Annotated in this window: 100 protein-coding genes and 1 pseudogene (2 of these 101 cut by a window edge); 41 read left to right on the plus strand and 60 right to left on the minus strand. The window is 66.3% G+C overall.

Annotated elements, in window-relative coordinates; all coding sequences use genetic code 11:
- The 7 genes from trxC to V6M63_RS12140 all read left to right on the plus strand — a co-directional run.
- A protein-coding gene (gene trxC, locus V6M63_RS12110; protein WP_332742099.1) for a thioredoxin TrxC crosses the window boundary here: on the plus strand, positions 1-380 show its 3' portion. The gene continues 64 nt to the left of window position 1, outside the view; only the last 380 of its 444 coding nucleotides appear in the window; its start codon lies beyond the left edge, outside the window; its stop codon occupies positions 378-380.
- Between the two features lie 90 nt (positions 381-470).
- Positions 471-1,451 (plus strand): glucokinase, encoded by a 981-nt coding sequence (gene glk / locus V6M63_RS12115; protein WP_332742100.1) that lies wholly within the window; start codon positions 471-473, stop codon positions 1,449-1,451.
- 150 nt (positions 1,452-1,601) lie between these two features.
- Positions 1,602-2,918 carry an ABC transporter substrate-binding protein gene (locus V6M63_RS12120; RefSeq protein WP_332742102.1) on the plus strand — a complete coding sequence of 439 codons (1,317 nt, stop codon included), beginning with the start codon at positions 1,602-1,604 and terminating at the stop codon, positions 2,916-2,918.
- Positions 2,919-2,969: 51 nt separating this feature from the next.
- Complete coding sequence (locus tag V6M63_RS12125; RefSeq protein ID WP_332742104.1) at positions 2,970-3,848, plus strand: carbohydrate ABC transporter permease; 879 nt, start codon at positions 2,970-2,972, stop codon at positions 3,846-3,848.
- Entirely contained in the window at positions 3,838-4,698 is an 861-nt protein-coding gene (locus tag V6M63_RS12130; RefSeq protein WP_332742105.1) for a carbohydrate ABC transporter permease, read from the plus strand. The genes V6M63_RS12125 and V6M63_RS12130 overlap by 11 nt, the downstream gene beginning before the upstream one ends.
- A gap of 5 nt (positions 4,699-4,703) precedes the next feature.
- Positions 4,704-5,789, plus strand: a complete 1,086-nt coding sequence (locus V6M63_RS12135; protein WP_332742107.1) for an ABC transporter ATP-binding protein — start codon at positions 4,704-4,706, stop codon at positions 5,787-5,789.
- A gap of 57 nt (positions 5,790-5,846) precedes the next feature.
- Positions 5,847-6,098 (plus strand): hypothetical protein, encoded by a 252-nt coding sequence (locus V6M63_RS12140; protein WP_332742109.1) that lies wholly within the window; start codon positions 5,847-5,849, stop codon positions 6,096-6,098.
- Positions 6,099-6,107: 9 nt separating this feature from the next.
- Here the strand turns inward: V6M63_RS12140 and V6M63_RS12145 are convergent, their stop codons facing one another.
- The 13 genes from V6M63_RS12145 to V6M63_RS12205 form a co-directional block, all read right to left on the minus strand.
- Positions 6,108-7,472 carry a sensor histidine kinase gene (locus V6M63_RS12145; protein ID WP_332742110.1) on the minus strand — a complete coding sequence of 455 codons (1,365 nt, stop codon included), beginning with the start codon at positions 7,470-7,472 and terminating at the stop codon, positions 6,108-6,110.
- 9 nt (positions 7,473-7,481) lie between these two features.
- On the minus strand, positions 7,482-8,177 hold the full coding sequence (locus V6M63_RS12150) for a response regulator transcription factor (RefSeq protein WP_332742112.1): 696 nt from the start codon (positions 8,175-8,177) through the stop codon (positions 7,482-7,484).
- A 106-nt stretch (positions 8,178-8,283) separates the two neighbouring features.
- On the minus strand, positions 8,284-8,700 hold the full coding sequence (locus tag V6M63_RS12155; RefSeq protein WP_332742114.1) for a hypothetical protein: 417 nt from the start codon (positions 8,698-8,700) through the stop codon (positions 8,284-8,286).
- An 83-nt stretch (positions 8,701-8,783) separates the two neighbouring features.
- Positions 8,784-9,689 carry a mechanosensitive ion channel family protein gene (locus V6M63_RS12160; protein ID WP_332742116.1) on the minus strand — a complete coding sequence of 302 codons (906 nt, stop codon included), beginning with the start codon at positions 9,687-9,689 and terminating at the stop codon, positions 8,784-8,786.
- Positions 9,690-9,760: 71 nt separating this feature from the next.
- Positions 9,761-11,143, minus strand: a complete 1,383-nt coding sequence (gene otsA, locus V6M63_RS12165) for an alpha,alpha-trehalose-phosphate synthase (UDP-forming) (protein WP_332742118.1) — start codon at positions 11,141-11,143, stop codon at positions 9,761-9,763.
- An 11-nt stretch (positions 11,144-11,154) separates the two neighbouring features.
- Positions 11,155-12,984, minus strand: a complete 1,830-nt coding sequence (locus V6M63_RS12170; protein ID WP_332742120.1) for a glycoside hydrolase family 15 protein — start codon at positions 12,982-12,984, stop codon at positions 11,155-11,157.
- The gene (gene otsB, locus V6M63_RS12175) at positions 12,981-13,721 is read right to left on the minus strand and encodes a trehalose-phosphatase (RefSeq protein ID WP_332742122.1); all 741 of its coding nucleotides are present in this window, start codon (positions 13,719-13,721) and stop codon (positions 12,981-12,983) included. Before otsB ends, V6M63_RS12170 begins: the two co-directional genes overlap by 4 nt.
- A 106-nt stretch (positions 13,722-13,827) precedes the next feature.
- A complete protein-coding gene (locus V6M63_RS12180) occupies positions 13,828-15,120 on the minus strand; it encodes a multifunctional CCA addition/repair protein (protein WP_332742124.1) in 1,293 nt (430 codons plus the stop codon).
- A gap of 50 nt (positions 15,121-15,170) precedes the next feature.
- Entirely contained in the window at positions 15,171-15,677 is a 507-nt protein-coding gene (locus tag V6M63_RS12185; protein WP_332742125.1) for a DinB family protein, read from the minus strand.
- 17 nt (positions 15,678-15,694) lie between these two features.
- A complete protein-coding gene (locus V6M63_RS12190; RefSeq protein WP_332742126.1) occupies positions 15,695-16,384 on the minus strand; it encodes a glutathione S-transferase family protein in 690 nt (229 codons plus the stop codon).
- A gap of 101 nt (positions 16,385-16,485) precedes the next feature.
- Positions 16,486-16,812 carry a metal-sensitive transcriptional regulator gene (locus tag V6M63_RS12195; RefSeq protein WP_082585565.1) on the minus strand — a complete coding sequence of 109 codons (327 nt, stop codon included), beginning with the start codon at positions 16,810-16,812 and terminating at the stop codon, positions 16,486-16,488.
- Positions 16,813-16,954: 142 nt separating this feature from the next.
- Positions 16,955-17,908, minus strand: coding sequence for a complex I NDUFA9 subunit family protein (locus V6M63_RS12200; protein WP_332742127.1), 954 nt, complete (start codon positions 17,906-17,908; stop codon positions 16,955-16,957).
- 23 nt (positions 17,909-17,931) lie between these two features.
- Positions 17,932-19,890, minus strand: coding sequence for a lytic transglycosylase domain-containing protein (locus tag V6M63_RS12205; RefSeq protein ID WP_332742282.1), 1,959 nt, complete (start codon positions 19,888-19,890; stop codon positions 17,932-17,934).
- A gap of 96 nt (positions 19,891-19,986) precedes the next feature.
- On the opposite strand from V6M63_RS12205, the gene V6M63_RS12210 reads away from it, so the two are divergent.
- Positions 19,987-20,640 (plus strand): 5-formyltetrahydrofolate cyclo-ligase, encoded by a 654-nt coding sequence (locus tag V6M63_RS12210; protein WP_332742129.1) that lies wholly within the window; start codon positions 19,987-19,989, stop codon positions 20,638-20,640.
- A gap of 83 nt (positions 20,641-20,723) precedes the next feature.
- Here the strand turns inward: V6M63_RS12210 and V6M63_RS12215 are convergent, their stop codons facing one another.
- Positions 20,724-21,641 carry a DMT family transporter gene (locus tag V6M63_RS12215; RefSeq protein ID WP_332742131.1) on the minus strand — a complete coding sequence of 306 codons (918 nt, stop codon included), beginning with the start codon at positions 21,639-21,641 and terminating at the stop codon, positions 20,724-20,726.
- Positions 21,642-21,747: 106 nt separating this feature from the next.
- Complete coding sequence (locus V6M63_RS12220; RefSeq protein ID WP_332742133.1) at positions 21,748-22,779, minus strand: LysR substrate-binding domain-containing protein; 1,032 nt, start codon at positions 22,777-22,779, stop codon at positions 21,748-21,750.
- A gap of 125 nt (positions 22,780-22,904) precedes the next feature.
- On the opposite strand from V6M63_RS12220, the gene V6M63_RS12225 reads away from it, so the two are divergent.
- The gene (locus V6M63_RS12225) at positions 22,905-23,408 is read left to right on the plus strand and encodes a DUF2917 domain-containing protein (RefSeq protein ID WP_332742134.1); all 504 of its coding nucleotides are present in this window, start codon (positions 22,905-22,907) and stop codon (positions 23,406-23,408) included.
- 45 nt (positions 23,409-23,453) lie between these two features.
- Here V6M63_RS12225 and V6M63_RS12230 read toward each other — a convergent pair whose 3' ends face one another.
- A complete protein-coding gene (locus tag V6M63_RS12230; protein ID WP_332742135.1) occupies positions 23,454-23,819 on the minus strand; it encodes a TfoX/Sxy family protein in 366 nt (121 codons plus the stop codon).
- A gap of 138 nt (positions 23,820-23,957) precedes the next feature.
- Between V6M63_RS12230 and V6M63_RS12235 the strand changes: the two genes are divergently transcribed.
- From V6M63_RS12235 to V6M63_RS12245, 3 genes are all read left to right on the plus strand, one after another.
- Positions 23,958-24,569 (plus strand): TetR/AcrR family transcriptional regulator, encoded by a 612-nt coding sequence (locus tag V6M63_RS12235; RefSeq protein WP_332742136.1) that lies wholly within the window; start codon positions 23,958-23,960, stop codon positions 24,567-24,569.
- Between the two features lie 69 nt (positions 24,570-24,638).
- Positions 24,639-25,619 carry an MBL fold metallo-hydrolase gene (locus V6M63_RS12240; RefSeq protein ID WP_332742137.1) on the plus strand — a complete coding sequence of 327 codons (981 nt, stop codon included), beginning with the start codon at positions 24,639-24,641 and terminating at the stop codon, positions 25,617-25,619.
- A gap of 90 nt (positions 25,620-25,709) precedes the next feature.
- Entirely contained in the window at positions 25,710-26,993 is a 1,284-nt protein-coding gene (locus V6M63_RS12245) for an anion transporter (RefSeq protein ID WP_332742138.1), read from the plus strand.
- Between the two features lie 7 nt (positions 26,994-27,000).
- On the opposite strand, the gene V6M63_RS12250 is transcribed toward V6M63_RS12245, so the two are convergent.
- The 6 genes from V6M63_RS12250 to V6M63_RS12275 all read right to left on the minus strand — a co-directional run bounded on the left by V6M63_RS12250 (position 27,001) and on the right by V6M63_RS12275 (position 31,836).
- Positions 27,001-27,783: an amino acid ABC transporter ATP-binding protein gene (locus V6M63_RS12250; protein ID WP_332742139.1), complete on the minus strand. Its 783-nt coding sequence runs from the start codon at positions 27,781-27,783 to the stop codon at positions 27,001-27,003.
- On the minus strand, positions 27,770-28,420 hold the full coding sequence (locus V6M63_RS12255) for an amino acid ABC transporter permease (RefSeq protein WP_332742141.1): 651 nt from the start codon (positions 28,418-28,420) through the stop codon (positions 27,770-27,772). The genes V6M63_RS12250 and V6M63_RS12255 overlap by 14 nt, the downstream gene beginning before the upstream one ends.
- 72 nt (positions 28,421-28,492) lie before the next feature.
- The gene (locus V6M63_RS12260; protein ID WP_332742142.1) at positions 28,493-29,161 is read right to left on the minus strand and encodes an amino acid ABC transporter permease; all 669 of its coding nucleotides are present in this window, start codon (positions 29,159-29,161) and stop codon (positions 28,493-28,495) included.
- 27 nt (positions 29,162-29,188) lie between these two features.
- Positions 29,189-29,983: a transporter substrate-binding domain-containing protein gene (locus tag V6M63_RS12265; RefSeq protein WP_332742143.1), complete on the minus strand. Its 795-nt coding sequence runs from the start codon at positions 29,981-29,983 to the stop codon at positions 29,189-29,191.
- Complete coding sequence (locus V6M63_RS12270; protein ID WP_332742145.1) at positions 29,980-30,741, minus strand: GntR family transcriptional regulator; 762 nt, start codon at positions 30,739-30,741, stop codon at positions 29,980-29,982. Before V6M63_RS12270 ends, V6M63_RS12265 begins: the two co-directional genes overlap by 4 nt.
- A 174-nt stretch (positions 30,742-30,915) precedes the next feature.
- Positions 30,916-31,836, minus strand: coding sequence for a DUF6279 family lipoprotein (locus tag V6M63_RS12275; protein WP_332742147.1), 921 nt, complete (start codon positions 31,834-31,836; stop codon positions 30,916-30,918).
- On the opposite strand from V6M63_RS12275, the gene glmU reads away from it, so the two are divergent.
- Positions 31,835-33,235 (plus strand): bifunctional UDP-N-acetylglucosamine diphosphorylase/glucosamine-1-phosphate N-acetyltransferase GlmU, encoded by a 1,401-nt coding sequence (glmU, locus tag V6M63_RS12280; RefSeq protein ID WP_332742149.1) that lies wholly within the window; start codon positions 31,835-31,837, stop codon positions 33,233-33,235. The genes V6M63_RS12275 and glmU overlap by 2 nt on opposite strands.
- Before the next feature lie 27 nt (positions 33,236-33,262).
- Here the strand turns inward: glmU and V6M63_RS12285 are convergent, their stop codons facing one another.
- Positions 33,263-34,051: a DUF2726 domain-containing protein gene (locus V6M63_RS12285; protein WP_332742151.1), complete on the minus strand. Its 789-nt coding sequence runs from the start codon at positions 34,049-34,051 to the stop codon at positions 33,263-33,265.
- A gap of 164 nt (positions 34,052-34,215) precedes the next feature.
- Positions 34,216-34,713: an Lrp/AsnC family transcriptional regulator gene (locus V6M63_RS12290; protein WP_332742153.1), complete on the minus strand. Its 498-nt coding sequence runs from the start codon at positions 34,711-34,713 to the stop codon at positions 34,216-34,218.
- 135 nt (positions 34,714-34,848) lie between these two features.
- On the opposite strand from V6M63_RS12290, the gene glmS reads away from it, so the two are divergent.
- Complete coding sequence (gene glmS, locus V6M63_RS12295; RefSeq protein WP_332742155.1) at positions 34,849-36,717, plus strand: glutamine--fructose-6-phosphate transaminase (isomerizing); 1,869 nt, start codon at positions 34,849-34,851, stop codon at positions 36,715-36,717.
- 647 nt (positions 36,718-37,364) lie between these two features.
- Positions 37,365-39,758, plus strand: coding sequence for a DUF3857 domain-containing protein (locus tag V6M63_RS12300; protein ID WP_332742284.1), 2,394 nt, complete (start codon positions 37,365-37,367; stop codon positions 39,756-39,758).
- Here V6M63_RS12300 and V6M63_RS12305 read toward each other — a convergent pair.
- The 12 genes and pseudogenes from V6M63_RS12305 to V6M63_RS12360 form a co-directional block, all read right to left on the minus strand.
- Positions 39,742-40,121 (minus strand): annotated as a pseudogene (locus tag V6M63_RS12305) (IS3 family transposase); the annotation flags it as partial. The gene V6M63_RS12300 and the pseudogene V6M63_RS12305 sit on opposite strands and share 17 nt — an antisense overlap.
- 207 nt (positions 40,122-40,328) lie before the next feature.
- Positions 40,329-41,666: an FAD-dependent oxidoreductase gene (locus V6M63_RS12310; RefSeq protein WP_332742157.1), complete on the minus strand. Its 1,338-nt coding sequence runs from the start codon at positions 41,664-41,666 to the stop codon at positions 40,329-40,331.
- An 18-nt stretch (positions 41,667-41,684) separates the two neighbouring features.
- The gene (locus V6M63_RS12315) at positions 41,685-42,668 is read right to left on the minus strand and encodes a Bug family tripartite tricarboxylate transporter substrate binding protein (RefSeq protein WP_442909582.1); all 984 of its coding nucleotides are present in this window, start codon (positions 42,666-42,668) and stop codon (positions 41,685-41,687) included.
- 53 nt (positions 42,669-42,721) lie between these two features.
- Entirely contained in the window at positions 42,722-43,753 is a 1,032-nt protein-coding gene (dmpG, locus tag V6M63_RS12320; protein WP_332742159.1) for a 4-hydroxy-2-oxovalerate aldolase, read from the minus strand.
- Positions 43,750-44,691, minus strand: coding sequence for an acetaldehyde dehydrogenase (acetylating) (locus V6M63_RS12325; protein WP_332742161.1), 942 nt, complete (start codon positions 44,689-44,691; stop codon positions 43,750-43,752). Before V6M63_RS12325 ends, dmpG begins: the two co-directional genes overlap by 4 nt.
- Positions 44,684-44,890 carry a 2-hydroxymuconate tautomerase gene (locus V6M63_RS12330; RefSeq protein WP_332742163.1) on the minus strand — a complete coding sequence of 69 codons (207 nt, stop codon included), beginning with the start codon at positions 44,888-44,890 and terminating at the stop codon, positions 44,684-44,686. Before V6M63_RS12330 ends, V6M63_RS12325 begins: the two co-directional genes overlap by 8 nt.
- A gap of 7 nt (positions 44,891-44,897) precedes the next feature.
- Positions 44,898-45,671, minus strand: coding sequence for a 2-keto-4-pentenoate hydratase (locus V6M63_RS12335; RefSeq protein WP_332742165.1), 774 nt, complete (start codon positions 45,669-45,671; stop codon positions 44,898-44,900).
- Entirely contained in the window at positions 45,668-46,462 is a 795-nt protein-coding gene (locus V6M63_RS12340; protein ID WP_332742167.1) for a 2-keto-4-pentenoate hydratase, read from the minus strand. The genes V6M63_RS12335 and V6M63_RS12340 overlap by 4 nt, the downstream gene beginning before the upstream one ends.
- Positions 46,459-47,928 carry a 2-hydroxymuconic semialdehyde dehydrogenase gene (locus V6M63_RS12345; protein ID WP_332742169.1) on the minus strand — a complete coding sequence of 490 codons (1,470 nt, stop codon included), beginning with the start codon at positions 47,926-47,928 and terminating at the stop codon, positions 46,459-46,461. The genes V6M63_RS12340 and V6M63_RS12345 overlap by 4 nt, the downstream gene beginning before the upstream one ends.
- Positions 47,925-48,584, minus strand: a complete 660-nt coding sequence (locus V6M63_RS12350) for a class II aldolase/adducin family protein (protein ID WP_332742288.1) — start codon at positions 48,582-48,584, stop codon at positions 47,925-47,927. Before V6M63_RS12350 ends, V6M63_RS12345 begins: the two co-directional genes overlap by 4 nt.
- A 32-nt stretch (positions 48,585-48,616) precedes the next feature.
- On the minus strand, positions 48,617-49,504 hold the full coding sequence (locus tag V6M63_RS12355) for a VOC family protein (protein ID WP_332742170.1): 888 nt from the start codon (positions 49,502-49,504) through the stop codon (positions 48,617-48,619).
- Positions 49,505-49,508: 4 nt separating this feature from the next.
- Entirely contained in the window at positions 49,509-50,501 is a 993-nt protein-coding gene (locus V6M63_RS12360) for a Bug family tripartite tricarboxylate transporter substrate binding protein (RefSeq protein ID WP_332742172.1), read from the minus strand.
- A 93-nt stretch (positions 50,502-50,594) separates the two neighbouring features.
- On the opposite strand from V6M63_RS12360, the gene V6M63_RS12365 reads away from it, so the two are divergent.
- A complete protein-coding gene (locus tag V6M63_RS12365) occupies positions 50,595-51,548 on the plus strand; it encodes a LysR family transcriptional regulator (RefSeq protein ID WP_332742174.1) in 954 nt (317 codons plus the stop codon).
- Between the two features lie 801 nt (positions 51,549-52,349).
- Here the strand turns inward: V6M63_RS12365 and treY are convergent.
- From treY to V6M63_RS12410, 9 genes are read right to left on the minus strand one after another with little or no spacing between them, the layout of a single operon-like run.
- A complete protein-coding gene (gene treY, locus V6M63_RS12370; RefSeq protein ID WP_332742176.1) occupies positions 52,350-57,266 on the minus strand; it encodes a malto-oligosyltrehalose synthase in 4,917 nt (1,638 codons plus the stop codon).
- Entirely contained in the window at positions 57,263-59,152 is a 1,890-nt protein-coding gene (treZ, locus tag V6M63_RS12375; protein WP_332742178.1) for a malto-oligosyltrehalose trehalohydrolase, read from the minus strand. The genes treY and treZ overlap by 4 nt, the downstream gene beginning before the upstream one ends.
- A complete protein-coding gene (locus V6M63_RS12380) occupies positions 59,152-60,330 on the minus strand; it encodes an amylo-alpha-1,6-glucosidase (RefSeq protein WP_332742180.1) in 1,179 nt (392 codons plus the stop codon). The genes treZ and V6M63_RS12380 overlap by 1 nt, the downstream gene beginning before the upstream one ends.
- Entirely contained in the window at positions 60,327-62,468 is a 2,142-nt protein-coding gene (gene glgX / locus V6M63_RS12385) for a glycogen debranching protein GlgX (protein ID WP_332742182.1), read from the minus strand. Before glgX ends, V6M63_RS12380 begins: the two co-directional genes overlap by 4 nt.
- Positions 62,468-63,148, minus strand: coding sequence for a mechanosensitive ion channel family protein (locus tag V6M63_RS12390; RefSeq protein ID WP_332742184.1), 681 nt, complete (start codon positions 63,146-63,148; stop codon positions 62,468-62,470). The genes glgX and V6M63_RS12390 overlap by 1 nt, the downstream gene beginning before the upstream one ends.
- Before the next feature lie 8 nt (positions 63,149-63,156).
- Positions 63,157-66,504 carry a maltose alpha-D-glucosyltransferase gene (treS, locus tag V6M63_RS12395; protein ID WP_332742185.1) on the minus strand — a complete coding sequence of 1,116 codons (3,348 nt, stop codon included), beginning with the start codon at positions 66,502-66,504 and terminating at the stop codon, positions 63,157-63,159.
- 9 nt (positions 66,505-66,513) lie between these two features.
- Complete coding sequence (locus V6M63_RS12400) at positions 66,514-68,544, minus strand: alpha-1,4-glucan--maltose-1-phosphate maltosyltransferase (RefSeq protein ID WP_332742186.1); 2,031 nt, start codon at positions 68,542-68,544, stop codon at positions 66,514-66,516.
- Positions 68,541-70,457, minus strand: a complete 1,917-nt coding sequence (gene glgB / locus V6M63_RS12405; protein ID WP_332742188.1) for a 1,4-alpha-glucan branching protein GlgB — start codon at positions 70,455-70,457, stop codon at positions 68,541-68,543. Before glgB ends, V6M63_RS12400 begins: the two co-directional genes overlap by 4 nt.
- A gap of 1 nt (position 70,458) precedes the next feature.
- Positions 70,459-70,791 carry a hypothetical protein gene (locus V6M63_RS12410; RefSeq protein WP_332742190.1) on the minus strand — a complete coding sequence of 111 codons (333 nt, stop codon included), beginning with the start codon at positions 70,789-70,791 and terminating at the stop codon, positions 70,459-70,461.
- 16 nt (positions 70,792-70,807) lie between these two features.
- On the opposite strand from V6M63_RS12410, the gene V6M63_RS12415 reads away from it, so the two are divergent.
- Entirely contained in the window at positions 70,808-71,827 is a 1,020-nt protein-coding gene (locus V6M63_RS12415; RefSeq protein ID WP_332742191.1) for a LysR family transcriptional regulator, read from the plus strand.
- Positions 71,828-71,889: 62 nt separating this feature from the next.
- On the opposite strand, the gene V6M63_RS12420 is transcribed toward V6M63_RS12415, so the two are convergent.
- Positions 71,890-73,293, minus strand: coding sequence for an aminotransferase-like domain-containing protein (locus tag V6M63_RS12420; protein WP_332742193.1), 1,404 nt, complete (start codon positions 73,291-73,293; stop codon positions 71,890-71,892).
- A 167-nt stretch (positions 73,294-73,460) separates the two neighbouring features.
- Between V6M63_RS12420 and dctP the strand changes: the two genes are divergently transcribed.
- The 5 genes from dctP (at position 73,461) to V6M63_RS12445 (ending at position 78,281) form a co-directional block, all read left to right on the plus strand.
- Positions 73,461-74,507: a TRAP transporter substrate-binding protein DctP gene (gene dctP, locus V6M63_RS12425; RefSeq protein WP_332742194.1), complete on the plus strand. Its 1,047-nt coding sequence runs from the start codon at positions 73,461-73,463 to the stop codon at positions 74,505-74,507.
- Between the two features lie 66 nt (positions 74,508-74,573).
- Positions 74,574-75,104 (plus strand): TRAP transporter small permease subunit, encoded by a 531-nt coding sequence (locus V6M63_RS12430; RefSeq protein ID WP_332742196.1) that lies wholly within the window; start codon positions 74,574-74,576, stop codon positions 75,102-75,104.
- On the plus strand, positions 75,101-76,417 hold the full coding sequence (locus V6M63_RS12435) for a TRAP transporter large permease (protein ID WP_332742199.1): 1,317 nt from the start codon (positions 75,101-75,103) through the stop codon (positions 76,415-76,417). The genes V6M63_RS12430 and V6M63_RS12435 overlap by 4 nt, the downstream gene beginning before the upstream one ends.
- A 32-nt stretch (positions 76,418-76,449) precedes the next feature.
- Positions 76,450-77,727, plus strand: a complete 1,278-nt coding sequence (locus tag V6M63_RS12440; protein WP_332742201.1) for a hydroxymethylglutaryl-CoA reductase, degradative — start codon at positions 76,450-76,452, stop codon at positions 77,725-77,727.
- A 179-nt stretch (positions 77,728-77,906) separates the two neighbouring features.
- Positions 77,907-78,281: a hypothetical protein gene (locus tag V6M63_RS12445; protein WP_332742203.1), complete on the plus strand. Its 375-nt coding sequence runs from the start codon at positions 77,907-77,909 to the stop codon at positions 78,279-78,281.
- A 45-nt stretch (positions 78,282-78,326) separates the two neighbouring features.
- Here the strand turns inward: V6M63_RS12445 and V6M63_RS12450 are convergent, their stop codons facing one another.
- Genes V6M63_RS12450 through V6M63_RS12475 form a run of 6 tightly spaced genes read right to left on the minus strand, consistent with a single transcriptional unit; the run spans position 78,327 to position 86,214 of the window.
- On the minus strand, positions 78,327-80,213 hold the full coding sequence (locus V6M63_RS12450; RefSeq protein WP_332742205.1) for an acyl-CoA synthetase: 1,887 nt from the start codon (positions 80,211-80,213) through the stop codon (positions 78,327-78,329).
- Between the two features lie 25 nt (positions 80,214-80,238).
- Entirely contained in the window at positions 80,239-81,264 is a 1,026-nt protein-coding gene (locus tag V6M63_RS12455) for an alcohol dehydrogenase catalytic domain-containing protein (RefSeq protein WP_332742207.1), read from the minus strand.
- Positions 81,254-82,942, minus strand: coding sequence for a bifunctional 3-(3-hydroxy-phenyl)propionate/3-hydroxycinnamic acid hydroxylase (locus V6M63_RS12460; protein WP_332742208.1), 1,689 nt, complete (start codon positions 82,940-82,942; stop codon positions 81,254-81,256). Before V6M63_RS12460 ends, V6M63_RS12455 begins: the two co-directional genes overlap by 11 nt.
- Positions 82,939-83,895 carry a fumarylacetoacetate hydrolase family protein gene (locus V6M63_RS12465; RefSeq protein ID WP_332742210.1) on the minus strand — a complete coding sequence of 319 codons (957 nt, stop codon included), beginning with the start codon at positions 83,893-83,895 and terminating at the stop codon, positions 82,939-82,941. The genes V6M63_RS12460 and V6M63_RS12465 overlap by 4 nt, the downstream gene beginning before the upstream one ends.
- Before the next feature lie 20 nt (positions 83,896-83,915).
- Positions 83,916-85,058: a VOC family protein gene (locus V6M63_RS12470; protein WP_332742212.1), complete on the minus strand. Its 1,143-nt coding sequence runs from the start codon at positions 85,056-85,058 to the stop codon at positions 83,916-83,918.
- Between the two features lie 13 nt (positions 85,059-85,071).
- A complete protein-coding gene (locus tag V6M63_RS12475) occupies positions 85,072-86,214 on the minus strand; it encodes an OmpP1/FadL family transporter (protein WP_332742214.1) in 1,143 nt (380 codons plus the stop codon).
- Positions 86,215-86,378: 164 nt separating this feature from the next.
- On the opposite strand from V6M63_RS12475, the gene V6M63_RS12480 reads away from it, so the two are divergent.
- Positions 86,379-87,104, plus strand: a complete 726-nt coding sequence (locus V6M63_RS12480) for a TetR/AcrR family transcriptional regulator (protein ID WP_332742216.1) — start codon at positions 86,379-86,381, stop codon at positions 87,102-87,104.
- A 12-nt stretch (positions 87,105-87,116) separates the two neighbouring features.
- Here the strand turns inward: V6M63_RS12480 and V6M63_RS12485 are convergent, their stop codons facing one another.
- Positions 87,117-90,026, minus strand: coding sequence for an ATP-binding protein (locus V6M63_RS12485; RefSeq protein ID WP_332742218.1), 2,910 nt, complete (start codon positions 90,024-90,026; stop codon positions 87,117-87,119).
- A 137-nt stretch (positions 90,027-90,163) separates the two neighbouring features.
- Between V6M63_RS12485 and V6M63_RS12490 the strand changes: the two genes are divergently transcribed.
- The 8 genes from V6M63_RS12490 to V6M63_RS12525 all read left to right on the plus strand — a co-directional run bounded on the left by V6M63_RS12490 (position 90,164) and on the right by V6M63_RS12525 (position 99,467).
- A complete protein-coding gene (locus tag V6M63_RS12490) occupies positions 90,164-90,493 on the plus strand; it encodes a hypothetical protein (RefSeq protein WP_332742220.1) in 330 nt (109 codons plus the stop codon).
- 86 nt (positions 90,494-90,579) lie between these two features.
- Positions 90,580-90,789 (plus strand): hypothetical protein, encoded by a 210-nt coding sequence (locus V6M63_RS12495; RefSeq protein WP_332742222.1) that lies wholly within the window; start codon positions 90,580-90,582, stop codon positions 90,787-90,789.
- Positions 90,786-92,204 carry a TolC family protein gene (locus tag V6M63_RS12500; protein ID WP_332742224.1) on the plus strand — a complete coding sequence of 473 codons (1,419 nt, stop codon included), beginning with the start codon at positions 90,786-90,788 and terminating at the stop codon, positions 92,202-92,204. The genes V6M63_RS12495 and V6M63_RS12500 overlap by 4 nt, the downstream gene beginning before the upstream one ends.
- 58 nt (positions 92,205-92,262) lie before the next feature.
- On the plus strand, positions 92,263-93,336 hold the full coding sequence (locus V6M63_RS12505) for an efflux RND transporter periplasmic adaptor subunit (RefSeq protein ID WP_332742226.1): 1,074 nt from the start codon (positions 92,263-92,265) through the stop codon (positions 93,334-93,336).
- Positions 93,333-96,431, plus strand: a complete 3,099-nt coding sequence (locus V6M63_RS12510) for an efflux RND transporter permease subunit (protein ID WP_332742228.1) — start codon at positions 93,333-93,335, stop codon at positions 96,429-96,431. The genes V6M63_RS12505 and V6M63_RS12510 overlap by 4 nt, the downstream gene beginning before the upstream one ends.
- 106 nt (positions 96,432-96,537) lie before the next feature.
- Positions 96,538-97,272 (plus strand): MgtC/SapB family protein, encoded by a 735-nt coding sequence (locus V6M63_RS12515; RefSeq protein WP_332742230.1) that lies wholly within the window; start codon positions 96,538-96,540, stop codon positions 97,270-97,272.
- Between the two features lie 36 nt (positions 97,273-97,308).
- Entirely contained in the window at positions 97,309-98,763 is a 1,455-nt protein-coding gene (locus tag V6M63_RS12520) for a patatin-like phospholipase family protein (protein WP_332742232.1), read from the plus strand.
- Positions 98,760-99,467: a TetR/AcrR family transcriptional regulator gene (locus V6M63_RS12525; protein WP_332742234.1), complete on the plus strand. Its 708-nt coding sequence runs from the start codon at positions 98,760-98,762 to the stop codon at positions 99,465-99,467. Before V6M63_RS12520 ends, V6M63_RS12525 begins: the two co-directional genes overlap by 4 nt.
- 168 nt (positions 99,468-99,635) lie before the next feature.
- Here the strand turns inward: V6M63_RS12525 and V6M63_RS12530 are convergent, their stop codons facing one another.
- From V6M63_RS12530 to V6M63_RS12545, 4 genes are all read right to left on the minus strand, one after another.
- Positions 99,636-100,898 (minus strand): glycerophosphodiester phosphodiesterase family protein, encoded by a 1,263-nt coding sequence (locus tag V6M63_RS12530; RefSeq protein ID WP_332742236.1) that lies wholly within the window; start codon positions 100,896-100,898, stop codon positions 99,636-99,638.
- 100 nt (positions 100,899-100,998) lie between these two features.
- On the minus strand, positions 100,999-101,787 hold the full coding sequence (gene phnE, locus V6M63_RS12535; protein ID WP_332742238.1) for a phosphonate ABC transporter, permease protein PhnE: 789 nt from the start codon (positions 101,785-101,787) through the stop codon (positions 100,999-101,001).
- Positions 101,756-102,541 (minus strand): phosphonate ABC transporter ATP-binding protein, encoded by a 786-nt coding sequence (locus tag V6M63_RS12540; RefSeq protein WP_332742240.1) that lies wholly within the window; start codon positions 102,539-102,541, stop codon positions 101,756-101,758. The genes phnE and V6M63_RS12540 overlap by 32 nt, the downstream gene beginning before the upstream one ends.
- Positions 102,542-103,420: a PhnD/SsuA/transferrin family substrate-binding protein gene (locus V6M63_RS12545; RefSeq protein ID WP_332742242.1), complete on the minus strand. Its 879-nt coding sequence runs from the start codon at positions 103,418-103,420 to the stop codon at positions 102,542-102,544.
- A 173-nt stretch (positions 103,421-103,593) separates the two neighbouring features.
- Here V6M63_RS12545 and V6M63_RS12550 point away from each other — a divergent pair, with 173 nt between their 5' ends.
- Together V6M63_RS12550 and V6M63_RS12555 are read left to right on the plus strand one after the other, a co-directional pair.
- Complete coding sequence (locus V6M63_RS12550) at positions 103,594-104,826, plus strand: alpha-D-ribose 1-methylphosphonate 5-triphosphate diphosphatase (protein ID WP_332742243.1); 1,233 nt, start codon at positions 103,594-103,596, stop codon at positions 104,824-104,826.
- Complete coding sequence (locus tag V6M63_RS12555; protein ID WP_332742244.1) at positions 104,823-105,617, plus strand: endonuclease/exonuclease/phosphatase family protein; 795 nt, start codon at positions 104,823-104,825, stop codon at positions 105,615-105,617. Before V6M63_RS12550 ends, V6M63_RS12555 begins: the two co-directional genes overlap by 4 nt.
- On the opposite strand, the gene phnN is transcribed toward V6M63_RS12555, so the two are convergent.
- Genes phnN through phnF form a run of 3 tightly spaced genes read right to left on the minus strand, consistent with a single transcriptional unit; the run spans position 105,593 to position 107,626 of the window.
- Positions 105,593-106,189 carry a phosphonate metabolism protein/1,5-bisphosphokinase (PRPP-forming) PhnN gene (phnN, locus tag V6M63_RS12560; protein ID WP_332742245.1) on the minus strand — a complete coding sequence of 199 codons (597 nt, stop codon included), beginning with the start codon at positions 106,187-106,189 and terminating at the stop codon, positions 105,593-105,595. The genes V6M63_RS12555 and phnN overlap by 25 nt on opposite strands.
- The gene (locus tag V6M63_RS12565; protein ID WP_332742247.1) at positions 106,186-106,893 is read right to left on the minus strand and encodes a DUF1045 domain-containing protein; all 708 of its coding nucleotides are present in this window, start codon (positions 106,891-106,893) and stop codon (positions 106,186-106,188) included. Before V6M63_RS12565 ends, phnN begins: the two co-directional genes overlap by 4 nt.
- Entirely contained in the window at positions 106,883-107,626 is a 744-nt protein-coding gene (gene phnF, locus V6M63_RS12570; protein ID WP_332742249.1) for a phosphonate metabolism transcriptional regulator PhnF, read from the minus strand. The genes V6M63_RS12565 and phnF overlap by 11 nt, the downstream gene beginning before the upstream one ends.
- Before the next feature lie 74 nt (positions 107,627-107,700).
- On the opposite strand from phnF, the gene phnG reads away from it, so the two are divergent.
- The 8 genes from phnG to phnC all read left to right on the plus strand — a co-directional run.
- Positions 107,701-108,198, plus strand: a complete 498-nt coding sequence (phnG, locus tag V6M63_RS12575; protein ID WP_332742251.1) for a phosphonate C-P lyase system protein PhnG — start codon at positions 107,701-107,703, stop codon at positions 108,196-108,198.
- Positions 108,195-108,815 carry a phosphonate C-P lyase system protein PhnH gene (phnH, locus tag V6M63_RS12580; protein WP_332742252.1) on the plus strand — a complete coding sequence of 207 codons (621 nt, stop codon included), beginning with the start codon at positions 108,195-108,197 and terminating at the stop codon, positions 108,813-108,815. The genes phnG and phnH overlap by 4 nt, the downstream gene beginning before the upstream one ends.
- A 2-nt stretch (positions 108,816-108,817) precedes the next feature.
- Positions 108,818-109,921 carry a carbon-phosphorus lyase complex subunit PhnI gene (locus V6M63_RS12585; RefSeq protein ID WP_332742254.1) on the plus strand — a complete coding sequence of 368 codons (1,104 nt, stop codon included), beginning with the start codon at positions 108,818-108,820 and terminating at the stop codon, positions 109,919-109,921.
- Complete coding sequence (locus V6M63_RS12590; RefSeq protein ID WP_442909583.1) at positions 109,918-110,829, plus strand: alpha-D-ribose 1-methylphosphonate 5-phosphate C-P-lyase PhnJ; 912 nt, start codon at positions 109,918-109,920, stop codon at positions 110,827-110,829. Before V6M63_RS12585 ends, V6M63_RS12590 begins: the two co-directional genes overlap by 4 nt.
- On the plus strand, positions 110,826-111,623 hold the full coding sequence (gene phnK, locus V6M63_RS12595) for a phosphonate C-P lyase system protein PhnK (protein WP_056268856.1): 798 nt from the start codon (positions 110,826-110,828) through the stop codon (positions 111,621-111,623). Before V6M63_RS12590 ends, phnK begins: the two co-directional genes overlap by 4 nt.
- Complete coding sequence (gene phnL, locus V6M63_RS12600) at positions 111,620-112,333, plus strand: phosphonate C-P lyase system protein PhnL (protein ID WP_332742258.1); 714 nt, start codon at positions 111,620-111,622, stop codon at positions 112,331-112,333. Before phnK ends, phnL begins: the two co-directional genes overlap by 4 nt.
- Positions 112,330-113,478 (plus strand): alpha-D-ribose 1-methylphosphonate 5-triphosphate diphosphatase, encoded by a 1,149-nt coding sequence (locus V6M63_RS12605; protein ID WP_332742260.1) that lies wholly within the window; start codon positions 112,330-112,332, stop codon positions 113,476-113,478. Before phnL ends, V6M63_RS12605 begins: the two co-directional genes overlap by 4 nt.
- 95 nt (positions 113,479-113,573) lie before the next feature.
- A protein-coding gene (gene phnC, locus V6M63_RS12610) for a phosphonate ABC transporter ATP-binding protein (protein ID WP_332742262.1) crosses the window boundary here: on the plus strand, positions 113,574-113,702 show its beginning. The gene runs 729 nt beyond the window's last position; the window shows 129 of its 858 coding nt (coding positions 1-129); its start codon is at positions 113,574-113,576; its stop codon lies beyond the right edge, outside the window.

Genomic DNA, 113,702 nt, shown 5'->3' on the forward strand with positions numbered 1-113,702 from the left:
CCAGCCTCTCGCAGGCGCCCGACTGCGGCAAGTGCCACAAACCGCTGTTCACCGGTCACCCCGTGGCGCTGGACGAAGCGGCATTCGACAAACACATTGCCCGCTCCCAGGTGCCGGTGCTGGTGGACTTCTGGGCGCCGTGGTGCGGCCCGTGCCGTGCGATGGCGCCGCAGTTCGAAGCCGCCGCGCGCGAGCTTGAACCCCACATGCGCCTGGCCAAGGTGAACACCGAAGAAGCACAACAGCTCGGCGCGCGGCTGCAGATCCGCAGCATTCCCACCCTCGCGCTGTTTGTGGGTGGCCGCGAAGTGGCGCGCCAGCCAGGCGCCATGGGTGCGGCGGACATCGTGCGCTGGGCGCGCTCACAGCGCGCGGGTTGACCCAGGTGGCCGCGCCGCCGGCGTCGGGCTATCATGCGCCGCTTTGCGCCGCCTGCCTGACGCGACGCGCACCACCGGAGGCACACCGCCATGTCCCCTGACGTTTCCGAGACCGGCCGTCTGCTCGCCGATGTGGGTGGCACCAACGCCCGTTTTGCCTGGCAAAGCGGTGCCGGCGCGCCGGTGACCGATGTGCGTGTGTTGGCCTGCGCCGATTTCCCCACGCTGCAGGCGGCCATGCACGCCTACCTCGAAGGCCTGGGCCGTGGTCGGCCTGCCCTGGCGGCCATCGCCATCGCCAACCCCGTCACCGGGGACCAGGTCCGCATGACCAACCACCACTGGGCTTTCTCGCAGGCGGCGGTGAAGGCCGAGTTCAACCTGGCACACCTGCGCCTGCTCAACGATTTCACCGCGCTCGCCCTGGCCCTGCCCGACCTGCCCGCCAGCGAGCTGCGCCAGGTCGGCGGCGGGGTGGGCGAACCCGACAAGGCCCGCGCATTGCTGGGCGCGGGCACCGGTCTGGGGGTGTCGGGGCTGCTGCCCGACGGCGCGGGCGGCTGGGTGCCCGTGGAGGGCGAGGGTGGCCACGTGACGCTGCCCGCGGTGAGCGCCCGTGAGCGGCTGGTGATGGACGGTCTCATGCGGATGTATGGCCGCGCCTCGGCGGAACGGCTGTGCAGCGGCCAGGGACTGGTCGACACCTTCACGCTGCTGTGCGATGCCGACGGCGTGGCCTTGAGCGGCATGAGCACGGCCGCCTCGGTGGCCGACGCTGCCTTGCACGCACGCCAGCCACAGGCGCTGGAAGCGCTGAACATGCTGTGCGCCATGCTGGGCTCGGTGGCCGGCAATCTGGCGCTCACGCTGGGCGCGCGCGGCGGGGTCTATGTGGGCGGTGGCATCGTGCCGCGCCTGGGCAGCTGGTTCGACACTTCCCCGTTTCGCGACCGGTTTCAATCCAAGGGCCGCTTTCAGACCTACCTCCAGGACGTGCCCGTGTGGGTGATCACGTCGGCGCAATCACCGGCCTTGCTGGGCGCCGCGCGGGCGCTCTCCGGCGTGCGCTGATCCCCATCGCGCCCGCGGTTTGCGGGTTTCTCCGGATGTGATCATTAATTAATTAATGAAAAATGAACGACCTCGGCGCAACCGACGTCCGTTCGGTGGATGCCTGCCGGGTCCATTCACCAGGCCACAGGCCCACCTTCGGAGACAACCATGAAATTCCCCGTCACGCTCGGTGCGGCCCTTGTGGCCGCCATGCTCGCCACCGCCTGCGGCAAAAAAGAGGAGGCCGCGCCCGTGGCCGCCACCCCGGCGCCGGCCGCGGCTCCCGCCGCTGCGCCCCAGCAGACGGTGGAGGTGCTGCACTACTGGACCTCGGGCGGCGAAGCCAAGTCGGCCGCCGAGCTCAAGGCCATGCTGGAAGCCAAGGGTCACCTGTGGAAAGACTTCGCCGTGGCCGGTGGCGGCGGTGAAAACGCCATGACCGTGCTCAAGAGCCGCGCCGTTTCGGGCAACCCGCCCACCGCCGCCCAGGTCAAGGGCCCGGCCATCCAGGAATGGGCCAACGAAGGCATGCTGACCAGCATCGACAGCGTGGCCCGGGCCGAAAAATGGGACGAGTTGTTGCCCAAGGTGGTGGCCGATGTCATGAAGTCCAAGGGCAGCTACGTGGCCGCGCCGGTCAACGTGCACCGCGTCAACTGGATGTGGGCCAACCCCGAGGTGCTGAAGAAGGCGGGTGTGGAAGGCATGCCCAAGACCTGGGACGAGTTCTTCGTCGCGGCCGACAAGATCAAGAAATCGGGCAACGTGGCGCTGGCCCACGGTGGCCAGAACTGGCAGGACTTCACGGTGTTCGAGTCGGTCGTGCTCGGCGTGGGTGGCCCGCAGTTCTACACCGACGCGTTCGTCAAGCTCGACCCCGCGGCGCTGACCAGCCCCACCATGACGAAGGCGTTCACCACGTTCCGCAAGCTCAAGGGCTACACCGACGCCGCCTCCACCGGCCGCGACTGGAACATGACCACCGCCACCGTGATCCAGGGCAAGGCCGGCTTCCAGTTCATGGGCGACTGGGCCAAGGGCGAGTTCACCGCCGCTGGCCAGAAGCCCGGTGAAGGTTTCCTGTGTGCCGCCGCGCCCGGCACGGCCAACGCCTACACCTTCAACGTCGACTCCTTCATCATGTTCAAGCTCAAGGACGAGGCCGCGCAGAAGGCGCAGGGCGACCTGGCCTCGGCGATCCTGAGCACCGAATTTCAGGAAGTCTTCAACCAGAACAAGGGGTCCATCCCGGTGCGTCTGGGCCACGACATGAGCAAGTTCGACGACTGCGCCCAGCTCTCGGCGAAGGACTTCGTGGCCACCGCCCAGTCGGGCGGCCTGGTGCCGTCGATTGCCCACGGCATGGCGGTGGAGCCGGCCAAGCAGGGCGCGATCCAGGACGTGGTGACGCAGTTCTGGAACGACGACAAGCTCAGCGTGGCCGACGCGCAGAAGCGCATCGCCCAGGCCGCGGCCGCCAAGTAAGCCAGGCTCGTGAAACAGGTGCAGGCCCTGGGGGCTTGCACCTGCCGCGCCATGAAAAACAACCTCGACCACATCCTGCCGCGGCTGGTGCTCGCACCGGCCTTCGTGCTGGGCCTGGGCTTCATCTACGGCTTCATGGCCTGGAACGGCCTGCTCTCGGTGACGGCCTCGCGCATGCTGCCCAACTACGAGCTGGTGGGGCTGGCGCAGTACGGCCGGCTGTGGGAGATGGACCGCTGGTGGGTGGCGCTCAAGAACCTCGCCATCTTCGGCGTGCTCTACGTCGGCCTCTCCATGGCGCTGGGCATTTTTCTCGCGATCCTGCTCGACCAGAAGGTGCGCGGCGAAGGCTTCATCCGCACCGTCTACCTCTACCCCATGGCGCTGTCCTTCGTGGTCACCGGCACGGCGTGGAAGTGGATCCTCAATCCCAGCGAGGGCCTGCAGAAGGTGGTGCAGGACATGGGCTGGACCAGCTTCACCTTCGACTGGCTGGTGCAGTCCGACATGGCCATCTACTGCGTGGTGATCGCCGGCGTGTGGCAGTCGGCGGGCTTTGCCATGGCGCTGTTCCTGGCGGGCCTGCGCGGCATCGACGACAGCATCATCAAGGCCGCGCAGATCGACGGTGCCTCGCTGCCCCGCATCTACCTGCGCATCGTGCTGCCCGCGCTCAGCCCGGTGTTTTTCTCCACGCTCATGGTGCTGGCCCACCTGGCCATCAAGAGCTTCGACCTGGTGATGGCGCTCACCTCGGGTGGCCCGGGTTATGCCACCGACGTGCCGGCCACCTTCATGTACGCCATGAGTTTCAGCCGCGGCCAGATCGGCCTGGGTGCGGCCAGCGCCACCATCATGCTGGCCACGGTGGCCGCCATCGTCGTGCCTTACCTGTACAGCGAGCTGCGGAGCAAACCCCATGACCGGTAACCGCAACGTGCTGGGCCGCTTCGTGCTCATGACCAGCTTGCTGGTCGGCGCCGCGTTTTTCCTCGCGCCGCTCTACGTGCTGCTCGCCACCTCGTTCAAGGACGCCGACGAGATCCGCAACGGCAATCTGCTCAGCCTGCCGGGCAGCCTCAACTTCTCGGCCTGGGGCCAGGCGTGGTCCAGCGCCTGCACCGGGGTGGACTGCAACGGCTTGCAGCCGTTCTTCTGGAACTCGGTGTTCATGGCCATCCCCGCGGTGCTGATTTCCACCACCTGGGGCGCGCTCAACGGCTATGTGCTGAGCCTGTGGAAATTTCGCGGCAGCGAGACCTTCTTCGGTCTGCTGCTGTTCGGCGTGTTCATGCCGTTTCAGGTGGTCTTGCTGCCCATGAGCCAGGTGCTGGGCTGGATGGGTCTGTCCAGCTCCATCGGCGGCTTGATCCTGGTGCATTGCCTGGCCGGCCTGCCCAGCACCACGCTCTTTTTTCGCAACTACTACGCAGCCGTGCCGGGCGAGTTGCTGCAGGCCGCCAAGCTCGATGGCGCGGGCTTCTGGCAGATTTTCCTGCGCATCATCGTGCCCATGTCCACGCCCATCGTCATGGTCACCCTCATCTGGCAGTTCACCCAGATCTGGAACGACTTCCTCTTCGGCGTGGCCTTCAGCGGCGCCGATTCCAAACCCGTCACGGTGGGCCTGAACAACCTGGCCAACACCACCAGCAGCGTGAAGGCCTACAACGTGGACATGGCCGGCGCCCTGATTGCCGCCTTGCCCACGGTGGCGGTCTACGTGCTCGCGGGCCGTTACTTTGTGCGCGGCCTGACGGCTGGCGCGGTGAAAGGTTGAACTCCATGGCTGCATCCGCCGCATCCGCGCTCGACATCCGGGGCGTGCGCAAATGTTTCGGCAAGGGCGAGCGGCAGGTCGAGGTCTTGAAGAAGATCGACATCGCCGTGGCCCCGGGCGAATTCCTCATCCTGGTCGGGCCTTCGGGCTGCGGCAAGTCCACTTTGCTGAGCATCATCGCGGGCCTCGAAGAACCCACCGAAGGCTCCATCCACATCGGCTCGCGCAACGTGGTGGGCGTGGCGCCCGCGCAGCGCGACATCGCCATGGTGTTCCAGAGCTACGCGCTCTACCCCACCATGAGCGTGGCCGACAACATCGGCTTCGCGCTGGAAATGCGCAAGGTGCCCAAGCCCGAGCGCCAGCGGCGCATCGCCGAGGTGGCCGCCATGCTGCAGATCGAACACCTGCTGGAGCGCCGGCCGAGCCAGCTCTCGGGCGGTCAGCGCCAGCGCGTGGCCATGGGCCGGGCCCTGGCGCGCCAGCCGCAGCTGTTCCTGTTCGACGAGCCGCTGTCCAACCTGGACGCCAAGCTGCGCGTGGAAATGCGCGCCGAGATCAAACGCCTGCACCAGGCCAGCGGCATCACCAGCGTGTACGTCACGCACGACCAGATCGAGGCCATGACACTGGGCAGCCGCATCGCCGTGATGAAGGACGGCATCCTGCAGCAGCTCGGCACGCCCGACGAGATCTACAACCGCCCGGCCAACACCTACGTGGCCACCTTCATCGGTTCGCCCACCATGAACCTGGTGCCGGGGCGCAGCGTGGCCGAAGCCGGCCGCGGCTTCAGCATCGCCGGTGCCGACCTGCCGCTGGCCTGCCCGGGCGCGGGCCACAGCGAGGCGCTGATGGGCCTGCGGCCCGAGCACATCACCCTGACCGACAGCGCGCCCTGGCGTGGCGAGGTGAGCGTGGTCGAGCCCACCGGTGCCGACACCTTCGTGGTGATCAAGACCGAGGCCGGCGACGTGACGGTGCGCACCGCGCCGCAGGTGCGCGTGGCGCCCGGGGACCGCGTGGGGCTGGAGGTGCAGGCGCTGCACGTGAACTGGTTCGATCCAGGCTCCGGGCAACGGATGCCCTGAGCGCGGTGCCGGCGCTAAGCTTGGCGTCTGCACCCTTCCCACACCTCAGGAGCCATCATGAGCCAGTCCACCCTGCGCATTGCCCTTGTGTTCAACCCCGAAGACCAGACCTGGATGCGCCGCGCTTCACTCGCCGTGCCCGATTTCTGGCGCGGGCACGGCGTGGCGCCGGCCGCCGGCGACGTGTTCCGGCTGGGTGGGCGTCAGTTCACCGTGCAGGGCCGGCTGTGGGAGCAGGACGGTGAAGGCACGGTGCTGCGCATCTTTGTCGGCAGCGCACACGCCGAGAGCGATTCGGTGTTCGGCTGACCGCCCCGGTCAACCGATGTGAAGCACCACGCGCAGTCCGTGCGGTGTCGCTCGCTCCACCGCCGCGTCACCGCCATGGCGCCGCGCGATCTCGCGCACGATGGCCAGGCCCAGGCCGCAGCCGCCGGGCAGTTCGCTGGCGCGCCAGAAGCGCTGGAACACATGGGCCATCTCCTCGTCGGTGAGCCCGGGGCCGTTGTCTTCGACCGCGAGTTCGGCGCCTGAACCGCGCGCAGTGACTCGCAGGGTGACGCTGCTGCCGCGCGGTGTGTAGCGCAGCGCGTTGTCGATGAGGTTGGCCAGGGCCTCGCGCAGCTGCAGGGCGTCACCGTCCAGGGGCAGGTGCTCGACACCTTCATAGCCCAGGTCGACGCCGGCGGCCATGGCGCGCGGGGTCCATTCGCGGGCCACCTCCCGCGCCAGTTCGGCCAGGTCCAGCGGCTCGCGCCGCGCCTGGGTTTCGTTTCGGGCCAGTGTGAGCAACTGGTGCACCAGGTGGGCGCTGCGTTCGGCACCGGTGAGCACCTTGGCCAGGCGCGCGCCCAACACCGGGTCGTGTGTTTCCCGCTGCGCCAGCTCCACCTGGCTGATGAGCCCCGCCAGTGGCGTGCGCAACTGGTGGGCCGCGTCGTTGATGAAGCGCTTCTCCTGCGCCACGCTGCGCTCCACTTCGCCCAGCAAGCCGTTGACGGCCTGGACCAGGGCGTGCACTTCGCTGGGTGCCTGTGTCATGCCGATGGGCGACAGCGCGTTGACCGAGCGGTTCTCCAACTGGCCGGTGAGGCGTTTGAGCGGCGCAAGGCCGCGGCGGATGCCGCCATACACCAGCAGACTCAGCAGCACGCCGATGGCCAGCAGCGGCACCAGCAGATCGGCCACCAGTTCGCGCGCGATCTGCTGCTGCGCGGCCGTGCCCTTGCCCACCTGCACGCGCAGGGTCTGGGGCGCGCTGTCTTCGCCGTAGCTCACGTCCATGGCCACGATGCGCAGCGGCTGTCTGTCCAGCGTGGCGCGGTAGAGCATGGGTTCGCCGAAGCGCGTGGGCGCATGGGGTGGCGCGGGCAGGCGCGGGTTGCCCAGCAGGAACTGGCCGGGGGGTGAGGTCACCAGGTAGCTCAGCGGGTCGCCGGGGTCCTGCGCCAGCACGTCTTGCGCAGCACGCGGGAAATCGATCAAGAGGCCCGAGCCGATCGGTTTGACCTGCCGCGCCAGGGCGCGCACCGACTGCATGAGCGATTGGTCGATGGCCTTTTCGGCGTAGCTCAGCGCGATGCGGTACGTGAGCAGGCCGCCACCGGCCCACAGCACCAGTTGCGGCAGCAGCAACCACAGCAGCAGCTGACGGCGCAGCGACAGGAGCGATGGTTTGCTCAAGTGGCCCTTTTAGTCAGGGGTCATTTCGAGCAGGTAGCCCAGACCGCGGATGTTGCGGATGTTCAGCGGTGAGCCGGTGAGCTTGCGGCGCAGCCGGTGCACATACACCTCCAGCGCGTTGGAGGCCAGCGCGCCCGTCTCGCCGGGCACGGTCTGCCAGGCGCTCAGCACATCGTCTCGGCTGACCACACGACCGGTGTGGCGCACCAGCAGGTCCAGCAGGGTCCATTCGCGCGGGGTGAGGTCGATGGCTTCCTGGCCGAGCCAGGCGCGTTGCAGGTGAGCGTCCAGGCGCAGCGGGTGGCTTCCGTCGCCGGGATCGCTGGCGCTCGCCGAGGGCAGGTTGGCGCGGCGCAGCAAGGCCTGCAGTCGGGCCTGCAACTCGTCGAGGCTGAAGGGTTTGGTGAGGTAGTCGTCGGCGCCGGCGTTGAGGCCAGCCACACGGTCTTCAACACCGTCGCGCGCGGTGAGCACCAGCACGGGCAGGGCCGGCAGGCGCTGGCGCAGTGTGCGCAGCACGGTGAGACCGTCGATCCGGGGCAGGCCCAGGTCGAGCACCACACCGTCGAACGGCTCTGCCTGCAGCAGGTCAAGCGCGACCTGACCGTCCTCGGCGGTGCTGATGCGGTGGCCAGCCTGCATGAGCTGGGCACTGAGCCCGTCGCGCAGGAGTTCGTCGTCTTCGACGATCAGGAGGTGTGCCATCGCCAGATTATCTGTGCCCCCACGCTCCGTCGCTGCCCCCCGAGGGGACTGATCCGCCTTGGGGCGGCCCGGCGGCGGATCTGTCGCCCCCTGGTCGCCCCCGCCCTCAATCGTCTTCAAGGTTCCAGCGGAAGCCGCAGCGCTTGCAGCAGACGGGCACCAGCCGCTGGGCCGCGAGGCGCCGGTCTTCCACCTCCTGCAGCTTGAGCAAGCCATAGGCCTGGCACTGGGCGCAGTTGGCCTGGTTGGCCATTTCTTCGGCGTGCATGAGCAGGTAGAGGTAGCGGCGCATGGACCACAGCGCAATGGCCGCGGTCACCACCACGAAGGCGGTGTTCATGAGTTTTTCGCCGGCGCTGGCACCGCGAAACGCCTCGAAGCTGGCCATCATGGCCACCGCCGAGATCAGGGCCAGCGCCATGTGCGCGTGGCTGGACAGCAGCTCTCGTTCGTACCACTTGCGAAAGCCCACCCGCTGGATGCCGTCGGCCAAAGGGCGGTTGAGGGGGTTGCGAGCGGTCATGGTGGGCTCCTGATCGCCGCATCGTGTCACAGCCCACCCGGCCCTGCCAGCAGGCGGGGCAATCGCCACCCGGTGGCCCGCCGTCAGGCCTCGGCGAGCTGCTGCAGGGGAAAGGCTGGCGCCTTGCCCTGGCGGTCCTGACCGGCGTAAACCGTCATGTGGGGATACGGGATCTCGATGCCTTGCGCGTCGAACGCGGCCTTGAGCCGGCGCAGGTATTCGCGCTTGACGCTCCATTGCTCCAGCGGCAGGGTGCGGAAGCGGCAGCGGATGATCACGGCCGAGTCGGCCCAGCTTTCCACACCGGCCATCTCAAGGTCGGCGATGATCTTCGGCAGGAAGTCGGGGTCCTCACGCAACTCGGCGGCCACGCTGCGCATCACCGCCATCACCTCGTCCACGTTCTCGCGGTAGGCCACGCCGATGTCCATCACCGCGTTGCTGAAGCCGCGCGTCATGTTGATCACGGTGCTGATGTGGCCATTGGGCACGTAGTGCACGTTGCCGTCGTAGTCGCGCAGCTGCACGTAGCGCAGAGTCACCACCTCCACCATGCCGGCATGGTCGCCGAGTTTGACCACATCGCCCTGGCGGATCTGGTTCTCCAGCAGGATGAAAAAGCCGGTGAAGAAGTCCTTCACCAGACTCTGCGCACCAAAGCCGACCGCCAAACCCACCACACCGGCCGCGCCCAGGATGGGCGCCACCGATACCCCCAACTCGGCCAGCACCAGCATGCCCGCGATGAGGCTCACCACCACCGTGGCGAGGTAGCGGAACACGCGACCCAGGGTTTCCGCACGTTTGGTCGACTCCCGGTCGTCCATGCGGCTGGCGATGCGTTCGCGCAGGGTGCGGATGGTGCGTTGCAGAACGGCGATCAGCAGCCATGCCGCCACCATGATGATGGTCACGCGCAGCAGGGTGGTGGCCGCGCCGCCCAGACTGACCCACCACCGGGCCGCGGTTTCAAGCAGGTTGTCGTTCATGAGGGTCCTCCGGTTCGTGACAAGGCAAAGCTCGCGCCTGCCTGCTGGCGGGCAACGGCGAAAGGGGTGGCTTAGGGAGCGGGAATGGCGGCCAGCGCGTCGAGGAAGCGCTTGCGCCACCAGTGCACGTCTTGCTCGCGGATGCCCGCCAGCAGTGCCTGATGGCGGCGCTGGCGTTCATCCAGCGGCATCTGCAGAGCGCGCTGGATCGTCTCGGCGGTGCGCGTGGTGTCGTACGGATTCACCAGCAGGGCCTCACGCATCTGCTCGGCGGCGCCGGCAAAGCGCGAGAGCACCAGCACACCCGGATCGTCCGGGTCCTGGGCGGCGACGAACTCCTTGGCCACCAGGTTCATGCCGTCGCGCAGCGGCGTGACCAGCGCCACGCTGGCTGCGCGGTAGAGGCCTGGCAAACGCTTGCGCGCCACATTGCGGTGGATGTAGCGCACCGGCATCCAGTCGAGTTCGCCGAAGTTGCCGTTGATGGCGCCGCACAGGCTCTCCAGCTCCTGTCTCAGCGCGGCATAGGCGTCGACGGATTCGCGGCTGGGCGCGGCGATCTGGATCAGCGTGGCGCTGCCCAGGTTCTCCGGGTAGGCCTGCAACAACTGCCGAAACGCCTTGAGGCGCTGCGGCAAACCCTTGGAGTAGTCCATGCGCTCCACACCGAGCAGCAGGCGCCGGCGTGAGTATTCGTCCTTCATCTGCGTGTACATCTCTTGCGCTTCGCGGCTCCGGCCGAGTTCGATGAACTCGTCCACATCGGTGCCGATCGGGAAGGCCTGCACCTGCAGGGTCTTGCCAAACGCGCGGAATTCGTGCTCGCCCAGGATGTCCGCGCCGGTCTCGGTGCCCACGTAGCGCGAGAAGTGCGCCACATCGGCGTCGCACTGCAGGCCCACCAGGTCGTAGGCGAACAGCGAGCGCATCAGCCAGTCGTGCTCGGGAACGGCGGCCAGGATCAAGGGCGGTGGCATCGGGATGTGCAGGAAGAAGCCCATGCGCTGCTGGCAGCCCATGGCCCGCAGCTCCGCGGCCAGCGGGATCAGGTGGTAGTCGTGCACCCAGATCACGTCGTCGGGGCGCAGCAGACCGGCCAGCTTGTGCGCCATCATCTGGTTCACGCGCCGGTAGCCACCGATGTAGCCGGCATCGAAGTCGGCGAGGTCCAGACGGTAGTGGAACACCGGCCACAGCACGCCATTGCTGTAGCCCAGGTAGTAGCTGTCGTGGTCTTCGCGGCTCAGGTCCACCGTGGCCAGTTGCACGTTGCCCGCGGTTTGCAGGTGCAGGTCGCCTTCGCCCGGCGTGCCGTCTTCATCGATCTTGCCGCTCCAGCCGAACCACAGCCCGCCCGAGGCTTCCAGCGCCTGGCCCACGGCCACGGCGAGCCCGCCGGAGATGGCCTTGCGCGGATCGGCCACGCGGTTGGAGACGACGACGAGTCTGCCCATGTTGAGGTCCTTCAGATCACCGTGTCCCATGCGGCCGAGAGGCGCACGGCGGCGTTGATGATGCCCACCATCGAATAGGTCTGTGGGTAGTTGCCCCACATTTCGCCGGTGGTGGCGTGGGTGTCCTCGGACAGCATGCCCAGCGGGTTGCGCGTGGCCAGCATGGTTTCGAAGATGGCACGTGCCTCGCTCTTGCGGCCGGTGCGGGCCAGCGCGTCGATGCGCCAGAAGGTGCAGATGTTGAACGCGGTCTCGGGTTTGCCAAAGTCGTCGGCTGCCTCGTAGCGACGCATGTAGGGGCCGTCGCACAGGTGTTCTTCAAGCGCCTTGAGGGTGGCCACGAAACGCGGGTCCATCGGGGCGATGAAACCCACCTCGACCATGAGCAGCACGCTGGCATCGAGGTCGCGGCCGCCGAAGCTCTCGGCGAACGCCTGCCGCTCTTCGCTCCACGATTCGCGCACGATGCGCTCGTGCATGGCAGCGGCGCGATCGCCCCATTGCGCCGCGCGGCCAGGCAGTTCGAGGGTGTGCGCGATCTTGGCAAGGCGGTCGCAGGCGGCCCAGCACATCAGCGCCGAACTGGTGTGCACGCGGGCGCGGGTTCGCAGTTCCCACATGCCGGCGTCGGGCTTGTCAAAGACGCGCGCCGCCTGTTCACCCACCGCCTCCAGCCGCTCGAATTCGGCCAGCCCGGCCGGATGCAGCAGCCGGCGGTCGTGAAAGGCCTGCGCGGCGGCCAGCACGATGTTGCCGTACACGTCGTGCTGGAAGTGCTCCTGTGCCTGGTTGCCCACACGCACCGGGCCCATCCCTCGGTAACCCGGCAGCGTCTCGCAGATGCGCTCGGGCAATTCACGCTCCAGCCCGATGCCGTGCAGAGGCTGGATGTGTCCACTGGCGTCGCCGTCCTTGGAGCCGACCACCACGTTGGACAGCCAGCGCAGGTAGTCCTCCAGTGTGCCGACCTCGGACAGGCTGTTGAGCGCGCGCACCACAAAGAACGCGTCGCGCAGCCAGCAGTAGCGGTAGTCCCAGTTGCGCTCGCTGCCCGGTGCTTCCGGGATGCTGGTGGTCATGGCCGCCACGATGGCGCCGGTGTCCTCGAACATCGAAAGTTTGAGCGTGATGGCCGCGCGAATCACCGCGTCCTGCCACTCCAACGGCACGGCCAGACGCTGACTCCAGCCCCGCCAGTAAGCCAGTGTCTCCTGCTCGAAATGGCGCGCGGTGTCGCCGATGCCGTCTTCCAGGGTTTCGTCCGGGCCGAGCAGGAAATTGAGTTCGTGGGTGAGCAAAAAGGGCTCGCGCGCCAGCACGTGGCTGATGGACGCATCGGTGTGCAGCCGCAGTGTCTGCAGGTCGCCAACAAAGCGGATGTGGTGGCTGCCCGAGGTGATGCGCGGGGCTTGCGCGCCCCAGTCGAAGCGCGGTGCGAGGGTCACGCGGATGCGCGGCACTCCCTTGAGCGGGCGCACGCGGCGCACCAGCTGGGTGGGCCGGAAGTAGCGGCCGCGTGAGAGGAAACGCGGCGCGAAGTCGGTGATGGAAATGCCGTGACCCTGGCTGTCCCACAGCTCGGTCACCAGCACGGCGGTGTTGGGCTCGTAGCGCTGGGTGACTTCCACCATGTCTTCGAGCTCGATGGCCCACGACCCGGCCTCGGCGTCGGTGCCCCCGAGCAATGCGTGAAACACCGGGTCTCCGTCGAAGCGCGGCAGACAACTCCAGACCACACGACCCTGCGAATCGATCAGCGCGCTGAAGGCACAGTTGCCCACCATGCCGAGCGAGAGTGATGGGGCGGCGGGAGGCGCGAAGCCGTTCGGGAGGGGCGTCATGCGTGGATCAAGGGGGTTTGGGAGGCTTCGGTCAACCAGGCGCGCAGGGCTTGCGGGTCGTCGCAACGATGAAGGGCAATGCTCGTGCCCGCTCCGACCTTGATGCCGACGCCACCCAGGCGTTGCACGACGGCGAAACCGGCTTCGTCGGTCACGTCATCGCCAGCGAAGATGGGCAGGCGGCCGGCGAAGGGCGCCTCGTTCATGAAGGCCTGGATCGCCAGTCCCTTGTTCACCCCGACCGATTTCACCTCGACCACGGCCTTGCCTCGCAGCAACTGCAGGCCATTTTCGTTTTCGATGGCACGCGAGAGGGTCTGCACGCACAAGGTCTCGAGCGAGGGGGCGAGCCTGAAGTGCAGTGCCATGGACGTCTGTTTGATCTCCAGCAGCAGCCCGGTGTGGCGTCCCGACAGGTGCTGTGCAGCGGCAATGGCACGCTCCAGTCCTTGTGGTCGGTGTGCGGACACGTCACCGTGCGCCGAGATGCGCAGGGCGCCATGCTCGAACGCAGCCGGCCACCGCCAGGGCGAGAGCATGGGCTCGATGTCCTCGCGGGCGCGGCCGGTGACCACCGCCAGTGCACCGTTCAGTTGCCCGTGCAGCCGATCGAGCAGGCGCGCGAGATCGCCAGGCACATCCACCGCATCGGGCCGGTGCGCCAGATCAGCCAGCGTTCCATCAAAGTCCAGGAAGAGTGCTGACCCTTGCGTCAGCAGCTTGGGTAAGGTACTCATGAACGGCCAACCGTAACACGACGAGCGCCGGCGTGGTACCCATTGCGCCAAGACCCACCTTCAAGGTGCGAAGTTCTTCAACCCGCTTGACGGCAACAGGTGGCGCTCAACCGCCAGCAACGGCGGAACCCGCAACGCCGAGGCCCTTCTCGACAGCGGCCACACGGGCCCGGTGAATCTGTTCGCCCACTTTCGGTCCGCTCAGGCCATCGGCCTGGGCCTGGGCCGCAATGTGGGCTGTGTCCACCGCCTGCGCCCACACCAGCGCCCGGGCGAGCTGCTGGCGCTGCGGATAGGCCATGTCGCTCATGCCCAGCCGCCCGCGTGCATCGCATTCGCAGGCCAGCAGAACTTCGTGAAAGCGGGCCGGCTTGCGCAGCGCGTCACAGCGTTCCAACAGGCGCACCTGTGCCGCGGCACCCAGCGATCCGCTGCGGTGGATGTTGCCGTGCTCGCGCGCCACCACATCGGCCAGCTCGCGGCAGTCCACCGGCACACGCAGCCTCTCGCAAACGCCCTTGAGCAGCTTCGCGCTGCGCTCCTCGTGGCCGATGTGGCGTGGCAGCACGTCGGTCGGCGTCGTGCCCTTGCCGAGGTCGTGGCCCAGGCAGGCGAATCGCACGGTGAGCGGCGTGGCCAGGCGCGCGCTCATGTCGAGCACCATCATCAGGTGCACGCCGGTGTCGATTTCGGGGTGGTACTCGGCACGCTGTGGCACGCCCCAGAGCCGATCCACTTCGGGCAGCAGGCGCCTCAACGCGCCGCAGTCGCGCAGCACGTCGAACATGCGGCTGGGGCGTTGCTCCATCAACCCACGCGCGAGCTCCTGCCACACGCGCTCGGCCACCAGGTGGTCGACTTCTCCGTGCTCCACCATGTGCTGCATCAACGCCAGCGTTTCGGGGGCCACGGAAAAGTCGGGGAAACGAGCGGCAAAGCGCGCCAGCCGCAGGATACGCACCGGGTCTTCGGTGAAGGCGTCGGTCACGTGGCGCAGCACGCGGTCCTGCAGATCCTGCCGGCCCTTGTGCGGGTCGATGAGCTGTGCGTGAGCGGGATCGTTCGCCTCGTCGGCCGCCACGGCCATCGCATTGATGGTGAGGTCGCGCCGGGCAAGGTCGTCCTCCAGCGTCACGCCCGGCTCGGCATGCACGGCGAAACCGCGGTAGCCGGGAGAGGTCTTGCGCTCGGTGCGGGCCAGCGCGTATTCCTCGCGCGTGACGGGGTGCAGGAACACCGGGAAATCACGCCCCACAGGCAAGAAGCCTTGCTGCGCCATGACCTCGGGCGTGGCGCCCACCACCACCCAGTCGCGGTCCACGTGCGAGGCTTCGGGCGCGCCAGCGGCTTGCGCCATCAGCGCGTCGCGCACCGCGCCGCCCACGAGATAGGTTTTCATGGTTGCAGTTTAGGCGGTGCAGCCCCGGACGCTGCTCCGCCATGAAAGGCTCAGCCACGCGCCGGTGCGCGTGCAGCGTCGATCTTGCCGAGCAGCCACTGCAGCCCGGCCAGGTGTTGCTGGTCATGGCTGCAGAGGTAGTGCACCAGGCTGCGCAAGGTCAGGGGGCCGTAGCCCTCGAACACCGCGGTTCGGTCGAATTGCCCGGGCGTCAGCCCGGCGATGAGGGCGACCGTTCCGGCCCGCGCTGCACGAAATGCCGCCAGCGCGGCAGCGGCGTCGGCGGTGCCATAGGCGCGTTCCCGGACCAGCGCGTCGGTGTCGATGGACACCAGCGTCGGGTGGTCTTCGTTCAGCGTGCGGTGGAAGCGGACGTGGTAACCCTCGATCTCGATGTCGCGCACGTGGCAGACCTGCTCGAGGGCCGTGAGGGCCTCGCTGGGAACACCTTCCCAAGAAGGTGGTGCCCAGTGCGTGAACCCGTCGGGAATGGCGGCGTAGTGGGCTTCCAGCTGGTCGGGAAAGGCCTTCAGCGCGTCGAGCGTGGTGCGGTTCATGCTGGCGGGATCGGTCTTCAGCGACCCAGGCGGTACGGCTCGTCAAAGTCGATGAAGTCGTGCTCGGCCAGTGCTTCATCGATCCAGGCTTTCACACCCGGCAGCGCACACACACGCTCCACATACGCCAGCAAGTCGGCTGGCAATGGCAGTTCGTAGGTTTTGATGCGCATGCACACGGGCGCAAAGTACGCGTCGGCGATGGTGAATTCGCCGAACAGCAGGGCACCGGCGGGTTGCGCCGCGAGCAGTTCGCTCCACAGGCCACCCAGGCGCGCCATGTCGGCACGCACGCCCGGCTTGTCGCGCCAGACCAGGCGGCCGATCTCGGGCAGTGAGGCCTCGATGTTCATCGGGCAGTGGTTGCGCAGCGCGGTGAAGCCGCTGTGCATCTCGGCGCAGACGCTGCGTGCGCGGGCCCGGGCTTTCACGTCCTTGGGCCACAGCTGCCTGTCGGGGAAGCGCTCGGCGAGGTACTCGGCAATCGCGAGCGTGTCCCAGATGGCAAAGCCGTCGTCCACCAACACCGGCACCTTGCCCAACGGGTTGACGACACGCAGGCTCTTCTTGAAGGTGGAATCGATATCGAACGAGTCGAATCGCACCATCACCTCTTCAAACGGGATGCCCGCCTGTTTCATGAGCACCCAGGGCCGCATGGACCACGAGGAATAGTTCTTGTTGCCGACGTAGAGTTGCAATGCCATGGGGCCTCCTTGAAAGTGCCCCATGGTAAGGACTTCGCGCCCGCTGATTGATGCGGAAATGTGCGCCGATTGATCCGCTGCGCTCTTGATGCGCAGGTTGCTCAGGCGTACTTTTCCAGGATGCGGGTGGAGCGCTCGACCTCGCGGAAGGTGTGGACCTCCGAGTCGGAGGTGGACACGGCTTCCATCACCGAGGTCGCCATCATGCGGTAGAAGGCCTTGTCCATGGCCTTGCGCGCGGCCGACATCTGCTGGGCCACGTCTTCGCAAGACCGGCCATCCTCGACCATGTCGATCAGGCCGCGGACCTGGCCTTCGATGCGTTTGAGGCGGTTGATCACGTCGCGCTGGTGTTCGGTGCGGTAACCGGGGGCAGCAGGGGCGCCGGCTCTGCGGCTGGTGGGGAGCTTCAGGTTGGAGACTGTCATCTGGGTTCCTGGGTTGGTGTTGTACTGTGTACGGTTTAATATAAACCCGAACAACCCGATGAAAAATGACACCTTGGTGTTATTTATTCTTCTGCTGGCAAGGCAAAAGTCACAATCCAGCCAGCTTTCATGTGCCCCGGCCTCAAGGCCGCTCGCCCTGCCGGAACTCCAGCAGCTTGCTGCGTCCACCGCGCTGGCCCAGGTACATGGGAGCGATGGTGTGCACGCTGGCGGGCACGATGCCCAGTGAGGAAAGCCCGGGCCACTGTTGGGTGGCCACGTTGTCGACCGACATGGCATCAAGGTTGTCGCGGCTCATCAGCGGCTCGCCGGGCAGGAGTTCCATCATGCTGGCTTGCAGCCGTGCCAAGAAGGCGGGAAGGGGCAGCACGGGGCGCTGTTTGCTGCCGTACCGCCCTGCGACGCCCACCAGCTCGGCCAGCGTCAGCACATCGGGGCCGGCGCACTCGAAGGTCTGGCCGATCGTGCTTTGGGGGAGGCCCCGATCCGCGATGCAGGCTGCCACGGCGCTGGCCACATCCTCCACCCACACCGGCTGAAAACGGGCCTGCGCGCTGGCCAGCGGGATGACGGGAAAAATCGATTGCAGGCGTGCAAACACGTTGAGAAAGCGATCGCCTGCTCCAAAGATGACGCTGGGCCGCAGCACGGTCAGGTCCAGGTCGGCAGCGCGCAGCAGTTCTTCGCCGCGTGCCTTGCTGCGTTGATAGCGCGAAGGTCCGTCCAGGCTCACCCCGAGCGCGCTGATATGCACCAGACGGCGCACGCCGTCGGCAAGGCAGGCCTCCGACAAGGCCAGGGGCAGCTCCACGTGCACACGCTCGAACGCCTCTTCGCTGCCATGCAGGATGGCAATGAGGTTGATCACGGCATCGTGGCCTGTCACCAGCTCCAGCAGTTGGGCGGGGTCGTGCACGTCGGCCTCGATCACGGTCACCCGCGGGAGGTGTTGCACGGCAGCCGCCTTGATGGCGCGGCGCGTGGGCACGGTGATGTGCCAACCCTGGCGGTGCAGTTTTTCACAGACATGGCGGCCAACAAAACCGGTTCCGCCCAGGACGAGGATGTTTTTCATGAGGTGTGCAGGCGCCAGGATGTTCAGGGGAGATCGCGGTTGATGGTCGCATCGCCGCCCACGCGCGGACCGATGGTGCCCAGCCGCGCGCGCAGCGACTGCGGCTGGCCGGTGAGCAGCGCGGCATAGCTGGTGGTGTTGGCGAGAACACGCTTGACGTAGTCACGTGTCTCTTCAAACGGAATGTTTTCAGCCCAGATTTCACCCGGCAGCACCGGGCCGTTGCGCCAGTTGCGCGGGCGCCCTGGCCCGGCGTTGTAGGCGGCTGCGGCCAGGGGCAACGAGCCCTCGAAGTCGTCGAGCGCAAGCTTGAGGTAGGCCGTTCCGATGAGGATGTTGGTGTCGCGTTCGGTGATCTGGGCCGGCCTGAAATCGGTCAGGCCGATCTTGCGGGCGGTCCAGCGTGCGGTGGCCGGCATCACCTGCATGAGACCCGAGGCGCCCACACCCGAGCGCGCGTCGGTGACGAAGCGGCTTTCCTGACGGATCAGGCCGTACACGTAAGCCGGGTCCAGGCCGATCTCGCGTGCGCGCGGCACCACGGCGGAGCGGTGTGGCGTGGGGAAACGCTGCGCGTGGTCTTGCATGGTGGGCGTGCGCAGGCTGGTGTTGATGCAGCGGTCCCAGAGTTCGGCTTCGCAGGCCAGGGCGGCGGCGGCGAGCAGTTCACGCTCGCCCATGCCGCCGGCATCGTGAAGGTTGGTGGTGTAGTTCCACTCGCGCACGCCTTCGCTGCGCAGGCCCAACCGCATGGCGATGAGCGCCCGGCGCAAGCCCGGGTTGCGCTGCGCGGCCGCGGCTTCTTCGGCGCTCGGTGGTGTGGGGGCGAGTGGAGTGGTGATCTGTCGGCCCAGGTCTTCGAGTGCGAGCTGTTCGTAGAAGCCACGCTCGGAGGCGATCGATTCGAGCAGCGTGCGGGCCTGTGCCGAGGCGGTGGGCGCGTCGGGCAGGTCGAGCGCCTGCAGGGCACGTGCCTTCCAGTAGATCCAGTCGGGCTGACCCTGCTGCGATTCGCTCATGGCCGCGATGGCATCGCGCACATGGCCCCAGGCGCCCGCGCGCATGCCCGCGCGCGCCTTCCAGGCCAGGTGGTCGTCGTGCATGAAGCGGTCTTCACCGTTGGCGAAGTAGGTCAGGGCCTGGGTTTCCAGTTTTTGCGCGGAGCGTTTGCCGATCACGCCCCAGACCCAACTGCGCTCTTCCTTGGTGAGCTGGGTTTTCCAGCGTGTGCGGTCCATCTCCAGCGCAGCGGCGGTCGGATCGTTGAAGGCCAGCTTGATGATGGCCAAGGTCACCAACTCTTTGGTGCGCGGGCGGATGGCGGTGATCTTCTCGTCCAGGTACTTGGCGGGGTCGCTGATGGCGGTGTCCACCATGCTGGCCCAGTCCGGATCGAGCAGACCCACGGCCTGGCTGGCCACGCGCGGGCGGTTGGCGTCCACGGCCAGGCGCGCACGCTGCCAGGCGGCTTCGGGCTGGAGTTGCCCACTGGTCAGCAGCGACTGCGCTGCGGTCGCGCAGCCATCATCGGCCTCGCGCTGGGCGTGCCAGAGCGTGCGCACGCGCTGCGCGGCGAGTTCTGCCGGCATGCGCCCGCTGGCGGCGTCGAGCATGAGGGCGTAGCAGCTCACCTGCCGGTCGTCGTTCATGCGAAAGCGCGGGAGCTCGGTTGAAAAGTTGGTCCAGTCGCGCGCACGGCCCAGCAGCAGCATCCAGTCGTTGCGCAGGCGGTCTTCCCAGTAGGTGCCGGCCATGCGGTCCATGGCCGCGCGGATGTCGACCGGGCTGGCGGTTTCAAGCCGGGCTTTCATTTCCCAATAGATGGCCAGCGGTTCCAGTGAGTGGCCGCGCACGGCAGGCAGCAGACGCGTGAGCTGGGTGGTGTTGTTGCGGCGGAAGGCCTCGCGCATCTCCAGCAAGGTGGCATCGCCCCCGGCGCTGCCTTGTGCGTGCGCCAGCCCTGGCAACAGCAGCACGGCCATAATGAAACGCAGAGTCCACCGATGCATGCCCCGCATGTCGACCGTGGTCTGCACTTTTGATCCCCGTTTCACACCTACCTGTTTCATGCGTTGATTATGGACACCAAAGACGGCCCGAATGCTCCACCACCCTCCAGGAAACAGGCCGAAGGATCAACGGCGGCTGCCCTGAAAACCGAGTGGCGCAAGTCGCTGATCGAAAAGCGCCAGGCGCTGGCCGATCGCAATCTGCGCAACGACCTGCTGCAACGGGTCATGCGCGTGTGGCTGATCGAGCGGCCCGATGCGGTGATTGGCGCCTACTGGCCCATCAAGGGCGAGTTCGATCCGCTGCCGGCGCTGTTTCGCTGGCAGGAGGCTGGTCTGGAGGAGGACGCGCAGGGCGCGCAACGGCACCGGCGCATCAGCCTGCCGGTGGTCAACAAGATCGACAAGACACTGACCTTCTACACCTGGTACCCGGGCTGCCCGATGGAAGAAGATGCCTACGGCATTCCGAAGCCGAAGGACACCGAAATCGTGGAACCCACGCTGATCTTCGTGCCCTGCGTGGGCTATGGCCCCGGCGGTTTTCGCCTGGGATACGGCGGCGGTTTCTACGACCGCACGCTGGCCGGCCTGAACCCCAAACCCTTCACCGTGGGGCTGGGCTACGACTTTGGCTGGCTGCCGTACCTGAAGCCCGAGATCCACGACGTGCCGCTGGACGCCGTCCTGTCGGACACCGGCGTCATGTGGCCCGAGAGGTAGTGCCCCCACGCTCCGCCGCCGCACGGGTCGCTGCCCCCGAGGGCGCTGATCCGCCTTGGAGCGCCCCGGCGGCGGATCGTCGCTCAGGGATGCTCGGCGTTCGCGTGCACCTCGGTGATGCGCTTCTCGCGCCGCACCAGGTAGAGCCCGCTGCCGATGATGATGGCCGCGCCCAGCCAGGTGTGTGAGGCGGGCAGCGTGTGCCAGATCATCCAGTCCAGCCCCAGGCCCCAGGCCAGCGCGCTGTATTCAAACGGTGCCACCGCAGAGGCCTGGCCATGGCGGAAGGCCTCGGTGATCGCGAGCTGGCCACCAAAGCCGGTGATGGCCAGAGCGAGCAGCAACGGTGCGTCGCTGCGCTCGATGGCCACCCAGTCGGACCAGGCGAGAGCGCCTGCGCCGACTGACATCAGCACCATCATCCACAGCACCATGCTCTCGCTGCTGTCGGTGCGGCTGGCCAGACGGCCCGTGACGGCGGCTACCGCGTAGCACAGCGCCGCGCCCAGTGTGGCCAGGCCACCCACGGTGACGAAGCCGCTCTGCAGGTCTTCACCGCTGGGCCGCAGCGCGATGAGCACGCCGATGAAGCCGACGCCAATCGCCCACCAATGCGCGGCCGGCACCCGCTCCTTGAGCACCGGCACCGACAGCATGGTGATGAGCAGCGGCGAGATGAAGAACAGCGTGTACGCGGCCGACAGCGGCAGCTCGCGCACACCCATGGTGAACAGCGACAGCATGGCGATACCGAGCACGCCGCGAAGCAGATGCAGCGGCCAGCGGACCTTGAACACCGTGTGCCATGCGCCTCGCCACGCGATGTAGAGCAGCACCAGCGGCATCGCGGTCATGCCCCGCAACGCCGCGATCTGCAGCACCGGGTAACGCGCGGAAAGCGTCTTGAGCACCGCGTCCATGAGCGCGAAGAAGCCCACCGCCACGAGCATGAAGACGATGCTGCGCAGGTTGCCGGCGGCAAGTTGACGGGAAGCGGACATGGTGTTGAAGCGAAGGGTTTGATCCAGTGGCGCCGCGGAACCGGCTTTGCCGGGCCGCAGGAGCCGTCCCCTGGGGGGTGACGCCGAAAGCGGCGCGGAGGGCAGCCTAATCCATTTGATCAATGGTGTCGGGGTCGGGCACGTCGCCGATGGCTTCGCGCGTGGCCGCGGCCTGCAGCAGCAGCCAGTCGCAGAAGGCCTTCACCTCGGGCCGCTGCGCGCTGCGCGGCGCCACCATGAGCCAGTAGACCAGTGGCGAGTCCAGCCGGGTGTGGGGCAGCGGCTCCACCAGCGCGCCGCTGGCCAGGCTCTCGGCCACCAGCGGCAGGCGCGCGAGCGCCACGCCCTGGCCGGTGAGTGCGGCCTGCACGATCTGGTTGGCGTAGTTGAAGTACATCCAGCGCTGTGGCGAGAGCTTGGCCGACGGCGCGCTGGCGCGCGTGCGTTTGCCCAAGGCCACGACGGGCTTCGCGCCGAAGGTGTCGAGCCAGCGCTGCCAGGTGAGCCATTCCAGGTGGCGCGTGCGGTGCGCGTCACCGGCCTCGATCAAGGCGCATTTGGACAGGTCCTCGATGCTCCGGATCGGCTGCGTCTTGAGCAACCAGGGGCTGGCCACCGGCGTGAGCTGCTCGCCAAAAAGCCGTTGTGCGCCGGCCGGTATGCCTTGCGGCACCGCGTAGCGCAGCGCCAGGTCCACGTCGGAGGTGGCGAGGTCGACCGCGTTGTCGGTGGCGTCGATGCGGATGTCGATGTCGGGGTGGTCGCGCTGGAAGGCTTCAAGCCGCGGGATCAGCCACATCGAAGCGAACGAAGCCCAGGTGGTGATGGCCACGCTCTTGCGGCCCGCGCTCTGGCGGATCTGCCGCACGCTCGCATCAATGCGCTCCAGCGCGGAGGCCGCGGCGCGCAGCAGCTGCGAGCCTGCGCTGGTGAGCTCGACTGCACGGGTGTGGCGCAGGAACAGGGCGGTGCCAACCTCGTCTTCCAGCGCCTGAATCTGCCGGCTCACCGCGCTCTGCGTGAGCGAAAGCTCCTCGGCCGCCGCGCGGAAGTTGAGATGGCGGGCCACCGCTTCAAAGGCGCGCAGGTGTCCGGCGGCGATGGGTCGGGTGCGGGGATGGCTGCTGGTGAGCTGCATGGGGGCTCCGGGCATTGATGCGGTTATCGAATCAATAGCTTACTGCGTATTCATTGGACGGTGAGGAGCCGAGGCGCGAACATTCGTTCCCAGGATGAGCCATCGTCCCTTATCAGGAGCTTCACATGAACACCCGTTCCACCCCCGCTGCCGTTGTCTCTGATCGCCCCGCCTGCGCCGCATCGGCGCGCGGCTGGCGCCTCGATGTGCGCCGCGCCATGACCCTGCGCCCGCATGTGCCCAGCCGTCTGCACATCACCCAGGGACGGGCGTGGGTGACGTTGGGTTTGCCGCACCAGGGCGCGGGCAACGAGTCGGGTGACGTGATGCTGGGCGCAGGCGAAAGCCTGTCCGTACCGGCCGGTGCGCGCCTGGTCATGGAGCCCTGGCAGCCGGCCAGCGCCGCGCCGGTGCGCTTCGAATGGTGCGCCGAGCCCGATGCCCTTGCCGTCGAGCGGCCCGACCGTTTCGGCCGCGAGGTGGTGACACCCTCGCGCGAACTCGGGGTGGCGCTGGGGCAAGCGGGTCTGGCGTTCGCGCGATTGATGCGCGGGCTGTTCGGCTACAGCGAGTTCCTGGTGGCAGGCCGGGGCCGCGTGCTGACCCCTTACGAATCCAACCAACCTTGAAGGCAGAGCCCCCACGCTCCGCCGCTGCGCGGGTCGCTGCAGCCGCTAACTGCTCTTGCGCGCTGGCCGTTTTTTCGGCTTGCGCGCGGCCACCGCGGCTTCCAGTGCCAGCCGCGCCCAGGGCAGCATGAGCGCGGGTGACTCCAGTGCCTCGTCCGGGGGCGTGTGGTAGTTCAGCTTCATGGCCTTGCCCTTGGCCTCGTAGACGAAAGGCCGCCCGCCGGCGGCCAACCACTGCGGCTCGGTGTCGGCGTTGGTCTTCAGGAACAGCGTGTCCCAGGCGATGATCGCGATGTTCATGCCGTCGGTGGAGATGCCCCAGCCGCCGAACATGCGCTTGGGCACGCAAGGCCCCACGCCCGAAAGCAGCTCGCAGGCGTGCAGCGCGAAAGGATCGACGGGTTTGACCATGCTGGGATGTTAGTGGGTGCCGGCGTGAGGTGTCTTCAGCCAGAAATGCCGTGGAACCGGCTTTGCCGGGCCACAGGCATTGCCCCCGCGAGGGGGTGACGGCCCGTAGGGCCGGCGCGGGGGTGGGACAATGTTTTCATGGCCAGACCCAAATCCGCTTCGCACGATCTCAAGCGCGATGAAATCCTCGATGTCGCGGCGCGCTGCTTCGCGTTGCAGAGCTTTCCCGCGGCCAGCATGAACGACATCGCCGCGGCCTGCGGCACCAGCAAGGCGCGGCTCTACCACTACTACGAGAGCAAGGAAGCGATCCTGTTCGACCTGCTCGACCGTTACACCCAGCGCCTGCTCGCGCTCATTGGCGAATCGGAGGCCCGCGCGCAGCGCAAGAACCTGAGCGAACGCGACGCCCTGAGCGAACTGGTGCGCGCCTTCCTGGCCGAATACGAGACCTCGGCCACGCGCCACGTGGCGCTGGTGTCCGATACCAAGTTCCTCGGCGAGCTGCAGCGCGAACTGATCCTCAACCGCCAGCGCGACGTGGTCGCCGCCTTCACCCGCTTCCTCAAGCGCGCCTACCCCGATCGCGTGACGCCGGTCAACCAGACCGCGCTGACCATGATGCTGTTCGGCATGATCAACTGGACCTTCACCTGGCTGCGCCCGGGCGGCGCCATGAGCTACAGCGCCTTCGCCGACGAGGTGGTCGCCATGATGGAACGCGGTCTGGCGGGCCCGGCCCAGGGTTGAAATTCGTTCACCTATGCGAAACGGGTTTCGTTTAGGTAAAATCCGCCACTTCCCCACACGGAGACCGCCATGAGCAAAGCATTCGCCTCCCAGGCCGACCTGGACGACAAGAAAACCACTTTTGAACAGCTCAGCCCGCACTGCTGGGCCTACACCGCCGAAGGCGACCCGAACTCGGGCGTGATCATCGGCGAGAAGTTCATCATGGTCAGCGACGCCACCGCCACCCCGGCCATGGCGCAGGACCTGATCAAACACATCCGCACCGTTTCCGACAAACCCATCAAGTACGTGCTGCTGACCCACTACCACGCGGTGCGCGTGCTGGGCGCGAGCGCCTATGTGGCCGAAGGTGCCACCGAAGTCATCGCCAGCCGCGGCACCTTTGAGCTCATCGTCGAGCGCGGTGCGCAGGACATGCAGAGCGAGATGGAGCGCTTCCCGCGCCTGTTCCGCGGCGCCGACAGCGTGCCCGGCCTGACCTGGCCGACGCTCGTGATCGGCGACGGTCAACCCGGCCGCCAGGGCAGCCTCGAAGTGGACCTGGGCGGCGTGAAGGTCAGCATCTGGCACCCGGGTCCTGGCCACACGCGCGGCGACACGATTGCCTGGGTGGAGGAAGAGAAGGTGCTGTTCAGCGGCGATCTCGTGGAGTACGAGGCCGGCGTCTACACCGGCGACGCGCAACTGGAAGAATGGCCCGCCACGCTCGAAGCCCTGCGGGCCCTGGGTGCCGAGGCCATCGTGCCGGGTCGCGGCGAAGCCATGAAAGGCAAGGACGACGTCAACAAGGCGCTGGACTACACGCAGCGCTGGGTCACCACGCTGTTCCAGGCCGGCAAGGAAGCCGCCGCCGCCGGCATGGATCTCAAGACAGCGATGGCCCACACCCGCAAGAGCATGGACCCGGTGTTCGGCCACGTGTTCATCTACGAACACTGCCTGCCGTTCGACGTGAGCCGCGCCTACGACGAGGCCAAGGGCATCAAGAACCCGCGCATCTGGACCGCCGAGCGGGACCAGGAGATGTGGAGCGCGCTGCAGGCCTGATGCCGCTGCGCCGCTCGCCAAGCCAGCCGCCTTCGGGCGGCTTTTTGTTGAGCCTCACGCTACGATCCACGGCGTCCCACCTCACCGCCCATGCCCACCACCCTCCTGCACCACACCGCCACCGACTGGGGCATCGTCGTGGTCTTCGCCGTCGTCTACCTCGGCATGTTCCTCGGCGGCCTGCCGCGCCTGAAGCTGGACCGCTCGGGCGTGGCCCTGCTGGGCGCGATCGCGGTGATCGGCCTGAGCGGGCTGCCGGTGGAAGACGCCGCGCGCGCCATCGACCTGCCCACCATCGTGCTGCTGTTCGCCTTCATGGTGGTGTCGGCGCAGATGCGGCTGGGCGGCTTCTACGGTGCGGTGACGCGCCGCGTGGGCGCCATGCCGCTGTCGCGCAACGGCCTGCTGGCCGCGCTGATCGTGGTCTCGGGCGCGCTCTCTGCCGTGTTCTCCAACGACATCGTCTGCCTGGCCATGACGCCGGTGGTCGCGCGGCTGTGCCTGCAGCGTGGCCTGAACCCGCTGCCGTTCCTGGTCGGCCTGGCGTGTGCGGCCAACGTCGGCTCGGCGGCCACGCTGATCGGCAACCCGCAGAACATGCTGATCGGCTCGGTGCTGCAACTGCCCTTCGGAGGTTATGTGCGGCAGGCGCTGCCGCCGGTGGCGATCGGGCTGGTGTTGTTGTGGGGGTGGTTGGCGTTCGGGCCGGGTGCGAAGGCGGGGGCGGGGAGTCCTCACCCCCACCTTCTCCCGGAGGGAGAGGGCGTGAACAGCCCTGCCTTTGACGAGCCCGCGTTTGATGCGTGGCAGACCACCAAGGGCCTGGTGGTCGCTGGCGCGCTGTTGTTGATCTTTCTTTTCACCGACTGGCCGCGCGATGTGGCCGCGTTGGTGGGCGCGGGCGTGTTGCTGCTGAGCCGGCGACTGCATTCCTCGCACGTCATGGGCCTGGTGGACTGGCCCTTGCTCATCCTCTTCATGGGCCTGTTCGTGGTGAACCACGCGTTCGAGACCACGGGCCTGGCCGCGCAGGCGGTGGCCTGGCTGGGCACGCAGGGCGTGCACCTCACCGACCCGGGGCCGCTGCTGGTGGTTGGCGCGGTGTTGTCCAACCTGGTGTCCAACGTGCCGGCCGTCATGCTGCTGTTGCCGCACCTGGGCGGCAGCGGTGAGCAGGCCGGTGTGATGCTCGCGTTGGTGACCACCTTCGCGGGCAACCTGCTGCTGGTGGGTTCGATCGCCAACCTGATCGTCGCCGACCTTGCGCGCCAGCAAGGCATCGTGATCGACTGGAAGCGCCACGCGATCACCGGCATCCCGGTGACGCTTGCCACGCTGGCCGTGGTCTGGGCGTGGATGCGCTTCGTGGTGTGATGCGCTTTTAGTCGTTGATGGACGAGAGGAATTGCTGCAGTTCCGGTGTCTCGGGCGAACCGAACAGCTTCGCGGGCGGCCCCATCTCGTGCACGCGGCCCTGGTGCATGAAGATCACGCGGTCGCTGACCTTGCGCGCGAAGCTCATCTCGTGCGTGACCATCAACAAGGTCATGCCTTCGTCGGCCAGCGACTCCACCACGCGCAGCACCTCGCCCACGAGTTCGGGGTCCAGCGCCGAGGTGATCTCGTCGCACAGCAGCACGCTGGGCTGCATGGCCAGCGCGCGCGCGATCGCCACGCGCTGCTGCTGGCCGCCCGAGAGCTGGTCGGGGAAGGCATCGAACTTCTCGCCCAGGCCCACGCGATGCAGCAACTGGCGCGCACGCTCGGCACCTTCGGCGGTGGCGGTCTTCTTCACCAGGCTGGGCGCGAGCATCACGTTGCGGCCCACGCTCAGGTGCGGAAACAGGTTGAAGTTCTGGAAGATCATGCCCACGTGCTGGCGCAGCTCGCGCATGGCGGCCGCGTCCTTGTGCAATAGGGGCTTGTCGTCCACGGTGAGCGTGCCGGCCTGGAACACCTCCAGCCCGTTGATGCAACGCAGCAGCGTGCTCTTGCCCGAGCCGCTCTTGCCGATGATGGCGATCACCTCGCCGGCTTTCACCTGCAGGTCGATGCCCTTGAGCACCTCGTTGCTGCCGTAGGACTTGCGCAGCTGCCGGATGTCGACGATGGTGCGGGCGTTGGCCAGAGCGGTCTCGGCCACAGCGGGTTCAGCGACTTGCATTGAGTTTCCTCTCGAGGGTGCGCGCGTACAGGCTCACGGGGAAGCACAGCGCGAAGTACATCAGGGCCACGCAGCTGTAGACCAGGAAGGGCGCGAAGGTGGCGTTGGTGATCATGGTGCCGGCCTTGGTGAGCTCGACGAAGCCGATCACCGACGCCAGCGCCGTGCCCTTGACGACCTGCACCAGAAAACCCACCGTGGGCGCGATGGCGATGCGCGTGGCCTGCGGCAGCACCACGTAGCGCAGCTGTTCGCCGAAGTTCAGCGCCAGGCTTTGTGCCGCTTCCCATTGGCCCTTGGGCACGGCCGCCACGCAGCCGCGCCAGATCTCGACCAGGAAAGCGCTGGTGTAGAGCGTGAGCGCGACCGCCGCCGCGGTCCACGCCGAGGTCTCGTAGCCGAACAGCGCCAGGCCGAAGTAGGCCAGGAACAGCTGCATCAGCAGCGGCGTGCCCTGGAAGAGCTGCACGTAGCCGCTCACGAAGGTTTCGGCACCCGGCCACTTCGCGGTGCGCGCCACCAGCAGCGCCATGCCGACGATGCCGCCGCCGATGAAGGCGATCAGCGAGAGCGCCACCGTCCAGCGCGCGGCCAGCAGCAGGTTGCGCACGATGTCCCACAACGAGAAATCAACCATGGCAACGCCCGCCCGGCCGCCCGAAGGGCAATGCGCGCCCCTTGGGGGCCGCGAACGAAGTGAGTATGGGGCTCATCGTCTGCCTCCGAACAGGTAGCGTGGGCCGACCCAATTGAGCAGACCACGCACGCCGATGGACAGCAACAGGTAGATGCCGGTGGCCACGATGAAAGCCTCGAACGCGCGGAAGTTGCGGCTCTGGATCAGGTTGGCGGCGTAGCTGAGCTCCTGCGTGGAGATCTGGCCGCACACCGCCGAGCCGAGCATCACGATGATGATCTGGCTGGTGAGCGCGGGCCACACCTTCTTCAATGCCGGTGGCAGCACCACGTGCAGGAAGATCTGCATGCGCGAGAGCGCCAGACTGGCCGCGGCCTCGAATTGCCCCTTGGGCGTGGCCTCGATGCCGGCGCGGATGATCTCGGCCGCATAGGCCCCGAGGTTGATCACCATCGCGATGACCGACGCGATCTCGGGCGTGAGCTTCACGCCCGCGGCCGGCAGGCCGAAGAACACGAAGAACAGCTGCACGATGAAGGGCGTGTTGCGGATCAGCTCCACGTACGTGCCCGCGATCCAGCGCAGCGCCAGCGGGCCGCTGCTGCGCGCCCAGGCGCAGGCCGTGCCGACAAGCAGGCCGATCACCGCAGAGATGGCGGTCAGGCCCAGCGTCCAGAGCACGCCCCGGGCCAGCAGCGGCCATTGCGCGAGCACGGCCGGGAAGTCGAGTTCGATGCCCATGGTGGGACCCGATGCGCTGGGGCCAGCTTATTCAGGCAGGGTGCCCGCAGGACGGCCGAGCCACTTCTTCGCCATGGCATCCAGCTCACCGGCTTTCTTGGCGGCGACGATGATTTCATTGACCTTGGTGCGCAAGGCATCCTCGCCCTTGGCCACGCCGATGAAGTTCGGGCTGTCCTTGAGCAGCAGCTTGTATTCGGCGCCCAGCGCGGGGTTGCGCTTGATCATGTTGTCGGCCACCGAAACGCCCGTGGCAATGAATTGCGTCTGGCCCGAGACGAAGGCTGACACGGTGGCGTTGTTGTCTTCGAAGCGCTTGATGTCGGTGTTGGCCGGCACCACCTTGCTGAGTTCCTGGTCCTCGATGGCGCCGCGCGTCACCGCCACGGACTTGCCGCCGAGGCCGTTGAAGTCCGCGAGCGCCGAGCCCTTGGGGCCGTACACGGCCTGGAAGAAGGGTGAATAGGCAGCGGTGAAGTCGATCACCTTCTCCCGCTCCGGGTTCTTGCCCAGCGTGGAGATAACGAGATCGGCCTTTTTGGTCTGCAGGTAGGGGATGCGGTTGGCGCTGGTCACGGGCACCAGCTCGACCTTCACACCCAGCTTGGCTGCGATCAGGTTGGCCGTGTCCACGTCCAGGCCCTGCGGCTTGAGGTCGATGCCGACGAAGCCGTAGGGCGGGAAGTCGGTCGGGACGGCGATCTTGATGAGCTTGTTCTTCATCACGCCGTCGAGGGCGGTCTGCGCATGGGCGTGGCCCAGGCCCAGGGCGGCCGCGAGGGCCACGGTGGAAGCGAGAAAGGCGCGTTTGGTCGGGGTCATAGCAGGGCTCCTAGGTAGGTATCGCTGGGGGTGGGTGGGGTATCGGGTCTGGATTTGCGCTTGCGGGCCACAGCGGCACCTTCGCTGGCTTCGCGCACCGGCGCCAAGGCTTCGCGCAGATCGGCCAGTGGATCGTTGAGCGTGCCCAGCCGCAGCGCGGCCTGGACCTGGCCGATGTGGGCCTCCATCAAGCGCTCGGCGGTGTCGGTGTCGCCGCGCTCCAGGGCCGCGACGATGTCCACATGGTCCTGGCACGACTGCACAGCGTCGTGGTTGCTCTGGTAGAGCATGGCAATGAGGGTGGTGCGCGCGGTGAAGTCGCGCAGCGTGTCGGCCAGGAGCTGGTTGCCCAGGCATTCGGCCAGACACACGTGGAAGTCGCCCAGCAGGTAGCTGCGCTGGCCGACGTCGTCGCCTTTGAGGGCGGCCTGTTCCTGCTTGAGGTGCTGGCGCAGGCGCTTGAATGCGTTCTTGTCCATGCCCTTCGTGCTGCGGATCAAGCCGGTTTCGATCACGCGGCGCGCCTCGAAGGCTTCGCGTGCTTCGTCGTGCGACGGCTGCACCACATACCAGCCGCGGCGCGAACTCACCGTGACGATGCCGCGCGCGGCCAGGCGAACCAGCGCCTCGCGCACCAGGGTGCGGCTGCAATCGAACAGCATCGACAGGCTTTGTTCACCCAGGCGCGTGCCCGGCGCCAGGCGCTGGGCCAGCACGGCTTCGATGATGCGTTGGGCGATGTCGGTGGAGCTGACCATGAGGGACCTTTGGGCTCAACTCCATGCGAATTCCATGCCACGTCCATACAAGGCTTGTATGCAAGATTGATGCACCAGCTCTGTGCGCAAACCCGGCCGTGCAGCGGTTGCTGCACCAAAAAGCGCGGCACCCGGGCGCGTCGCGAGGCGGTTTTGGTGCGCCCGGCGCGGTTGTCAGCGCTGCGCGCTGAGCACGCGCAAGTCGTCTTCGTAGCCCTTGAGCACGCGCACGGCGTGGGTGCGCTGCTCTGGTGTGGTGGTGTTGTGCAACTGGGCAAACTGGGCGCAGCCCTGGCGCACGATGTCGTTGGTGTAGGCGTCGAAACCGGGCGTGGGCGACTGGCTGATGCGTGCCATGTGGCTGCGCACGCGTTCGGTGGCGGTTTCGGGTGCGGCCTGCGCCTCCTTCACCGTTTGCAGCAGATCGGCCTGACGGCGCAGCCGCTCGGCCTGGGTGCGCTGCGGGTCGAAGCCCGACGCCTGGAGGTTGTTGCGCAGCAGGGCTTTCTGGTCGTTGTCGAGCCGACCGTAGAGCATCTCGCTGCGGCTCAGCGCGCGCTTGAAGCGTGCGTCCAGGCGCTTGCCGGGCGACGTCTGGAGGAAGTCGTCTGCGAACTCCTCATTGCTCCTGGCCTGTCGGCTCTTGAGATGTTCCAGCTGGGCCGCATCGAGCTGGAGCGCCAGGCGCGCCATGGGCTGCGCACTGGCGTCGGCCGCGCGCTCGATGCGCTGGCGGATCACGTCGAACTCGGCGCACACCTGGGCGCCGCTGAGGTCCTGCGCGGCCAGGGTCTGCCAGCGCTGCAGCAGGCCGGCGTACACCGGCAGTTCGTTGGTGCGGTGCCATTGAAAGAAGGCGTTGATGTCGCCGCGCACCGGGGTCGACTGCTCGTTGGTGAAGTCCACATGGCTGTCGAGCCACCAGTAGGTGGCGTTGTGCGCCTGGTTGTAGGCCAGGCGTGCGGCGGTGCAGGCGGTGATGGCCCATGCCATGGTGACCAGCGCACAGACCTTCACCACCCGCAGGGCGATAATCCGGCGCACGTGAAGCCCGGCAAGAACGCCGGGCAACGGTTCCCCGAAAGAGGTGTTCATGTCGTTCCCAGTGGATGTGGTGGTGATGGCGGCCGGCAAGGGCACGCGCATGAAAAGTCTGCGGCCCAAAGTGTTGCACCGTCTGGGCGGGCGCGCACTGGCTCAGCATGTGATCGACTGCGCGACGCGGTTATCGGCGCGCTCGGTGGTGGTGATCACCGGCCACGGTGCCGAGCAGGTGGAAGCCGGCTTGCAGGCGCCCGCCACCACCGCGCTGCGGTTTGTGCGCCAGGAGCCTCAGTTGGGCACCGGTCACGCGGTGCAGCAGGCCGCGCCCGTGCTGCCCGACGATGGCGTGACCCTGGTGCTCTCGGGTGATGTGCCGCTCACCCGGCCGGAAACCTTGCAGGCCCTGCTGGACCTGTGCGCCGGCGAGCGCCTGGCGCTGCTCACGCTGGACATGCCCGACCCCACCGGTTACGGCCGCATCGTGCGCTCGGCCGATGCGTCGGTGCAGGCCATCGTGGAGCACAAGGACGCAAGCGAGACCCAGCGCACCATCACCGAGATCTACAGCGGCATCATGGCCGTGCCCACACAGCTGCTGCGCGGCTGGCTGGCGCGGCTGGACAACCACAATGCCCAGGGCGAGTACTACCTCACCGACGTGGTGAAGTTCGCCGTAGCCGATGGCCTGAGCGTTGCGGCGCACCGCATCGTTGATGCGGTGCAGGTGGCCGGCGTGAACAGCCCGGTGCAACTCGCCGAGCTGGAGCGTGCCTATCAGCGGCGCTTGGCCGATACCCTGATGGAACAAGGCACGCGCCTGGCCGATCCGGCCCGTCTGGACGTGCGGGGTGAACTGCTGTGCGGCCAGGACGTGGAAGTCGACGTCAACTGCGTGTTCGAGGGGCGCGTGCAGCTGGGCCATGGTGTGCGCATCGGCGCGAACTGCGTGATCGCCAACGCCGTGATCGAGGCTGGCGCGGTGATCCATCCGTTCACCCACATCGACGGCGAGCAGCTGGGTGTGAAGGTGGGGCCCGGCGCGCTGGTGGGGCCGTTCGCACGGCTGCGGCCCGGTGCCGATCTGGGCGCCGAGGTTCACATCGGCAATTTCGTGGAAGTGAAAAACAGCACCCTGGCCGCCGGCGCCAAAGCCAATCACCTGGCCTACCTGGGTGACGCGACCGTGGGCGAGCGGGTGAACTACGGCGCCGGCAGCATCACCGCCAATTACGACGGCGCCAACAAGCACCGCACCGTGATCGAAGCCGACGTGCACGTGGGCAGCAACTGCGTGCTGGTGGCGCCCGTGACCATCGGCGCGGGTGGCACGGTGGGGGGCGGCTCCACCATCACCAAAGACACGGCACCCGGTGCGCTGTCGGTGGCGCGCGGCAGACAGGTCGGCATTGCCAACTGGCAACGGCCCCAGAAAAAGAAAAAGGCCCCGTGAGGAGCCTGGTGGGGTGAGGCGGACGACTCAGCGCCCGCCGCGCACATCCATCGAATCGAATCGACTATCGTCCGGCGACTTGCTGTTGGGGCCGCCGCTGCTGGAGCGGCGCTGGTTGAACCCGCTGTTGCTGTAGGCACTGCTGAAACCACCGCGCCGACCTTCCTGATCCAGGTCCATCAGGCCGCTCAGGCCCATGACCTCGGAATCGCGGAAGGCGGTGCTGGCGGTGTTCAGCGAATCGAACTCCGAGAACTGGCTCTCCAGTTGCTGACGGCGGCTTTCCCCTGCGCCCCCCGTCTCCCTCGCCTTGGGTTTGGGCAATTCGGCCAGATTGAGTTGCTTGCGAAAGTCGGACGGCGACGGCATGCGGTGCAAGCTGTTCTTCAAGAAGACAAACCGCACACCCGCGGTCTTGAGGATGCGGTTCTTCATCTTCACCATGTGGGCCTTGTGCTTGGCGTTGCTCAAGGGGTGCTGTTCGATGTCGAACGCAAAGGTGGGTTTGCCGTCAGCGCCACAAACCACGAAGTCCACCCGCTGCTGAGTCAGCCGCTCTTCGGCGCGTTTTCGATTGGTCGCGCGGCGCACCGTCAGCATGTTGCTCAGCATCATGTTGGACAACACCGCCTGGCCGGGAAAAGTGTCTTGCAGGTAATCGAGCATCTGGGCCTGTTCGGGCGTCATCAGGCGTTCCGGACTGTATCGGTCGTCGCGCCCCGACGACTGGATCGTCATTCGGTAGCGCCAATAACCCAGCGCGCACAGGCCCAGCAGGGCCAGCGCTCCGAGCACTGCAATCCACGTCGTATTCATCGAAAAACCTCCTGGGTCCAAACCGCCAGTTTCAGTTTGGCTAAGAACGAAGGTTGTTACATAAAGTTTGTTTCGTCAACTCTTCGAGGGGGGGTACAGCGCGACAAATGTGCGGTATGTATGCAATTTTTGGCCGCGTTGAGTACCAATGTGGTCAATCGGCGTCACGGGGGAAGCTTGCCCGGAAGCGCCACACGCGGCTCGAACTTGGCGCGCTTCAGACTGAAAAATGCCTTGATGTTGCGCACGTTGGCATCGCTGGTGAACAGGCGCTGAGCCAGCGCCAGGTAGTCCGGCATGTCCAGGCAGTGCACCACCAGCACGAAGTCGGGCCCGGGGCTCACGCGGTAACACTGTTGAACCTGAACAACAGGGAGCACGCGCTTTTCAAAAGCATCCAGCAGTTCCGCGCTCTGGCGCTCCAGCGTGATTTCCACCAGCGCCGTGAGCCCCTGACCGAGCAGGGGGGCCAGGCGATCGACGCTGAGCAGCGCCACTTCGCGCTCGATCAGCCCGAGCTGGCGCAGGCGTTTGACACGTCTGAGGGTGGTGGGTGGCGAAAGATGCGCCTGTTCGGCCAGGGCCTGGTTGCTCAGGGACGCATCGTTTTGCAGAAGGTCGAGCAATCGGAGGTCGGCCTCGTCGATGGTGATTTGTTCCATATTTGGTTGGTTTATGAAGTAATTGATGATGTTTTCCGATGCGAGAAATTATTGTTGATGAAATGTGAAATTTTGATCTTTTATTTCAAGAACTTGTCACTAGCATCAGCGTTCATTCATTTTCGGAGCAGCAACATGTGTGGCATCGTCGCAGGGGTTTCAGGGCGCAACATCGTCCCGGTCTTGGTTCAGGGCCTGCAACGGCTGGAGTACCGCGGTTACGACTCCTGTGGCGTGGCGGTGCACACCGGCGGCTTGCAGCGTGCGCGCAGCACGGCGCGGGTGGCGGAGTTGGCACAGCAGGTGCAGACCGACGGCATCGCCAGCGGGACCGGCATCGCGCACACCCGCTGGGCCACCCACGGCGCCCCGGTGGTGCACAACGCCCACCCCCACTTCAGCCACGGCCCTGGTGCGGTGGCGGGCACCGTGGGCCGCGTGGCGCTGGTGCACAACGGCATCATTGAAAACCACGACGAACTGCGCGCTGCCCTGCAGGCCAAGGGCTATGTGTTCGAGAGTCAGACCGACACCGAAGTCATCGCCCACCTGATCGACTCCCTGTACGAAGGCGACGTGTTCACGGCGCTGCAGGCAGCCGTGGTGCAACTGCACGGCGCCTACGCGCTCGCGGTGTTCCACAAAGACGAGCCGCACCGCGTGGTGGGCGCACGCGCCGGGTCGCCCCTGGTGCTGGGCGTGGGCAACCTTGACGGTGCGCGCGGCGGTGAGCATTTCCTGGCCAGCGACGCCATGGCTCTGGCCGGCGTCACCGATCAGATCGTCTATCTGGAAGAGGGTGACCTGGTCGACCTGCAGCTCGGCCGCTACTGGGTGCTCGACGCCCAGGGCCGTGCGCTCGATGCGACGCAGCGCCCCGTGAAGACCGTGCAGGCCCACAGCGGTGCGGCCGAACTCGGCCCCTACCGCCACTACATGCAGAAAGAGATCTTCGAGCAGCCACGCGCCATCGGCGACACGCTCGAAGGCCTGGAAGGCATCACCCCCGAGCTGTTCGGTGACGGTGCGTACCGCATCTTCAAGGACATCGACAACGTGCTCATCCTGGCCTGCGGCACCAGCTACTACAGCGGCTGCACCGCCAAGTACTGGCTGGAGAGCATCGCGAAGATCCCCACGCAAGTGGAAGTGGCCAGCGAGTACCGCTACCGCACCAGCGTGCCCAACCCACGCACGCTGGTGGTGACCATCACGCAAAGCGGTGAGACTGCCGATACCCTGGCCGCACTGCGCCACGCGCAGGGCCTGGGCATGAAACACACGCTGACGGTGTGCAACGTGTCCACCTCAGCGATGGTGCGCGAATGCGAGCTGGCCTACATCACGCGCGCTGGCGTCGAGATCGGCGTGGCCTCCACCAAAGCCTTCACCACCCAGCTCGCCGGCCTGTTCCTGCTCACGCTGGCACTCGCCCAGGTGCGCGGCAACCTGAGCGAAGAAGCCGAGGCCGACCACCTCAAGGCCATGCGCCACCTGCCGGTGGCCCTGCAGGCCGTGCTCGCACTGGAGCCGCAGGTGATCAGCTGGGCCGAAGATTTCGCGCGCATGGACAACGCGCTCTTTCTCGGCCGGGGCCTTCACTACCCGATCGCGCTGGAAGGTGCCTTGAAGCTCAAGGAGATCAGCTACATCCACGCCGAGGCCTACCCGGCCGGCGAACTCAAGCACGGGCCACTCGCTCTTGTGACCGCGGCCATGCCGGTGGTGACGGTGGCTCCCAACGACACCTTGCTGGAAAAGCTCAAGAGCAACATGCAGGAAGTGCGCGCACGCGGCGGCGTGCTCTATGTGCTGGCCGACGCCGACACCCGCATCACCAGCAGCGAAGGCGTCCACGTCATCCGCATGCCCGAGCACTACGGCGCGCTCTCACCGATCCTGCATGTGGTGCCGCTGCAGATGCTGGCGTATCACACGGCGCTGGCGAAGGGGACGGATGTGGACAAGCCTCGAAATCTGGCGAAAAGCGTCACGGTGGAGTGAGGGTGCCGCGGGGGTGTGAATAGTGATATTGGGGAATAAAGCGAGTCGGGTTGGAATAAAGTGGGTCGGGGCGGTTCGGTGACTTGTAACAACGGTCTTGTGACTGCTGTGCGAGGCGACAAGCGGTGAGAGGGAGGGTGTAGCTGTACACCTCTAAGAACCGTTCTGCAGCGATTGCCGACAGTTGGGATGAAGAGCTGAGCCCGCAGTGCTTGCCACATTGCGGCCATCCAAGCCCTGGCAGTGACAAGTTTTGAGGGTCAGCTCTTCGGGGTGCTGCCGACGTTGCAGGCCTACGTGTGGCGCGGACACGGCGCTTCGGTGCGCCTACCCCAGATGTTCTTCCCAACAGGCTGCCAGTCAATCCCCTGTCCTTGAACACCTGTATGGTCGTGAGGCGGCGGCAGGGCGTGCATACAATTCATTACAGGTTGTCCGGAGCGACCGGGCGATGAGATTCAGGGGGAATCGTTTTGACGGACTTGTTCAATCGAGCGCGGGGCGTGTGCCTTCTGCGCATCCTCGGCGTGGGCTTGTTGGGTTTGCTCGGGGTGGCTAACGCCCATGCGGTCATCGTGCCTCCGGCCAAGGTCCCGGCGCCCGCGTGGGTCAAATCCATCCCACTGGACGAGAACGCCACCGTGCCCATGGAGCAAATACACGGCGGCGTGTACTACCTGTTGGCTGATCGCCAGACCCGCGTGTCCGGCACGGACCGGCAGCATTTCAACCGGTTTGCCATCAAGGCAGTGAACGACAAGGGCGTGGAGCAGGCTGCAAGTATCGACATTGATTTCGATCCTGCTTACCAACGCCTGCAGTTGCACACCTTGGCCGTGCACCGGCAGGGGCGGGTCATCTCTCAATTGGCCACGGCGCCGATCCGCACGCTGCAACGTGAAAAAGAGCTGGAGGCCTTGATCCTCGATGGCCGTCTGACGGTGAGCGTACTTCTGCAGGATGTGCGGGTGGGCGATGTGGTCGAGTACGCCTACACGGTGCAGGGGTCGAGGCCGGAGATGCGAGGTCACCATTTCGGGGCTTTCGACATGCAATGGCGCAGTCCGGTGCACGCGCTGCACACCCGACTGCTGTGGCCCGCCGAGCGCCCGATCCAGTTCAAGAATATGAACATGGATCAGCCTGCGACCGAGAGTCTGCAGGGCGGCTTGCGCCAGTTCGAATGGACTGCGCGGGCGGTGCCCGGTTTGCGTGTGAGTGACGAAGCTCCCGTTTGGTACGACCCCTATCCTTTTGTGCAGTGGAGTTCGTTTCGTGACTGGGGGGAAGTGAGCCAATGGGCGGTGCCGCTGTACGCGGTGCCGCCGCTGCCCGCCGGCGAATTGAGCGCAGAGGTGGATCGCATTCGTCGAACCCATGCCGACGCCGGCGACCAAGTGGTGGCGGTGCTTCAGTTTGTGCAGAAGAACATCCGGTACTTGAGCGTGGTCATAGGCGCCGGCTCCTACACCCCCAGCGCGCCTGGGGTGGTGCTGGCACGTCGCTTTGGAGATTGCAAGGACAAGACCCTGCTCACGCTGACCATGCTGAAGGCGCTGGGCATCGAGGCGCGCGCCGGGCTGGTCAACACCCGGGTTCGCGAGGGTGTGATGCAGCGAATCCCATCGGCGGCAGCTTTTGACCACGTGCTTGTCCGGGCGCAGGTCAATGGGCAGCAGCATTGGATCGACCCGACCAGCTATCCGCAGACTGGCCCGATCCATGCCATCTCCCAACCTTACTTCGGTCATGCGCTCATCATTGACCCGGCCACCCGGGATCTGGAGCCCATGCAGCAGGGCGATGCCACGCAGACCACGCGCAAGATCCGTACGGAGTTTGACGCGACACAAGGCATCGGCAAGACGGCCACCTTGACCGTCACCACCGAGTTGACCGGTGTGAGCGCCGAACAGCTGCGCAACCAGCTGTCTGGCAGCAACCTGGAAGCGCTGCAGCGCGACTATCTGAATTTCTATGGCGGTTATTACCCGGGCATCGTGTCCGCCGGGCCGATGGATGTGGACGACAACACGCAGACCAATGTCCTGACCGTGGTCGAGCGCTACCAGATCGCCGATTTCTGGACCAAGGGTGACAAGCCAGGGATGCTGGAGGCCAGCATCCGGGCGCCTGACATGCGCAGCCACTTGAACGGACCCCGCGAGCGGGTGCGCAACGCGCCGCTGGCGATCCCCCATCCGACGGTAATCGAGAACACAACGGTGGTTCGTCTTCCCGAAGACTGGCCTGTTGACCCCGAGAGCAATGTCGTTCGCCATCCGGCCTTCGAATTCACGGACGAGCTGACCACCACGCCTCGCCTGCTCACGCGTGTGAGCCGGTACACATCGCTGAGCGATCACGTGAAGGCTGAAGACACGGCTGACTACGCGAAGAAGCTGGAAGACGCACGCGACGCGATGGGGCTTGTGCTCACCTACACGACACCCAAAGCTGCCGCACCGGCAGAGGCAGCCCCGGTCAGCCTGGAGGGGTTCTTGTGGCCAATGGCTGGCTATTACTTGCTCTTGGGGGCCGCCTATTACTGGATCGTCCGCAAGTTCGGTCAACAGGGAGATGTCTCGGTGCCAGTAGACGATTTGGTGTACGCAGGCTTTTGGGCAAGAGTCGGCGCAGCGCTGCTCGATACCCTCCTCATCGTGCTTGTCACGGGTCCTTTGCTTGTTGCGATCTATGGGTGGGCCTATTTCGATGGTTCCAAGATGACGATGTTCGCGGGACCCGCAGACATCCTCATATCCTGGGTGGCGCCCTTTGTGGCGGTGGTCCTGTTCTGGCTGTACAAACAAGCCACCCCCGGGAAGATGCTCGTCTCCCTCAAGGTCGTGGATGCCAGGACGGGCGGCAAACTCTCCGTTGGGCAGACCATTGGCCGCTATCTGGGTTACTTTGTCGCCACCATTCCGCTCGGGCTCGGGCTGCTGTGGGTGGCGTTCGATGCCAAGAAGCAAGGGTGGCACGACAAGCTGGCCGGAACGGTCGTCATTCGCTCCAGACGCTCACCGCTGCACTCTTAAGCGCGTCGGGGTGCAGGGTGTTCGGTGCCCGGCCCACCATTCGGTGGCGAACTTCGGGGTGCAGCTCGTCAATCCACTCGGTCAGTAGCTCCCGACCGGGATATCCCAATGCCCGCATGGTCGAGGCAATGCACCGATCGTGATCAAGGTAGTGCTTCACCGCCGCATGCTTCTGCTGATCGGAATACTTCTGTCCTGATCGCGAATACCCGACTCGCAGGTTCTGGCTCCGCTCGTACTCCCGGTACCAGCCAAGAGGGAGTTCTTGGTCGGATAGCCCAACTGGCGGATGGTGGCCCTGAGGCGCTTGCCAAGCTTGATGTAGAGCTTGACGGCTCGGATTCGGTCTTCGTAGGAATACATGAACTACCTCCAGGTAGTTCAAGTTTTTAGCCGCATCCCCCTCGGGTCAGAGATCAGTGGAGTTCAACATGCGAGCCGTCAGTGGGTCACTTTCCCTTTAGGTTTTTGGCGTAGCTCTGCGCCTTACAGGCACGCTGGGGAATCTTCCACGCTCAGACGCAGGCAGGGAGGGGGGCGAAAGCGTAATCGCGCCTTGCCCTTGAGGCGCTAAACGGAGAGCATGACGCCGTCCGCGTTCAGAAGAGTCTGAAGCTTTTTGGCACTAAAGGTTTGAACCGCGTCCTCTCCCAAATGCGCGGCGGCTGTCCCTGCCGCTTGCCCCATGACAAAACAACCCCCACTGACGCGCGCAGCTGACTGTCCCTCGTGCGTCATCGACGCGCAGCGGCCCGCAAACAGAAGGTTGGTGACTTCTCTCGGGACAAGCATGCGCCAAGGCAATTCGTTGAATGGCCTCGATGCGTCTTTTGGGAAGCGCCAGTCAATGCGTCCGTTTGCATGCAACTCCATGGGCCAAGTATTGATCCCGATGCTGTCTTCAAAGCGGACAGAGTCGAGAATGTCTTCGCCACGCAAGGCATACACCCCCTCGAGTCGACGGGTCTCCCGGATGCCGACTTGAGGGGCTATGTCGACGATCCGTGCGTTCTCGAAACCCGGCACCTGTTCGCGCAGAAACTTGAAGTAGTCGACAATCTGACGCCTTCCGTCCATCTCGCCTTCACTGAGCTGCGCAGCGTCTACGCCGCTCATTGCAGTGCCGTCTGCATTGCGGAGCTGGGTCACATTGGCACGCCATTCTGAAGCGTTGATCTGCGGTCGGAGAATGGCGCCCTCTCGCGGAAATTTGTACCGACCTGGAAACGCGTTCTGCGCATTCGACATGAAGTGATTGATCGCCTCGAACTCGCCGATCGCAGCCAGTGCAGGAGCAGGATCTACGTGTCCCACACGGAACATGGTCGTTGGGAAAAGTCCACTGCCTGCGCCATCGCCCACCACATAGGGGACACCGGCGTGCGCTGCAACGTCCCCATCGCCCGTGCAGTCGATAAATGCTGAGCCTCGGATAGCCAAACGACCAGATTTTGTTTCGACGACGAGTGCCGAAATGCGGTCTCCATCCATCAGCACTTGGGCCGCTGTCGCGTGAAGCAGGGTCTGTACGTTGGCGGCAGCGATCAGTTGGTCTGCCGCGCACTTGTACGCGGAAACATCGTAGGACCTGACGCGTATCTTTCCTTTCATCCCGTCTTGTGGCTTGTTCAGACCACCCAACGCTTCGATGCGCGGCAGGAGGTCGTCAACGACACCGTGCACCATCTGACACATCTCGCCATTGAGCAAGCCGTAGAGCCCCGCGAAGTTGGTCACACCGCCTGCAGTTCCCATTCCGCCCAGGAATCCATAGTGCTCCACAAGCAGCGTTCTGGCGCCATGGCGGGCCGCGCTCACGGCGGCCGCCAGTCCAGATGGGCCACCGCCTGCGACAACGACATCAAACTCGCCAAAGACCTTCAAATTCCTCGCGGGTTCTTTCATCATTGCAAACCTCCCAGGTGGTTATTGGTTGGACTTGACACCCTGGGACGAGATGATCTTTTGCATGATGCGGGTCTCGTCACGAACACGCGTCTGCAGTTCCGTCGACGACGCGGTTGAAGGTGCTTTCCAACCTTGATTGAAGAGTTGCTGGCGAATCGCCTCGTCCTGAAGTATCGCCGTCAGTTCCTTCATCAAGCGATCCTTGGCGGCGGGCGAAAGATTCGCCGGTCCGACCAGTGCAGTCCATACCTCGAGCTGGAAGTCCTTGATCCCGAAGTCCGCAAGCGGCGCGACGTTCGGTGCAAGCGGGCTGCGGCCACTGGTGAGACCAATCGCTTTCATCTTTCCTGCAGCCACTTGGGGCAGCACCACACCCGGAGGTATCAGCGCCATCTGGATCTGCTTTCCGAGAATGCCGACAACCACCGCGGGGTTGCCTTGATACGGAACGTGCACGGCTGCCAAGCCAGGCACTCGGGATTTCAGCAACTCCATACCCAAGTGGGCAACCGATCCGTTGCCCACCGAGCCATAGTTCCATTTATCTCCAGCCGCACTGGCGGCCTCGAAGAAGGCCCGTCCATCAGGAGCATCTGGCTGCGCCACCAGTATCAAGGGCGCGGTGCCCACTGTGGATAGCAGGGTGAAGTCTTTCGCGGGGTCATATGGCAGGTTGGGCGACAGCATCTTGGCGGACGTGAGGTTGCCGTTGATGACGATACCCAACGTGTGATCGTCTGTCGCCTTGGCCACCTGATCGGCTGCAATGTTGCCGGACGCACCAGAACGGTTGTCAACCACGACCGGTTGACCAAGCGCCTTGGACAGCGGTTGCGCGATGGCCCGTGCGGCACCATCTGGCGTCGATCCACCTGGAAATCCGACGACAAGACGAATCGGTTTTGTCGGCCATGGTTGAGCGAACGCTACCGGAACGAAGGACAGGAGCGCGAACAATGCAAACATACCGACGACAAGGCGTCCGGAAAGAATCGTTTTCATATTTGTCTCCTTAAAGATGAAGAGCAGTCATCGCACCATTGGCGCGACGGGCACTAATTGCTCGGGATAGCGTTGATCCCTTGCTGCTGTTGCATGTCCAGGGCGACGTCGACAATCATGTCTTCCTGGCCTCCTACCATGTGGCGGCGCCCAAGCTCCATCAGGATGTCGATGGTCTTCAGGTTGTATTTTTTTGCAGCGACCTCTGCGTGGCGAAGGAAGCTGGAGTACACCCCTGCGTAGCCCAAGGCAAGTGTCTCGCGGTCTACACGCACCGGGCGGTCCTGAAGAGGGCGCACGATATCGTCTGCCGCATCCATGAGCTTGTAGACATCCGTGCCATGCGCCCAACCCATCCGGTCCGCCGCGGCAACAAACACTTCAAGAGGCGCGTTTCCTGCGCCGGCACCCATGCCGGCCAAACTGGCATCCACCCGGTCGCAGCCTTCTTCGACGGCAACAATCGAGTTCGCCACCCCCAAGCTCAGGTTGTGGTGAGCATGCATCCCGGTTTCTGTTTCAGGCCGAAGCACATCCTTGAATGCACGAAACCGCTCGCGCACGTCGTTCATGCTTAGCGCGCCACCTGAGTCCACAACGTACACGCAGGTGGCGCCATAGGTTTCCATGAGCTTGGCCTGCTGCGCGAGGTGAGCCGGCGTGGTCATGTGACTCATCATGAGAAATCCCACGGTGTCCATGCCCAGCTCTCGTGCGTACTTGATGTGCTGTTTGCTGACATCGGCCTCAGTGCAATGGGTGGCCACACGAACCACGCGAGCGCCCGCTTGATAGGCCGATTTGAGATCGTGCACGGTGCCAATGCCAGGCAGCAGCAGAGTGGCGACCTTGGCCCGTTTCGCCACACTGGCCACGGCCTCAATCCATTCGACGTCCGTGTGCGCACCAAATCCGTAGTTGAAGCTGCCACCCTGCAAACCGTCGCCGTGAGCGACCTCGATGGAGTCGACGCCGGCTTCATCCAGCGCCTTCGCAATCTGGCGCACTTGCTCGACACTGTATTGATGCCGCACTGCATGGCTGCCATCACGCAGCGTCACGTCGGAGATGTAGATTTTCTTCATGCGGTCACCGCTTTCAGGAAACGTTCTGCCATGCGTTCGGCCGTCGAAAGTGCAGCGCTGGTCATGATGTCGAGGTTGCCCGCGTATGCGGGAAGGTAGTGAGCAGCACCTTCCACTTCCAGGAAGACGGAGGTCTTCAATCCGGAGATTCGGCCAACGCCGGGGATATTCAGGTTGTCCAAACGATCGAATTGCACTTGCTGTTTCAGGCGGTAGCCGGGAACATACTGGCGAACCGCGGCCACCATTTCATCGATGCTGGAGGCAATGGCGCTCTCATCCGCGATGTCGCTCAGCGCGTACACGGTGTCGCGCATCATCAGCGGCGGGTCGGCCGGGTTCAGGATGATGATGGCCTTGCCTTTGCCTGCACCGCCAACCACTTCAATGGCCTTCGAGGTCGTTTCAGTGAACTCATCGATGTTGGCGCGCGTGCCTGGACCCGCGCTCTTGCTGGAAATCGACGCCACGATCTCGGCGTAGTGAACCTTGGCCACACGGCTCACGGCCGCGACCATGGGGATGGTGGCCTGACCGCCGCAAGTCACCATGTTGACGTTGCCCGCATCCAGGTGGTCCGCGCCATTCACCACCGGAATGCAGTAAGGGCCGATTGCAGCCGGGGTCAGGTCGATGCACAGAATGCCGGGCTTTACCGACCGCAGAAACGCATCGTTCTGGATGTGCGCCGATGCGGATGTGGCGTCAAAAACAATGTCGATGTCTTTGAATACCGGCAGTCGCGCCAACCCCTCCACACCCTCATGCGTGGTGGCAACCTTCATTCGGGCAGCCCGCGCCAGTCCGTCGGACGCAGGATCGATACCGACCATCGCACCCATTTCGATGTTGACGCCATGGCGCATGATCTTGATCATCAAGTCGGTGCCGATGTTGCCGCTGCCGATGATGGCGGCCTTGAGTTTGCGTTCAGCCATGGAGCACCTGTGTGGTCGGAGCGGTCTTGGATACACCGCCCACGCCCCAATGGGCGTTCGGCACCTCTTGCAGGATGACGCGGATTGATTCGCGTGGTACTCCGGTGGCCTCGACTGCCGCCTCGGCAAGACCGCGCATCAGCGCCGCTTTCATCTCGGCGCTACGGCCTTCAATCATGGTGACCTGGATCAGTGGCATGGATACCTCATTCGGTTGTGTTGAATTCCACTCGGCCTAAGCCCTGCATTTCGAGCAGGACGTGCTGGCCAGGCTTGAGCACTTCTGCCGCAGTTGCGCCACCGGCCATGACGATCCATCCGGCTTGAAGAGGCTCGCCGGCGGCCGCGCTCAATCGGGCCGCCGCGACGAGGGAGCGAAGCGCATTGCCCAGGATGCCCGCGGTGCTGCCGACCTGACGCGCGGTGCCATTGATGGACATGACAAGTCCCAGGTTGGAGAGGTCCTGGTGCGGCTCATGCCAGGAACCAATGACATAGCCCGAGGAAGAGGCGTTGTCGGCGACCACATCGCCCAAAGTGAACTTGAAGCTGTCGAAACGGGAGTCAATGATTTCCAGCGCCGGAGCGATGGCCGCCACCGCCTCCATGGCTTCAGGCAGGCTGACGTTGGCAGGCAGCGGCTTGGCGAGAAGAAAGGCCAACTCGGGTTCGACCCTGGGATGCACAAAGCGGCCCAACGAAACCGGAGCACCGTCGGCTTGCGCCATCGCATCCGTCAGGCGGCCCCAGATCATGTCGCGCACGCCCATCTGCACCATCTTGGCTCGGCTGGTGAAGCCCATCTTCATGCCTGTGCGGCGCTCACCTCGCTGAAGGCGACGCTTGATGGATGCGGCTTGCACCGCGTAAGCGTCTTCGACACCCAGCTGTTCCTGGTCGGCAAACTGCGGGATGGCTTGTGCCATTCGAGCGGCCGTGTCCACACGCTCCGCCAACTCGGCAATGCGCTGCTGATTCATGCTTCTTCCTCTTCGAACACGGCACGCACGGAGCCCAGGCCCGCGATACGCGCTTCAAACACGTCACCCGGCCGCACGGCCACCATGGGGCCCAATGCTCCCGTGAGAACCACGTCGCCAGCCTTGAGTCCTCGACCCACCGATGCCATCTTGTTCGCCAGCCACAGAGCGGCATTCAGCGGATGTCCGAGGCAGGCCGCCCCGGCGCCGAGAGAGACCTGTTCACCGGCACGCTCCATGACCATGCCGGCCAGGCGAAGGTCGATTCCGTCCAATTTGACAGGGGTGTTTCCAAGCACGAACGCACTGCTGGAGGCGTTGTCCGCCACGGTGTCGACAAAACGGATGTTCCACTCGGCAATGCGGCTTCCGACAATCTCAAGCGACGGAAGCGCGAACGCGACAGAGCGGAGCAGTTGAGCGGCCGTGATGCCCGGTTCCAGCAGGTCGTGCTCCATGACCAGGGCCACTTCCGATTCCACCTTCGGCTGCATCAGCCTCGACCAACGCACCGGCTCTCCGTCGCCCACCGCCATGTCAGCGAACAACATCCCGTAGTCGGGTTGGTCCACGCCAAGTTGCTGCTGGACGGAGCGGGCAGTCAATCCGATCTTGCGGCCCACCAGACGGGCGCCAGCCTTCAATTTCCGCTCGGTGTTGAGCTCTTGGACGGCGTAGGCGCTCTCCGCTGTCAGCCCTGGAAATCGCTCACGAAGAGGAGCGATGGACGTGCCGGTTTCGCCAGCATCCCAAAGGAGGTTTGCCGCCAGCTGGATGTCTTTTTCGTTCATTGAACTCCTCCGTTGAATTTGATGCACACGTTGGAGAGCTCGGTGTAGAACTCGAGCGAATGCACGCCGCCTTCGCGCCCAATGCCGGAGGAGCCCGACCCACCAAACGGCGTTCGCAGATCGCGCAGGAACCAGGTGTTCACCCAGGCGATCCCGACTTTCAGTGCTGCCGCAAACCGATGTGCGCGGTCGATGTCGCGCGTGTAGACCGAAGCCGCAAGGCCGTAGGGAGTGTCGTTGGCCATGCGCAGGGCCTCGGCTTCCGTGTCAAACGGAATGACCACGCAGCAAGGCCCAAAAATCTCCTCGCTCGCGACGCGCGATCCATGCGCCAGTCCTGTCCAGACCGTGGGCTCGATCCATGCCCCACTTTTCAGATCGCCGGGCATCTCGGGGATACCACCGCCGCAGACGGCGGTGCCGCCTTCTTCCATGGCAAGCTTGTAGTAGCTCAGCACCTTGCCTTGGTGCTCCGCGGAGATCAGTGGACCGAAATTGGCCGCCTTGTCTTGCGGGCGGCCAGGCTTGAGTTGTCCTGCAGCCTCGGCCAGCTTCTGAACCACTGCGTCGTAGACGGGACGCTGCACATACACCCGCTCGGTACCCAGGCACACCTGCCCCGTATTCTCGAAAACGGATCGGGTGAGGCCTGCGATCGTCACGTCGAGATCGGCATCCTCGAACACGATGGCCGGGTTTTTTCCACCCAGCTCCATCGACACGGGTTTGATGCCTTCGGCGGAAGCTCGGATGATGGCGGCCCCGGTGCGGGTCTCCCCCGTGAACGTGATCGCATCGATGCCCGGATGCGTCGTCAGGAATTCGCCCGCAGAGTCCGGCCCGAAGCCGTGCACGACGTTGTAGACGCCCTTGGGCACGCCGACCTTGTTCATGACCTCGCCCAGCAGTGCCGCGGTGGCGGGCGTTTCTTCCGACGGTTTGACGACCACCGTGTTGCCGCACGCCAGGGCCGGACCCACCTTCCAGGTCATCAGCAAGAGTGGCAGGTTCCAGGGGCAGACCACGGCCACCACGCCTTTGGGCCGGCGCAGCGCGTAGTTGAGCGCGGGTTTGCCGTCCGGCGCGTGGCTGGTGAAGGTTTCCGTCGGTACATTGCGCACGACGTCCGCGAACACCCTGAAGTTGGCGGCACCCCGCGGAATGTCGAGATGGGAGGCCAAGGACCACGGCTTGCCCGTGTCTGCGACTTCTGCCGCGATGAAGTCCTCGGCACGGCGGTCGATCTCGGCGGCCACCGCGTAGAGCAGATCGCAGCGCTGTGCCAGCGTCATCGAACCCCAAGGGCCGGCAAGCGCATCGCGCGCAGCACGAACGGCGTCGTCCACGTCGCCTTTCGAAGCTTCGCTGACTCGGCTGATCAGCGATCCGTCAACCGGATTGACATCGTCGAAGCGGCGACCGGCGCTGCCTTCTCGATACTGGCCATCAATGAAATTGAGAATCACGCTGCTTTCCTTGGTTGAAGTTCGGGGTCCCCTGCAGTCAGGTGATCCCACATGCGTTCGAAGATGCCGCCAGTGGAGATCGCGCGCACCCGGCATTCGTCGGGTGAAAGCACCACTGACGTGTGCTCAAGGTCTGCAGCGCGTACCGCGAGCTCCAGTCGCGCAGCGTCTTCCAGGTACCAGGTGAGTGAAACAACTTTCTCCAGAGAGTCCGCAGAGACGACCAAACCGTTTCCCCTCATCACCACGGCATTGGCTTCACCCATGGCCTCCACCACGGCCGCAGCACGTGCGTCGTCGCGAATGAGCTGTGGGTCATCCCAGAGCGCGGCGCCTGTTCCAAAGTACGCGCCCATGCCATGGCGTGGACTGGGCGTCAGGCGCGCGGTGCCCAGCACCATGACGGCCGGTGGCATCGTGCGCGCGACTGCGCGGGCGCGGGGCTGGCGGCGGTAGATGTGCTGGTGAATGCGGACCTCGCCCAACACACCTTCGGGCAGTTCGCCATGGACGGGCACAACCGTTCCAGGTTCCTGCGGAGCGATCAGGCCCATGGGACGTGCGGCGCAGACCAGAAAATTCTGCTCGTCCAGCCGGACACTGCAGTGCCCGTATGCGTGCGCCAGGCCGTGCCGTCCGAGAGCGCGCGCAGCCATGCGCAGTTGCCGCTGGAGTTCGTCTGAAGCCTTCACGAGCACGACGCCTGCTCAGCGGGCTTGCGAAACTCCGCAATGTCCGGCACCGAACCCCACATGCAGAAGGATTCGTTGGCCCGGGGGAACTGCCTGGGTTGATAGTTGATTTCGTCTTCTGTCGTGAACAGTCGAACGCCCGATGAGTACTCAAAGATCATGTTGTCAGGGCCTCGAAAGTACAGAAACATCGCCCCCGACGTGGGGTGACGTCCAGGTCCAAAGGCGATCGGCACGTTCAGCTTTTGCAGCATGTACCAGGCGCGCATGATGTCGTCGATGCCTTCGACCTGGTGGTTCACATGCTGGACGCCCGAGCGTGTCGTGGGAAACAGCGCCACTTTGTGATGTACATCGTCGATGCGCAACAAGGGGGCATCACCAATGCGATCGCTCACGCGAGCGCCCAGCACCTGCGTCCAGAAGCGTTCGTCCCGTGCCGCATCGGTTGTGCACAAACCCACATGGCTGAAACCGGTGATGCCCGCATCGCGCGACGGGAAGTAGCGCCGGCCACTGTGGTGCGGACCGACCATGAGATCGATCTTGTTGCCCGTGGGATCCTTGAAGTGAACGAACGCTTCCACATGCCGTTGTTCGCACTCTTCCGACGTTCCCGCCCGGACCACCACGCCGCTGTTGCTCAGCTCTGCTGCGGCAGCGTCCAGCTCACTGGCATCGCGAAGCTCGAATCCAACCGTGTGATCGGTGGGGTCGCCCTCAAAGTACGCGAGCGTGTGGTCCCGGTTGTCGCTACGGAAGTAGGTCGCCCCCGCTTCCTCGCGCACCTGCTCGAGGCCGAGCACACTTCGAGCAAAGCTGTCGGCCTGGGCGCGATCTCGCGTACCGAGACGGACATATCGGATGTCCAGGAGATTGATCATGTGACTAGTCGAGCTTCAAGTTGGCAGCGCGAATCACCTGGGCCCATGCTGCGGTTTCGCGCTGGATGAGTTGCGTGTACGCGGCAGGTGAAAGCCGTGGGGTTTCGTAGCCAAAGGTCTTGTAGCGCTCCACAATTTCGGCACTGTCGAGAGCTTCCCGGAGGTCCACTGCGATGCGCTCGCTCACGGTGGTTGGAGTGGCGCGCGCGGTGAAGAGTCCTGCCCATGCGCTGACCTCGAAATCACGCAGGCCGGGCAACTCAGCCGTCGCCGGGACATTCGGGTACAGCGGATCGCGCGCTGGAGCAGCCACCGCAAGAAACCGCAGCTTGCCCCCGCGCTCAAGGCCACCGGCGCTGGCTACGCTGCCCAATGCCCAGTCCACCTCTTTGGTCGAAACGCCGGCGTAGAGCTGGCCGAAGTCCCGATAGGGGATATGCCGCATGTGGACGCCACGGATCGACTGAAGCCGAAGCGCCCCGATGTGCCCGGGACTTCCCTGGAACCAAGACCCATAGGTCACGTGATCCGGTCTGGCCTTGGCCGCCGTGATGATGTCTTCGACGGACTTGTAAGGACTGTCTGCCGCCACGGCCACAAAGAATGGCGTGCGCAGAATCATTCCGAGCGCTTGGAAGTCCTTCTCAACGTCGTAAGGTAGGCGAGAAAACGTATGCGGATGCGTTGTGACGTGGTTGCTGTCAATGAGAAGAAGGGTGTGGTTGTCGGCTGGCGCGCTCTTGAACGCTGCCACTGCGATGAACCCATTGCCACCCGACCTGTTGTCCACCACAACGGCCTGCCCCCACTTGCGGGAGAGGTGTTCCGCAACAACCCTCATGGCCGCATCGGGTCCACTGCCCGCAGGGAACGGCGTGATGACCCTGACTGTCTTGCTCGGGAACGCTGCGGTCTGGGCACCTGCGGCGTTCAAGGATGCGGTGGCGACAAGGCCTGAGGCCGTCAACCCCTGCACGAAATCTCTTCTGTTCAGCATCGTCAATGTCTCCTATCGTTGTTTGCTTCGATCGCCGGACGTACTGTAGGATCGGCAACAGCTTCTGTGAAATGAATAGATAGGAAATCCGATATGCATAAAGTGGATGAACTCGCCAGTCCCCAGAAGCATCTGCCACGCAACCTGGATGTCACGCTGCTGGAGCTCTTCGACAGCATTCGGCGGACGAGGAATCTCACTGCCGCGGGCGAGGAGATGAGCATGTCGCAGCCCGCGGTGAGTCGCGCCCTGGCGCGATTGCGAGAGATGTACGGCGATCCTCTGTTCACGCGGCAGCCGAGGGGCGTGGCGCCGACACCGTTTGCTGAAGCGTTGGGTCCCGCTGTCGTCACGGCGCTTGCTTCGTTGCGATTGACCTTTCACAGGGCGACCTTCGACCCAACTCGGGAAGAGCGAACCTTCCGGGTTGCCATGACCGACATCGGTGAACGCTTGTTCTTACCTCAGCTCATGGAGCATGTGGCAAAGGTTGCTCCGTATGTCGTCATCGACGCGGTCACCAGCCCGAGCAACCTTGAGGAAGGTCTCAGCAATGGCCAGATCGATCTCGCCGTGGGCTTCTTCGGCCCGCTTGGCAAACAGTTCCATCAGCACCGTCTTTTCCGGGAACGCTTCGTCTACGTGGCCAGAAAAGGCCATCCATCGGTGAAACAGAAGCTGCGTCGAGAACAGCTACGCGATATCCCGCATGTCGTGGGTGGCCCGCAGGGAATGGAACACGCGGCCGCCGTTCAACGAGTTCTGGGAGGGTCCCGCGTGAAGGCGCGAGTGGTTTTGCGCGTTCACAGCTTTCTCTGCGTAGGGCCTATCGTCGCGAAAACCGATCTCATCGGCGTTGTCCCCAGCAACCTTGCGGCAGTGGTGTCCGGCCATATCCCGCTGCAGCTGCTCGATCCGCCCGTGCAGTTCCCGGGCTTTGATGTGGCAATGGCCTGGCACCAGCGCTACCACTCCGACCCGGCAAGTCGTTGGATGCGCGACGTCTTCGTGGAGTTGTTTCACTCAGGCGTCAACGTTTCCGCGTAAGGAATCGATTGGATGAGGTGCAACCTTGGTCTGAAGTGGCCAAGAAGGCAAACGTTGCCGGTCAGCAAGCTACCGCCTTCTGAGTCTTGATGAGTTGGCGTGTCTCGGCGGAGGCCTGGCGAGTGCGAGCAGGCTTGCGACTGAACCCGAGCATCTGCTGGTGATCAGCGCGGGTCGATCTGGGGAGTTGAAGTACCCAGCTTTCCAGTTTGACGGCCGGCTCAACGAAGTTGCTTTTGCCAGAGCGCGTGCACTCTTTGCTACCAATTCCCTGCCGGAGCACAGTCTATGGGACTCCCTCCGCACGCGGTACAAGTCGCTTGGCGGTACGAGCGGAGTCGACTTTCTGCTGGGCTACTTTCACCCGGATGTTGCGGCCATGACTGATGCCGACAGGGATGACCACTTCGAAGAGATCTTGCGAGAAGAAGTTTGGCGGGCCCATCAGTAGGGCCACTGCAGAACGACTTGGTTTTTCCTCTTGGAACAGATCGGAGCGACGCCTGAGATCGTGTTTTGCTTTTGAATCTGAGATCTGTAGTCAACACACATTTCGGATGGCCAGCCTCCGACGGACTTTGCAGGACGGTGGCGGAGGCGTCGTAATGAAAGATCACATATTGCGACGAACTTTATTCCCTGCAGTCAGGTGACCAGACGGAACAAGGTTCGTCGGAGTCATCGCCACATTGCCAGGTGGTCCGGCTCCCTGCCGCTGCTTTTCAGAGCGTCACGCCTGCCATGGAAGTTGCCACCCGGGCAGGCGTGGAGCCATCAACACGCTCAGGCCTTCACGAGTTGTCATGCAGGGTCGTCCTGAACCAGCACGACGAAGGGCAGGCCGCCTCCGCCTGGTCCGACATCACCGAACAGATCGAGCGCACGGATGCGTTCCTCACTGCCCGGCAGCGCCTGCCCCGTCAACCAGTTTCGCCACAGCGCGGTGCGGGCCAGCAATGGATGCGCCGATGACAGCTGGAGGGTGGTGGTGCCCCAGCCCTGCCGCGCCAGGCCGTGCAGCAGACGGGCCACGGCCACCACCACCACCTGTCCTTCGTGCAGCCGCGCGAAGGCGATCACGTGGTCGGCGGCGCTGCCTTCCACCGCCAGCGGAAGGTAGAGGCCGTCGCGAAACAGCGCCGCGTGTGCACGGCGCAGCGCCAGCAGGCGCCACGTGACGAACTGTTTGAGCTCGCCGCCGGGGCACTCGGGCAGCAGGGCCTGCCACTGCTGGCGTGTGGGCCACGCTCCTGGACCGACCTCCCGGCGGACCCGCTCGAGGGAGGCCGCCATGGCCGCGAAGTCCACGGGTTGGCGGTTGTCCGGGTCCACCAGCCGGAAGCTCCATTCTTCGCAGCCCTGGTAGATATCGGGCACACCGGGCACTGTCATCTTCAGGGCCAGCTGGGTCAGGCTGTTGCGAAACCCCAGGGGCGCGATGTCGCGCACCAGCGCTTCCAGTCGCTGGACGAAGCTGTCCAGTGCAAGCACCCGTGCGATGTAGGTCTCGACCGCGAACTCGTAGGCCTCGTTGGGGTTGAGCCAGTTGGTCTCCTGCTTGGCCTCGCGCATGGCCTTGCGCATGTACAGCTGCGCGCGCTCCAGCAAGGCGACGCGCTCCTGCGACTGCGATGCCGCCGCCGGCCAGATGCCCGCCAGCGCCTGGAACAGTGTCCAGCGATCGTGTGCCGATGGGGCACTGGCGTCATCCACCTGGGAGATGAAGCGCCTGCCGATCGCGTCGAGTTCACGAACGGCGTCCTCCCACTCGGCCGGCATTTCCGACAACACGTTCAGCCGCGCCCGCGTGTCCTCCGACCGTTTGCTGTCGTGTGTGGAGGTGGCCAGCAGCCCGTGCGGCCGGTGGCGAGCGCGCTGTGCATTGGTGTTGTGAAAGGCCGCAGCGGAGACGCCGAACCGTCGAGGCTCCGATCCCACGTCATTGAGCGAAGCGAGTCGCACGTGGCGGTAGAAGGCCGTGTCCTCCACGGACTTGGCCATGACGGGCGAGGTGAACTGTTGCCAGCGTTCGACGAAGCGGTCACGCAATGCCTGCGCCGGTCCGGCCACGCCCAGCAGGATGGGCTCCAGGCATTGCAGCAATCCAGCTTCGGTGAGACCGAGTCGGCGACGGGCAGCCGCCAGCGCCCAGGCCACGTGCTTGCGGTCTGTTTCGCTCGCTTCAAAAGCGTCGGCTCCCACGTAGGTGCGGTACACCGGGAACGCGGCCGCGATTTCTGCAAGCGCCCTGCGCAGGCGGTTGCGCGTGAAGTCGCAGGTCGTGCGGTCGGCGCGGGTGATGCGGTGCAGCGTTTGCGCGAGCCAATCCAGTTCGGAGGCGAATGCGTCGTCGATCACGAGCCTTTTGCACGCCAGCACCGTCTGCTCGAAGCTGCGGGTGTCACCGGTGAAGGTTTCGTAGCCGCGCTCGAAGGCCGCCTCTGCTGCGGGATCGACGAACAGACCATTGACCAGACTGCTGAACCGGTAACCCGTGCCGCCGTGTACCGGCCATGCGGGGGGCAGCGGCTCGTGGTCTGCCAGGATCTTTTCCACCACCAGGTAGAGCGCGCGGGGTGTGCCGCCTGCGGTCCGGGTCAGTTCGGCGTAGCGCCGCTGCAGGCGGCGGAAGTACGCGGCGGGACGGCTCAGACCGTCGGGGTGGTCCACCCGCAGGCCCGTGACCGTGCCGTCGGCCAGCCAGCCCAGAATGCGCTGGTGCGTGGCCTCGAACACCGCCGAGTCTTCCATGCGCAGGGCGGCGAGCGCATTGATGTCGAAGAACCGGCGGTAGTTGATGTCGTCGCCGGCCACGCGCCAGTCGGCCAGGCGATACGCCTGTCGGCTCAACAGTGCGTCCAGCGCGTCCACGCTGCCGGGGTCGTCGGGGTGGCCGTTGAGTCGCTCCAGCGCGCTGGTGATCCACGATCGCAGCCATGCCTGAACCCGTGCCAGGTCGGCCAGGCGCTGGCGCAGCACGGGTGTCTCGCGCAGGCGCGATTCGCGGGCCTCCAGACTCGCCGTATCGCGTGGCGCAAGCCGGCCGAACGCGTCGAGCAAGGCTGTCACTTCTGCCAGGGATGCTTCGCTGTCGGCGGCCGGTGCGGGTGCGGCCGCCAGCACGGCCGGGTAGTCGCGGGGGTCGATGGGCGCGCGGTGCTCCCAGTGGTGCACGGCAAACCGGCCCGCATCGGCATCGAACCGCAGTTGCAGTTCGCCCGCTTCCAGCACCCGGCCGTAGTGATCGCCAAGGATCGGCAGCAGCACGCGCCCCCGCATGTCGGGATCGGCGGGCTGCCATTCGATGTCGAACGTGCGCGCATGGGTGGCCGCCTCACCGTGTTCCAACACGTCTTCCCACCAGGGGTTTCGGGCTTCCAGCACGGCCATGTGGTTGGGGACGATGTCCAGCAACTGGCCCATGCCGTGCGCACGCAGTTCGGCGCACAAGGCCGCGTGCGTTTCTTCGTCTCCCACCTCGGGGTTGAGCACGGTGGGGTCGGTCACGTCGTAGCCGTGGGTGCTGCCGGGGCGGGCCTTGAGGTAGGGCGAACTGTAGAGGTGGCTCACCCCCAGCGAGGCGAGGTAGGGCACTGCTTCGCGCGCGTGAACGAAGGTGTGCCCTGCGTGAAACTGCATGCGGTAGGTGGCCAGGGGAATGTCGGCGGTGTCCAGTGCGGGCAGGTCCCCACCGCGCTCGCGCCGCATGGCGGCTGCCACCTCGTTCCAGATGGGCCAATCCGCCAGTTCTTCCAGCGGCACGGCCGCCCTTCGGCGCCAGTTGGGGTGCTGGGTTTCGGTGGTGCCGGGCACGTTCATCTGCCAGACCTGGCCCATGATGTCCTCCAGCTGCGCTGCGGCGAGCCAGCAGGCCGTTCGCGCCAGATAGGCGTGGACCGCCACCACCAGCGCGGCATCGATCGGGGCATCGGGGGACGTTGCGTCGGCTGCCGCCACGCTCATGCCCTCGGGCAGCAGGCCTTCGCGATCGAGCGCCGCCAGCAGGGCGGAGCGGTCGCTTGCGCGATCCTGGAGCAGGCGCTCGGCATCCGCGGCGTCAGGCAGGAATTTCAGGCGCTGCTGCGTCTGGATGTCCGCCCCGCTCCAGAAGCCCGCCAGCGTGGGCAGGTCGTGTGTGCTCACCACCGAGATGGCCTGGCGCAACCAGTCGTCCGGGGTGCGAAAGCCACCGTCTTCGGCGCGTTCGAACCACAAGGGCCGGTAGGACAGCACCGTGCGCTGGGCCATGGCATCGCGCATGGCCGGCGGCACGTTGCCGAGGTCTTCACCGATCACCAGGCAGCGGTGGCGGTGGCTCTCCACCGCCACGATGGCCAGCAAGGCTTCGTGCGGGTAGTTCACATAGGTGCCGCCTTCGGGTGTGCTCCAGAACAGGCGCATGAGCGCCATGACGTGGTCCATGCGCAGGGCGCCGGCATGGCGCATGACGCAGCCCAGCAGTTCGATGAAGGGCTGGAACCGGGCGGCGGCCAGCGCCAGCGGATTCACCGGCGGCAGTCCCCAGTCCTGGCCCATGCGGTTCATCGGGTCCGGCGGCGCACCCACGTGTGCACCGCTCACATACAGGTCGCGCAACATCCAGGTCTCGGACCCGCCTTCGTTGGAACCGACGGCGAGATCGCAATACAGACCCAGCGGCATCAGGCTGCGGGCATGGCGTTGCGCCTGCGCGAGCTGCTCGTGCGCCAGCCACTGCAGCCAGAAATGGAAGTGCACTTCGTCGGCATGCTCGCGCTTGAAGGCCTGGACCGCTGCGCCGTCGTGTCGCTGCAGCTCCTGGGGCCATGCAGGCCAGCCCCACACGGACGGATCGGCGGCGTGCAGCCCGTGTTGAATCGCTTCCCAGACCGCATGATGGCCGATCGTGCCGGCGTGTTGCCCCATGAAGCGCGTGAACGCCTTCCGGCGCACATCTGCCGCGTCGGTGTTCGCCGTGTTGAAGTGGCGCCAGAGCAATCGCAGCACGGGCTGTTTGGCTTGCGCCACCTCCGCGTACTGCACGTCGGCAGCCGAACGCAGCGCGTGCAGGCGGCGTTGAAAGTCGGCGCTTTGCACCAGTGCCTGTGCATCCGCGCACGCCTCGAACTCCGCCACGGCGGTCACGTCCATGAGCAGTCCGTTCAGAGCCAGACGGCTGCAGGGGCTGTACGGCGTGGCAAGCTCGGGCTGGTGCGCAAACAGCGCGTGCAGCGGGCTGAGGCCCACGAAGGCAGCTCCCTGCGCGGCTGCCATGTCCACCAGCGCGCGCAGATCGGTGAAATCGCCGATGCCCCAGTTGCGCCCGGAACGCAACGCATAGAGCTGCACGCTCAGACCCCACCAGCGCTCCCCTTCACGCAGCGGCGCCGGTGACCAGCAGCAAGCGGGCGAGACGATCACCTGCCGGGCGCCCGAGGGCGTGCGCAGCAGGTAGTAGCCCGACTGCAGCGACGCGGGCAAGACGGCGTTCGTTGAATCCCCCGTGCAGACCACGCCTCCACGCTGCTCATGCAGTTGCCAGGGCGCGCTGTCGGTTTCGATGCGGGCGGATCGGCCTTGCGTCACCAGCAGCGGGTCGGGCACGGGCGGCGTGCTGCCCATGGCATCGAGCACGCGCTGCAGCACGGCAGGCGGCACGTCGACCTGCTCGCCGCTGAAACTGGTGTACGACGTCGCCACGCCTGCCGCCGCGGCACGTTCGGTCAGATCCGCCGTCATGCCGGCTCCCAGGCGCGCCAGCGTGCGGACCACGCTGGCCAGGCCGTGCCCTGTGCCGCCCGGTTGTGCGTGAACACCACCCGCTGCTGGCCCCCGGGTTCCGGTGACGCACATTCCACCGGCTGCGCCCCCAGGTTGATGTCGAGCCACAGCTCGGGCCCCTCGCTGTAGCGCCACCGCACATGCAATCCTGTGGCGCCCACCTTGCGCGCCAGATGGCCACCCGAGAGCAAGCGTGGCTGGCGCGGCACGATCCACTGGCGGCGTGCCGCGAGCGCCGCCCGCACCAGCGCCTGGCGCGCCAGCCCGCGCGGCTGCGCAGCCTGATCCCAGGGCAGCACACTGGCGTGGAGCGTTTCCAGCGAGCAGGGGTCGGGCAAGGCCGCATCCGTGCCTTCGCTGTGGCCAAACTCCCGTCGGCGGCCGGCGCGCACGGCCTCACGCAGTTCGCCTTCCCAGTCGGCGAAATACAGGAACGGGGTGTCGGCAGCGAAGTCGTCGCCCTGGAACAGCATGGGTGTCGACGGCGTGAGCAGCATCAGGAGGAGCGCGACCTCCATGGCGGGTGGCGGCGCGAGCCGGTCCAGTCGCTCGCCAAAAGCCCGGTTGCCACTCTGGTCGTGGTTGTTCACGTAGTTGACCATGGCGCACAAGGGCTGCGCGGGCGCGGGCACGCAGGCAGCGCGCCGTCCGCCCGCCAGGCGCGAGGTCTCCTTGAAGATGAAGCCGTGCGTGAGCGCGCGCGAGAGCAGGTCCAGCGGGTCGCCAGCGTAGTCCTTGTAGTAGCCATGCGCTTCGCCTGTCAGCCACACGTGCAGGGCATGGTGGAAATCGTCGTTCCACTGGGCATCGAAGCGCCCGGGCCTGGGAGTGGCAGCCAGCCTGCGGCGTTCGTTGCTTTCGTTTTCGAGGATGAGGTGCACATGCCGGCCGGCTGTGCTCTGCCGCACGCGCAGCGACAACTCTTCCATCACATCGGGCGAGCTGCTGTCCGAAATGGCATGAACGGCGTCCAGGCGCAACCCGTCGAAGCGGAACTCGTTCAGCCAGTACAGCGCGTTGTGCACGAAGAAGTCGCGCACCATGTGGCTGCCCTCGCCGTCGAAGTTGAGCGCTGCGCCCCAGGGGCTTTCGTGCGTTGTCGAGAAGAACTGCGGCGCATACGCGCCCAGGTGGTTGTCTTGCGGACCGAAGTGGTTGTAGACCACGTCCAGGAACACCATCAGGCCCAACCGGTGCGCCGCCTGAACCAGCGCCTTGAGATCGTCCGGCTCGCCATAGGCGGCGTGCGGTGCGAAGGGAAGCACGCCGTCGTAACCCCAGCCAAAGCGACCCGGGAACGCCGCCACCGGCATCAGTTCGATCGCCGTCACACCCAGGTCGGCCAGGTAGGGCAGGCGTTGCGTTGCCGCGGCGAACGTGCCCTGTGGCGTGAAGGTGCCCACATGCAGTTCGTAGATCACCGCCTCGTGCCAGGGGCGGCCTGCCCAGTTGTCGTCCCACTCGAAATGGCGGGGCGCCGTGACACGGCTGGGCCCTTGCGGCCCGTCGGGGTTGTGACGCGAGGCCGGGTCGGGCACGCGCTGGCCTGCGTCCACTTCCCAGAGATAGCTTGTATGGGCATCCGCGCTGGCCGCGTGGCACCGCCACAGGCCTTCGCCATCGGATTGCGCGGCCTGTCGAAGTTCGGCACCGCCGGGAGCCCAGCAAATCAGGACCGGGGCGCTGGCGGCCGGTGCCCAGAGCCGGAAATCGGCGCCGCCTCCCGGGTTCAGGCTGGCGCCGAAGGGCATGCGGTGCTCGTGCTTCATGTGCGTTCCCTCGTCCAGCAAAAGTTCTTCGTCGTCATGACCCACCGGGTGGCCGAGCCGGGCGACGTCGCGCACTACGCCTCACCTTCGAGCGCACGAAGCGCGAGCAGAAAGGTGGCCGCATTCCAGCTTTGCCAGGCCATGCCCATGGGCTTGAACGTACGGCCATGAAACCATTCGGTGAATCGCCAGCCGTCGAGTGCATTGGCCTGGGCGAGTCGAGCCAGTGCCGACCACGCCTGCTCCCGCATCCCGAGCCGCGCAAGAGCCAGGACCCAGTAGCCCCCCACAAACGGCCAGATGCCCCCGTTGTGGTACTGATAGACGCTGTTCTGCTGGTGCCTGGCCATGTAGGGCCGCCAGAGCTGGTGCTGGGGTGACAGAGGATGCAGAACGACCCGCACCGGAAAGGATTCGTCCGTGTGCACGCTGGCAATGGTCTGGACGATCTGCCGGGATTTGGAGGCGTCGGCCAGTCCATTCAGGACGGCCATGAGATTGCCGAAAACGTCCCCTTCGTATCCGGCCATCGCCAGATTGACAAAGCTGAGGTACATGCCCGGATCACGCTGGCCACGACGCGCGTAGTGGCGCAACAACCGCGCCCGGCGGTACTCGGGCAGATCACGCTGAAAAGGGTCGAAAAGGTGGTTGAAGTGGTGATGTGTCGATTCCGCGTCCGCCAGCCCGTAGCGCTGCTTGACGCCGTACCACAGCGCGTTGGTGTACAGCACGTAGCCCGATCGCGGCATGATGTCGGCCCAGTCGCTGGCCTCGTTCTGCTGCAGCAGCCGGAAACGCTGGTGCTCCTGCGCCAGCAGCCACGCGATGGCCAGATCGACCCCGGTTTGCCAGCGATCGGGGCTCACCCGCCCGGCACGGCGCACGTGGTCCACGGCGATCAGCCACCACAGGGTTGCGTCGATGCAGCCGAGGTACCAGAAGTCGGCGCCCTGGCCTTCAGGGTCCACGTATTTGGGAATCTGCCCATTCAACGCCTGCTGTGCCGCCAGCGCATCCAGGCTGGCCACCGCCCCCACCTCCAGTGCGTCAACGCCGCTGCCACACATGGCCATGACGCAGATGGCCGCGTCGCGCCCGAAGATGCGGGTGTAGCGGCGCGCCTCGGCGGCGTCGGAGCGCCCGGCGGCCAGGATGCCGTGTGGCGTCAGGTTGGCTTGCAGCAGTTGCACCGAGGCCTCGGCACAGGCGTTGATCAACGGGGATGAGGATGCGTCGGGCTTGTCGGTCATGGCCGGGGGCTCATCTTGAAGCGCACGAGCGCGAGCGAACGCGCGGCCAGAACGTAGGGCTCGGCCGAGTCGAAAGGCGTGTCGAACCTGCCCGTATCGATCGATGTGTCGATGAGCAACTCACCGGCCTTCGGCACCAGATCCGAAGGCACCACAAACCGCACCTCGTTCGAGTCGGCGTTGAACATCACCAGAAAGCTGTCGTCACGCACCGCGCGGCCACGCGCATCGACCTCGTTGAGGCCGTCGCCCGAGAGAAAGACGGCCAGGGCACGGGCGTGGTCCTGTCCCCAGGCTTGCTCGCTCATCTCGGTGCCTTGGGGCTGCAGCCAGACAATGTCGCGCACCGAGCTCCCGTGCAACGGGCGACCCTGGAAAAAGTCGCGACGGCGGAACACCGGGTGGGCCGCTCGAAGCGCCATCACACGCTGCGTGAAGGCGAGCAAGGCGCGCTGGTCCTCGCTTTGTGTCCAGTCGAGCCAGCTGATCTCGTTGTCCTGGCAGTAGGCGTTGTTGTTGCCACGCTGGGTGCGCCCCATTTCGTCGCCCGCCAGCAGCATGGGAACACCCTGCGAGAGCAGCAGCGTGGTGATGAAGTTGCGCTGCTGACGTGCACGCAGGGCCAGCACGTCGGCCTTGTCGGTGGGGCCTTCTTCGCCGCAGTTCCACGACAGATTGTGGTTGTGGCCATCGCGGTTCTCCTCGCCGTTGGCTTCGTTGTGCTTGTCGTTGTAGGCCACCATGTCGGCGATGGTGAAACCGTCGTGGGCGGCGATGAAGTTGATGCTCGCGTAGGGCTTGCGGCTGCTGCGGTTGTAGAGGTCGCTCGATCCCGTGAGGCGCTGGGCAAATTCGCCGATCACGCCGCCTTCTCCCTTCCAGTAGGCGCGCATGGTGTCGCGGTACTTGTCGTTCCACTCGGCCCAGCCCACGGGAAAGTTGCCGACCTGGTAACCACCCGAACCCAGATCCCAGGGTTCTGCGATCAGCTTGACGCGCGACAGGACGGGGTCCTGTCGCAGGATGTCGAAGAACGCGCTGAGCCGGTCGACGGCGTGCAGTTCGCGGGCCAGCGCCGAAGCCAGGTCGAAGCGGAAGCCGTCGACATGCATCTCCGTGACCCAGTAGCGCAACGAATCCATCAACAACTGCAGCACCCGAGGATGCTGCATGTTCAACGTGTTGCCACACCCGGTGAAGTCCTGATAGTGGCGCGGGCTGTCGCTCTGAAGGCGGTAGTAGGCCGCGTTGTCGATGCCCCGGAAGGCCAGCGTCGGGCCGAGCTCGTTGCCCTCCGCCGTGTGGTTGTAGACCACGTCGAGGATCACCTCGATGCCGGCCTCGTGCAGCGTGCGCACCATGGTCTTGAACTCACTGACCTTCCCGCTCGCGCTGTACCGGTGTTCGGGCGCGAAGTAGCCGATGGTGTTGTAGCCCCAGTAGTTGCGCAGGCCCCGCTCGACCAGGTGGCGATCGTCAATGAAGGAGTGCACCGGCATCAGCTCGACCGTGGTCACGCCAAGGCGTTTGAAGTGGTCGACCACGGGCTCGCAGCACAGGCCTGCATAGGTGCCACGCAGCTCGCGCGGCACGCCGGGGTGGCGCCTGGTGAAGCCGCCGACGTGGAGCTCGTAGATCACCGTCTCGTGCCAGGGCACATCGGGCGAGCGGTCGTCCCCCCAGGTGAACGCCGACTCGATGACCTTGCAGCGAGGCAGGTAGGGGGCACTGTCGCGCCGGTCAAAAGACAGATCGGCCTGGGCGCTTCCGACGCGATAGCCGAACAATGCGTCGTGCCAGCGGATGGTGCCGACGATGTTGCGGGCGTACGGATCCAGCAGCAACTTGTTGCCGTTGAACCGGTGGCCATCCTGCGGGCGGTAGGGCCCATGGACACGATAGCCGTACAACAAACCGGGCCGTGCCTGGGGCAGGTAGCCGTGAAAGACCTGGTCGGTCTGCTCGCGCAAGGTCAGGCGCGCCACCTCGTTGCGTCCGCCCGCGTCGAACAGGCACAGGTCGACACGCTCGGCTGTCTCGGAAAACAGCGCGAAGTTGACGCCCATGCCATCCCAGGTCGCGCCCCTGGGGTAGGGCTTGCCTGGCCACAGGGCATCAATGACTGCGGTGGCGGGCATCAGGTCCGATCCGACGGGTCGCGCGGGAACCAGCGCTCGATCAGCTGCGAGGCGCGATCGCGCGCACCGAGGCCAAATGCCAGCGCCAGCGCAAACACGACGCCACCCAGCAGGATCAGGAAGGTGTCCTGGATCAGGCCTCCACCGATGTCGAGGTGGTCCACGGCCAGCAGCACCACGAAGGTCATCACCGCGTAGCGCACGATGCGGCTCAGGATGTCGGCATCGCTGATGCCTGCGGCCCGGAAGTAGCGCAGCACCGCGTTCGCGACGAAGCGCGAAAAGTAGCCGCCAAACACGACCACCAGCAATGCCACGAGAAGGCGGGGCACGAACAGCAGCACCCTGCCCAGCAGATCGGTCACCTGGGTCAGGCCCAGGGTGTTGAAGGCGACGATCAGGGAAGCGATCAGGACCAGCAGGTAGACGATGGTGCCGAACCACTCGACGGTGTCCTTTTCGGTGCCGCCCTGCTTGAGGAATCCGTCGACACCGGCGCGCTCGGTGAGGACATGGAAGTTCAAGGCCCGCAATGCCTTCACGGCGCCCACGCGCAGGCCCTTGGCCAGCAGCCACCCGACCACGATCACCGCCAGGGCCACCCCCAGGCGGGGCAGAAAATTCCCGATTTCAAGCAGGAGGCCGCGAAGCGGGACCAGCATCACGTCGATATTGTCCATCTCAACTCCTAGTTCTCAATGCCCGCGAGCGTGGCGATGCCGGCGAGCGGGACGCCCACCCAGTCCGGCCGGTTGTCCAGTTCGTAACGCAGTTCATACAGCGCCTTCTCGAGTTCGAACAGGTCCAGCAATGCCCTGGCCTCGCCGAACGCGGCCTCGTTCGCATAGAGCCCTGCGGCCACCACGATCTGGCTGTAGGCATCCAGGAACGCCTGATTGACAAACCGCTCCCAGCGCCGGGCGGCTGGCGCCAGTTGCTCCAGCTCGCTGCTGCCCTGGGCGGTCTGATGCAGCGCCGTGTGCCTGGCGTAGTCGAACGACCTCAGCATGCCGGCCACGTCACGCAGTGCACAGTGCTTGGCACGTCGCTGTTCCAGCGGGCGCTGCGGCTCACCCTCAAAATCGATGATGAGGAAGTCGTCCTGCGCGACCAGCACCTGTTGCAGGTGCAGGTCGCCATGCAAGCGGGTCTTCACGCCCGCCGGCGCTGTCGCGGCGGCCCGGGCCATCCGCGCGTCCAGCGCGTCGCGGGCGGACACCACCCGGGAGGCCAGGTCAGCCAGCGGCTCGCTCAAGGTGGCGCGGCGCTGCACCAGCAGCCCGAACGTGCGATCCAGCTCGCCGCGCACGTCCGCTGACCATTGGGTGAGGTCGTCTCTCGTGATGGGCTCGGGATCGAACGCTGGCAACCCATGGGACTGCGCCAGCGCGACATGCAGTTCGGCCACCCGCCGCGCGAGGACTTCCACCCGCTCCGCCATGGCCTGCATCCCGGCCTGCAGCCCGGTGTCGGTGCTGCGGACCGATTCGAGCAGCCGGGACAGCTGGTCGACCGTGAAGTCCCATGCATCGCCCTGGTTCTTCACCTGTGCCTGCAGCAGCGCCAGAGGCCAGACCGAACCGTCCAGGGCGTGGAACTCCACGCTGCCGGCCACGGGCACGCAATGCCCGAATCGGGCGACGTCGGTGAGGAAGCGACCCATTTCGAGCTCGGGGCTCACACCGGTGTGCAGTCGCCGATAGGCCTTGAGGAAGATGCGCTCGCCCAACAGGCTGATCGAGTTGCTGCTCGTGGTCAGTCGCATCAGCGGTGTGGCGCCCTGGAGCGCGTCGCCGATGACCGCGTGGTAGGCGGCTGTCGGCACGAATCGCACCACGCCGCCTTCGGCAACGGTCTCGCGCCGTTCGCCGATGGCCGTGACCACGGCCCGGCAGAAGAGCTCGTCGCCCATGGCGTCGGCCAGCACGCCCACCGTGGCCTGCTGGCGCACCTTGGTCACGGCCACGGACATCAGGGCGCGGACCCGCTCCTCGTCGTCGTCTTCGAAAGCAATCACCAGTGGCGCGAAGTACCGCGCTGGTTCGGCTGGGCCCTGTGTGTCGACCAGTGCCAGGAGCCAGTGCGAAGCGCCGTCTTCGAGCATGCCGTGCGCGCCCAGCGTGGCCCGTTCCAGGGGTTCGCCCTTGGCTGCGTACCAGCGCTGGCGCAGCATGAAGCGGGGCATCAGTTCACGTTCGAACTGGTTGCACGTCTTCTCGGCCATGCCGATTCGCCAGGGCACGACCTTGCGCCGGAAAAAGCTGTTCCAGTCGTCGAACAGCACGAGCACGGGGAGGTCCTCGATCGCCAGACGTTCTTCGTGCCAGGTCGGCGGCGCGGCGTCGCTGGCCAGTCGGAACCAGAAGAATCCGTAGGCAGGCAGCGTCAGCAGGTAGGGCAGATCGCCGATGGGCGGGAACGGACTGCGTCCCATCATCTCGACCGGTACGCGGCCCTTGTAGGCCTCCAGCGACAACTCGACCGGCTGGGCGACGCGGCTGACGTTGAACACGCACAGGATGACGTCTTCGCCATATTCCCGCACGTAGGCCAGCACCTTGCGGTTGCCCGGATGCAGCATGGTGAAGCTGCCGCGGCCAAAGGCCTGGCTGCTCTTGCGCATGGCCAGCATGCGCTTGGTCCAGTTCATCAGCGATGACGGCTCGCGCGCCTGTGCCTCGACATTCAATGCCTCGTATCCATAGATGGGGTCCTGGATCGGAGGGAGGTACAGGCGCTGCGGATCGACACGTGAGAAACCACCATTGCGGTCGCTGGTCCATTGCATGGGCGTGCGCACGCCATCACGATCACCGAGAAAGACGTTGTCTCCCATGCCGATCTCGTCACCGTAGTAGAGCACCGGTGTGCCGGGCATGGACAGCAGGAGCCCGTTCATCAACTCGACGCGCGCACGGTCGTTCTCAAGCAGTGGCGCAAGCCGGCGACGGATGCCGAGGTTGATCCGCGCCCGCGCGTCGGCGGCATACATGCTGTACATGTAGTCACGCTCCTTGCTGGTGACCATTTCGAGCGTGAGTTCGTCGTGGTTGCGCAGGAACACCGCCCATTGGCAGCTGTCAGGGATCTCGGGTGTCTGCGCCAGGATCTCGACGATGGGGTGGCGGTCCTCCTGGGCGATGGCCATGTACATCCGTGGCATCAGCGGGAAGTGATACGCCATGTGGCATTCGTCGGCATCGCCAAAATACTCACGCACGTCTTCGGGCCACATGTTGGCCTCTGCCAGCAGCAGACGACCTGGGTAGTGGGCTTCGATGCGGGCGCGGATCGCCTTGATCACTGTGTGCGTTTCGCGCAGGTTCTCGTTGCTCGTGCCGTCGCGCTCGACGAGGTACGGAATCGCATCGAGCCTGAATCCGTCCACCCCCATCTCGAGCCAGTACTCCATGGTCTTGAGCACAGCCTCCAGGACCAGCGGGTTGTCGAAGTTCAGATCGGGCTGGTGGCTGAAGAACCGGTGCCAGTAGTACTGCTGCGCGACTTCATCCCAGCTCCAGTTCGATTTCTCGGTGTCGGTGAAGATGATGCGCGTGCCCGAATACAGCTTGTTGTCGTCACTCCAGACGTAGAAGTCGCGCTCGGGCGAACCTCGTGGGGCCTGCCGCGCGGCCTGAAACCAGGGGTGCTGATCGGACGTGTGGTTGACGACCAGTTCGGTGATCACGCGCAGGCCGCGCCGGTGGGCCTCGACCACGAAGGCCTTGAAATCGTCCAGGGTGCCGTAGTTGGGGTGCACGTCCTCGTAGTCGGAGACGTCGTAGCCATCGTCTCGCTGGGGTGACGGGTAGAACGGCAGCAACCAGATCGTGTTGACGCCGAGCGACTGCACGTGATCGAGGTGCGTGGTCAGACCACGGAAGTCCCCGATGCCATCGCCATTGGCGTCGGCATAGGCCTTGATGTGGAGCTCGTAGATGACCGCGTCCTTGTACCAGAGCGGCTCATGTGCGGGATCGACAGCAGGTGTGGGAATGGTCGCGCCAGGCTCTGCGCGCTGGAGTTCATCGATCACGGGCACCTCTCAAAGGAAATAGTCGAATTCGTTCTCGCGCTTCAGGCGAGGACGCAGTTCCATCACATGGACGGGCGAGCGCTGTGGATCAAGGCTGACAAAATTGCGTGCACCGTGCCAGATGAAGTGGGAATCGCTCAGGAGATCGTGCAGCTGGTAGGCCTGTCCGTCCTTGATGCCGAAGCTGTCCTGATCGAGTTCGACCCAGCCGGCCTGCGTGTGGTGCGGATCGAGGTTCACGACGCACAGGACGGTGTTCGCACCGTCGGCAGAGGTCTTTGCGTAGGCGATCATCTGCTCGTTGTCGATGTGCAGAAAGCGCAGGCCCGCATCGCTCTGCAACGCCGGGTTGGTGCGCCGGGCGCGGTTCAGCACCGCGATGAAGTCGGCCAGCGAATCGGTGCGCGCGCGGTCCCACACGCGGCGCTCGAACTTCTCCGAATCGAGGTACTCCTCGCCCCCTTCGCGCAACGCCCGCGCCTCCAGCAGTTCGAAGGCCGGCCCGTAGATGCCGTAGTTGGCGGCCAGGGTCGCGGCCATGGCCACCCGGGCCATGAAGACCGGGCGCCCACCGTACTGGAGTGCCGCGGGCAGGATGTCCGGCGTGTTGGGCCAGACATTGGGACGGAAGTACTCGCGTCCAGGCCCGCGGGTGAGCTCGGTGAAATAGGTCGTGATTTCCCGCTTGGTGTTGCGCCAGGTGTAGTAGGTGTAGGACTGGCTGAACCCGACCTTGGCCAGGCGGTGCATCACCCGCGGTCGCGTGAAGGCCTCTGACAGGAACACCACCTCCGGCTGCAACGCGCGCACGCGGGCCATCACCCACTCCCAGAACGGATAGGCCTTGGTGTGCGGGTTGTCGACACGGAACACGCGCACGCCTTCACCGACCCAGTGTTCAAACACGCCCGCGAGCGCCAGCCACAGCGCACGCCAGTCGTCGCTCTCGAAGTCGAAGGGGTAGATGTCCTGGTATTTCTTCGGCGGGTTCTCCGCGTACTGGATGCTGCCATCGGCGCGCTTCCTGAACCAGTCGGGATGCTCGGTCACCCAGGGGTGGTCAGGCGCGCATTGAAATGCGATATCGAGTGCAATGTCGATGTCGAGTCGGGCCGCCTGCTGCACCAGCCGCCTGAAATCGGCGGCCGTCCCGAGTTCTCCCAGGATGGCCGTGTGCCCGCCCTCGGCGGCACCGATGGCCCAGGGACTGCCCACGTCGTCGGGCCCGGCTTCGAGCGTGTTGTTGCGACCTTTTCGACGCGACCGGCCGATCGGATGGATGGGCGGAAAGTACAACACATCGAATCCCATGCGCTTGACGTAGGGCAGCCAGGCCTCGCAATCGGCAAAGGTCCCGTGCCGGGTGGCGTCTTCCGACGCCGACCGGGGGAAGAACTCGTACCAGGCGGAGAAGCGCGCGCGCTCACGCTCGACCGTGACGGGGAAGCGTTGAGGGTGGGTGAACGCGTGGCGCAGATCGGGGTGGCGGCAGGCCACGGCAGCACGGGCTTCGTCATCGCCAACGGCCTTCAATGCATCGACGTCGGCTTTCGGGTCAGCGGCCCGCTGCGCGAGTTCGCGTGCCCAGTCCCGCAGCAGTGCGGTGTCGGCCTTGTGATCAGAACGCGCAGCGCATTCCTCGATGAGCCTGGCCCCGGTTGCAGCAGCGATGCGAACGTCGTCGATGTCCACGCGGCGCGTGAAGTCATGGCGCCACGACTGGAACGGGTCGACCCAGGCACACACCGCGTACTCCCAGGTGCCCAGCGCGTCGACGACGAAGCTTGCACGCCAGCGGTCGTTGACGAGCGGCTGCATGGGCGTGCTCAACCAGGCCGATCCGGCGCTTCGCCACTTCAGCATGCAGGCCACGACGTCATGACCATCGGCAAAGCAGTCGGCTTCGACGACGACTTCATCGCCCGCAATGCGCTTGATCGGGAAACGTCCCCCGTCCACCGCCGGCTGAACGTCTTCGATCACCACGCGGATCCGGCCATCGGTCAGCGCGATGGGATGGACTTCATGGTCGATGCTCACGACATGGCTCCTTCGAGTTTCAGGAACAGCACGCCCAGTGGCGGCAGCCGCAGGTTGAGTGCGTGGAAGCGGCCGTGCGCCGAGACGGGCACGCTGTCGACGCCACCGTGGTTGCCCACACCGCTGCCACCATACGCGCTTGCGTCGCTGTTGAGCAGTTCGCGCCAGTGTCCCGGGCTCGGCACGCCCACCAGATGGTTCTCGCGCGGCAGGGGGGTGAAATTGGCCACCACGAGCAAGGCGTCGCCATCGCCCGACTTGCGCAGATAGCTCAGCACGCTGCCGTCGGCATCGGCACCATCGATCCACTCGAAGCCAGCGGCATCGAAGTCGAGCGCATGCAGCGCGGGCTCATGGCGATAGAGACGGTTGAGATCCGCGACCCAACGCTGCAGGCCGCCATGCGCATCGCTGCCCTCGATCAGTCCCCAGTCCAGTTCGCGGTCGTGATTCCACTCGCGCCGCTGGCCGAATTCACCGCCCATGAACAGCAGCTTCTTGCCAGGGTGTGCCCACATGTGCCCGTACAGCAGCCGCAGGTTGGCAAACTTCTTCCAGTCGTCGCCGGGCATCTTGTCGAGCAGCGATCCCTTGCCGTGCACCACCTCGTCGTGCGAGAGGGGCAGCATGAAGTTCTCGTTGAAGGCGTAGGCCAGCGAGAACGTCAGTTCCCCGTGATGCCACTTCCGGTGGATCGGGTCTTCATGCATGTAGTTCAGCGTGTCGTGCATCCAGCCCATGTTCCACTTCATGCCGAAGCCCAGGCCACCCACGTAGGTGGGCCGCGACACCATGGGCCACGCGGTGGACTCCTCGGCGATCACCTGCACGCCGGGATGGTCCCGGTACGCCGATTCGTTGAGTGCACGCAGGAAGGCGATGGCTTCCAGGTTCTCGCGCCCGCCGTGCACGTTCGGGATCCATTCACCCTCCTTGCGCGCGTAGTCGAGGTAAAGCATGGAGGCCACGGCGTCCACGCGCAGGGCATCGATGTGGTATTCGTCGAGCCAGAACATCGCGCTCGACAGCAGGAAGGAACGCACCTCGTTGCGTCCGTAGTTGAAGATCGACGAGTTCCATTCCGGATGAAAGCCTTGCCGCGGATCGGCGTGCTCGTAAAGGAAGGTGCCGTCGAACTGTGCAAGCCCGTGCGCGTCGGTGGGGAAGTGCGACGGCACCCAGTCCAGAATCACCCCGATGCCGGCCTGGTGCAGCGTGTCCACGAGGAACTTGAAGTCTTGCGGGGTGCCGTAGCGCGAGGTTGGCGCGAAGTAGCCGGTGGTCTGGTAGCCCCACGACCCATAGAACGGATGCTCCGTGACCGGCATCAGTTCGACATGGGTGAACCCCAGGTCGGTCACGTACCGGGCCAGCCACCGCGCCATGGTGCGGTAGTCGGGCATCTCCCCGCCCTCGGGCCGCCGCCAAGAGCCGAGGTGCACCTCGTAGACGGCCATGGGCGCGCTCAGTGCCTGGGTGGTCGCCCGAGCCGCCATCCATTCACGGTCGGACCATTCGTGGTCGTCCAGGCGCCAGGCAACGGACGCCGTGGCTGGCGCCAGCTCGGCGCGGAACGCAAATGGGTCCGCCTTCTCAAGGCGTTCCCCCGACTGCGTGACCACCACAAACTTGTAGCGATGTCCCGCCTCGACGCCGCCGACCTCCAGTTCCCAGATGCCCGAACCGTCTGCCCGCGCCCGGGCCTGGTGGGCCTCGACATTCCAGGCGTTGAAATCGCCGATCACCGACACGGATCGGGCGTTCGGTGCCCAGACCGCAAAGCGGGCCCCCGTCGCATGGAGGTGACACCCGAGCTTTTGGTGCAGCCTCGAATGGGTGCCTTCGCGGAACAGGTGGAGGTCCTGTTCACCCAGCGCCGGGTCGTCGATCGTTTTCGAGAGGGGTTTTTTCATGTCAGCTGCTCCCGGCCAGACGGCCGCCCGCGTTGAGCTGCAGTCCGTCGATGATCGACACCATGGCTTGTTCGATGTCGGATGCATGGCGCATCGGTTGATCGAGGTATCGGGTCAGGAAAGCGAGCCCCTGCTGATCGGCGTACATGTAGAGCTGCCCCATCCTCTGAGCGACTTCACGGTATCCGTCCTCGATTTCAAGCACACGCCGCTTCAGTTCCTGCAGCACCTGCTCGGGAACCTGCCCTGCCTCAAGAGCCATCAGACCTTTGGCCTTCACCGCAGAACGCTTGCGGCGTGACGCCGCGTCCGACCTGCTCTGGTTGTCTTTCATGTCCGCACAGTAACTTATGATCCGTGCAAAGTTGAGTCGCTTTTTTGAAGTTGAAGTTGGCAAAAATGATCATCCAGACCTTCGACTGCGGCTGAATGCCGCCCCCATGATCCCCATGCGACGAGCAAGCACCCATCCGGATGAGCTCCGGCTCCGGCTGAACTGGTCGGACTTCCAGACCGTCCTGGCGATTTCGCGCCACGGCAGCGTGGCCAAGGCGTCCGGACCACAGGGCATGACGCACTCCACCTTGCTGCGCAAGCTGGATCTGATCGAGTCGCGTCTCGAGACCAAGGTGTTCAACCGCGGGCGGGTTCGCTACACGCTCACGGCCGCGGGACACGAGATCGAACGTGCTGCGCGGGAATTCGAGCCCCTTGCCATCGGTGCGGAGATGCGTGCCAGTGGCGCAGACCGGCGACCCAGCGGGGACGTTCGCGTGAGCGTGTCGTCCATCGTCATCGACCATTTGCTGCCTTCGGTGCTTGCGCAGTTCCGGTCGTCGTTTCCGGATGTCCAGATCGAGTTGATCAGCACCCGGGAGCACGTCAATCTGAGAAGACGTGAGGCCGACATTGCGATCCGTATCGCCGACACGGTGCCGGACTGGCTGGTTGGCAGAAAACTGGCCGACCTTCAGTTCAAGGTTTTCACGCGCCGAACAGGGCGCAGGAAACTTCCCCTTCAAAACATCGACGATCTGGTGGGCCAGCGACGCTGGATCGGCTTCGAGCGCGATTTCCACGACCTCAAGTTCGACCGGTGGCTGGCCGGGCGCGTGCCCGCCGAGCAGGTGGTGCTGCGCGTGGACAATTTCAGCCACGCCGCGAACATGGCACGCGCCGGCATCGGGATTGCGCTGCTGCCCGCGTTTGTGGAGTCCAGCATTCCGGATCTGATTCCGATGACCGCCTCGATCGAGGAACTGGTGACGCCTTTGTGGCTGGTCACCCACCCCGAACTCAGGGACGCCGCCCGCATCCAGGTGCTGATGCGCGCGTTTGGTCCCGCGCTGGCCAACGCCGCCACCCTTTGAGCACGTCCCGGCTACCGGGGCCTTTCCAAGGTGATCCCTCGGATTGATCGAGATCGATGGGCTCAGCCGGTTTGAAACAGCCGCAGGAAGCGTTCGTCACTGGCGTAGGCGATGTTCACACGCATGCACGGGCGCGCGGAATGGCGGTCCGGAAAAAAGACGGAACCTGGCGAGACGAAGATGCCTTCGGCAGCGGCGCGGCGCACCAGGTCGATTTCCGTTTCACCACCCGGCAACTCGGCCCACACGTAGTAGCCCCCTGTGTAGGCTGACAGCAGCCGCAGGCCGGCACGTTCCATGGCCGGCAACGACAGGCGTTGCGCGACATGCAGACGCGCCTTGAGCCGTGCGAGGTGCCGGCGGTACTGACCACTGTCGATGAGCTGGCTGACCACGCGTTCGACAAAATCCGAGGTGGAGACCAGCGTCACCATCTTGAGGTCGCACAAGTCGTTGATGATCGCGCTGGGCCCGGCCATGAAGCCCACGCGCAGGCCGGCTGAGAGCGTCTTGGAAAAACTGCTCACGTAGATCACGCGGTCGAGCTGATCCAGCGCCGAGAGGCGTGGCGCGCTGGCCGGCATGAGATCGGCAAACGGGTCGTCCTCCACGATCTGGATGTCGTGTTGTGCGGCGAGTTGCAGCAGCCGGTGCGCCTTGGCCAGCGAGAGCGATCCCCCGGTGGGGTTGTGCGCGAGCGATTGCGTGAAGAACACCTTGGGCCGGTGCGCCGCCGCCAGCACGTGCAGCGCCTCCAGGTCAGGCCCGTCGGGCAGGCGCGGCACGCCCACCATGGTCACCTCGGCCAGCTTGAGCTTGCCAAAAAGCGGGTAGTAGCCCGGCGAGTCCACCAGCACCACGTCGCCCGGCCGCAAGAGCTGCCTGACGATCAGGTCCAGCGCGTGGTTGGCGCCCTGTGTCAGCAGCACCTGTCGCGCGTCGGCCTGGATCGACCGCTCATGCAGGAGGCGCGCGATGGTCTGGCGCAGTGGCAGGTAACCCCAGGGGGTGCCGTAGCCGTGTTCCAGCTGGTTCCAGGTGTTGGAGCGCACGCCGCGCAGATGCCGGCCCAGCTCCGAACCTTCCATCCATGTGGCGGGGGGCCGGCCATCGCCCACGCGCACTTCGTAGTGTTGCTCGAGTTGTTCGCGCAACAGCGAGACCACGTCCACCGCCTCGCTCAGGTGCGCCGCCGGTGCCTGAGCGCGCGAGCCCGTGGCCTTGCGCGCGTAGTAGCCCGAGCCCGGCCTCGACTCGGCGTAGCCACGCGCGATCAGCCGGTTGTAGGCCTCCACCACGGTATTGCGCGAGACGCCCTCCTTGTCGGCGCAATCGCGCACGGAGCGCAGCCGCGTGCCCGCGGGCACCTGTCCGTGGTCGATGGCCAGCGCGATGCGCTTCACCAGCGCTTCCACCTTGGTGTCGGGCGAGGCATCGGCGTCAGAGAAAGGCGGGCGGTTCTGCAAGGCACTGTCTCCATCAAATGAGGGGTACGGTTTTTCTATCTGTCACCAAACTGTACCCTTTTGCCGCCATTCCCGTCGATACACTTTGCCCGTCGTTGCCCTCGCCGGTGACGCCCACTGCCCGCCCAACCGGCGGGATGCACAACCAGATCGATTGGAGACAAGACATGACCCAGAAAACCGTTGCGCGGCGCGCGATGCTCAAATCCGCCCTGGCCGGGGCCGCCGTCGCAGGCCTGGCCGCGCCGAAGCTGGCCAGCGCCCAGGCCACCGTGACCTGGCGCATGCAGGCGCTGTGGGACGGTGGCACCACACCGCAGAAGTTCGAGGAACAGTTCGTGGCCCGCGTGGCCGAACTCACCGGCGGACGCTTCAAGATCAACCTGTTCGCCGCCGGCCAGATCGTGCCGGCCGCCCAGGCCTTCGATGCGGTGCGCGGTGGCGCGTTTGAAATGATGAAGACCTTCGACGGCTACGAAGCCGGCAAGATCCCGTCGTTCGCCTTCACCAGCACCATTCCTTTCGGCTTTGCCGAGAGCGACGAATACGAGGCCTGGTTCTACGAGAAGGGCGGCCTGGAGATGGCGCGCCAGGCCTATGCGCCGGCGGGCCTGCACTACATCGCCCCCACCGTCTATGGCCAGGAGCCCTTGCACTCCAAGGTGCCGATCCGCAAGATCGCCGACCTGGCCGGCAAGAAGGGCCGTTTCGTGGGCCTGGCGTCCTCGGTCATGGGCGCCTTCGGCGTGGCCGTGACGCCGCTGCCCACGGGCGAGGTGTATTCCGCGCTCGACAAGGGCGTGGTCGACATGGCCGACCGAGGCGACCTCACGGCCAACTTCGAGGCCGGCCTGGCCGAGGTGGCCAAGTTCGTCATCGTGCCGGGCTTCCACCAGCCCACCACCGCCACCGCCTACGTGGCCAACCGCGCCGCGCACGACAAGCTGCCGGCCGAGTTCAAGGCCGCGCTGGTGGTGGCCGCGCGCGAGGTCTCCGGCGCGCTGCGCCAGCGCATCGTGGTCAACGACGCCGCGGTGATTGCGAAGTACCAGGCCAAGGGCTGCGAAATCATCCGCTTCAGCGCGGCCGACGTGGCCGCCGCGCGCCCCAAGGCCATCGAAGCCTGGCGCGCCGCCACCAAGGGCGATGCCCTGGCCGGCAAGATCCTGGACAGCCAGATTGCCTTCATGAAGGAACTCGGCCTGCTGGCCTGATCGCACGCGCCCCGTTCCGCCATCCGATGGGGTGGGGCGCCCCCGTTCTCCTTCAAGGAAACCGCCATGCCCGCCTGGTTGTCGGCGGCCACCTCGGCCGTCACGCGCCTGAACCGCGCGATCTTTCAAGTCACCGTCTGGCTCATGGCCATCGTCGTGCCCGTGATGCTGTACGAGGTCGTGCGGCGCTACCTGTTCAACGACCCCACCGTGTGGGCCATGGAACTCGCGGTGCTGCTGTTCGGCCCGTATTTCCTGCTCGGCGGCCCCCATCTGCTGCACCTGCGCGGCCACGTCACGCTGGACCTCGTGCGCCAGCGCCTGAGCCCGGTATGGCAGCGCCGCATGGACCTGGTCAACTTTCCCGTGATCATCCTGTTCTGCGCCATCCTCATCCATTTCAGCTGGCCATCGGCCTGGAGCGCGTGGCAGTACCGCGAGACCAGTTTCTCGGCCTGGAACCCGCCCATCTGGCCCGCCAAGGCGGTGGTGCCACTGGCCTTGGTGCTCATGCTGCTGCAGGCGGTGGTGGAGTTGTGTCGGGTGTTCTTCCGCACCGATGTGGAACCCCCACAGGGTGAGGTGACGCACCCATGACCCCGAACACCATCCTGCTGCTGATGTTCGGCAGCCTCACGCTGTTCATGCTCAGCGGTTTGCCGATCGCCTTCGTGCTCGGCGGCCTCTCGCTGCTGTTCATCGTCACGCTGTGGGAACCGAGCGCGGTCATCGTGCTGGTGCTGCAGATCTACGACACCATGAAGTCGGAAGCGCTGCTGGCGATTCCGCTGTTCATCCTCATGGCCTGCATCCTGCAGCGCTCGGGGGTGATCGAGGACTTGTACAAGGCCATGGAGCTCTGGTTCGGCCGCCTGCGCGGCGGCCTGGCCATCGGCACCGTGATCATCTGCGTGGTCATGGCGGCCATGACCGGTGTGGTCGGCGCGGCGGTCACGGCCATGGGCATCCTGGCCTTGCCCGAGATGCTGCGGCGCGGCTACAAGCCCGAACTGGCCCTGGGCACCATCTGCGCGTCGGGCACGCTGGGCATCCTCATCCCGCCCTCGGTGCTGACCATCGTCTACGCCGTCACGGCGCAGGTCTCCATCGGCCAGATGCTGATCGCCGGCCTCATTCCCGGGCTGATACTCGCCACGCTCTACATCGCCTACATCGTGGTGGTCGGCTGGCTCAAGCCCGAATGGGTGCCGCTGGACCCGAGCACGCGGCAGGCACCGTTGCGCGACAAGCTGCTGGCCCTCAAGGCGCTGGTGTTTCCCAGCCTGCTGATCGTGCTCATCCTGGGCTCCATCTTCTTCGGCATCGCCACACCCACCGAGTCGGCGGCCGTGGGCGTGGCCGGGGCCATCATCCCGGCCTTGCTCAAGCGCAAGCTGAACATGCCCATGCTCAGCCAGGCCGGTGTGGACACGCTCAAGGCCACGTCGATGATCCTGTGGATCACGCTCGGGGCCAAGGCTTACGTGGCGATCTTCACCGGGCTGGGCGGCGCGGACACCTTGCTCGAATTCATCAAGGGCATGGAGGTGAACCGCTGGTGGATCCTCGTGGCCATGATGCTGCTGCTCGTGTTCCTGGGCACGGTGCTCGACGAGCTCGGCATCATCCTGCTCACGGTGCCGGTGTTCCTGCCCATCGTGCGCCTGCTCGGCTTCGACGAGATCTGGTTCGGCGTGCTCTACGCCATCACCATCCAGATGGGCTACATCAGTCCACCCTTCGGCTACACGCTGTTCTACATCAAGGGCACGCTGCCCAAGCACATCGGCATGGGCGCGGTCTACCGGGGAATCATGCCCTTCTTCGGCCTGCAGTTCGTCGGCCTGCTGATCTGCGCCGCCTTTCCCGACCTCATCACCTGGCTGCCGAAGCTGATGGCTTCGCGCTGACGCACGCTCCACACTCCTTCAAGGGTCGAATCATGAACACCACCACCCCTTCCAGCCGCATCGGCGGCTTTCACAAGCTGAGCGTGACCCAGCGCATCGAGCGCGTGGCGCAGTTCGCCGGCCTGAGTGCCGAAGACCAGGCCCAGCTGGCGCAAACCGGCAACCTGCCGGCCGAGACCGCCGACCACATGATCGAGAACTTCGTCGGCACCATGAACATCCCCATGGGCGTGGCGACCAACCTGCGCATCGACGGCCGGGACCGCCTGGTGCCCATGGCCACGGAGGAGTCTTCGGTGGTGGCCGCGGTGTGCAATGCCGCGCGCCAGAGCTACGACGCGGGGGGCTTCGTCACCTCGATGTCGGGCACGCAGATGATTGCGCAGATCCAGCTCACGGGCGTGAGCGATCCGCAGCACGCGCGCCTGCGCATCCTGGAGCGCCTGGAAGACATCCGAGCCATGTGCAACGCCTGCGACCCGGTGCTGGTGAAGCTCGGTGGTGGCTTTCGCGATCTCGAAGTGCGCGTGCTCGACACGCGCGGCGGCGCCATGGTGATCACCCACCTCATCGTGGACACGCGCGACGCCATGGGCGCCAACGCGGTCAACACCATGGCGGAGAAGCTGGCCCCCCACATCGCGCAGTGGACCTCGGGCACCACCAACCTGCGCATCCTCTCCAACCTGGCCGACCGCCGCCTGGCGCGCGCACGCTGCGTGTGGCCGCTGGAGGCCATCGGCGGCGCCGAGGTGCGCGACGCCATGCTCTCGGCCTACCACTTCGCCGACGCGGACCCCTACCGCGCCGCCACGCACAACAAGGGCATCATGAACGGCGTGAGCGCCGTGGTGCTGGCCACCGGCAACGACACGCGGGCCGTGGAGGCCGGTGCCCACGCCTACGCCGCGCGCGGCGGGCGCTACGCCAGCCTCACCGCCTGGGAAGCCACCGCCAGCGGAGACCTGGCCGGCACGATCGAACTGCCCATGGCCGTGGGCCTGGTGGGCGGCGCGACCAAGGTGCACCCCACCGCCCGGCTGGGCCTGAAGATCCTGGGCGTGGGCACCGCCGAGGAGCTGGCCCGCATCATCGCGGCCGTGGGCCTGGCGCAGAACTTCTCCGCGCTCAAGGCGCTGGCGACCACCGGCATTCAGAAGGGTCACATGGCCCTGCACGCGCAGAACATCGCCATGATGGCCGGCGCCGTGGGCGACGAGATCGACCGGCTGGCCCAGGTGCTGGTGGCCAAGGGCATGGTGCGCATGGACGTTGCCGACGCCGAGCTCGCGCTGCTGCGCGGCACCTGAGCGCCAGCCCTTCCGACGGGAAGATCTGATTTTTCGCGAGGCGATGAAGTCACCTGGCAGCGTGATGACTTCGGGATCGAAGTCGGTCATGATGGGCGCCGGACGCCGGCCCGCAGGACAGGGGTGATGCCCTCCAGCGGTCGACACCCGTCCCTGTGACCACTGTGGAGCTGACTGCCATGGAGAAGCGAACCTTCATCGAACTCACCATCAGCGAAAGCGACATCGTGTTTGCCGATTCCCCGCGCCGAATACTGGTCGATGTGTCGCACATCGCCACGGTCGAGGACATGGTGAGCAATCCGCATGGGGAATGCGTTGTCACGCTGCACGAGCCTCGGGACGAAACCATCGAAAACGACACCGGCGAGCATGTGGTTCGCTGCGCCAGGAAGCTGATGACGCTGGACACCTACGACGACATCTGCCGCAGGCTCTCTGCGTCAGCCGAGTTGTCCCCTTCGGGGGTCGTCACCCCCAGAAAGTTCGCCGATGACGCCATCGAGCGCGTCCGAGGCGGGCGGGGCCTGAAACCTGAAGATCAGCCCGGCTGAACGAGCAAGGCGACAAGCCGGATTGAAGTGCAATGCGCTGCTTGTTCATGACACCTCGAAGCGGAACGGGAACTGCCCCAGCACTGCGCGGGCAATGCCGGTGGCCTGGCTGTCCACCAACGTGACCTCGACCTGGACGCCGAGGCGCTGGTCGTTGATGACCCTGAGCTTGGAAACGGGCGCACCCGAATCGCGCAGCGCTGCCCGAAGCGCATCCGCGATCTCGCGCTGCCGGAGCTCGGGCTTGAAGATCTTGCCGACGCCGGTCAGTGGCATGGCAGGCACCAGTCTGATGGCTTTCGGTACCGCCGCGCGTTCACCGATCTGTTCCCGCGCGAAGCACATCAACTCGTCCTCGGTCGCGCTGGCGCCAGGCTTGAGCTGCACATAGGCGACCGGCAGTTCGCCCGCGTGCACGTCCGGACGACCCACCGCGGCGGCGAGTTGCACGGCGGGATGGCGGTGCAGCGGCTCTTCGATGCTCGCGGGATCGATGTTGTGGCCACCCCGGATGATGAGTTCCTTCTTTCGACCGGTCAGGTAGAAGTAGCCTTCGGCGTCTTGCCGACCGAGGTCACCGGTGTTCATCCAGCGTGGGCCTTCACCCAGATCCAGCCAGAGCCCGGTGTCCTGTTCGGGGTCGCGGTAGCCCGCAAACACGTGGGGTCCGCTGATCGCAAGCACGCCTGCCTCGCCCGGCTTGCAGTCGCGCAGGTACGCCCCTGTGTCGTCCAGCACGACGGCTTTCATGTCCTGCAAAGGCAGGCGCAGGCCGATCGAACCGCTGCGTCGCTCGCCCAGCGGGGGATTGCAGGTGCTGACGCAGGTTCCTTCGGTCAGTCCGTACCCCTCGAGGATCTGCAGCCCGGTCGACTTCTGGAACGCGCGCATGAGCTCCACCGGCATCGGCGCCGCCCCACAGAGCCCGTATTCGAGCGAGCTGAGGTTGCGGCCCTGCGTCGGCTGTTGCATGAGCGCCGCATAGACCGTCGGAACGCCGCTGAAGAAGTTGATCCGGTGGTGCTCGACCAACTCCCAGAAGCGCTGGATGACACCGTCGCCGCGATAGCCCGACGGTGTGCCGAGGATGACGTGGGCGCCGCGTGAAAACGGCAGCAAACCGGTGACCAGGACACCGTTGACATGGAACAGGGGGAGACCACAGAAGAGGGTCTTGCCGGGCGAGATGCCATCACCCAGGAGCTGGCCGACGCTCCACGCGTTGGACACCTCGTTCGCGTGCGTGCGCATCGCGATCTTGGGCGCGCCGGTGGTGCCACCGGTGCAGAAGTAGGACGACTTGTCGCCCGGGCGGATCACGCGACCGCTGACCAGGCGGTCCACGGGTTGCCGCTGCAGGCCCTCCGTGAAGTCGTGTACGCACAAGCGACCCTCTGCCGCGCTCGAAGCCCCGTCCGTGACCCGAACGCCTCGGGAGTCCAGGTTGACCAGCACGACGTGCTCGAGGCTGGGGACACGGCCGAGCAGCGGCTGCAGCTTGGCCCACACGTCCATGCCGGGGCCAGGCGCCAGCGTGATCAGCACCTTCGCCTGGCCAGCGGCAAGCAGCTCGGCGATGGTCGTGGGCTCCAGCATGGGGTTGATCGCGAAGGCGATGCCGGCTGCCTGGCCACCCCAGATCGCAAGGTGCGTCTGCGGCAGATTGGGCAGCACGAAGGCGACGACGTCGTTGGCGCCAACGCCCAGTTCGTGCAGGAAGTTGGCTGTTGCCGTGATGCGCTTGAACAGCGTCTCGTAGGTCCAGACTTCCGGCCGAGCATGGTCTTCGACACGCAGGAAGAACGACAGCGCCGGCGCGTCTCGGTGGATGCGCGCTGCGGCGCCGATCATCTCGTAGGTGCTGTTGGGCAGCAGACCGTCGTGTTCGGCTTCGAGAGCGAGCACGTCTGCCATGGTGGCGATTCCGTTCATGTTGTCGCGTCCTTGAAGTGGGGCGTCATGGCAGAAGCACCGCTCGGCCGGGAAGGCCCGCCGACACGTGGTCGAACGCCGCGCGGGCCTGGGTCAGGGGCTTGATGGCGCCGATCGGCAGCGCGAGCCTGCCGCCATTGACGCGTTGTGCCAGCGCCTCGAGGGCCTCGCGGTCGGGCTTGAAGATGGTCCAGCCGTAACGGGCCTTGGGCGCGCGCGAAACAACGATGGTGCGGACCCGGCGCTTGTCTTGCCGGCTGGCCCATGCACCACCCAGCCAACCGAGCCGGTCGAAGTTCGCGAGCAGGGGGTGAACCGTGGTGGCCTGCCCCAAGGCCTTAGCGCCGAGGCGCGACGCCAGCAGCGCATCGTCGTCCCAGTTCGCGAAGTTCAGCACCACGTCGAAATCCGCGGGCAGCGTGGCGATGCAGTTCGGTCCGTATTCGACGGCCACCTCGGCGCCGAGGTCCAGGCAGGTTTGGCGGTGACCTTTTGCGCAGATGGCTGTGATGCGGCTGCCCCAGGACTGGAGCACCTGCGTGGCCAGGCGGCCCAGGCCACCGTTGGCGCCGTGTATCAGCACGCGGGCGTCGCGCGCGTTGTCAGCGCGAATGCCGGTCGAACGCAGCGCGAGCCACGCCGTCGTGAACGAATACGGCAGCACCGACAGTGCGCTGGGATCGGCGTCGTCGGGAGCGCTCAGCAGGCCATCTTGCGGCACGACAACGTGCGAAGCGTGCGCGCCACCCGCACGGCCCGTTCCCACCAGGCCGTACACGCGCTGACCAGGTGCAAAGCGTTTCACGCCTGAGCCGAGGGCTTCAACAACGCCGACGACGTCGTTGCCCAGCACCAGCGGAAAGTGCGCCGCGCCTTTGAGCCTCAGCAGGCGCTGACCGTAGCCCGCCGCGCGCTTGACGTCGATCGGGTTCACCGAGGTCGCCTGCACGCACACCAGCACCTCGCCGTGACCGGGTTGGGGTTTCTCCACGCTGCGCACGGCCAGGCGCGCTGGGGAGGTGGGGTTGATACAGATCAGCTCACGCCGCATGTTGAAGCTCCTGGATGTTGTTGACCTGCCTCGCCCCTGTGGCCGCAGCAGAAGACGTGGGTGACGAAGAGGGCGGTGCGACGAGCTCCAGCGCTCGCTCCAGCATCGCCTCGACATCGGCCACCGGCCCTTCGGCCAGCACGCAGCGGTCGGGCCTGACGATGGCCACCCAACCCAGCGGAACGCGGCGCGGCAGCAGCGATTCGTCCATCGCCTCCAGCCGCCGTTCGGGCGGTGCGAGGTGCTGGGCCTGCGATCGCTGGCACCACTGCCATACCCGGCCGCCGGCCGACTGCCAACGGTGAAGCAGGCTGGCCGGCAGATCGGCTGCGGGGTCCACGCCGAAGCCGAGCAAGGCCCATTGCAGGCCCAGCGCGTCGTCGCTCAGCACCGGGCTGCGGGCGGTGGCCAGGCGTACCCATCCCTGCGGCAGCATGGACCCGGCGCGCAGCCGCTCGCTGCCATGCCTGCGCCAGAACAGGCCTTCGTCGAAGGTGTTCTGCGGCTTGACCTTGAGGTCCTCGAACAGCGCGCGGCCCGCGGGCAGCAGGCGCATCAAGCTCATCAGCCCGTGCACCGTGAACGCGGTGGCGCGGTTCTGCGGCATCACCAGGGCACCGAGCAACAGCGCCAGCCGAATGATCTTTTTTGCGTGCGGTCGACGTTCGGTGTCGTAGCTGTCGAGGATGTGCTCGTCCGCCTGCCCGCGCACGACCGCCGCGAGCTTCCAGGCCAGGTTGGCCGCGTCACGCAGCCCGGCCACCAGGCCCTGGCCGGCAAAGGGCGGCGTGATGTGCGCCGCGTCGCCAGCGAGGAAGCAGCGGCCCTTGGAGAAGCGCTTCACCTCGCGCGCATGAAATCGGTAGACCGCCGTGCGTTCAATCTGGATGCGCTCGCTGTCGCACCAGGGCGCGAGCAGGCGCCGCACCGATTCCGGCCGCTCCATCTCTTCCGGCTTCTCGCCGGGGCGCAACATGAACTCCCAGCGCTGACGTCCGCCGGGCGCCACCATGCGTGGCGTCGGGCGCCGTGGGCAACAGGTGAACTCGACATGGTCGATCGGCTCCGGCACGTCGATTGCGTCGACGATCAACCAGTCCTGCTGGAAGCTGCGGCCCTCGAACTCCAGCCCGAGCGCGCGCCGCACCAGCGAGTTCGCGCCGTCGGTGCCGACGATGTACTGCGCGCGCACCTGGATCTGCTGGCCCGTGGCTTCTTTGAGGCAGGCACGGACAAACTGGCCATCGTCGACAAAGCCCTCCAGCTCGACGCCGAGCCGCACCTCCACACCGGGGAATTGCGCGAGCTTCCTGCGCAGCAGCCGCTCGAGCTCGGGTTGGTGAAAGGTGACGAGCGCGGGGTGTCCGTCGATGACGCCCGCGCTGTTGATGCGGGCAAAGCGCCCGAACAGCGGCGAGCGGTACTGCACCTCGGGAATGGCGACCGTGGCGAACTCGCCGTCGCGCACGCCGACCATCTGCAGGATGCGCAGCGCCTCGTTGTCGAGCGCGATCGCGCGCGGCTTCTCGAAGATGGCGTTTGCCTTGTCGATGGCCAGCACGCGCACGCCGTAGCGGCCGAGCAGATTGGCGAGCGCGGCGCCGACTGGGCCGAGACCCACCAGCAGGATGTCGGTCTCGAGCCGTGTCGCTGGGGGAGGGGCGGAGCCTGTGTTCATGGTGCGGTGATGGCGGTGGTCTGCTCGCCCAGGTCGATGGCCCCGTCGTCGGTGCGGATCGACGCGCTGATGCGGTCGCCCGGGCGCAGATAGGCCGGGTTGGAGCGCCCCTTGCCGATGAACGCGCGCCACTTGCCGGCGTCGCTCATCAGGTGCTTGAGGATGAACATCACCAGCTTGCCGGGCGCGCGCGCGGCGCAGCCCGCTGGTGTGCCGGTGGCGATGAGATCGCCGGGGTGCAGATCCTGCAGCGCCGCCAGTTCGGTGAGCGTGGCCATGGGGCCGTGGATCATCTCGGCGCAGTAGGCGTCCTGCCGCGTCTGGCCGTTGACCGACAGGCGCATGTGCAGCTCCGGCCAGCGCGCCCATTCCTGCGGCGTGAGCAGCACCAGAGCGGGCCCGACGGGGCCGAAGCCGCGATAGCTCTTGCCCTTGTAGAACTGGCCTTGCGGCAGTTGCACGTCACGCGCCGACAGGTCGTTGACGATCGTCACCCCGGCCAGCCAGCGCGGCAGGTCGCCCGGACCCACCATTGTTCCGGCGGGCACCGGAGCGCGCAGCACCAGGCCGAGCTCGATCTCGTAGTCGAGCAACTGCACATGCGCGGGACGCACCACCGGGGCATCGGCGGCCGTGATGCTCGAAGGCGCCTTGGTGAAGATGGTGTTGAAGGGGAAGTCCTCCAGGCGCAGGCCCGACTCGGCGATGTGGCTGCGGTAGTTGACGCCCTGACAGATGAACTGCTGGTGCTGGGTGACCGGCGACAGGACCTCGACGCGCTCCAGTGGCACGGAGGCGTTCTCGGGCGCGATCGCCCAGAGCAGGTCCCAATGCCGGGAGAGCAGATCGCCGGTGCTGGGTGCATGGACATCGAGGGGAGCAATGAGGTGTCCGAACTGAACACCCCAGCGGGGCGTACCGCCTTCGGCGTAGCGAATGATCGTGCGTGACATGGTCAGGTTCTGGAGGTTGGTTAAAGCCAGGGCCGCGCGGGCGCATCGAGTGCCGCGCTCAGGAACTTCAGGCGCTGCGGCGTGATGGCCTTGCGGCGCACGAGCTTGAACACCTGCAGCAGCGTGCGCAGGTTCTTCCTGGGTTTCATCGAGGCTGGCGCGTCGTCGCCCCAGGCCCAGATGCCGCCGAATTCGAGTGGCGAGTAGGAGGTCTCGGCGTCGGCAGTGAAGACGTCGCCGTCCGTGTAGTGCTCGTACTCGAAGCCATCGGGGTCGAACCAATAGTCGAAGAGCTGGCTGCCGAGCAGGTGGCGACCGATGCCCCACATGTGCCGGTGGCCCTGGGCGCGCAGCACCTGCTGGCCTTGTCCGAGCGCATCCAGGTCCAGCACCTCGTAGGCAGTGTGCTCGACCTTTTCCTCGATGCCGCCGACGATCACGAGCGTGTGGTGGTCTGCGGGCTGGTTGCCCAGATCAAGGCGGCAGAACGCGAGGCTCGGGCTGCCGTCGGCGAGGACCTGCACGTCGGTGGGGATCATCCCGAGCGCACGCAGGTACCACTCGGCCATGCGGGCGAAATCCACCGTCTGCAGGACCACGTGGCCGAGCCGCACGACACGGGCTGGCTCGATGGGCGTGCGCACCGTGCGATTCACGCGGGGCGTGTCTCGAGCCGTGTTCGTGCTCGGCGTGACGGCTGCGCGCATCGGCAGCGGCGCCAGGCGCCGCTGATCCTGCAGCAGCCAGACGCTGCGTCCGCTGGGGTCGAACAGTTCCACACCACGGCCACCCGCGGGCAAGCGGTCAAGCGGCAGCCAGCGCGCCCCCATCTGCTCCACGTAGCGGTGCAACTCGGTGTCGGCCGACATGAGGAAAGCGGGGCCGACGAATCGATCCTTGGCGCCGACCTCTGCGATGGCAATACAGGGCGCGGTCCCCGCGCCCCGGGCCACCAGACGCTGTGGCGTGGCGCTGACGATCGACAAGCCGAAGTCGCGCCAGAAGCGTTCGGTGGGCGCCAACTGGCGCTTTTCCCAGCGCAGGAAGGCCAGCTCGATGGCGCGACCGAGGGCGGGCGGTCGAGGCAGTCGTTGGACATCCGCGGGCAGTCGGCTTTCGCGCGTCGACTCGGGCTGCCGCAGCACGGTGGTTGCAGTTCTCATGGTAGGTCTCGCTTCAGAATGTGTGGTGGTAGCCGAGCAGGAACATCCGGACCTTGCTCGTCAGGGAGGTGCCGGTGCTCGCGCCGGTGCCCGTCAGCGTGGTGCGTGGGTTCAGCTCGTAGCCGAGGTTCAATTCCGAGTGCGGGTCGAATCGCAAGCTCAGACCCACGGTGTAGGCTTCCTTGTTGATCGACGGCACGAGCAGGTTCTGCACGGTGCGGGAACTGTCGATCTGGCTGCGATTGCGGCTGTAGCCGGCCCGCACGGTCCAGCGATCGTCAAGCTGCCATGCCGCGCCGAAGCGCAGGACAGGCTGGTTGCGCCAGGCGAAACCGTTCGGGTCCTTCATCGCCTTCATGTCGCCCCAGAGGATGCGCAGCCAGTCAGCCGCCAGGGTGAGCCGTTCGGTGGCCTGCCATGCAACGCCGACGCCGTATTGAGCCGGCACGTCGAGGCGCCCGTCGCTGTAGGCCAGCAAGTCCTGGTCGTAGCCACTGAGTCGGCCCATGCGGACCCGGGACTTCAGGTTGACACCGAGCGACCAGTCGGCCGCCGGCTTCCACAGCAAACCGGCTCTCAGGCCAACGCCATTCGCGGTTTGCCGGCCGCGACCGGAGATCGGCAGCAAGCCGCCGGGCACGGGAGCGGGAACGATCACGCCGTCGGCTTCGAACTGTTGCCGGGCGAGCGTCAGGCCCAGGCCCAGCGCCAGATCGGGCGTGAGCTTCCAGGCCACAGTGGGAATGAATTCCGCGACGCGAAGCGTTGTCTTCGCCGTGCCGGCGCCGGGCACCGGCAGGGCGGCCTGACCGTAGTCGGAGCCCGCGCCAGCACCCGAGACGCTGATGCCGAAAGTGACGGTGGAGTTGAGGTGCCAGTTGAATCCGCCCTCGGGGGCCAGCTCGGTCTGGCGGTTCGCGAGACGATTGCCCGGCAGCACATAGTTCGCGGAAGACTGCCCGCGGAACACCTGCAGGCCGAGCGTCGTGGAGGTCGGCACGAAGGCGATGCCCGCGGGATTGTTCGCCGCGGCCACGGCGTCAAGCGGCAGCGCGATCGAGGCGCCGCCCATGGCCGCGTTCTTGATGCCGTTGCCGCCGGGCAGCGCGCCATTGACCGCCAGCGCGCCGGTGTGGATGGCGGCAACGGTGAGCACTGCTGCGAGTTGAGGGGTTCGGGAGCATCCATTCATGGTGAGGTCCTTCGAGCGGGAAAGGGGTATCGATGAGGTACATAATGAACTAGATGTCATGATGACAAGTATGTCATCATGACGATATTATCGTTTATACCTACCCCGACACTGGGCACAATCCGGCCATGCCAATACACGATCACCGTCAACGCGTTGCAGCCGAGCGCCGCGATCGCATGCGCGCCCGCCTGCTCGCGAGCGCGATGAGGTTGATCGCTGAAAAAGGTCCCGCCGCCACCTCGATCGACGACGTGATATCGGGCGCCGAGGTGTCGCGGGGCACGTTCTACAAATACTTTCCATCGCCCGACGCGTTGGTGCGGGACCTCGCCGTCGAGGTCGCCAACGAGCTGATCCGCATGGCCGAGCCGGTGGTGCAGAGCTACGACGACCCGGCTGAACGGGTGTCCACCGGCCTGCGCATCGTGGCCAGGCTGGCCATTGACCACCCGCTGGCCGCCACCTTCCTGGTGCGGCTCGGGTGGCCGGACGCCCGAAGCCCGAACCTGCTGCTCGACTTTGTGAAGCGGGACCTCGCCGAGGGCATTCGCCTGGAGCGGTTTGCGCGCATGCCCATTGCCCTGGCCCTCAACATCGTGACGGGTGCCGGTCTCGGCGCGACGCATCGCATGCTCGAGCCCGATTGCGAGCCTGACTTCGCGGAACAGAGCGCCGCCGCCGCGCTGCGCGGGCTGGGCCTGGACGCGAGGAGCGCAGCGCGCATCGCCAACAGGCCGTTGAAGCCGGTCGAAGTGCTTTCCGGGGGATTGCTGACCGGGACGCTGGAGACCCTGGAGCCAGACCCGCCGAAATCGACCCGGCGCCTGGCGGGTCGTCAAAAGTCTGGTTGAGGCCCGCGCCGGCTAGGCGTGCCCGGTGGCATCCCGCATCGCCGCGATCCTCGGCGACGGATCCCCGTCGTACAGCGCCAGCAGCTCGCGCAGCCGCGCAGGGTCCGCGGCCGGGTTGTGCAGGCGCTGTGCCGCAGCAAGCGCCAGCAGCTCGAAGAATGCCGATCCCCGTTGACGTGCGCTGGCGATGGCCTCGCGCAAACACGGGGTCGCGGCATCCTGCTGGCCTTCCCGGGCCAGCATCTCCGCGTGCTGCGTCAGCAGCCCCGGCAACACCACGTGCCCGCCGAGGTGCGTGGCCAGCGAGATGCCTTCCTCCACCGACGCACGGGCCAGCCCGACCTGGCCCGCTTCGAGGCAGGCCTGTACATGGTGGTGGTGAAAGCCGCACAGGCCTGAACGCATGCCGAGCTCTTCGGCACTGTGGGCGGCATCTCGCATTTCACGCAGTCCCTCGTCGACCTGTCCGCGCGCCACCAGCGCGCTTCCATGCAACCACGCGAAGTCGCTGCGCGCGGGGGGCAGTCCATGGTCGCGGATCAAGGCGTACAGGCGCTCGGTGAGGTGGTACACGGTATCGAACTCGTGAGCAAGAGCGTGCAGGATGGCCTCCACCGACAGCGCAGTCATTTCGCTCAGCGCATGGCGGCTGGACGCCGCATGCTGTGCCGCATACCGCGCCAGATCGCGTGCACGCCTCGGTTCGCCGGCGAGCCAGCAGGCCAGGGCCAGACCACTCGCGACTTCGACGCCGGGGTCATGGACGTAGTGCGTGGGCGGAAGATGCATGCCCTCGCGCGCATGGATGTTGAAGGCTGTTTCAAGTTCGTCGCGCGCACGCGCGATGTCACCGCTCAGCAGGTTCACGAAGCCCATCGCATTGTGTGCGGCCAAACTCAGTCCGACGTCGCCGCCACCGGCCAGAGCCAGCATCTGGTTTGCCAGCGAGCGCGCATCGCCCAGTTCGCCTCGAGCGTAGTGAACCCACCAGGCGCCTTGCAGTGCGCGCGGCCATGCGGATGCCCCTTCGGCCTGCAGGGCCAAGGCCCGTGCGAACGCTTGCGCCACTCGCGGATCTGCGATGACGTGCATGCGTGTCAAGGCGACACCTTCGAGCACGCGCAATTCGAGTTCGAGCGCCTTGGTCAACTGTCCGGCGCCGAGCAACAGGCCGTGTTGTGCAGCGGCCAGCGCCTCGACTGCAGCGCCGCGCTCCAGCGCCCGCGCCGCGACGATCGAGAGCTGCTCTGCCGCGGGCGCAGGAAGCTGCCCGCGTTCGAAATGCAATGCCAGTTCCGACGCCATCTCGCCGGCCGATGACCCATAGGCCACAGCGAGCGCGGCCGCCCACTGCCTGTGCCACTGAAGCCGTTGTGCCTGCGCGAGTCTCTCGTACAGCACATGGCGGTACATCGTGTGGGCGAACGCGTATCGCGTGCAGATGCGGCCGCCCTCCAGCGATCGCACGCCCGCGCAGCGAAGCCAGCTGACACGCCGGGTGACTTCCTCCAGCAGCCCCTGCAGGTGGTCGGCCGGCATGCCCAGCACCTCCCCGAGCGGTCCGTCCAGAAACTCGACGCCGCTGACACTGGCGGCACCGAGAGCCCGCTGGTGTTCGGCCGGCAGCCGCGCAATCTGGGTCTCGATCAGCGCATGCACATCGCGCGGCACCGGCAATGCGGCCGCGTCGGGAAAACGCCAGCGCCCCCCCTGGCGCGCCAGCGTGCCGTCGCTCACCAGCTCGTCAACCACGTTCACAACGAACAAGGGCAGCCCCGAGGTGTGCGCGTGCAGCGATCGCACGAATGTCTCGGGAGCTTCGTCGTCGAAGCGCGCGGCGAGCAATGCACCGATGTCCGCCTCGGACAGCGATTCCAGATCGATCTCGATGCTCAGGCGGCGCGCACGAAGCTGCTGCCGCAAGCTCCCGAGCGGATGGTCTTCCAGCACCAGCTCGGTCGGGCGCAACGTGCCCAGAACCATCAGGCCCGCCGGCCCGCGGCGGTGCGCCAGGTAGCCGAGCAGCTGCACGGTAGCGTGGTCGCTCCAGTGCAGGTCTTCGAGCACGAGCAACACCGGCGCTTCGCGCGGCATGCGGTCCACCAGCTCTCCGAATTCGCGCAGCATGCGGTCCTGCGTTGCGCCCGCCGCCTCGCGTTGCAGCGTCTGCCGGTCCTCGTCGCTCACGAACCAGGGCATCTGAAGCAGCCAGGTGGGCGCGACTTCGCGCATGGTCCGGATGAGCGTGTCACCTCTGGGCAGGCGGCTGAGTGTGTTCAGCGCTTCGAGAATCGGCATGTACGGCTCGCCGCTGCCGTAGTGTTCGATGCACTGGCCGAAGGCGACGATGGCGCTCGAGGCGGCGACGAAGTGCTCGACCAGCGTGCTCTTGCCCGTGCCCGCCTCGCCCAGCACGAACACGAGCTGGCGCTGCTGGCGTTGCGCCGCAGCCCAGGCTGTGCTCATTTGCGCCAGGGCTCGCTCACGCCCGACGAGCGTCGGATCCAGCGCAGGCGGCGCGCCTGCCGTCACGGGAAGTGTTGCGGCGTTCGTTGTCGTGTTGGCCCGTGTGGCCACGTCCTGCGTGAGTGTGGCGATGAAGCGATAGCCACGGCGGGAAGCGGTCTGGATGATCTGCGGTTCGCGTGCATCGTCGCCCAGCGCCTGGCGTAACTGGCTCACGATGTTCTTGAGTGCCGATTCGTTGAGGTGGTGGTGTCCCCAGACCGCGTCGATCAGCGCGTCCTTCGCCACGAGCTGGCCCGGGCGCCGGGCCAGTTCACACAGCACCTGAAACGCGCGGGGCGGTACCTCCACGGGTTGCCCGTCACGCTCGAGCATGGCTTCGGCTTCGTCGAGCCGGAAGGGCCCGAAGTGGGTGCGAAGCGGTCCGCTGTCCGTCAGTTCCGTCAGTTCCGTCAATTTCGCCACTTCCTTGACGCCACCAAGTCGTCGATACCGAGCCACAAAGTGTGAATTCTAGGCTCGGATACCGGATCGGGACCGAACCGTGACCGCCGCTGTGCGACTTCTGACGGTCCCGCGCCGAGACTACGGTCATGGTACTGAACGTCCATCCCATCTACTCCCCGGTCGGTCGCTGCGTGCCGAGCCTTCATCGTGGTGTGAGTGGGCCACGCCCGGACATCACACAGTCTGATGACTGGAACAGGATCAATGCGCTTTCACCGCGATTGTTCTCGCTGGAGCGAGCGCTGACGGCTGTGGGGCTGGTGACGGCGGGTACGGGCCTGTTGTGCTTGCTTGCATTCGGTGTTGGTTGGTCGCCCTCTTCAGGTTTTCTGGAACTGTGGCTCAGCATGGTGGTTTGCAGTTCTCCTCTGGGTGTGTGGATTCATCGAGCGATCAAGCCGCTCTTCTGGCTTTGAGACCTCGGGGCTCGGATACCGAATCGGGACCGAACCGTGACCGCCGCTGGACGACTTCTGTCGGTGCCACGCCGAGACTACCGGTCATGGTCCTGAACCCTCATCCCATCTACCCCTCCGCCGGTCGTTACGTGTTGCGACTGCATCGCGACGCGCAGCCACAAGGCGGCGGCCTGGTGGGGCGTATCGAGCATGTGACGAGCGGCGACAGCTGCGATTTCGCCAGCAGCGAAGAGCTGCTGGCATGGCTCGAGCGCCGCGCCTCCAACCACCCCTGTCCCAAGGAGAACGAATGAAGAAGCCGCCCCCGACGCGCCTCGCTCTGGCCGCCGCAACGCTGGTTGCCCTGACATTGGCCGGCTGCGCCACGCCGGTCGCACAACATGCCATCGATGTTCCCGCGACATTCGCGGCGGCCACCTCCATCGAAGACGAGCCCGATCTCGCCTGGTGGGAGAGCTTCGGCGATCCCGTGCTCACGCAGCTCGTGCGCCGCGCAGCGAGCGAGAACCGCGACATCAAGATGGCCGCCCAGCGGGTGCGGGCGGCCCGTGCCGGAGAGACGATCAGCCGATCCGCGCTGTTGCCGAGTGTGGGCCTGTCCGCGGAAGGTTCATACAGCGACACGGGTCGCAGCGCGGCCTACAAGGCGCAGAGCCCGGACGCGAGCCGCCAGGCCGTGGGCCTGGACGTCTCGTGGGAGCTGGACATCACCGGTCGTGTGCGGGCCGGTGCCTCCGCCGCCGAGGCTGATGCCATGGCTGCCCAATACGGCGAGCGGGGCGTGCGCCTGCTCGTCGTGAGCGACGTGGCGACGAACTACTTCACGCTGGTGGGCGCGCAACGCCAACTCGATACCGTGCGCGCAATCTCCACCGCGCAGGACGAGACGCTGCGGCTCGTCACGGCCCGCCAGCGCGTGGGTCTGGCGACGGCATTCGATGTCGAGCGTGCGCAGACCGCGGCCTTGCAGGCGCGCGCGGCGATCCCGCCGCTCGAAACGCTGGCAGCGGTGTCAAGGCATCGGATCGCGGTGCTCACTGGCGGCCAGGCGGGGCAGGCGTCGGCCATCGTGCCGTTCAGCGGCGCGGTCGTTGTGCCCGCCACCCGCACAGGCCAACCGGCCTCCCTGCTTGAACGCAGGCCGGATCTGCTTGCGATGAAGGCGCAACTGACAGCGGCGAACTTCCGTCGCCAGCAGGCCGCCGCCGAATGGTTTCCGCGCCTGTTTGTTGGCGCCATGTTTGGCCGCGACAGCCTGGAGCTCAACAGCATCGACATCGGTTCCTCGCGCTTCACCAATGCGTCGGCCCTGCTGGCCATGCCGCTCTTCAATGCCGGGCGCACCCAGGCGATCAACGACATCGCCGAAAGCAGCCAGGCCGAAGCGCTCGCGCGCTACGAAGACGGCATCGTGCGCGCGCTCGAGGATGTCGAGAACTCCCTGGTCGGGCTGCGTGAAGAGCGCACGCGGTCCGAATCGCTCAGTGCTGCGGCCGCGTCGGCGGACGCAGCCCTGGGCCGTGCGCAATCGCTGTTCGAGCGCGGCCAGGTCGACCTGCTGCCGCTGCTCGACGCGCAGCGCGCGCGCCTCTCCGTTCGCCTTGGTGCGAACGAGAGCCAGACCCAGTTGCAACTCGCCAGCGTGCGCCTGTTCAAGGCACTCGGCGGTGGCTGGCAAGCCTTCGAATCCCCTTCCAAAACCCAATGATCGTCATCAGGAGCTGTCCTTGAAAACCACTCACGCCGCGGCCTTGATGGCCATCCCCATGGTGGCCATGCTGGCCGCCTGCAGCCCGAAAACCCCGCCTGCCGAGGTGCTTCGGCCCGTTCGCACCGTCGAACTGCGCTTTGATGCCGCCCAACAGGCGAACCGCTATGCCGCCACCGTGCGTGCACGCCACGAGGTGAACGAAGCGTTCCGCGTCGGCGGCAAGATCGCGCAACGCAAGGTCGAGGTGGGCCAGGTCGTCCGCGCGGGCGACGTTCTCGCCGTGATCGAAGACATCGACTACAAGCTGGCCGCGGACGCTGCCCAGCAGGCTGCAGCCGCAGCCGCATCGCAGGCACGCCAGGCCGAATCGGATCACAAGCGCCTCGAGGCGCTGAAGGTCGATGGCTCGGTCAGCGAATCCGACGGCGAACGGGCACGCACCGCCGCGGTGACCGCGCAGGCCAACGCCGAAGCGGAAACGAAGAAGCTCGACATCGCACGCAACCGGCTGAAGTACACCGTGCTGCGCGCCTCGCGCAACGGCGTTGTCACCGACGTGAGCTTCCAGGTCGGTCAGGTGGTCGCCGAAGGGCTGCCGGTCCTCTCGATCGCGGGAGACAGCGAGCCCGAGATCGTGGTGGACGTGCCGGAAGACCAGGTGGCCAGGTTCCGCAAGGCGCAGTTCAAGGCGGCGCTCGCGAGCGCGCCGGATGAAACGTTTGACGTGGTGCTGCGTGAGCTTGCGCCGCAAGCCGCCGCGCAGACACGCACGTACCGGGCGCGCCTGAAGCCTGCCTCGGCCCGCATGCTGCCGCTGGGCGCAACGGCCACGCTGCTCGCCCAGCGCCCGGTTGCGCAATCGCAAGTGGCGGCCATTCCGGCAACCGCGATCACGCAAGACAACGGCCAGCCGGCGGTGTGGGTCGTGCGCAGCACGAAGGAAGAAGCCTCGGCGACCGTGGAACTCGCAAGCGTCAAGGTCAACGGATTCGCCAACGAACAGGTGTTCGTCTCCGGGCTGCCGGCGGGAACGCTCGTGGTGACGGCCGGTGTGCAGAAGATGTCGCCCGGCCTGCGAGTGGCAGTGCCGACCGCAGCCGAAGCCAACGCGCAGGTGGCCACAAAATGAAATCCTTCAACCTCACCGAATGGGCGCTCGGCCACCGCGCCGTCGTCCTGTTCCTGCTCATCGTCGTCGCGGTGGCCGGCGCGTTCAGTTTCACCAAGCTGGGCCAGCTCGAAGACCCGAACTTCTCGGTGCCGTCGATGACCGCCGGTGTCGTCTGGCCGGGCGCGACCGCCCAGCAGATGCAGGACGAAGTGCTCAACCGCATGGAGAAGAAGCTCGAGCAGATCGACAACTTCGACAAGGTGGTCACCTTTGCCCGGCAGGGCTACGGCGGCATGACCCTCACCGTGAAGGGCGGCACGTCGAAGGCAGATCAGGCCGAGGCCTGGTACCAGGCGCGCAAGAAGCTCAATGACCTGAGTCTGGAACTGCCCGAAGGCGTGATCGGCCCGATCGTCAACGACGAATACGGCGATGTCTACGGATTGATGTACGCCGTCAAGGGCGACGGTGTGAACCACGCCGATCTGTCGGATGCGGCCGAGGGCATCAAGCGCAGCATGCTCAAGGTACCGATGGTCAAGAAGGTCGACGTGATCGGCAAGCAGACCAAGCGGGTCTTTGTGGAGTTCTCGCACGAGCGCCTGGCCGCGCTGGGCATCACGCCGCTGGCGATCGCCGAGAGCCTGAAGAGCCAGAATGCGATGCTGCCCGCGGGCCAGATCGACACCGAGGGTGACCGCGTGATGGTGCGCGTGAGCGGTCAGTTCAAGAGCGACGACGACATCCGCAACGTGCCGATCACGGCCGGCGGCCGCACGATCAAGCTCGGCGACATCGCGACCGTGCAGCGCGGGTATGAAGACCCGCCGAGCTACACCGTGCGCCACAACGGCGAGCCGGTGCTGATGGTGGGCATCTCGATGACCGATGACGGCAACATCGTCGAGCTCGGCACGGCCATGCACAGCGCGGTCGAGAAAATCCAGTCCGAACTGCCGCACGGCGTTGAGCTCGAGCGCGTGGCCGACCAGCCCACCACCGTGAAAGACGCGATCTGGGACTTCGAACGCTCACTGGCGGAGGCGCTGATCATCGTGATCGCCGTGAGCCTGGCCAGCCTGGGCTGGCGCTCCGGCCTGGTCGTGGCGACCTCGGTGCCGCTGGTGCTGGGCGGCGTGGCGCTGCTGATGCTGGCGATGGGCTGGAATCTCGAGCGCATCTCGCTCGGCTCGCTCATCATCGCGCTGGGTCTGCTGGTGGACGACGCGATCATCGCCATCGAGATGATGGTGGTGAAGATGGAGGCCGGCTGGGACCAGCACAAGGCGGCCGTGTTTTCCTACCAGGCCACCGCGATGCCGCGCCTGACCGGCGCACTGATCACCGCTGCCGGCTTCCTGCCGATCGGTTTGTCGCAGTCAACCACCGGCGAGTACGCGGGCGGCATCTTCTGGATCGTCGGCGCCGCGGTGCTGCTGTCGTGGATCTGCTCAGGGATTTTCACGCCTTACCTCGCGATGAAGATCCTGCCCAAGGACATGGGCCAGCACCACCATGCCGGTGACCCGTACGACACCAGGTTCTATCGCAGGCTGCGCGGATGGATCGACGGCGCAATCGAGCGCCGCTGGCTGGTGATCGGCACGACGGTCGCCGCCCTGGCCCTCGCGCTGGTGGCCACCCGGCTGGTGCCGGAGCAGTTCTTCCCCAACAGCTCGCGGCCCGAGCTGGTCATCGACCTGCGCCTGAAGGAAGGCTCATCCTTCGCGGCGACGACCGAGCAGGTGAAGAAGATGGAAGCGGTGCTGTCCAAGGACGAGGACGTCAAGTTCTTCACCGCCTACACCGGTGCCGGCGCGCCCCGCTTCTACCTGGCACTCAACCCCGAGCTGCCGAACACGGGTTATGCCCAGTTGATCGTGATGACGCACGACCTGGAAGCGCGTGAGCGTGTGCGCTCGAGGCTGATGGCGTCGGCCGACCAGCAGTTCCCGCAGGCCTGGGTTCGCGTGACCCGACTGGAGCTGGGCCCACCGGTCGGCTTCCCGGTGCAGTTTCGCGTGGTCGGCCCCGACACACAGATGGTGCGCAAGATCGCCCGCGAGGTGGAGGCGGTGGTGGCGTCCAGCCCGAAGGTGCGTGATGTGCAGCTCGACTGGAACGACCCGGTGCGCGCCATGAAGGTGCAGATCGACCAGGACAAGGCGCGAGCGCTCGGCCTCACGCCGACCGACGTCTCGATGGTGACCCAGACCGTGATGAATGGCGCCACCCTGTCGCAACTGCGTGAGCGCGAGGACCTGATCGACATCGTGGCCCGTGCCGTGCCGCAGGAGCGTCTGAGCCTGGACACGCTGAAGGACATCAACCTCTACACCCGCCAGGGCACGGTCGTGCCGCTGTCGCAGGTGGCGACGGTCCAGCACGAGCTGGAAGAGCCGGTGCTGTGGCGCCGCAACCGCGACATGGCCATCACCGTGCGCGCCGACGTGAAGGACGGCGAGCAGGGCGTGACCGCGACGCAGGAGATCCGACCGATGCTGAAGGACATCCAGGCCAAGCTGCCGTCGGGCTACCGCATCGACGTGGGCGGCGCGGTGGAGGAGAGCGCCAAGGCCAACGACGCGTTGCTGGCCGTGGTCCCCCTGATGCTCGGCACCATCATGCTGCTGCTGATGCTGCAGTTGCAGGACTTCTCCCGCATGTGGATGGTGCTGCTGACGGCGCCGCTCGGCCTGATCGGTGTGGTGCCCGCGCTGCTGGCGTTCCAGGCGCCGCTGGGCTTCGTCGCGATCCTCGGCATCATCGCGCTCGGCGGGATGATCATGCGCAACTCGGTGATCCTGATCGACCAGATCCAGATCGAGATCAACGAGGGCCGCGATCCGTGGAACGCAGTGCTCGACGCCGCGATCCACCGGACCCGCCCGGTGGTGCTGGCGGCCGCAGCCGCGGTGCTCGCGATGATCCCGCTGACGAGCAGCGTGTTCTGGGGACCCATGGCGATCGCCATCATGGGCGGTCTGACCGTCGCGACCCTGCTCACGATCTTCTTCGTGCCGGCGCTCTACGCCGCGTGGTTCAAGGTCCGCCGCCATCAGCCGGCTGATGGCACCGACCCGACCCAGGGCCAACTGGTGCCAGCTGCCTGACGACCCTGACGACCCTGGCGCCCTTCGCCCCCGAATCGACTGTGTCGAGTCGGGGGCGATGCCATTCCATCCATCCAGGCCGGCAACCCCCTCCGACAGCACCGCCATGCTCGATCACCTTTCAGACTATTGGAGCAGCAGCTTCCTGGCCGCCAACGCGTTCATCGCGCTCAACCTGGTGGGCGCCCTGTTGCTGGGCATGCTGGTGGGCTACGAACGCTCGTACAACGGCCGCGCGGCCGGCATGCGCACTTACGGCCTGGTCTGCATGGCCTCGACGGCACTCACGGTCTTCGTCGGCCTTCCCGCTTGGTGGTACGGCGGTGCGGGCGCCGCGTTGCAGGTCGACCCCACCCGCGTGGTGCAGGGGGTGGTCACCGGCGTCGGCTTCCTGTGTGCGGGCGTCATCTTCAAGGACGGGCTCAGCATCAGCGGGCTCACCACCGCAGCGTCCCTCTGGGCCGCCGCCGCCATCGGCGTGTTGCTGGGGGTGGGCTTTTATGCGGCCGCGCTGTTGATGGCGCTGCTGTGCATGTTGTCGATGTCGGCGCTGCAACGGCTGGAGGCCTGGTTGCCGGGCCGCACGACGCTGGAGGTGTGTCTCACCTTTCGCGCCGCCGGTCTGCCGAGCTTCCAGACGCTGGCGCAGGCGGCAGAGGACCGCGGCTACCGCGTGCTGCACGAGAGCCTGCGCATCACCTTCGCCAACAGCCAGCCGGTGTGGCGCTTCTGCGTGGTGGCGCCGGACCGCGCGCGGGCCACTTCGCCCGCGGCGCTGGCCGAGGACCTGGCCCGCACCGAGGGCGTCGACGGGTTCAGCCTCGTGCCCTTTCGCAACTGAACTTTCCTGTTCGATTCCAACTGATATCAGCGAGCGATGAAACCATTCAAATTCCGGCAACGGACGCGCACGTTGCTCGTGTGCACAGCGGTCCTGCTGCTGAGCGCCTGCTCGACGGCGCGGCCCTGGATCAATCAGCCCTTCGCGGCGGCGTCGCCCGTCCCATCCTCGACGCCGATCGTGGTTCCGGTCGTCGACGCCCATGAGCCAGCGCCCACGATCGTCGCCGCGGTCACGCTGTCAGGCGGCGGCGCGCGCGCCGCCGCCTTCGGTCTGGGTGTGCTCGAAGAACTGAAGGCCACGCAATTCAAGCTGGACGGTCGACCGACGACCTTGCTTGACGAGGTGGGGCTGGTCAGCGGCGTGTCGGGCGGCAGCATCCTCGCGGGGTACTACGCGGCCTTCGGCGACGACGTCTTCACGCGCTTCGAGCGCGATTTCCTGCTCGTGAACTTTCAGTCCAACCTGATCCATGACCTTCTTCTGACACCGCGCACCGCCTACCAGCTCTCATCGCCCTGGTACGGCCGCAGCAACGTCCTGGCGCGACAGCTCGACACCGTCTTCCAAGGCAAGACCTTCGGTGATCTGCGGGCGCAATCCTCGCGGCGGCGCCTGCTCGTCACCGCCACCGACCTGACCACCGGTGCGCCGTTCGAGTTCACGCCCGAGCAGTTCGCGCTGATCTGCTCCGACCTCGACAGCGTGCCGCTGTCCTTTGCGGTCGCGGCTTCGTCCTCGGTGCCGCTGCTGCTGAGCCCGATGACGGTCAAGAACTATGCCGGCAGTTGCCAGCCACCCGCGCCCTTGAACGCAGCGCATCAGGCCGATCCGAACCTCTCGGCCCGTGTGCTGCAGCTCATCGCCGGCTCCTATCAGAACGCGGAGGAACGGCCGTACATCCATCTCGTCGACGGAGGGGTCGTCGACAACCTGGGCGTGCGCAGCCTGATGGACCGTGTTGTCGCCGCCGGCTCGCTGGGCGCCACCTTCGGCGGACTGCCACCGGGCTCGGTGCACAAGATCGTGCTGATCAGCGTGAACTCCGAGCGCGACACGACCGACCGCATCGACAAGAGCGACCGTGTGCCAAAAGCGTCGCAGGTGCTGGACTCGCTGGTGTTCGGCGCCGGCGCACGGCTGACGATCGAGACCACCATGATGATGAGCGACGTCACGCGTCGCCTGTCCGAGGAGTTGCAGGCTGCCCGCAGCCAGCCGGGCAGTCCGTTCGCACCCGACGCCGAGATCCACGTGATCAACGTCAGCCTGCACGACCTCCAGGATCCCGGACTCCGACACGCGGTGCTGCGCGTGCCGACCGCCCTGACGATCCTGCCGGGACAGGTGCGCGAGCTCAGGACCGCCGGTCGCGCGGCGCTGCGCGAATCGCCCGCCTTTCAGCGTTTGCAGCGCAGCCTGGACGCCAGCGCCGGAACCATGGAGCACCAGGATTCGCCGGAGGCTGTGGCCCAGGGGAGTGCGCAGTGACAACCGACACGAACCCACCAGCCGTCACCCGTGCCCGTCGCAGACGCAAGCATGCGCGCGCTAGTGAACTGCGCGACGCGGCACTCGCGCTGTTTGTCGAGAAGGGATTCGACGCCACGCGGATCGAAGAGATTGCCGCCCGGGCAGGCATCTCAAAGGGAACGCTGTATTTGTACTATCCCAGCAAGGAGATGCTGCTCCAGGCGGCCATCGTCTCACCCACGTTGGCAGCACTCAGCAAGGTTTGCCCCCCGGCCGGGCGTGATGGCACCAGCGCCGACGTGTTGCGCCGCACGTTGTCCGATGTCTGGACGCATCTTCAGGACGAGACCGTCGGTAGCGTCCTGAAGTTGGCGATTGCCGAGACACGGCGATTCCCCGAGATCATGGAAGGCTGGCTGAGTGGGGTGGTGACGCCCTTGCGCTCGTTGATCGTCGAGGTGGTCCTTCAAGGCATGGACAACGGCGAGTTTCGGCAGATGGATGCGCAGGTCGTGGCGCATTCCCTGCTGCTGCCCATGTTCATGTTGTGCCTTCAGCAAAGCGTGATGGACACGGGAACCCTGGCAGACCGACGCCTGGACGAAGGGTTCATTCCGTTGCACGTCGAGCTTGTGATCCAGGGGCTTGCTCCTGATCCTGGTCATCCGGGCGCACGCTCTGCAAGCAGAGCATTTTCGTCGCAGTGGGCCTCTCGTCCCTGACAGGCGTTTGACAACCGCCGGTATTCACCTGGACAACGACATGATCCACAACGATCCGACAGCCACAGCGGAGGACGCCCGTGGGCCGAGTCCAGCCCCGGCCATGGCGCTACCTTCTACATCCACCTTGCCGCGGTGGCCTGAGGCCACGCGCGCAGATGACACTGCCTACCGCTGGTTGGCGCAGTTCGCGTAGAACGTGGTCGTGGCCGGCCAGTCCGAGAACACGCCGATGACACCCACATCACGCGCGAGCACGTCGAGCACGCGCAGCATGTCGCCCTCGGTCTTGATGGCCGAGTCGAACGTCTGGTAGTAGAAGCCGTTGTTGCCATCGGCCAGCAGGCCGGAGCGCTCCAGGGTCCAGGTGATGATGTCCAGGCCGGCCGAGCGCGCGTTGCGCGCGTACTGCGAGGGAACGATCCGGCCCGATGCGTCGGCGCTCAGCAGCGCGAAGATCGGGGGCGCCACGATGTTGATGCCCTGGCTCTTGTAGTTCACCAGCTCGGCCTGGCTGGGAAGATCGGCCACGGTGTTGGCGTCGTCGAGGTACACGGCCTGACGCCCGAAGGCGCGCTCGTTGCGCACCCAGTACAGCACGTCGCGCACGTCGAACGACTGCGGCCACACCCGGTTGGGGTGCACGCCCGCGCGCTTGTATTCGTCGATCATCTTCTGCGCGTAGGCCTCTTGCGTGAACCCTTCGAAAGGCATGGTCACGCTGGCGCTCTTGAGCTCGGGCGTCATCTTCACACCGAGTTGCTTGAACAGCTCGATGCTTTCCTGGTGCGTCATCAAGGTGCCGCTGGTCGGGCCCGAATACAGGTCGGTGCGCCAGTTGGCGGTCCCGCCCAGGTATTCGTCGACCGTGCGAGCGCGGGGATTGAACGCATCCATCTTGCCGCGCAGGGTCTTGAACTCGGCCAGGGTGATGTCGCTGGTGCGGCATTCGGCGGTGGCCGGCGTCAGCAGGTTGCCGCTGGCGTCCAGTGTGGCGGGCACGAAGGCTTGCGTGCATTTGCTGGCCAGCGGTGTGGCCAGGATGTTGGTGGTGGTGTGGAGGTCGTTCTGCGCGTGGCGGCAGACCAGTTCCTTGTCCTTGGTGAAGGTCACGTCGCATTCGACGATGCCGGCGCCCATGCGGGCGGCCGCCACGTACGACTCCATCGTGTGTTCCGGGAACTGCATGGCCGCCCCGCGGTGACCGATGGAGAAGTCCCGTGCCGTGAAATGGCCTCTGCGGGCGCACTGCTGCAACTCCCGCTTCAACGGGCTGTCCGTCATGTCGTCCACCAGAAAGAAGGGGCGCTGACCCAACTGGACATGGCTGGCGTGCTCAACCTCGTGAATGGGCTTGTTGTGCCGTGGTGAAGCGGCAAGGATGGTGCTGGACAGGCTCAGCAGAACGCAGCCGAGAATGAAACGTCGCATGGTTACCCCTTGGGTGGATGAAGGAAAGGTGAGCGCTCCGCGGGCGAAGCGCTCAGGCCATGCTAGAGAGCCTGTGTGGCAGATTCATGGCAGAGCAGCCTTACATCACGCGCCTGCGCAGCACCGCGCTGACGCGTTCGACCACCAGCACCAGCGCGAAGATGGCCAGGATGATGGTGGCCGCCTCGTCGTAGCTGAACAAGTCCATCGCGACCTTGAGCTCGATGCCGATGCCGCCCGCGCCGACCAGGCCCAGAATGACCGAGGAGCGCGTGGCCTTTTCCAGGCTGAAGAGCGAGGTGTTGATGAACGAAGGCAATGCCGCCGGAATCACCGCGCACATGATGATCGAGGGCTTGCTCGCGCCCATGGCCGACAGCGCCTCTTGCGGGCCGCGGTCCACTTCTTCCATGGCCTCGGCGAAGAAGCGGCCGCAGAACCCGATCTTGTCCACGACGAGTGCCAGCGTGCCTGCGAACGGGCCGAGTCCCACGGACACCACGAAGAGCAGCGCCCACACCAGATCGGGCACGGTGCGAAAGAACGCGATGAGCGTGCGCGCTGCGTGGTACACGGCCGGATGCGGCGAGAGGTGCGGCGTGGCCAGCACGGCGATGGGCACGCTCAGCAGCACACCCACCACGGTTCCCACCAATGCCATCTGAAAGGTTTCCAGCAGGGCGCGACCCACCGCCTCCAGCCGGGCGGTCGAAGGCGGCAGCATCTCGCCCACCAGGCGCCCCATCTGGGGGAAGCCTTCGAAGAAGTCGGTGAGCGAGACACCCGTGCCCTGCAGGGACCACACGAAGAAGGCGCCGGCAACGGTGCAAGCCACGAAGGTGCCCGCGCTCATGCGCTCAAAGCGCTGTGGCGGTGCGTGTGTCGGCATGGGTGGTCGGGGTGTCATAGAGGCGTCTGAGGACGAGCGCATCGGTCTGGTGGGACGGGGTGTCCTTGACGATGCGACCGCGATTGAGAGCGATCACGCGGTCTGCGTAGCGCAGCGCGTGGCCCAGGTCGTGTGAGGTGAACAGCAGGGTCAGGCCGTCGCGCTCCACCAGGCTCGCGAAGAGCCCCATCACCTCGTCACCCGAGACCGGGTCCAGGCTGGCCGCCGGTTCGTCGGCGACGAGGAAGCGCGGGCGTTGCATCAGCGCACGCGCCACCGCCACACGCTGGGACTGTCCGCCCGAGAGGCGATCGGCCCGCTGCAGCGCATGCTCGGCCAGACCCACGCGTTCCAGGCAATGCATCGCCTCCTCGCGCAACTGCCGGGGCGCCGTGCCCTGGAACCAGGCCTGGCCAACCGGGGCGCGGGTCAATGCCCCGTGCAGCACGTTGGACAGCGCCGAGAGGCGAGGCACCAGGTTGTGCTTCTGAAACACAAAACCCACCTGCGCGCGAAGCGCCCTGAGGCTTTTGGCCGATTGCGCGTGCAACGATTCACCGAAGAGTTGCACCGTGCCCTGGTCGGGCGCGATCAGGTGCATGCAGCAGCGCAGCAGCGTGGACTTGCCCGCGCCGTTGGAGCCGATCAGTGCCAGCGACTGCCCGGCCGGCACCGAGAAACTGATGTCGGTGAGGACCGGCGCACCGGTGATGAAGGCCTTGCCCACGCCGCGCACCAGCAGGTCGGGTGTCATTCAATCCCCCACGAAGGTGGCGAACTGCGGCTGGCCGATGGTGGCGTACATCTTGCGCACGTAGTTGTAGTCGCTGTCGGCGACGGTGGGGATGAAGGCCATGCCCCGGAATTTCTGGTTTTCGTCGGGTCCCAGCAGCACGGCGCTGATGAGTGCTTCGCTGTTCTCGCTGAACACCTTCTTCATGTTGCTCACCACCGCGTCGGGCACGTGGGCCCCGGCCAGCAGCACGTCGTTGGGCAGATCGCGGCCCCGGGCGATCACCTTGAACACGACGTCCGGAAACTTCTTGCTCAGACCGGGCAGGTCGGTGCGGTTGATGCCGATGGCGGCCACGTCGCCACGCTTCATGGCTTCCACCGCCACGTTGCGGTTGATGTGCATCACCTGCACGTCACGCTGCGGCTGCAGGCCCAGATCGGCCAGCACCTGGATGGGTGCGAGGTGGCGCGAGGTGGACCCCACGTCACCCAGGGCCACCTTCTTGCCCTTGAGGTCTTCCACGCCGTCCACGCCCGAGCCCACGAGCGTCACCACCGATCCGTAGTACTCCGGCCGGCTGAAGCCCACGACCAGCTTGGCGTCGGTGCGCTTCTTGAACACCACGTACTCGGCCGGGCCGGTCAGCACGAGGTCGATCTTCTTCGCGTTCAGCGCTTCCACCGCCGCGGTGCGGTTGGGCACGGGAAACAGCTCGACCTTCATGCCCGACTTGTCGGACAGGATTTTCTGGAACGGTGCGTACTCGCGCTGGAGGTTCTCCAGACCAACAATGTCGGTCACGGCGATGCGCAAGGTCTGGGCACTGGCGGCCAGGGTCGTGGCCAGGCCCAGCGTGAGGGTGGCCAGCAGGCGGGTGGCTCGGAACACAGGTTTCATGGGGAGTTTCTCCAAGTTGGTTAGACAACTTCCCTAGGTTCTGCGCGTCGCATGACAGCCCCGTGGAGCGGACGTGAATCTTTCGTGACATCGCTGTCGTCGGCGCCAGCGTCGTCGTTCTGTCATCTGGAACCGCCACCATGTTGCTTTGAGTTGTCTAGACAGGAAATGGCATGTTGAACAGACGAAGCTGGGCGATCGTGGGTGGCAGGACCTTGCTGCCCACCGGGTGGGAAGACGACGCTGTCGTGCTGATCGAGGACGGTGTGATCACGGACATCGCCGATGGCACGCGGGGCCACCCGGTGCTGGAAGCCGGTGGGCGCCTGGTGCTGCCGGGCATGATCGACCTGCATGGCGACGCCTTCGAGCGCCAGCTCATGCCCCGCCCCGGTGTGCACTTCGACATGCGCATCGCCCTGGCCGACACCGACCGACAGCTCGTGGCCAACGGCATTTCCACTGCCTTCCATGGTGTGACCCATTCGTGGGAACCCGGCTTGCGCAGCCGCGACAGCCTGGTGGCGCTGATGGAGGCGCTGGAGTCGGCGCGCACGCACCTGGCCTGCGACACGCGCCTGCATCTGCGCCAGGAGACCTTCAACCTCGATGGCGAGGCCGACGCCCTGCGCTGGCTGGCGCAGGGCCGGGTGGCGCTGTTGGCCTTCAACGACCACACGGCCGACATCGTGAAAAAGCTGGACAAGCCGCTGGAGGCCATGACGGTGCTGCAGCGCACCGGCCTGGGTGCCGATGCACTGAGGCAACTGGCCCACCGTGTGGCATCGCGCGCCAGCGAGGTGCCTGCGTCCATCGAACGCCTGGCCGCAGCGGCGGTGGCCGCGGGCGTGCCGCAGGCTTCGCACGACGACATGACCGCCGACATCCGGCACTGGTACCAGGGCCTGGCCTGCAGCATCTCGGAGTTTCCCAAGAACCGCGAAACCGCCCGTGTGGCGCGCGCCCTGGGCAACCACGTGGTGTTCGGCTCGCCCAATGTGGTGCGCGGCGGCAGCCACCAGAGCAACGCCGTGGGCGCCGCCACCATGGTGGCCGAAGGTCTGTGCACCGTGCTCACCTCCGACTACTACTACCCCGCCATGCTGCAGGCCCCGTTTCGACTGGCGGCCGACGGTGCCTGCAGCTTCGAAGACGCCTGGGCGCTGGTCTCCAGCAACCCTGCGGACGCGGCGCGCCTGCACGACCGTGGCCACCTCGCGGTGGGTCAGCGTGCCGATGTGCTGGTGGTCGAACCGCCGGCCGCCATGCCGGCACGCGTGGCCCTGCACCTGATTGCCGGTCGTCTGGCGCATGCCGCGCTGGGGGCGCCTATGGCACTGCCAGCCGCGCCCCGCCACAAGGCCGCCACCCCCATGCCCGAGGCGGTGGGCTGGGTCGAACCTTGAGCAGTGCCGGCTTCAGTCTGCTCACGCTCAACAGCTGGAAGTGCGACGGGCACTACGCCCAGCGCATAGGGCTGTTGGCGCAGGGCGTGATCGACCTGGCGCCCGATGTGGTGGCCTTGCAGGAAGCGTTTGTGGCCGAAGACGGCAGCGCGGACACCGCAGGGCGGTTGGCCGCCGCCACCGGCCTGCGCGCCGTGCAGGCGCTGGCCAGGCCCAAGTTGCGCTCGTTTGCCGGCCGTCAGGTGCCAAGCTTCTCCGGCCAGGCCGTGCTGACCCGCGTCACGGTGCTGCGGGTGGACAACGTGGTGTTGCCGTCGAGCGAGGCCGATGGCGGTCGCATGGCCCAGGTGGTCCAGCTGCGGGTGGGCGCACACCCTGTCACCGTGGCGAATGTGCACCTCAGCCATCTGCGGGGTGGGGTCGGTGATGCGCTGCGCCAGCGCCAGTTGCAGGCCGTGTTGGAGCATCTGAACCAGATCGGGCCGGCATCGCTCACGCTGGTCTGTGGTGACTTCAACGATCCGCTGGAGGCACCGGCGCTGCGCGATTTCACGGGTGCACCGTGGCACTTGCAGGACAGCTTTGAACTGGCCGGCCAAGTCCGCGAGCCCACCTGTGTCGATGCGTCAGGCCAGGGGCAGGTGCTGGACCACGTGCTGGTGGTTCCCTCGCTCAGTCGCGCCACGGTGCAGATGACGGCGGCCACCGTGCTGCGCGTTGACCGACCCGATGCGCGCGGCATCACGCCCAGCGACCACAGCGGGCTTCAGATCACCTGCCGGCTGTCCTGAGCTTGAGCGGTCACGTCGCCCCGCGGGGTCGGCAGCGAGAACAGGTGTGACTTCAGGCGTTGACCGGCGCTCTCCAGGTCGGCGTCGTTCGTGAGGCAGAACGCGTCCGCCGGGGCGTCGAACGCCAGCGCGCGGTGCAGGCGCGCTTCCACCTCGGCATTCGACTCGCGCTGGCGCGCACGCAGGCGCTGGCGCAACACGCCGGCCGTGGCGTGCACGTGCACGGCGCTCAAACCCGGGTAGCGCTGTTGCGCCTGCGCCAGGTGAGCACGGGAGCCACTCACCAGCACCCAGGCGCCGGTGGCCAGCGCCGCGAATTCCTGTGTGCGAATGCCGTACTGCAGGCCGTTGGCGGACCAATGCAGGGCAAAGGCGTTGGCTTCGAGCAATGCGGCGAAGGCGGGCGCATCCACGGCTTCGTGATCTTCGCCCCCCGCCGAGGCGGGGCGCGTCACGGTGCGCCGGGCCAGATGCAGTCGGGTGTGCGCGGGCGGGTGTTGCACCAGCCATTGCAGCAGGCTGTCCTTGCCCGCACCGGAGGGGCCCACCACGTAGACGAGGCGTTGGTTCATGCGGACAGCCCCCAGTGCCGGTGCAGCTGGAAATCGGCACCCGGCGTGGGCTCGATGAAGATCGCAATGCTGTTCAGCGGCTCGGGCGGCAGGTGGTTGAACGTGCGACCAGCCGCTTGCATCAAGGCCTCTCGAGACCCGGCGTCCAGCCCATCCAGCGGACCGGTCAACGAGCAATGGAAACGGAACTCGTCGAACACCCAGGGATAGCCCCAGCGTTGGAGCAGGGCGTCCTGCTGCGGTGTGAGCGGTGCGCGTCGGCGGCGCTGCAGGTCCTCGGTCGACAGGGGTCGGCTGAGCGGTTGCAGCGCTTCCACGCACGCGGCAGCCAGCGCGTTGGCAGCCGCCGGCTCGCCTTGTGGGCGCAGGGCCAGGAAGTTGCCCAGGGGCTCCACCCGCAGCGCGGGCATCAGGCCCGCCTTGAACTCGCCTGCGAGCGTCTGCACGGCCTCGTCCACGTCCTTCAGGTGGATGCCTTCGCGCAGCCGGAAGGGCGGCTTCAGCGTGGCGTGCCAGCCATAGCGGCGCGGCTCGGCCGTGAGCGCCTCGAAGGATTCGGTGGCGATGCCGTCGACGGCCGGTTGGGTCCATCGCTCGCCCGTGGCCGCGTCGCGGCCCAGCCATTGGCAGCCCGCCTGCCACAGCGCGCTCTCGGGCCGGGGCGCCCAGTACAGCGCGACCCGGTGCGGTTGTTCATTCGCCATCGTGGTTCACCGTCAGCGTGACCCGATCGCCGGCGAACCAGGTCTCGGCGTATTCGATCGGCAGGCCCTGCATGTCGGTGTTGACCTTGGTGACGTACAGCGATGGTCGCGCCGTGCCCTGGCGCAAGTGCCCGGCGATGCGCGCATCCGGCAGCCGGGCGCTGATGCGGCTCTCGTGGCGGATGTAGTCGTTCACCCCGAGCGTGGTGAAGGCCGCGGTGATCGACCCGGTCTCGCGCACGACCTCGGCCAGCCCCTGAAAGCGGGGCAGGGGAAAGTACCGGTCGCTCACGTGCAGCGGCTGGCCCGCACCTTCGCCCAGCACCAGCAGGTGCAGCAGCGGACTGCGCGCGGGCACCTTCAGCGCACGCGCCTGGTCGGCCGTGGCGCGCGTGCGTTCGTCGTGCAGCACCACCAGACCACCACGCAAACCCGCCTGTGCCAGGTTCTGCCGGTGCCGCGTGCGCTTGCCGATCGCCAGATCGACCGCGAAATCTTCGACATAGGTGCCGCTGCCCTGCTCGGCGCGCACCAGGCCGCGCTGCACCAGCGCGGCCAGCGAGCGGCGGATGGTGTGGCGGTTCACCCCGAAGCGCTCGGCCAGCGAGTGCTCGGAAGGCAGGCGCTCGCCCGGTGGGTACACGCCCTGGCCGATCGCCTGGGCGATCTCGTTGGCGATCTGTGTCCAGAAATGTTCGCCGGTCTCGATGGTGGTTGTGAGTGGGTTTGTCATGAAAGCTACTTGTGATCGGTCTACGCTTGCGGTGTTCGACAAGTTGTCTATACAAGTGACAGGGTAACACCACGATGTTTCACGCTTTTGACAACAGCGGCCCCAACCGGCCGCTGTTACGCCCCGACTGGATGGCCTTGCTGGCGCGCGCGCCGCTGGCGTTGCTGGAGAGCTCGGTGGCCACCCACCTCGGCCCCGGTGTTCACTGGCTGCGCCGGCCCGAGACCGGTTTGATGATGGTGCAGGGCCGCGTGGGGGGCACGGCCGAGCGCTTCAACCTGGGCGAGATCACCGTCACCCGCTGCGCCTTGCGGCTGGAGAGCGCCCACGCCGGCGTGGCCTGGGTGACGGGGCGCGACGCGCGGCGCTGCACCCTGGCCGCCGTGGCCGACGCGCTGCTGCAAGACCCCGCGCACACCGACGGACTCGATGCGCGCCTGCTCGAGCCGGTGCGCCAGCACCTGCGCCAGCTGGCGGCCGAACGCTCGGCACGCGCGCAGAGCACCCGGGTCGATTTTTTCACCATGGTCCGCGAATCCGATGGCGGCGCCGATGCAGAGGAAGACGCATGAACGCCGACACCCTTCAAGACATGCGGGCCGGCTTTTCCAGCGAAGCCCTGGGCAGCCAGGCGGTGTTTCGCGTGGCGCTGCACGCGCTGTCCCATCCCGGCCGGCCCCTGGCCATGCCCATCGAGGCCGAGTGTCCCGAGCTCGGCCATCGCGCCGCCGCCGTGTTGCTGCTGGCCTTGCTCGATGCCGATTGCACGCTCTGGCTCTCGCCCACCCTGGCCGGCTCATCCACGGCGGCGTGGCTGCGCTTTCACACCGGCTGCCGCTGCGTGGATGCGGCAGGTCAGGCGGATGTTGTGTGGGTGGCCCAGGGCGATGCGGTGCCCGAGCTGGCCACGCTCGCGCAGGGCAGCGATGCCGACCCGCAGGGCTCGGCCACGCTGGTGATGGATGTGCCGGCGTTCCAGGGCGGTGAGCCCCTGCGCCTGAGCGGGCCAGGCATCCAGACCATCCAGGACCTGGACGTCCGGGGCCTGCCGGCGGGTTTCGTGGCGCAGTGGGCGGCCAACCACGCAGCCTTTCCACGCGGGGTCGATGTGTTCCTCGCCACCCACACCGAGGTCTGCGGCCTGCCGCGCACGGCCTGCATCAACGCCGAATCGGCAATGGAGGCCTGAGCATGTACGTTGCCGTCAAGGGCGGGGAAACCGCCATCCTCAACAGCTACCGGCTGCTCGACCGCCAGCGCCGGGGCGACCCGGCTCTGGCCGAGCTGGACGTGGCGCAGATCCAGTCGCAGCTCAAGCTGGCCGTGGACCGTGTGATGACCGAAGGCTCGGTGTACGACCCCGAGCTCGCCGCGCTGGCCATCAAGCAGGCCAGCGGTGATCTGGTCGAGGCCATCTTTCTGCTGCGCGCCTACCGCGCGACCTTGCCCCGCCTGGGCACCACCCGCCCGCTGGACACCGCGCGCATGCAGCTGGAGCGGCGCATCTCGGCCACCTTCAAGGACCTGCCCGGCGGGCAACTGCTGGGCCCCACCTACGACTACACGCAGCGCCTGCTCGACTTTGCGCTGCTGGCCGAAGGCGGCGTGCCGCCCGCCACCGCCGAGCCCGCTGCAGCGCCCAGCACTGCCGTGCCCCGCGTGGTCGACCTGCTGAACCAGGAAGGCCTGATCGAGCGCAGCCCGCCGCCGGAGGGCGACCCCATGCCGCGCGACCTCACGCGCGAACCGCTGCGCTTCCCCGCCGACCGGGCCACGCGCCTGCAGAACCTGGCGCGCGGCGACGAAGGTTTCCTGCTCGCCATGGCCTATTCCACCCAGCGCGGCTATGCGCACTCGCACCCGTTCGTGGGCGAGCTGCGCGTGGGCCAGGTGGAGCTGGTGGTGGAGCCCGAAGAGCTCGGGTTTGCAATCTCCATCGGCGATCTGGAGATCACCGAATGCGAGATGGTCAACCAGTTCGCCGGCAGCGCCAGCGAGCCACCCACCTTCACGCGTGGCTACGGCCTGGCCTTTGGCCACAGCGAGCGCAAGGCCATGGCCATGAGCCTGGTCGACCGGGCGCTGCGTGCGGAAGAGCTCGGTGAGATGGTCGAGTCGCCGGCGCAGATGCCCGAGTTCGTGCTCTCGCACAGCGACAGCCTGGAGGCGTCGGGCTTCGTCCAGCACCTGAAGCTGCCGCACTACGTCGACTTCCAGTCCGAGCTGGCGCTGGTGCGCCAGATGCGCGCCGAGGCCCTGACCCGTGCACCCCGCCCCGAGGAGACACAGCAATGAACGCGCCCATGGACCCTTCCACCTTCAACGCGGTGGCAGAGACCGAAGCCTCCACCGAAGCGGGGGTGAACTTCGCCTACCTGGACGAGCGCACCAAGCGCATGATCCGCCGCGCCATCCTGAAGGCGGTGGCCATTCCGGGGCACCAGGTGCCCTTCGGCTCGCGCGAGATGCCGCTGCCCTACGGCTGGGGCACGGGCGGCATTCAGGTCACGGCCGCCGTCATCGGTCCGACCGACACCCTCAAGGTGATCGACCAGGGTTCGGACGACACCGTCAACGCGGTCAACATCCGCCGCTTCTTCCAGCGCACCGCGGGCGTGGCCACCACCACGCGCACGCGCCAGGCCAGCGTCATCCAGACCCGCCACCGCATCCCCGAGACACCGCTGGCCGAGGGCCAGATCATGGTGTACCAGGTGCCGGTGCCCGAGCCCATGCAGCGCCTGGAGCCTCGGGCCACCGAGACGCGCACCCTGCACGCGCTGGCCGAGTACGGGCTCATGCACGTCAAGCTCTACGAAGACATCGCGCGCCACGGCCACATCGCCACCACCTACGACTACCCCGTCATGGTCAACGGGCGCTACCTCATGGCGCCGTCGCCCATCCCCAAGTTCGACAACCCCAAGCTGCACATGAACCCGGCGCTGCAGCTCTTCGGCGCCGGCCGCGAGAAACGCATCTACGCGGTGCCGCCCTACACGCCGGTCGAGAGCCTGGCGTTCGACGACCACCCGTTCGAAGTGCAGAAATGGGACGCCGCCTGCGCGCTCTGCGGGGCCACCGACTCGTTCCTCGACGAGATCATCACCAGCGACAGCGGCGACCGCATGCACGTGTGCTCGGACTCGGACCACTGCCAGGAGCGGCGCGCCGACCGCGACACCCACCAGGACCTCTCATGACAACCCTTCCTCCTGTGGCCTCGAGCCTGCCTCTGCTGCGTGTGCGCCAGGTCGGCCAGCACTACGGCCCGCGTGTGGCCTTGCAAGACGCCTCGTTCGATCTGTGGCCCGGCGAAGTGCTGGCCGTGGTGGGCGAGTCGGGTTCGGGCAAGACCACCCTGCTCAACGCCATGGCCGCGCGCAACCGGCCCTCCAGCGGCACGGTGGAGTTCCTCGCGCGCGACGGGCTCATGCACGACGTGCACCGCCTGAGCGAAGCGCAGCAGCGGCTGCTGGCGCGCACCGACTGGGGCTTCGTGCACCAGAACCCGGCCGAAGGCCTGCGCATGGACGTCTCGGCGGGCGCCAACGTGGGCGAGCGCCTCATGGGTCTGGGCGAGCGGCACTACGGACGGCTTCGGAGCACCGCCATGGACTGGTTGTCCCGCGTGGAGATCGACCCCGCGCGCATCGACGACACGCCCCGCACGTTCTCCGGCGGCATGCGCCAGCGCCTGCAGATCGCGCGCAACCTCGTCACGCACCCGCGGCTGGTGTTCATGGACGAACCCACCTCGGGTCTGGACGTGTCGGTGCAGGCGCGCCTGCTGGATCTGCTGCGCCAGCTCAGCCAGCAGATGCAGCTGGCGGTGGTGATCGTCACGCACGACCTGGCCGTGGCGCGCCTGCTGGCCCACCGCATGGTCGTCATGCAGCGCGGCCGCATCGTCGAGACCGGACTCACCGACCAGGTGCTGGACGATCCCCAGCACCCCTACACCCAGCTCCTCGTTTCTTCCGTCCTGCAGCCATGAACACCACCACCGAACCCATGCTCGAACTTCGCGGCGTGAGCAAGACCTTCACGCTGCACCACCAGCAGGGCACCGAACTGCATGTGCTCGACGCGGTCGACCTGCGCGTGGCCGCCGGGGAATGCGTGGTGCTGGACGGGCCGTCGGGGCAGGGCAAGAGCACCTTGCTCAAGCTCATCTACGCCAACTACCTCGCCAGCGCGGGGCGCATCCTGTTGCGCCCGCCCGGCGAGCCCGAGCTGGACGTGACCGCGGCCGAGGCGAGATCGCTGGTGCGCATCCGCCGCGACACCGTGGGCTATGTGAGCCAGTTCCTGCGCGTGATCCCGCGCGTGCCCGCGCTCGACGTGGTGGCCGAACCCCTGGTCGAAGCGGGTGTGCCCCAGGAAGCCGCGCGGGCCACGGCGCGCCACTGGCTCGCGCGTTTGCGCATTCCCGAACCCTTGTGGTCGCTGCCACCGGCCACGTTTTCAGGTGGCGAACAGCAGCGCGTGAACATCGCCCGCAACATGATCCGCCAGCGCCCGCTGCTGCTGCTGGACGAGCCCACCGCGTCGCTGGACGCCGCCAACACCGCCACCGTGATCGACCTCATCCGCGAAGCGGTGCAAGCCGGATCGGCCGTCATCGGCATCTTTCACGACCGCGCCGTGGGCGACGCGGTGGCCACCCGCCGTGTCGACGTTGCCAGCTTCCGGAGGCTCACATGAACACCGCATTCCGCAATGCCCGGCTGGTGCTGCCCGACCAGGTGATGCTGGGCAGCCTGACCGTGAAAGACGGCCGGATCGACGCCATCGACTCGGACGTTGCGCTCGCCTCGGCCATCGACTGTGAGGGTGACTACCTCATGCCGGGCCTGGTGGAGATGCACACCGACAACTTCGAGCGCCATCTCATGCCGCGCCCCAAGGTGCAGTGGGCCACGCTGCCCGCGCTGATCGCGCACGACGCCGAGCTGGCCGCCGCCGGCATCACCACGGTGTTCGACGCGCTGGGCGTGGGCGATGCCGATCCCGAGAGCCTGCGCGGCAGCACCTGGCATGCCGTGCTCGACACCATCGACCACGCCGGGCAGGCGGGCCTGCTGCGCGCCGATCACCACCTGCATGTGCGGTGCGAGCTGCCCGCGCCCAACACCATCGAACTGTTCGAGCCCTTCCATGGCCACGAGCGGCTGTCGCTCATCTCGCTCATGGACCACACGCCCGGTCAGCGCCAGTGGGAAGACATCGAACAGGCCCGCACCTACTTCACCGGCAAGAAGGGCTGGAGCGACGAGAAGTTCAATCGCCAGCTGGCCCTGTCGGCCGAGCTGCAGGCGCGTTACGTGGAGCCGCACCGCGCGTGGTTCGTGGACCACTGCCGCGACAACGGCATTGCCCTGGCCAGCCACGACGACACCACCGAAGGCCATGTGGAACAAGCCCATGCCGAGGGCGCGAGCATGTCGGAGTTTCCGACCACCGTCACCGCCGCGCGGGCCGCGCACGAACGGGGCTTGTTGACCGTGATGGGTGGACCCAACGTGGTGCGGGGTGGCTCCCACTCGGGCAACGTGGCCGCGGCCGAACTCGCGCGCCAGGGCCTGCTGGACATCCTCTCCAGCGACTACGTGCCCGCCAGCCTGCTGGGTGCGGCGCTGCGGCTGGTGCGCGATGGCCTGGCCACGCTGCCCGAGGCCATTGCCATGGTGTCGCTGAACCCGGCACGCGCCACCGGCCTGCAGGACCGGGGCGCGCTGCAGGACGGCCTGCGCGCCGACCTGATCCAGGTGCGGCTGGTGGACCTGCCCGATGGATCGCAGCACGGGGTGGTGCGCGCGGTCTGGCGCGAAGGCCAGCGTGTCCTTTGATCGCGTGCCGCGAAAACGTCTCCGGTGCGTCAAGAAACTGTCACGGCAGCTTCCGACACTGGCTTGTATAGACATCTCTTTGGAGTGGTAGCGACATGAGCCTGCGAATCCGCAACCTTGACAAGCACTTTGGCAACGGCAAACACGCCCTCAACAACATCAACCTGGAGATCGGCCAGGGCGAGATGGTGGCCTTGATCGGTGCATCCGGCTCGGGCAAGTCG

The organism is Hydrogenophaga sp., from assembly GCF_036675665.1.
GTDB lineage: Bacteria > Pseudomonadota > Gammaproteobacteria > Burkholderiales > Burkholderiaceae_C > Hydrogenophaga.

What these genes read in the sequence shown, in the direction of transcription:
- V6M63_RS12510 (WP_332742228.1), top strand. Translation starts at nt 93,333, where the DNA reads ATGAAATCCTTCAACCTCACCGAATGGGCGCTCGGCCACCGCGCCGTC.
- V6M63_RS12355 (WP_332742170.1), bottom strand. Translation starts at nt 49,504, where the DNA reads ATGATCAATCTCCTGGACATCCGATATGTCCGTCTCGGTACGCGAGAT.
- V6M63_RS12480 (WP_332742216.1), top strand. Translation starts at nt 86,379, where the DNA reads ATGCCAATACACGATCACCGTCAACGCGTTGCAGCCGAGCGCCGCGAT.
- V6M63_RS12290 (WP_332742153.1), bottom strand. Translation starts at nt 34,713, where the DNA reads ATGGAACAAATCACCATCGACGAGGCCGACCTCCGATTGCTCGACCTT.
- phnK (WP_056268856.1), top strand. Translation starts at nt 110,826, where the DNA reads ATGACAACCCTTCCTCCTGTGGCCTCGAGCCTGCCTCTGCTGCGTGTG.
- V6M63_RS12545 (WP_332742242.1), bottom strand. Translation starts at nt 103,420, where the DNA reads ATGAAACCTGTGTTCCGAGCCACCCGCCTGCTGGCCACCCTCACGCTG.
- V6M63_RS12590 (WP_442909583.1), top strand. Translation starts at nt 109,918, where the DNA reads ATGAACGCGCCCATGGACCCTTCCACCTTCAACGCGGTGGCAGAGACC.
- V6M63_RS12185 (WP_332742125.1), bottom strand. Translation starts at nt 15,677, where the DNA reads ATGAACCGCACCACGCTCGACGCGCTGAAGGCCTTTCCCGACCAGCTG.
- glmU (WP_332742149.1), top strand. Translation starts at nt 31,835, where the DNA reads ATGTCGTTCCCAGTGGATGTGGTGGTGATGGCGGCCGGCAAGGGCACG.
- V6M63_RS12330 (WP_332742163.1), bottom strand. Translation starts at nt 44,890, where the DNA reads ATGCCACTGATCCAGGTCACCATGATTGAAGGCCGTAGCGCCGAGATG.
- V6M63_RS12200 (WP_332742127.1), bottom strand. Translation starts at nt 17,908, where the DNA reads ATGAAAAACATCCTCGTCCTGGGCGGAACCGGTTTTGTTGGCCGCCAT.
- V6M63_RS12365 (WP_332742174.1), top strand. Translation starts at nt 50,595, where the DNA reads ATGCATAAAGTGGATGAACTCGCCAGTCCCCAGAAGCATCTGCCACGC.
- V6M63_RS12530 (WP_332742236.1), bottom strand. Translation starts at nt 100,898, where the DNA reads ATGCGACGTTTCATTCTCGGCTGCGTTCTGCTGAGCCTGTCCAGCACC.
- V6M63_RS12160 (WP_332742116.1), bottom strand. Translation starts at nt 9,689, where the DNA reads ATGAACGACAACCTGCTTGAAACCGCGGCCCGGTGGTGGGTCAGTCTG.
- V6M63_RS12415 (WP_332742191.1), top strand. Translation starts at nt 70,808, where the DNA reads ATGATCCGTGCAAAGTTGAGTCGCTTTTTTGAAGTTGAAGTTGGCAAA.
- V6M63_RS12360 (WP_332742172.1), bottom strand. Translation starts at nt 50,501, where the DNA reads ATGCTGAACAGAAGAGATTTCGTGCAGGGGTTGACGGCCTCAGGCCTT.
- V6M63_RS12515 (WP_332742230.1), top strand. Translation starts at nt 96,538, where the DNA reads ATGCTCGATCACCTTTCAGACTATTGGAGCAGCAGCTTCCTGGCCGCC.
- glk (WP_332742100.1), top strand. Translation starts at nt 471, where the DNA reads ATGTCCCCTGACGTTTCCGAGACCGGCCGTCTGCTCGCCGATGTGGGT.
- V6M63_RS12255 (WP_332742141.1), bottom strand. Translation starts at nt 28,420, where the DNA reads ATGGTTGATTTCTCGTTGTGGGACATCGTGCGCAACCTGCTGCTGGCC.
- phnN (WP_332742245.1), bottom strand. Translation starts at nt 106,189, where the DNA reads ATGAACCAACGCCTCGTCTACGTGGTGGGCCCCTCCGGTGCGGGCAAG.
- V6M63_RS12540 (WP_332742240.1), bottom strand. Translation starts at nt 102,541, where the DNA reads ATGACACCCGACCTGCTGGTGCGCGGCGTGGGCAAGGCCTTCATCACC.
- V6M63_RS12340 (WP_332742167.1), bottom strand. Translation starts at nt 46,462, where the DNA reads ATGAACGAAAAAGACATCCAGCTGGCGGCAAACCTCCTTTGGGATGCT.
- V6M63_RS12265 (WP_332742143.1), bottom strand. Translation starts at nt 29,983, where the DNA reads ATGACCCCGACCAAACGCGCCTTTCTCGCTTCCACCGTGGCCCTCGCG.
- V6M63_RS12440 (WP_332742201.1), top strand. Translation starts at nt 76,450, where the DNA reads ATGAACACCACCACCCCTTCCAGCCGCATCGGCGGCTTTCACAAGCTG.
- V6M63_RS12150 (WP_332742112.1), bottom strand. Translation starts at nt 8,177, where the DNA reads ATGGCACACCTCCTGATCGTCGAAGACGACGAACTCCTGCGCGACGGG.
- V6M63_RS12235 (WP_332742136.1), top strand. Translation starts at nt 23,958, where the DNA reads ATGGCCAGACCCAAATCCGCTTCGCACGATCTCAAGCGCGATGAAATC.
- V6M63_RS12275 (WP_332742147.1), bottom strand. Translation starts at nt 31,836, where the DNA reads ATGAACACCTCTTTCGGGGAACCGTTGCCCGGCGTTCTTGCCGGGCTT.
- V6M63_RS12240 (WP_332742137.1), top strand. Translation starts at nt 24,639, where the DNA reads ATGAGCAAAGCATTCGCCTCCCAGGCCGACCTGGACGACAAGAAAACC.
- phnF (WP_332742249.1), bottom strand. Translation starts at nt 107,626, where the DNA reads ATGACAAACCCACTCACAACCACCATCGAGACCGGCGAACATTTCTGG.
- V6M63_RS12315 (WP_442909582.1), bottom strand. Translation starts at nt 42,668, where the DNA reads ATGAAAACGATTCTTTCCGGACGCCTTGTCGTCGGTATGTTTGCATTG.
- V6M63_RS12195 (WP_082585565.1), bottom strand. Translation starts at nt 16,812, where the DNA reads ATGACAGTCTCCAACCTGAAGCTCCCCACCAGCCGCAGAGCCGGCGCC.
- treY (WP_332742176.1), bottom strand. Translation starts at nt 57,266, where the DNA reads ATGACGGCGGATCTGACCGAACGTGCCGCGGCGGCAGGCGTGGCGACG.
- V6M63_RS12380 (WP_332742180.1), bottom strand. Translation starts at nt 60,330, where the DNA reads ATGACCGACAAGCCCGACGCATCCTCATCCCCGTTGATCAACGCCTGT.
- V6M63_RS12180 (WP_332742124.1), bottom strand. Translation starts at nt 15,120, where the DNA reads ATGAAAACCTATCTCGTGGGCGGCGCGGTGCGCGACGCGCTGATGGCG.
- V6M63_RS12450 (WP_332742205.1), bottom strand. Translation starts at nt 80,213, where the DNA reads ATGAACGGAATCGCCACCATGGCAGACGTGCTCGCTCTCGAAGCCGAA.
- V6M63_RS12390 (WP_332742184.1), bottom strand. Translation starts at nt 63,148, where the DNA reads ATGGACAATATCGACGTGATGCTGGTCCCGCTTCGCGGCCTCCTGCTT.
- V6M63_RS12550 (WP_332742243.1), top strand. Translation starts at nt 103,594, where the DNA reads ATGTTGAACAGACGAAGCTGGGCGATCGTGGGTGGCAGGACCTTGCTG.
- V6M63_RS12300 (WP_332742284.1), top strand. Translation starts at nt 37,365, where the DNA reads ATGGAGCAAATACACGGCGGCGTGTACTACCTGTTGGCTGATCGCCAG.
- V6M63_RS12325 (WP_332742161.1), bottom strand. Translation starts at nt 44,691, where the DNA reads ATGGCTGAACGCAAACTCAAGGCCGCCATCATCGGCAGCGGCAACATC.
- V6M63_RS12585 (WP_332742254.1), top strand. Translation starts at nt 108,818, where the DNA reads ATGTACGTTGCCGTCAAGGGCGGGGAAACCGCCATCCTCAACAGCTAC.
- V6M63_RS12190 (WP_332742126.1), bottom strand. Translation starts at nt 16,384, where the DNA reads ATGGCATTGCAACTCTACGTCGGCAACAAGAACTATTCCTCGTGGTCC.
- glgB (WP_332742188.1), bottom strand. Translation starts at nt 70,457, where the DNA reads ATGAAAAAACCCCTCTCGAAAACGATCGACGACCCGGCGCTGGGTGAA.
- V6M63_RS12170 (WP_332742120.1), bottom strand. Translation starts at nt 12,984, where the DNA reads ATGACGCCCCTCCCGAACGGCTTCGCGCCTCCCGCCGCCCCATCACTC.
- V6M63_RS12335 (WP_332742165.1), bottom strand. Translation starts at nt 45,671, where the DNA reads ATGAATCAGCAGCGCATTGCCGAGTTGGCGGAGCGTGTGGACACGGCC.
- V6M63_RS12445 (WP_332742203.1), top strand. Translation starts at nt 77,907, where the DNA reads ATGGAGAAGCGAACCTTCATCGAACTCACCATCAGCGAAAGCGACATC.
- V6M63_RS12465 (WP_332742210.1), bottom strand. Translation starts at nt 83,895, where the DNA reads ATGTCACGCACGATCATTCGCTACGCCGAAGGCGGTACGCCCCGCTGG.
- V6M63_RS12215 (WP_332742131.1), bottom strand. Translation starts at nt 21,641, where the DNA reads ATGTCCGCTTCCCGTCAACTTGCCGCCGGCAACCTGCGCAGCATCGTC.
- V6M63_RS12225 (WP_332742134.1), top strand. Translation starts at nt 22,905, where the DNA reads ATGAACACCCGTTCCACCCCCGCTGCCGTTGTCTCTGATCGCCCCGCC.
- phnE (WP_332742238.1), bottom strand. Translation starts at nt 101,787, where the DNA reads ATGCCGACACACGCACCGCCACAGCGCTTTGAGCGCATGAGCGCGGGC.
- V6M63_RS12605 (WP_332742260.1), top strand. Translation starts at nt 112,330, where the DNA reads ATGAACACCGCATTCCGCAATGCCCGGCTGGTGCTGCCCGACCAGGTG.
- V6M63_RS12270 (WP_332742145.1), bottom strand. Translation starts at nt 30,741, where the DNA reads ATGGTCAGCTCCACCGACATCGCCCAACGCATCATCGAAGCCGTGCTG.
- V6M63_RS12455 (WP_332742207.1), bottom strand. Translation starts at nt 81,264, where the DNA reads ATGCGGCGTGAGCTGATCTGTATCAACCCCACCTCCCCAGCGCGCCTG.
- V6M63_RS12120 (WP_332742102.1), top strand. Translation starts at nt 1,602, where the DNA reads ATGAAATTCCCCGTCACGCTCGGTGCGGCCCTTGTGGCCGCCATGCTC.
- dctP (WP_332742194.1), top strand. Translation starts at nt 73,461, where the DNA reads ATGACCCAGAAAACCGTTGCGCGGCGCGCGATGCTCAAATCCGCCCTG.
- V6M63_RS12130 (WP_332742105.1), top strand. Translation starts at nt 3,838, where the DNA reads ATGACCGGTAACCGCAACGTGCTGGGCCGCTTCGTGCTCATGACCAGC.
- V6M63_RS12310 (WP_332742157.1), bottom strand. Translation starts at nt 41,666, where the DNA reads ATGATGAAAGAACCCGCGAGGAATTTGAAGGTCTTTGGCGAGTTTGAT.
- dmpG (WP_332742159.1), bottom strand. Translation starts at nt 43,753, where the DNA reads ATGAAGAAAATCTACATCTCCGACGTGACGCTGCGTGATGGCAGCCAT.
- otsB (WP_332742122.1), bottom strand. Translation starts at nt 13,721, where the DNA reads ATGAGTACCTTACCCAAGCTGCTGACGCAAGGGTCAGCACTCTTCCTG.
- V6M63_RS12285 (WP_332742151.1), bottom strand. Translation starts at nt 34,051, where the DNA reads ATGAATACGACGTGGATTGCAGTGCTCGGAGCGCTGGCCCTGCTGGGC.
- V6M63_RS12460 (WP_332742208.1), bottom strand. Translation starts at nt 82,942, where the DNA reads ATGAACACAGGCTCCGCCCCTCCCCCAGCGACACGGCTCGAGACCGAC.
- otsA (WP_332742118.1), bottom strand. Translation starts at nt 11,143, where the DNA reads ATGGGCAGACTCGTCGTCGTCTCCAACCGCGTGGCCGATCCGCGCAAG.
- V6M63_RS12350 (WP_332742288.1), bottom strand. Translation starts at nt 48,584, where the DNA reads ATGGCTGCGCGCGCTCTCGGACGGCACGGCCTGGCGCACGCATACGGG.
- V6M63_RS12520 (WP_332742232.1), top strand. Translation starts at nt 97,309, where the DNA reads ATGAAACCATTCAAATTCCGGCAACGGACGCGCACGTTGCTCGTGTGC.
- V6M63_RS12205 (WP_332742282.1), bottom strand. Translation starts at nt 19,890, where the DNA reads ATGGCCGTGCTGCTGTTGCCAGGGCTGGCGCACGCACAAGGCAGCGCC.
- phnH (WP_332742252.1), top strand. Translation starts at nt 108,195, where the DNA reads ATGAACGCCGACACCCTTCAAGACATGCGGGCCGGCTTTTCCAGCGAA.
- phnL (WP_332742258.1), top strand. Translation starts at nt 111,620, where the DNA reads ATGAACACCACCACCGAACCCATGCTCGAACTTCGCGGCGTGAGCAAG.
- V6M63_RS12220 (WP_332742133.1), bottom strand. Translation starts at nt 22,779, where the DNA reads ATGCAGCTCACCAGCAGCCATCCCCGCACCCGACCCATCGCCGCCGGA.
- V6M63_RS12470 (WP_332742212.1), bottom strand. Translation starts at nt 85,058, where the DNA reads ATGAGAACTGCAACCACCGTGCTGCGGCAGCCCGAGTCGACGCGCGAA.
- V6M63_RS12500 (WP_332742224.1), top strand. Translation starts at nt 90,786, where the DNA reads ATGAAGAAGCCGCCCCCGACGCGCCTCGCTCTGGCCGCCGCAACGCTG.
- V6M63_RS12155 (WP_332742114.1), bottom strand. Translation starts at nt 8,700, where the DNA reads ATGACCGCTCGCAACCCCCTCAACCGCCCTTTGGCCGACGGCATCCAG.
- V6M63_RS12245 (WP_332742138.1), top strand. Translation starts at nt 25,710, where the DNA reads ATGCCCACCACCCTCCTGCACCACACCGCCACCGACTGGGGCATCGTC.
- glmS (WP_332742155.1), top strand. Translation starts at nt 34,849, where the DNA reads ATGTGTGGCATCGTCGCAGGGGTTTCAGGGCGCAACATCGTCCCGGTC.
- V6M63_RS12430 (WP_332742196.1), top strand. Translation starts at nt 74,574, where the DNA reads ATGCCCGCCTGGTTGTCGGCGGCCACCTCGGCCGTCACGCGCCTGAAC.
- phnG (WP_332742251.1), top strand. Translation starts at nt 107,701, where the DNA reads ATGTTTCACGCTTTTGACAACAGCGGCCCCAACCGGCCGCTGTTACGC.
- V6M63_RS12250 (WP_332742139.1), bottom strand. Translation starts at nt 27,783, where the DNA reads ATGCAAGTCGCTGAACCCGCTGTGGCCGAGACCGCTCTGGCCAACGCC.
- glgX (WP_332742182.1), bottom strand. Translation starts at nt 62,468, where the DNA reads ATGCCCGCCACCGCAGTCATTGATGCCCTGTGGCCAGGCAAGCCCTAC.
- V6M63_RS12135 (WP_332742107.1), top strand. Translation starts at nt 4,704, where the DNA reads ATGGCTGCATCCGCCGCATCCGCGCTCGACATCCGGGGCGTGCGCAAA.
- V6M63_RS12210 (WP_332742129.1), top strand. Translation starts at nt 19,987, where the DNA reads ATGGACACCAAAGACGGCCCGAATGCTCCACCACCCTCCAGGAAACAG.
- V6M63_RS12125 (WP_332742104.1), top strand. Translation starts at nt 2,970, where the DNA reads ATGAAAAACAACCTCGACCACATCCTGCCGCGGCTGGTGCTCGCACCG.
- V6M63_RS12435 (WP_332742199.1), top strand. Translation starts at nt 75,101, where the DNA reads ATGACCCCGAACACCATCCTGCTGCTGATGTTCGGCAGCCTCACGCTG.
- V6M63_RS12505 (WP_332742226.1), top strand. Translation starts at nt 92,263, where the DNA reads ATGGTGGCCATGCTGGCCGCCTGCAGCCCGAAAACCCCGCCTGCCGAG.
- V6M63_RS12410 (WP_332742190.1), bottom strand. Translation starts at nt 70,791, where the DNA reads ATGAAAGACAACCAGAGCAGGTCGGACGCGGCGTCACGCCGCAAGCGT.
- V6M63_RS12495 (WP_332742222.1), top strand. Translation starts at nt 90,580, where the DNA reads ATGGTCCTGAACCCTCATCCCATCTACCCCTCCGCCGGTCGTTACGTG.
- V6M63_RS12565 (WP_332742247.1), bottom strand. Translation starts at nt 106,893, where the DNA reads ATGGCGAATGAACAACCGCACCGGGTCGCGCTGTACTGGGCGCCCCGG.
- V6M63_RS12260 (WP_332742142.1), bottom strand. Translation starts at nt 29,161, where the DNA reads ATGGGCATCGAACTCGACTTCCCGGCCGTGCTCGCGCAATGGCCGCTG.
- V6M63_RS12230 (WP_332742135.1), bottom strand. Translation starts at nt 23,819, where the DNA reads ATGGTCAAACCCGTCGATCCTTTCGCGCTGCACGCCTGCGAGCTGCTT.
- V6M63_RS12140 (WP_332742109.1), top strand. Translation starts at nt 5,847, where the DNA reads ATGAGCCAGTCCACCCTGCGCATTGCCCTTGTGTTCAACCCCGAAGAC.
- V6M63_RS12490 (WP_332742220.1), top strand. Translation starts at nt 90,164, where the DNA reads ATGGTACTGAACGTCCATCCCATCTACTCCCCGGTCGGTCGCTGCGTG.